103 protein-coding genes, 1 tRNA gene and 1 riboswitch (2 of these 105 only partly in view) are annotated in these 114,716 nt (G+C 71.2%); of the genes, 61 read left to right on the plus strand and 43 right to left on the minus strand.

Annotated features, from left to right (window positions below; genetic code table 11):
- Positions 1–682 carry the 5' portion of a 1,4-dihydroxy-2-naphthoyl-CoA synthase gene (locus LG278_RS05225; protein WP_404391631.1) on the minus strand. It extends 269 nt beyond the left edge of the window, so 682 of the gene's 951 nt are visible here — the first part of the coding sequence; it begins with the start codon at positions 680–682; its stop codon lies off the left edge, out of view.
- Between the two features lie 35 nt (positions 683–717).
- Here LG278_RS05225 and LG278_RS05230 point away from each other — a divergent pair, with 35 nt between their 5' ends.
- The 4 genes from LG278_RS05230 (at position 718) to LG278_RS05245 (ending at position 3,467) form a co-directional block, all read left to right on the plus strand.
- On the plus strand, positions 718–1,209 hold the full coding sequence (locus LG278_RS05230) for an NUDIX hydrolase (RefSeq protein ID WP_404391633.1): 492 nt from the start codon (positions 718–720) through the stop codon (positions 1,207–1,209).
- Between the two features lie 154 nt (positions 1,210–1,363).
- Positions 1,364–1,594 (plus strand): hypothetical protein, encoded by a 231-nt coding sequence (locus LG278_RS05235; RefSeq protein ID WP_404391635.1) that lies wholly within the window; start codon positions 1,364–1,366, stop codon positions 1,592–1,594.
- A gap of 110 nt (positions 1,595–1,704) precedes the next feature.
- Entirely contained in the window at positions 1,705–2,709 is a 1,005-nt protein-coding gene (locus LG278_RS05240; protein WP_404391637.1) for an o-succinylbenzoate synthase, read from the plus strand.
- Positions 2,706–3,467, plus strand: coding sequence for a 3-keto-5-aminohexanoate cleavage protein (locus LG278_RS05245; RefSeq protein WP_404391639.1), 762 nt, complete (start codon positions 2,706–2,708; stop codon positions 3,465–3,467). Before LG278_RS05240 ends, LG278_RS05245 begins: the two co-directional genes overlap by 4 nt.
- A 136-nt stretch (positions 3,468–3,603) precedes the next feature.
- On the opposite strand, the gene menD is transcribed toward LG278_RS05245, so the two are convergent.
- Both menD and LG278_RS05255 read right to left on the minus strand, forming a co-directional pair.
- Positions 3,604–5,394, minus strand: coding sequence for a 2-succinyl-5-enolpyruvyl-6-hydroxy-3-cyclohexene-1-carboxylic-acid synthase (gene menD / locus LG278_RS05250; RefSeq protein WP_404391641.1), 1,791 nt, complete (start codon positions 5,392–5,394; stop codon positions 3,604–3,606).
- 11 nt (positions 5,395–5,405) lie between these two features.
- Positions 5,406–6,701 carry an isochorismate synthase MenF gene (locus LG278_RS05255; protein WP_404391643.1) on the minus strand — a complete coding sequence of 432 codons (1,296 nt, stop codon included), beginning with the start codon at positions 6,699–6,701 and terminating at the stop codon, positions 5,406–5,408.
- 125 nt (positions 6,702–6,826) lie between these two features.
- On the opposite strand from LG278_RS05255, the gene LG278_RS05260 reads away from it, so the two are divergent.
- The 19 genes from LG278_RS05260 (at position 6,827) to LG278_RS05350 (ending at position 29,310) form a co-directional block, all read left to right on the plus strand.
- Positions 6,827–7,519, plus strand: coding sequence for a demethylmenaquinone methyltransferase (locus tag LG278_RS05260; RefSeq protein WP_404391645.1), 693 nt, complete (start codon positions 6,827–6,829; stop codon positions 7,517–7,519).
- 239 nt (positions 7,520–7,758) lie between these two features.
- A complete protein-coding gene (locus LG278_RS05265; RefSeq protein WP_404391647.1) occupies positions 7,759–9,078 on the plus strand; it encodes a geranylgeranyl reductase family protein in 1,320 nt (439 codons plus the stop codon).
- 127 nt (positions 9,079–9,205) lie between these two features.
- A complete protein-coding gene (locus tag LG278_RS05270; RefSeq protein WP_404391649.1) occupies positions 9,206–9,565 on the plus strand; it encodes an NADH-quinone oxidoreductase subunit A in 360 nt (119 codons plus the stop codon).
- A 57-nt stretch (positions 9,566–9,622) separates the two neighbouring features.
- Complete coding sequence (locus tag LG278_RS05275) at positions 9,623–10,177, plus strand: NuoB/complex I 20 kDa subunit family protein (protein ID WP_404391651.1); 555 nt, start codon at positions 9,623–9,625, stop codon at positions 10,175–10,177.
- Positions 10,174–10,920 (plus strand): NADH-quinone oxidoreductase subunit C, encoded by a 747-nt coding sequence (locus tag LG278_RS05280; protein ID WP_404391653.1) that lies wholly within the window; start codon positions 10,174–10,176, stop codon positions 10,918–10,920. The genes LG278_RS05275 and LG278_RS05280 overlap by 4 nt, the downstream gene beginning before the upstream one ends.
- Positions 10,920–12,308, plus strand: coding sequence for an NADH-quinone oxidoreductase subunit D (locus LG278_RS05285; protein ID WP_404391655.1), 1,389 nt, complete (start codon positions 10,920–10,922; stop codon positions 12,306–12,308). Before LG278_RS05280 ends, LG278_RS05285 begins: the two co-directional genes overlap by 1 nt.
- 82 nt (positions 12,309–12,390) lie before the next feature.
- Positions 12,391–13,164, plus strand: coding sequence for an NADH-quinone oxidoreductase subunit NuoE (nuoE, locus tag LG278_RS05290; RefSeq protein ID WP_404391657.1), 774 nt, complete (start codon positions 12,391–12,393; stop codon positions 13,162–13,164).
- Positions 13,161–14,504 carry an NADH-quinone oxidoreductase subunit NuoF gene (gene nuoF / locus LG278_RS05295; protein ID WP_404391659.1) on the plus strand — a complete coding sequence of 448 codons (1,344 nt, stop codon included), beginning with the start codon at positions 13,161–13,163 and terminating at the stop codon, positions 14,502–14,504. Before nuoE ends, nuoF begins: the two co-directional genes overlap by 4 nt.
- Positions 14,501–17,008 (plus strand): NADH-quinone oxidoreductase subunit G, encoded by a 2,508-nt coding sequence (locus LG278_RS05300; RefSeq protein WP_404391661.1) that lies wholly within the window; start codon positions 14,501–14,503, stop codon positions 17,006–17,008. Before nuoF ends, LG278_RS05300 begins: the two co-directional genes overlap by 4 nt.
- Complete coding sequence (gene nuoH, locus LG278_RS05305; RefSeq protein WP_404391663.1) at positions 17,005–18,426, plus strand: NADH-quinone oxidoreductase subunit NuoH; 1,422 nt, start codon at positions 17,005–17,007, stop codon at positions 18,424–18,426. The genes LG278_RS05300 and nuoH (LG278_RS05305) overlap by 4 nt, the downstream gene beginning before the upstream one ends.
- A complete protein-coding gene (nuoI, locus tag LG278_RS05310) occupies positions 18,419–19,171 on the plus strand; it encodes an NADH-quinone oxidoreductase subunit NuoI (protein WP_404391665.1) in 753 nt (250 codons plus the stop codon). Before nuoH (LG278_RS05305) ends, nuoI begins: the two co-directional genes overlap by 8 nt.
- Entirely contained in the window at positions 19,168–19,956 is a 789-nt protein-coding gene (locus tag LG278_RS05315) for an NADH-quinone oxidoreductase subunit J (protein WP_404391667.1), read from the plus strand. Before nuoI ends, LG278_RS05315 begins: the two co-directional genes overlap by 4 nt.
- Positions 19,953–20,252 (plus strand): NADH-quinone oxidoreductase subunit NuoK, encoded by a 300-nt coding sequence (gene nuoK, locus LG278_RS05320; protein WP_404391669.1) that lies wholly within the window; start codon positions 19,953–19,955, stop codon positions 20,250–20,252. The genes LG278_RS05315 and nuoK (LG278_RS05320) overlap by 4 nt, the downstream gene beginning before the upstream one ends.
- A gap of 15 nt (positions 20,253–20,267) precedes the next feature.
- Entirely contained in the window at positions 20,268–22,277 is a 2,010-nt protein-coding gene (gene nuoL / locus LG278_RS05325) for an NADH-quinone oxidoreductase subunit L (protein ID WP_404391671.1), read from the plus strand.
- Positions 22,278–22,285: 8 nt separating this feature from the next.
- Entirely contained in the window at positions 22,286–23,896 is a 1,611-nt protein-coding gene (locus LG278_RS05330; RefSeq protein ID WP_404393536.1) for an NADH-quinone oxidoreductase subunit M, read from the plus strand.
- Between the two features lie 83 nt (positions 23,897–23,979).
- The gene (nuoN, locus tag LG278_RS05335) at positions 23,980–25,512 is read left to right on the plus strand and encodes an NADH-quinone oxidoreductase subunit NuoN (protein WP_404393538.1); all 1,533 of its coding nucleotides are present in this window, start codon (positions 23,980–23,982) and stop codon (positions 25,510–25,512) included.
- A 34-nt stretch (positions 25,513–25,546) separates the two neighbouring features.
- Positions 25,547–26,557, plus strand: a complete 1,011-nt coding sequence (locus LG278_RS05340) for a polyprenyl synthetase family protein (protein WP_404391673.1) — start codon at positions 25,547–25,549, stop codon at positions 26,555–26,557.
- A gap of 259 nt (positions 26,558–26,816) precedes the next feature.
- Complete coding sequence (locus LG278_RS05345) at positions 26,817–27,989, plus strand: amino acid deaminase/aldolase (protein ID WP_404391675.1); 1,173 nt, start codon at positions 26,817–26,819, stop codon at positions 27,987–27,989.
- A 1-nt stretch (position 27,990) separates the two neighbouring features.
- Positions 27,991–29,310 (plus strand): D-arabinono-1,4-lactone oxidase, encoded by a 1,320-nt coding sequence (locus tag LG278_RS05350; protein WP_404393540.1) that lies wholly within the window; start codon positions 27,991–27,993, stop codon positions 29,308–29,310.
- 389 nt (positions 29,311–29,699) lie between these two features.
- Here the strand turns inward: LG278_RS05350 and LG278_RS05355 are convergent, their stop codons facing one another.
- Genes LG278_RS05355 through LG278_RS05375 form a run of 5 tightly spaced genes read right to left on the minus strand, consistent with a single transcriptional unit; the run spans position 29,700 to position 36,651 of the window.
- Positions 29,700–31,109 (minus strand): class II fumarate hydratase, encoded by a 1,410-nt coding sequence (locus LG278_RS05355; protein ID WP_404391677.1) that lies wholly within the window; start codon positions 31,107–31,109, stop codon positions 29,700–29,702.
- A 7-nt stretch (positions 31,110–31,116) separates the two neighbouring features.
- Entirely contained in the window at positions 31,117–32,616 is a 1,500-nt protein-coding gene (locus LG278_RS05360; protein ID WP_404391679.1) for an MFS transporter, read from the minus strand.
- Between the two features lie 38 nt (positions 32,617–32,654).
- Positions 32,655–33,596: an EamA family transporter RarD gene (rarD, locus tag LG278_RS05365; RefSeq protein WP_404393542.1), complete on the minus strand. Its 942-nt coding sequence runs from the start codon at positions 33,594–33,596 to the stop codon at positions 32,655–32,657.
- A gap of 50 nt (positions 33,597–33,646) precedes the next feature.
- Complete coding sequence (locus LG278_RS05370) at positions 33,647–34,756, minus strand: 2-oxoacid:ferredoxin oxidoreductase subunit beta (protein WP_404391681.1); 1,110 nt, start codon at positions 34,754–34,756, stop codon at positions 33,647–33,649.
- Positions 34,753–36,651 carry a 2-oxoacid:acceptor oxidoreductase subunit alpha gene (locus LG278_RS05375; protein WP_404391683.1) on the minus strand — a complete coding sequence of 633 codons (1,899 nt, stop codon included), beginning with the start codon at positions 36,649–36,651 and terminating at the stop codon, positions 34,753–34,755. Before LG278_RS05375 ends, LG278_RS05370 begins: the two co-directional genes overlap by 4 nt.
- A 221-nt stretch (positions 36,652–36,872) precedes the next feature.
- On the opposite strand from LG278_RS05375, the gene LG278_RS05380 reads away from it, so the two are divergent.
- From LG278_RS05380 to LG278_RS05425, 10 genes are all read left to right on the plus strand, one after another.
- On the plus strand, positions 36,873–37,232 hold the full coding sequence (locus tag LG278_RS05380) for an NADH-quinone oxidoreductase subunit A (RefSeq protein ID WP_404391685.1): 360 nt from the start codon (positions 36,873–36,875) through the stop codon (positions 37,230–37,232).
- The gene (locus tag LG278_RS05385) at positions 37,232–37,885 is read left to right on the plus strand and encodes an NADH-quinone oxidoreductase subunit B (protein ID WP_404391687.1); all 654 of its coding nucleotides are present in this window, start codon (positions 37,232–37,234) and stop codon (positions 37,883–37,885) included. The genes LG278_RS05380 and LG278_RS05385 overlap by 1 nt, the downstream gene beginning before the upstream one ends.
- An 11-nt stretch (positions 37,886–37,896) precedes the next feature.
- Complete coding sequence (locus LG278_RS05390; RefSeq protein WP_404391689.1) at positions 37,897–38,493, plus strand: NADH-quinone oxidoreductase subunit C; 597 nt, start codon at positions 37,897–37,899, stop codon at positions 38,491–38,493.
- Positions 38,490–39,449: an NADH-quinone oxidoreductase subunit NuoH gene (gene nuoH / locus LG278_RS05395; protein WP_404391691.1), complete on the plus strand. Its 960-nt coding sequence runs from the start codon at positions 38,490–38,492 to the stop codon at positions 39,447–39,449. Before LG278_RS05390 ends, nuoH (LG278_RS05395) begins: the two co-directional genes overlap by 4 nt.
- Before the next feature lie 208 nt (positions 39,450–39,657).
- Positions 39,658–40,416: a NuoI/complex I 23 kDa subunit family protein gene (locus LG278_RS05400; RefSeq protein ID WP_404391693.1), complete on the plus strand. Its 759-nt coding sequence runs from the start codon at positions 39,658–39,660 to the stop codon at positions 40,414–40,416.
- Positions 40,413–40,967: an NADH-quinone oxidoreductase subunit J gene (locus tag LG278_RS05405; RefSeq protein ID WP_404391695.1), complete on the plus strand. Its 555-nt coding sequence runs from the start codon at positions 40,413–40,415 to the stop codon at positions 40,965–40,967. The genes LG278_RS05400 and LG278_RS05405 overlap by 4 nt, the downstream gene beginning before the upstream one ends.
- Complete coding sequence (gene nuoK / locus LG278_RS05410; RefSeq protein WP_404391697.1) at positions 40,964–41,350, plus strand: NADH-quinone oxidoreductase subunit NuoK; 387 nt, start codon at positions 40,964–40,966, stop codon at positions 41,348–41,350. Before LG278_RS05405 ends, nuoK (LG278_RS05410) begins: the two co-directional genes overlap by 4 nt.
- Positions 41,347–43,329: an NADH-quinone oxidoreductase subunit L gene (locus tag LG278_RS05415; RefSeq protein WP_404391699.1), complete on the plus strand. Its 1,983-nt coding sequence runs from the start codon at positions 41,347–41,349 to the stop codon at positions 43,327–43,329. Before nuoK (LG278_RS05410) ends, LG278_RS05415 begins: the two co-directional genes overlap by 4 nt.
- A complete protein-coding gene (locus LG278_RS05420) occupies positions 43,320–44,849 on the plus strand; it encodes a NuoM family protein (RefSeq protein WP_404391701.1) in 1,530 nt (509 codons plus the stop codon). The genes LG278_RS05415 and LG278_RS05420 overlap by 10 nt, the downstream gene beginning before the upstream one ends.
- Positions 44,849–46,495: an NADH-quinone oxidoreductase subunit N gene (locus LG278_RS05425; protein WP_404391703.1), complete on the plus strand. Its 1,647-nt coding sequence runs from the start codon at positions 44,849–44,851 to the stop codon at positions 46,493–46,495. The genes LG278_RS05420 and LG278_RS05425 overlap by 1 nt, the downstream gene beginning before the upstream one ends.
- An 84-nt stretch (positions 46,496–46,579) precedes the next feature.
- On the opposite strand, the gene LG278_RS05430 is transcribed toward LG278_RS05425, so the two are convergent.
- Positions 46,580–47,176 (minus strand): hypothetical protein, encoded by a 597-nt coding sequence (locus LG278_RS05430; RefSeq protein ID WP_404391705.1) that lies wholly within the window; start codon positions 47,174–47,176, stop codon positions 46,580–46,582.
- A gap of 181 nt (positions 47,177–47,357) precedes the next feature.
- Between LG278_RS05430 and htpX the strand changes: the two genes are divergently transcribed.
- The 3 genes from htpX to LG278_RS05445 all read left to right on the plus strand — a co-directional run bounded on the left by htpX (position 47,358) and on the right by LG278_RS05445 (position 51,622).
- The gene (htpX, locus tag LG278_RS05435) at positions 47,358–48,230 is read left to right on the plus strand and encodes a zinc metalloprotease HtpX (RefSeq protein ID WP_404391707.1); all 873 of its coding nucleotides are present in this window, start codon (positions 47,358–47,360) and stop codon (positions 48,228–48,230) included.
- A 63-nt stretch (positions 48,231–48,293) separates the two neighbouring features.
- A complete protein-coding gene (gene pepN / locus LG278_RS05440) occupies positions 48,294–50,792 on the plus strand; it encodes an aminopeptidase N (protein ID WP_404391709.1) in 2,499 nt (832 codons plus the stop codon).
- Positions 50,792–51,622: a hypothetical protein gene (locus tag LG278_RS05445; RefSeq protein WP_404391710.1), complete on the plus strand. Its 831-nt coding sequence runs from the start codon at positions 50,792–50,794 to the stop codon at positions 51,620–51,622. Before pepN ends, LG278_RS05445 begins: the two co-directional genes overlap by 1 nt.
- 170 nt (positions 51,623–51,792) lie before the next feature.
- Here LG278_RS05445 and LG278_RS05450 read toward each other — a convergent pair whose 3' ends face one another.
- From LG278_RS05450 to LG278_RS05475, 6 genes are all read right to left on the minus strand, one after another.
- Complete coding sequence (locus tag LG278_RS05450; RefSeq protein WP_404393544.1) at positions 51,793–53,283, minus strand: SDR family NAD(P)-dependent oxidoreductase; 1,491 nt, start codon at positions 53,281–53,283, stop codon at positions 51,793–51,795.
- A 270-nt stretch (positions 53,284–53,553) separates the two neighbouring features.
- Entirely contained in the window at positions 53,554–54,828 is a 1,275-nt protein-coding gene (locus tag LG278_RS05455; RefSeq protein ID WP_404391712.1) for a S1C family serine protease, read from the minus strand.
- A gap of 120 nt (positions 54,829–54,948) precedes the next feature.
- On the minus strand, positions 54,949–56,433 hold the full coding sequence (locus LG278_RS05460) for a sensor histidine kinase (RefSeq protein WP_404391714.1): 1,485 nt from the start codon (positions 56,431–56,433) through the stop codon (positions 54,949–54,951).
- A gap of 13 nt (positions 56,434–56,446) precedes the next feature.
- Positions 56,447–57,166, minus strand: a complete 720-nt coding sequence (locus tag LG278_RS05465; RefSeq protein ID WP_404391716.1) for a response regulator transcription factor — start codon at positions 57,164–57,166, stop codon at positions 56,447–56,449.
- 59 nt (positions 57,167–57,225) lie between these two features.
- Positions 57,226–57,402, minus strand: coding sequence for a hypothetical protein (locus LG278_RS05470; RefSeq protein ID WP_404391718.1), 177 nt, complete (start codon positions 57,400–57,402; stop codon positions 57,226–57,228).
- Positions 57,403–57,483: 81 nt separating this feature from the next.
- Positions 57,484–59,136 carry a DNA repair helicase XPB gene (locus LG278_RS05475; RefSeq protein WP_404391720.1) on the minus strand — a complete coding sequence of 551 codons (1,653 nt, stop codon included), beginning with the start codon at positions 59,134–59,136 and terminating at the stop codon, positions 57,484–57,486.
- Between the two features lie 115 nt (positions 59,137–59,251).
- On the opposite strand from LG278_RS05475, the gene LG278_RS05480 reads away from it, so the two are divergent.
- Positions 59,252–60,184 (plus strand): hydroxymethylglutaryl-CoA lyase, encoded by a 933-nt coding sequence (locus LG278_RS05480; RefSeq protein ID WP_404391722.1) that lies wholly within the window; start codon positions 59,252–59,254, stop codon positions 60,182–60,184.
- Positions 60,185–60,275: 91 nt separating this feature from the next.
- Here the strand turns inward: LG278_RS05480 and LG278_RS05485 are convergent, their stop codons facing one another.
- Both LG278_RS05485 and LG278_RS05490 read right to left on the minus strand, forming a co-directional pair.
- Positions 60,276–60,662 carry a DNA polymerase ligase N-terminal domain-containing protein gene (locus tag LG278_RS05485; protein ID WP_404391724.1) on the minus strand — a complete coding sequence of 129 codons (387 nt, stop codon included), beginning with the start codon at positions 60,660–60,662 and terminating at the stop codon, positions 60,276–60,278.
- A 6-nt stretch (positions 60,663–60,668) separates the two neighbouring features.
- Entirely contained in the window at positions 60,669–63,107 is a 2,439-nt protein-coding gene (locus LG278_RS05490; protein WP_404391726.1) for a helicase-associated domain-containing protein, read from the minus strand.
- A 91-nt stretch (positions 63,108–63,198) separates the two neighbouring features.
- On the opposite strand from LG278_RS05490, the gene LG278_RS05495 reads away from it, so the two are divergent.
- Positions 63,199–64,146: an aldose 1-epimerase family protein gene (locus tag LG278_RS05495; protein ID WP_404391727.1), complete on the plus strand. Its 948-nt coding sequence runs from the start codon at positions 63,199–63,201 to the stop codon at positions 64,144–64,146.
- Here the strand turns inward: LG278_RS05495 and LG278_RS05500 are convergent.
- The 5 genes from LG278_RS05500 to LG278_RS05520 all read right to left on the minus strand — a co-directional run bounded on the left by LG278_RS05500 (position 64,133) and on the right by LG278_RS05520 (position 68,572).
- Positions 64,133–64,624 (minus strand): SRPBCC family protein, encoded by a 492-nt coding sequence (locus tag LG278_RS05500; protein ID WP_404391729.1) that lies wholly within the window; start codon positions 64,622–64,624, stop codon positions 64,133–64,135. The two genes, LG278_RS05495 and LG278_RS05500, sit on opposite strands and share 14 nt — an antisense overlap.
- A gap of 21 nt (positions 64,625–64,645) precedes the next feature.
- On the minus strand, positions 64,646–65,524 hold the full coding sequence (locus LG278_RS05505) for a hypothetical protein (RefSeq protein WP_404391731.1): 879 nt from the start codon (positions 65,522–65,524) through the stop codon (positions 64,646–64,648).
- A complete protein-coding gene (locus tag LG278_RS05510; protein ID WP_404391733.1) occupies positions 65,521–66,441 on the minus strand; it encodes an ABC transporter ATP-binding protein in 921 nt (306 codons plus the stop codon). Before LG278_RS05510 ends, LG278_RS05505 begins: the two co-directional genes overlap by 4 nt.
- A 197-nt stretch (positions 66,442–66,638) precedes the next feature.
- The gene (locus LG278_RS05515; RefSeq protein WP_404391735.1) at positions 66,639–67,313 is read right to left on the minus strand and encodes a response regulator; all 675 of its coding nucleotides are present in this window, start codon (positions 67,311–67,313) and stop codon (positions 66,639–66,641) included.
- Positions 67,310–68,572: a sensor histidine kinase gene (locus LG278_RS05520; RefSeq protein WP_404391737.1), complete on the minus strand. Its 1,263-nt coding sequence runs from the start codon at positions 68,570–68,572 to the stop codon at positions 67,310–67,312. The genes LG278_RS05515 and LG278_RS05520 overlap by 4 nt, the downstream gene beginning before the upstream one ends.
- Positions 68,573–68,739: 167 nt before the next feature.
- Between LG278_RS05520 and LG278_RS05525 the strand changes: the two genes are divergently transcribed.
- Positions 68,740–69,135, plus strand: coding sequence for a cold-shock protein (locus LG278_RS05525; RefSeq protein ID WP_404391739.1), 396 nt, complete (start codon positions 68,740–68,742; stop codon positions 69,133–69,135).
- Positions 69,132–70,061 (plus strand): DUF3027 domain-containing protein, encoded by a 930-nt coding sequence (locus LG278_RS05530; protein ID WP_404391741.1) that lies wholly within the window; start codon positions 69,132–69,134, stop codon positions 70,059–70,061. Before LG278_RS05525 ends, LG278_RS05530 begins: the two co-directional genes overlap by 4 nt.
- Positions 70,062–70,164: 103 nt before the next feature.
- Here the strand turns inward: LG278_RS05530 and LG278_RS05535 are convergent, their stop codons facing one another.
- The gene (locus LG278_RS05535) at positions 70,165–70,428 is read right to left on the minus strand and encodes a DUF2530 domain-containing protein (protein WP_404391743.1); all 264 of its coding nucleotides are present in this window, start codon (positions 70,426–70,428) and stop codon (positions 70,165–70,167) included.
- A gap of 71 nt (positions 70,429–70,499) precedes the next feature.
- On the opposite strand from LG278_RS05535, the gene LG278_RS05540 reads away from it, so the two are divergent.
- A complete protein-coding gene (locus tag LG278_RS05540; protein WP_404391745.1) occupies positions 70,500–72,011 on the plus strand; it encodes an NCS2 family permease in 1,512 nt (503 codons plus the stop codon).
- A 141-nt stretch (positions 72,012–72,152) separates the two neighbouring features.
- Here the strand turns inward: LG278_RS05540 and LG278_RS05545 are convergent, their stop codons facing one another.
- Both LG278_RS05545 and LG278_RS05550 read right to left on the minus strand, forming a co-directional pair.
- Positions 72,153–73,337: a type II toxin-antitoxin system HipA family toxin gene (locus LG278_RS05545; protein WP_404391747.1), complete on the minus strand. Its 1,185-nt coding sequence runs from the start codon at positions 73,335–73,337 to the stop codon at positions 72,153–72,155.
- A gap of 88 nt (positions 73,338–73,425) precedes the next feature.
- A complete protein-coding gene (locus LG278_RS05550) occupies positions 73,426–73,764 on the minus strand; it encodes a helix-turn-helix transcriptional regulator (protein WP_404391749.1) in 339 nt (112 codons plus the stop codon).
- A 222-nt stretch (positions 73,765–73,986) separates the two neighbouring features.
- Here LG278_RS05550 and LG278_RS05555 point away from each other — a divergent pair, with 222 nt between their 5' ends.
- From LG278_RS05555 to LG278_RS05565, 3 genes are all read left to right on the plus strand, one after another.
- A complete protein-coding gene (locus LG278_RS05555; RefSeq protein ID WP_404391751.1) occupies positions 73,987–74,436 on the plus strand; it encodes a MarR family winged helix-turn-helix transcriptional regulator in 450 nt (149 codons plus the stop codon).
- Positions 74,433–75,749, plus strand: coding sequence for an MFS transporter (locus tag LG278_RS05560; protein ID WP_404391753.1), 1,317 nt, complete (start codon positions 74,433–74,435; stop codon positions 75,747–75,749). The genes LG278_RS05555 and LG278_RS05560 overlap by 4 nt, the downstream gene beginning before the upstream one ends.
- Before the next feature lie 171 nt (positions 75,750–75,920).
- Complete coding sequence (locus LG278_RS05565) at positions 75,921–76,445, plus strand: ferritin (RefSeq protein ID WP_404391755.1); 525 nt, start codon at positions 75,921–75,923, stop codon at positions 76,443–76,445.
- 36 nt (positions 76,446–76,481) lie between these two features.
- Here LG278_RS05565 and LG278_RS05570 read toward each other — a convergent pair whose 3' ends face one another.
- Together LG278_RS05570 and serC are read right to left on the minus strand one after the other, a co-directional pair.
- Positions 76,482–77,885 carry a hypothetical protein gene (locus LG278_RS05570; protein WP_404391757.1) on the minus strand — a complete coding sequence of 468 codons (1,404 nt, stop codon included), beginning with the start codon at positions 77,883–77,885 and terminating at the stop codon, positions 76,482–76,484.
- Positions 77,886–78,197: 312 nt separating this feature from the next.
- Positions 78,198–79,322, minus strand: coding sequence for a phosphoserine transaminase (serC, locus tag LG278_RS05575; protein WP_404393545.1), 1,125 nt, complete (start codon positions 79,320–79,322; stop codon positions 78,198–78,200).
- 196 nt (positions 79,323–79,518) lie between these two features.
- Here serC and LG278_RS05580 point away from each other — a divergent pair, with 196 nt between their 5' ends.
- On the plus strand, positions 79,519–80,145 hold the full coding sequence (locus LG278_RS05580) for a pentapeptide repeat-containing protein (RefSeq protein ID WP_404391759.1): 627 nt from the start codon (positions 79,519–79,521) through the stop codon (positions 80,143–80,145).
- Positions 80,146–80,189: 44 nt separating this feature from the next.
- Here the strand turns inward: LG278_RS05580 and LG278_RS05585 are convergent, their stop codons facing one another.
- Entirely contained in the window at positions 80,190–80,594 is a 405-nt protein-coding gene (locus LG278_RS05585; RefSeq protein ID WP_404391761.1) for a hypothetical protein, read from the minus strand.
- 121 nt (positions 80,595–80,715) lie between these two features.
- On the opposite strand from LG278_RS05585, the gene pdxH reads away from it, so the two are divergent.
- Entirely contained in the window at positions 80,716–81,429 is a 714-nt protein-coding gene (gene pdxH / locus LG278_RS05590) for a pyridoxamine 5'-phosphate oxidase (protein ID WP_404391762.1), read from the plus strand.
- Between the two features lie 146 nt (positions 81,430–81,575).
- Here the strand turns inward: pdxH and LG278_RS05595 are convergent, their stop codons facing one another.
- Positions 81,576–82,622: a hypothetical protein gene (locus LG278_RS05595; protein ID WP_404391764.1), complete on the minus strand. Its 1,047-nt coding sequence runs from the start codon at positions 82,620–82,622 to the stop codon at positions 81,576–81,578.
- 193 nt (positions 82,623–82,815) lie between these two features.
- Between LG278_RS05595 and LG278_RS05600 the strand changes: the two genes are divergently transcribed.
- The 4 genes from LG278_RS05600 (at position 82,816) to LG278_RS05615 (ending at position 86,821) form a co-directional block, all read left to right on the plus strand.
- Positions 82,816–84,054, plus strand: a complete 1,239-nt coding sequence (locus LG278_RS05600) for an MFS transporter (RefSeq protein WP_404391766.1) — start codon at positions 82,816–82,818, stop codon at positions 84,052–84,054.
- Positions 84,055–84,082: 28 nt separating this feature from the next.
- On the plus strand, positions 84,083–84,778 hold the full coding sequence (locus LG278_RS05605; protein WP_404391768.1) for an iron dependent repressor, metal binding and dimerization domain protein: 696 nt from the start codon (positions 84,083–84,085) through the stop codon (positions 84,776–84,778).
- Between the two features lie 166 nt (positions 84,779–84,944).
- Positions 84,945–85,117, plus strand: a riboswitch (cyclic di-AMP (ydaO/yuaA leader).
- A gap of 53 nt (positions 85,118–85,170) precedes the next feature.
- On the plus strand, positions 85,171–85,974 hold the full coding sequence (locus LG278_RS05610; RefSeq protein WP_404391770.1) for a C40 family peptidase: 804 nt from the start codon (positions 85,171–85,173) through the stop codon (positions 85,972–85,974).
- A gap of 166 nt (positions 85,975–86,140) precedes the next feature.
- On the plus strand, positions 86,141–86,821 hold the full coding sequence (locus tag LG278_RS05615) for a DsbA family protein (protein WP_404391772.1): 681 nt from the start codon (positions 86,141–86,143) through the stop codon (positions 86,819–86,821).
- A gap of 44 nt (positions 86,822–86,865) precedes the next feature.
- On the opposite strand, the gene LG278_RS05620 is transcribed toward LG278_RS05615, so the two are convergent.
- Both LG278_RS05620 and LG278_RS05625 read right to left on the minus strand, forming a co-directional pair.
- A complete protein-coding gene (locus LG278_RS05620; protein WP_404391774.1) occupies positions 86,866–87,246 on the minus strand; it encodes an SHOCT domain-containing protein in 381 nt (126 codons plus the stop codon).
- A 47-nt stretch (positions 87,247–87,293) separates the two neighbouring features.
- Complete coding sequence (locus tag LG278_RS05625) at positions 87,294–87,713, minus strand: DUF6325 family protein (protein WP_404393547.1); 420 nt, start codon at positions 87,711–87,713, stop codon at positions 87,294–87,296.
- Between the two features lie 317 nt (positions 87,714–88,030).
- Between LG278_RS05625 and LG278_RS05630 the strand changes: the two genes are divergently transcribed.
- Positions 88,031–90,661 carry an alkaline phosphatase family protein gene (locus LG278_RS05630; RefSeq protein WP_404391776.1) on the plus strand — a complete coding sequence of 877 codons (2,631 nt, stop codon included), beginning with the start codon at positions 88,031–88,033 and terminating at the stop codon, positions 90,659–90,661.
- 32 nt (positions 90,662–90,693) lie between these two features.
- On the opposite strand, the gene LG278_RS05635 is transcribed toward LG278_RS05630, so the two are convergent.
- The 5 genes from LG278_RS05635 to LG278_RS05655 form a co-directional block, all read right to left on the minus strand.
- Positions 90,694–91,056, minus strand: a complete 363-nt coding sequence (locus LG278_RS05635) for an STAS domain-containing protein (RefSeq protein WP_404391778.1) — start codon at positions 91,054–91,056, stop codon at positions 90,694–90,696.
- Positions 91,053–93,248, minus strand: coding sequence for a SpoIIE family protein phosphatase (locus LG278_RS05640; protein ID WP_404391780.1), 2,196 nt, complete (start codon positions 93,246–93,248; stop codon positions 91,053–91,055). The genes LG278_RS05635 and LG278_RS05640 overlap by 4 nt, the downstream gene beginning before the upstream one ends.
- A 141-nt stretch (positions 93,249–93,389) precedes the next feature.
- A complete protein-coding gene (locus tag LG278_RS05645; RefSeq protein WP_404391782.1) occupies positions 93,390–95,348 on the minus strand; it encodes a pentapeptide repeat-containing protein in 1,959 nt (652 codons plus the stop codon).
- Positions 95,345–98,527 (minus strand): hypothetical protein, encoded by a 3,183-nt coding sequence (locus LG278_RS05650; protein WP_404391784.1) that lies wholly within the window; start codon positions 98,525–98,527, stop codon positions 95,345–95,347. Before LG278_RS05650 ends, LG278_RS05645 begins: the two co-directional genes overlap by 4 nt.
- A gap of 152 nt (positions 98,528–98,679) precedes the next feature.
- The gene (locus LG278_RS05655; protein WP_404391786.1) at positions 98,680–99,624 is read right to left on the minus strand and encodes a hypothetical protein; all 945 of its coding nucleotides are present in this window, start codon (positions 99,622–99,624) and stop codon (positions 98,680–98,682) included.
- A gap of 278 nt (positions 99,625–99,902) precedes the next feature.
- Between LG278_RS05655 and LG278_RS05660 the strand changes: the two genes are divergently transcribed.
- Both LG278_RS05660 and LG278_RS05665 read left to right on the plus strand, forming a co-directional pair.
- Complete coding sequence (locus tag LG278_RS05660) at positions 99,903–100,154, plus strand: hypothetical protein (RefSeq protein ID WP_404391788.1); 252 nt, start codon at positions 99,903–99,905, stop codon at positions 100,152–100,154.
- Positions 100,155–100,267: 113 nt separating this feature from the next.
- Positions 100,268–100,705 carry a VOC family protein gene (locus LG278_RS05665; RefSeq protein ID WP_404391790.1) on the plus strand — a complete coding sequence of 146 codons (438 nt, stop codon included), beginning with the start codon at positions 100,268–100,270 and terminating at the stop codon, positions 100,703–100,705.
- A 24-nt stretch (positions 100,706–100,729) separates the two neighbouring features.
- Here the strand turns inward: LG278_RS05665 and LG278_RS05670 are convergent, their stop codons facing one another.
- Positions 100,730–101,674, minus strand: a complete 945-nt coding sequence (locus LG278_RS05670) for an SDR family oxidoreductase (protein WP_404391792.1) — start codon at positions 101,672–101,674, stop codon at positions 100,730–100,732.
- A gap of 142 nt (positions 101,675–101,816) precedes the next feature.
- Between LG278_RS05670 and LG278_RS05675 the strand changes: the two genes are divergently transcribed.
- Entirely contained in the window at positions 101,817–102,677 is an 861-nt protein-coding gene (locus LG278_RS05675; RefSeq protein WP_404391793.1) for a helix-turn-helix transcriptional regulator, read from the plus strand.
- A 59-nt stretch (positions 102,678–102,736) separates the two neighbouring features.
- On the opposite strand, the gene LG278_RS05680 is transcribed toward LG278_RS05675, so the two are convergent.
- Both LG278_RS05680 and LG278_RS05685 read right to left on the minus strand, forming a co-directional pair.
- Entirely contained in the window at positions 102,737–103,126 is a 390-nt protein-coding gene (locus tag LG278_RS05680; protein ID WP_404391795.1) for a hypothetical protein, read from the minus strand.
- Positions 103,127–103,908: 782 nt separating this feature from the next.
- Positions 103,909–104,739 carry a hypothetical protein gene (locus LG278_RS05685; protein WP_404391797.1) on the minus strand — a complete coding sequence of 277 codons (831 nt, stop codon included), beginning with the start codon at positions 104,737–104,739 and terminating at the stop codon, positions 103,909–103,911.
- Between the two features lie 246 nt (positions 104,740–104,985).
- On the opposite strand from LG278_RS05685, the gene LG278_RS05690 reads away from it, so the two are divergent.
- Positions 104,986–105,744, plus strand: a complete 759-nt coding sequence (locus tag LG278_RS05690; protein ID WP_404391799.1) for a carboxypeptidase regulatory-like domain-containing protein — start codon at positions 104,986–104,988, stop codon at positions 105,742–105,744.
- A 202-nt stretch (positions 105,745–105,946) separates the two neighbouring features.
- Entirely contained in the window at positions 105,947–106,285 is a 339-nt protein-coding gene (locus LG278_RS05695) for an ANTAR domain-containing protein (RefSeq protein ID WP_404391801.1), read from the plus strand.
- Positions 106,286–106,578: 293 nt separating this feature from the next.
- On the opposite strand, the gene LG278_RS05700 is transcribed toward LG278_RS05695, so the two are convergent.
- On the minus strand, positions 106,579–106,797 hold the full coding sequence (locus LG278_RS05700; RefSeq protein ID WP_404391803.1) for a hypothetical protein: 219 nt from the start codon (positions 106,795–106,797) through the stop codon (positions 106,579–106,581).
- A 142-nt stretch (positions 106,798–106,939) separates the two neighbouring features.
- Positions 106,940–107,149 carry a hypothetical protein gene (locus LG278_RS05705; protein ID WP_404391805.1) on the minus strand — a complete coding sequence of 70 codons (210 nt, stop codon included), beginning with the start codon at positions 107,147–107,149 and terminating at the stop codon, positions 106,940–106,942.
- A gap of 586 nt (positions 107,150–107,735) precedes the next feature.
- On the opposite strand from LG278_RS05705, the gene LG278_RS05710 reads away from it, so the two are divergent.
- Positions 107,736–108,020, plus strand: a complete 285-nt coding sequence (locus LG278_RS05710) for a hypothetical protein (RefSeq protein ID WP_404391807.1) — start codon at positions 107,736–107,738, stop codon at positions 108,018–108,020.
- 368 nt (positions 108,021–108,388) lie between these two features.
- Complete coding sequence (locus LG278_RS05715; RefSeq protein ID WP_404391809.1) at positions 108,389–109,084, plus strand: GPP34 family phosphoprotein; 696 nt, start codon at positions 108,389–108,391, stop codon at positions 109,082–109,084.
- A 363-nt stretch (positions 109,085–109,447) separates the two neighbouring features.
- Here the strand turns inward: LG278_RS05715 and LG278_RS05720 are convergent, their stop codons facing one another.
- Positions 109,448–109,822, minus strand: coding sequence for a PH domain-containing protein (locus tag LG278_RS05720; protein WP_404391810.1), 375 nt, complete (start codon positions 109,820–109,822; stop codon positions 109,448–109,450).
- Between the two features lie 707 nt (positions 109,823–110,529).
- Between LG278_RS05720 and LG278_RS05725 the strand changes: the two genes are divergently transcribed.
- The gene (locus tag LG278_RS05725; protein WP_404391812.1) at positions 110,530–111,021 is read left to right on the plus strand and encodes a tyrosine-type recombinase/integrase; all 492 of its coding nucleotides are present in this window, start codon (positions 110,530–110,532) and stop codon (positions 111,019–111,021) included.
- A gap of 38 nt (positions 111,022–111,059) precedes the next feature.
- On the opposite strand, the gene LG278_RS05730 is transcribed toward LG278_RS05725, so the two are convergent.
- Positions 111,060–111,135 (minus strand) — tRNA-Arg (locus tag LG278_RS05730).
- 234 nt (positions 111,136–111,369) lie between these two features.
- On the opposite strand from LG278_RS05730, the gene LG278_RS05735 reads away from it, so the two are divergent.
- On the plus strand, positions 111,370–112,644 hold the full coding sequence (locus LG278_RS05735) for a hypothetical protein (RefSeq protein ID WP_404391814.1): 1,275 nt from the start codon (positions 111,370–111,372) through the stop codon (positions 112,642–112,644).
- Between the two features lie 81 nt (positions 112,645–112,725).
- A protein-coding gene (locus tag LG278_RS05740; RefSeq protein WP_404391816.1) for an AAA domain-containing protein crosses the window boundary here: on the plus strand, positions 112,726–114,716 show its beginning. 2,158 nt of this gene lie beyond the right edge of the window; only the first 1,991 of its 4,149 coding nucleotides appear in the window; it begins with the start codon at positions 112,726–112,728; its stop codon lies beyond the right edge, outside the window.

Consider the following 114,716-nt stretch of genomic DNA (forward strand, 5'->3'; position numbering starts at 1 on the left):
GCTGCATGTCCTCGGCGGAGTAGGTGCGGCCCAGGAAGAAGATCTCGCGGGCGAACTTCTGCCCCACCATCTTGGCGAGGTAGGCGCTGCCGTAGCCGGCGTCGAAGCTGCCCACGTCGGCGTCGGTCTGCTTGAAGCGGGCATGCTCGCGGCTCGCGATCGTCAGGTCGCAGACGACGTGGAGCGAGTGCCCGCCACCGGCCGCCCACCCCGGCACGACGGCGATGACGACCTTGGGCATCGTGCGGATGAGGCGCTGCACCTCGAGGATGTGCAGGCGGCCCCCTTGGGCCTTGGTGCGCGCCGTGTCGACGGTGTCCGCCGTGTCGCCCTCGGCGTACTGGTAGCCGGAGCGGCCCCGGATGCGCTGGTCGCCGCCGGAGCAGAAGGACCACTTGCCGTCCTTGGGGCTCGGGCCGTTGCCGGTGATGAGCACGACCCCGACGTCGGGCGTCATCCGGGCGTGGTCGAGTGCGCGGTAGAGCTCGTCGACTGTGTGCGGGCGGAAGGCGTTGAGCACCTCGGGCCGGTCGAAGGCGATGCGCACGACGCCCGACTCGGCATGCGGGCGGCCCGCGACGGGGCGGCGGCGGTGGTAGGTGATGTCGGTGAGCTCGAAGCCCTCGACGGCCTCCCACTCACTCGGGTCGAAGATGTCGGACACGCTGCGCTCGCTGCTCACGGACCGACCCTACCGACGGGGTTAGCCTCGCCCGTATGCCGATCCCTCCCTACGTCAGTCACCTGCGCACGATGATCGGCCAGGAGCTGCTGTGGATGCCCGGCATCACGGCGGTGGTGCTGCGTGACGGTGAGGGGGAGCCGGGGTCACCGCCGGAGGTGCTGCTCGTGCGGCGCTCCGACAACGGTGCCTGGACACCGGTGACCGGCATCGTCGACCCGGGGGAGCACCCGCACGTCACGGCAGTGCGCGAGGTCGAGGAGGAGGCGAGCGTCGTCGCCGAGGTCGAGCGGCTCGTGTGGGTGTCGGCCGGCGGGGTCGTGACCCACACGAACGGTGACGTGGCGCAGTACCTCGACCACACCTTCCGCTGCCGCTGGGTCTCGGGCGACCCGGTGCCGGGAGACGACGAGGCCACCGAGGCGGGCTGGTTCGCCCTCGATGCGCTGCCGGAGATGACCCAGCGCTTCCGCGACCGCATCGCCGTCGCCGTCGACAACCCCCGCGATGTGCGGCTCGGGCCCTGAGCGCCCCCGTGCTGCCAGACGCACAGCACGGCGTGCGTTCTGCATGACATCCGTCAGGGGGAGGTGCTGACAGAGGGACCGGGTCCAGCTGCCCCGGCGCGCCTACCGTCGATGGGGAAGGGGCCGACCGGTCCCACCGACGAAGGAGATCGACGTGACCTCACCCCGCAACCTCGTCATGGCTGGCGCCGTGCTCATCGCCGTCGCGCTCGCTGCCTCCGGGCACGGGTTCTGGTGGCTCATCGGCCTCGTCTGGGCGCTGCCTCATCTCAATCGCGAGGGGCGCGGCGGCTGCGCCGGACGGTCGCTCCGCCACGCGCCCGGGCCCGATCCGCAGCCCGACCCGACCAGCGACCGGCACGTCGCCTTCCCGGCGCCGCGCTGAGCCCCGATCGAAAGAGCGATTCGTCCCCTCCCGTGCTCCACTCAGGTGGTCGGAAGTGGGGCGGATCGCTCTTTCGATCGGGAGTTGGTCGGGTCGGCCATGATGGGGGCATGACGACGCTCCCCGCGGCAGCCGAGCTGATCGAGCGGGCGCACGTCGTCGCCCTGCCGATGCGGGTGCGCTTCCGCGGCGTCGAGGTGCGCGAGGCCGTGCTCTTCGAGGGCCCCTCGGGCTGGGGCGAGTTCGCGCCGTTCGCGGAGTACGCCGACGCCGAGGCGTCGCGCTGGCTCGCCTCGGGCATCGAGGCCGCGTATGCCGCGTGGCCTGCTCCTCGTCGGACCGCCGTGCCGGTCAACGCGACGGTCCCCGCGGTGGGGCCGGAGCAGGTGCCCGCCGTGCTCGCACGCTTCGACGGCTGCACGACGGCCAAGGTCAAGGTCGCGGAGCGCGGTCAGTCCCTGGCTGACGACCTCGACCGGGTCGCGGCGGTGCGCGACGCGATGGGCTCCTCGGGCCGGATCCGGGTCGATGCCAACGGCGGCTGGTCGCTCGAGCAGGCCGTCGAGGCCCTCGGCAAGCTCTCGGCCTACGACCTCGAATACGCAGAGCAGCCCTGCGCCACCGTCGACGAGCTCGCCTCGCTCCGCACGGCACTCGTGCGAGGCAGCATCGACGTGCCCGTGGCGGCGGACGAGTCGATCCGCAAGGCCGAGGACCCGCTCCTCGTGGCCAGACGCGAGGCAGCCGATCTCGTCGTCGTCAAGGTGGCTCCGCTGGGCGGCGTCGCACGAGCGCTCGAGATCGTGGACGCCTGCGGCCTGCCGGCGGTCGTGTCGTCCGCGCTCGACACGAGCATCGGCATCGCCGCAGGGGTCGCGCTCGCTGCCGCCCTGCCCGACCTGGACCATGCCTGCGGACTCGGCACGGTCGGCCTCTTCGAGCGCGACGTGGCCCGGCATCCCCTGCGTCCGACGGCGGGCTCTCTCGCTCCTGGGCGTGCGACGCCGGACCCTGACGCGCTCGCGGCGCTCGCCGCCCCGCCCGACCGGCAGCGCTGGTGGCTGGACCGCCTCAGCAGGTGCCACGCCCTGCTCGCACACGGGAGTGCACGATGATCAAGGCCTGCCTCAACGGCGACCGGCCCCCGGGCGCCCACCCACCCATCCCGGTGACGCCCGACGAGCTCGCCCGTGCCGCAGCTGGCTGCGTCGCCGCGGGAGCCTTCATGGTGCACGTGCACCCGCGCGACGAGCACGGCCGCGAGTCCCTCGTGACCCGGCACGTCGTCGATGCGGTGACGGCGATCCGAGAGCTCACCCCCGGGCTGCGGGTCAGCGTCTCGACGCGTGACGGCATCGTCGACACGACCCGCACCAAGCTCGCGCACGTGGCGGAGTGGCCCGGACCCGACCTCGGCGGGCCCGACTGCGCCAGCGTCAACTGGCACGAGGACGGTGCGCTCAATGTCGCGACTGCCTTGCGTGACAACGGGATCGGCGTCGAAGCAGGCATCTGGACACCGCATGCCACCATCGCCTTCGTGTCGACCAACTGGCCGTGGCACGTCGAACGCACTCTCGTGGAGGTCATCCCCGGAGTCACGCCCGGTGTCGACGGCACCTGGGCCGCCGAGCGCATCCTCGCCGCGCTCGGGATGACCCCGGCGCCGCTGCTCGTGCACGGGGAGCGCGAGTGGGCCTGGCCCGTGCTGCGGTGGGGGCAGGCCGCAGGCTACGACGTGCGCATCGGCCTGGAGGACACCCGCTTCCTGCCCGATGGCACCCTCGCGCACGACAACTCCGAGCTCGTCAGGGTCGCCGTGGAGTCCGAGCCGGGCACGCCGTCGCAGTGGCCGGTGCCCGACCCGCTCTGAGACCCCCGCTCCCTCGAGCGGCCTCGCTTTCACGGGGGGCCGGTGCCGATCTCGTGTGACGATGCGGCCACTCGACGGGGGATGGGGGTTGGCTACGTGTGACGACGGGGCCACTCGAGGGTGGGGGAGGAGGAGGTCAGCGGCGGGTGTCCTGGTGTGGCACGACGCGATGGGCGAGACCGAGGAGCCACGCCGCCTCGTCGCGCCGGTCGGAACGTGACACGGGGACCTCGAGCACCCTGATGCCAGAGGGCTGCTCGTCGAGTGCCTCGCCGAGACGGACGAGGTCGGTGACGCGCTCGTACGCCGTGCGGTGTGCTGCGCAGAGGGCTTCGAGGTCGGTGCCGTGCGGGGTGCCGAAGACCCGCTCGAAGGCGCTGGCATAGCGGCGGTCGCCCTGCTCGAGCGTGGTGAAGATGGCGCCGCCGTCGTCACTCAGCACGACGAGGGTGAGGTCTGGGCGCGGCTCCTCGGGACCGATGAGCAGGCCGTTGGCGTCATGCAGGAAGGTGAGGTCCCCGAGGTAGGCGATCGTGCGCGATGCCCCGGTGCGACCGAGCGCGACACCCACCGCCGTCGACACCATGCCGTCGATCCCGGCGAGCCCCCGGTTGCCGACGACGAAGCGGTGCTCGTGCGGTGGCCACGGTGACGCCATGACGTCGAGGTCGCGCACCGGGTTGGACGAGCCCACGACGAGAGTCGCGTGCCCGACGACGGCCCGCCCGACGACCGCGGCGACGGCGAGCGGCGAGGGGTGGGACAGCTCGCGGTCGATGAGGTCGCCGAGCCGGTCGTCGGCGTCGCGCCACGCGTCGAACCAGGCAGGGTCGTCGGGCCCCTCGACCGTCGGCACGGCATCGAGCACCGTCGCCACCCGCCCCGGATCGGTGGCGACCCCACCGGGCCCCCGCACGGCGAGCACCTCGAGCCCTGGGTCGCTGATCAGCGCCGTGACCGGCCGCGAGAGGGTCGGGTGACCGACGACGACGACCCTCTCGATGTCACCGCGCAGGTCGGTGGTCAGCAGCAGCCGACCGGTGCGGATCGCCTGACGGCCGATGCGGGCCCCCGACGTCGGCTCGGCGAGCAGCGGCCAGTTCGCCGCCTCGGCGAGCAGCCGCGCGGCCGGTCCGGCGCCGTCGCCCGCGACCACGACGGTGCGCGGCCCGAGAGCGAGCCGGGGCCGGACCTCGTCGCCCCGCGCCCGCTCAGCCGTGGCGGGATCCTTGCGGTGCTCGCCGCCCGCCAGCCGCAGGATGCCCTCCGTGGCGGGATCGTTGCGGTCGTCGGCGTGGGTGCCGGGGCCGGGGTCCGGGCGGTGCCACCAGGTGTCGCGGTCGGGGTCGGGCGGCAGCAGTCCGCCGTCGAGCTGGAGGTTGAGCTGGGTCGGCCCCTGCCGCGTGCAGGCGACGGCCACCGCGGCCCGCAGCTCCACCTCGCCCGTGGCCGCAGTCACGTCGTGGCACGGCGCAAAGACGCCGAAGATGCCGGCCTGCTCGGTCGTCTGGTTGGCGCCGGTGCCGCGCAGGCGGTCCGGCCGGTCGGCGCTGACGACGACGAGCTGCCGTCCGGTGTGGTGCGCCTCCATGACGGCGGGCATGAGGTTGCCGACCGCCGTGCCCGAGGTCGTGACGACGGCGACGGGTCGGCGTGAGCCGGTCACCAGTCCCAGCGCGAGGAAGCCGGCCGAGCGCTCGTCGGCGCGCACGTGCAGGCGCAGGTCGCCGTCGCCATCTGCGGCGTGCAGCGCCAGGGCCAGCGGCGCCGACCGCGACCCGGGCGCGAGCACGACGTCACGCACCCCGTTGAGCCACAGCTCCTGCACGAGCCGCAGCCCCAGCCCGTATGCCGTCCGGCCCGGCTCCGCAGTCGTCGTGCCGGAAGGCGTTGTGCCGCCATCGGATTCGTCGCGCCGCGCGACCATGGCCACCTCGGTCAGTCGCCCGCGAGGGCGTCGCGCATCGGGATGAGCTTGGCCGTGGACTCGGCGACCTCGGCCTCGGGATCCGACCCCGCGACGATGCCGCACCCGGCATACAGCCTGATCTGGCTCGCGTCGCCGGGGGCGAAGGCCCCGCTGCGCAGGGCGATGCCCCATGCACCGTCGCCGCTCGCATCCATCCAGCCGACCGGCCCGGCGTAGCGGCCGCGGTCCATGTGCTCCAGCTCGCCGATGAGCTCAACGGCGCGGTCGGTGGGGGTGCCCCCGACGGCGGCCGACGGGTGGAGCGAGGCGGCAAGGGTCAGCGACGACGCATCGTCGGCGCTGACCGCGGCGACATCGGTCGCGAGGTGCATGACGTTGGGCAGGTGCAGCACGAACGGCGCCTCGGGCACGTTCATCGACGACGAGTGCGGCTCGAGGGCGTCGGCGACCGAGCGCACGGCGTACTCGTGCTCCTCGAGGTCCTTCGACGAGCGGGCCAGCGAGGCGGCGAGGCCGAGATCCTTGGCGTCGTCGCCGGTGCGGCGGATCGTGCCGGCGAGCACGCGCGAGGTGATCAGGCCCTGGTCGCGGCGGACGAGCAGCTCCGGGGTGGCTCCGACGAGGCCGGCGACCGAGAAGACCCAGGTGTTCTCGTAGCGCTCGGCGAGACGTCGGAGCAGCCAGCGGGCGTCGATGGGGGAGGTGGCGGTAGCGACGAGGTCGCGGGCGAGCACGACCTTGTCGACCTCGCCGGCGGCGATGCGCTCGACGGCCTCAGCGACGGAATGGGCGTAGTCGGCCGGCGACACCGAGCCGTCGGCGAAGGCGATGCCGTGAGGTGGCTCGGGATCGCTTGCTGCAGTGGGGGACTCGAGGATCGTCAGCTGCGGGTCGAGCGACACGGTCGTCAGCCAGGTGCGCCCGTCGCGCCGGCCGACGATCGTCGAGGGCACGACGAGCCGCGCGTTCTCGGCGGAGTCGTCGGCGAAGGGGAACGAGCCGAAGCAGACGAGCCCGGTGCCGGGTCGCTCGACCTCGTCGCGCACGACGGCGTGGGTCACGACCTCGCGCCACCATGCCTCGGCGTCGCGGAAACGGCTCTCCCCGCGCGACTCGAAGGTGAGGGCCTGGCCCCAGCCGACGAGCCCGTCGCCGCGACGCACCCACGAGACGAGGTCGTCGGGGTCGCCGCCGCCGGGCAGGAGCGTGAGCAGCGCGTCCGTGAGCTCCAGGGGCACCGTGCGCACGACGAGCGTGGGCGCCGCCGCGGGTGACGGCGCTTCGGGGACGGGAAGCGTGGACATCGGCAGCAATGCTACGGCTGCCGCAGCACCACCCCGCGCCAGCGCCCCGCGACCCCGCGACGGGGCTGCGCCACACGGCATACCGCCGGGCTCGACGCCACCACCTCGGGTGCGAGGATGGGCCCATGACCCGCGCCCAGCTCGACAAGAAGCCCGTCGACGTCGCGTCGATGTTCGACACCGTCGCCGAGAAGTACGACGTGACCAACGACGTGCTCTCGCTCGGCCAGGACCGGCTGTGGCGCCGGGCCGTCGTCAAGGCCGTCGACGCCAAGCCGGGGGAGCGCATCCTCGACATCGCCGCCGGCACCGGCACCTCGAGCGAGCCGTGGGCCGACCGCGAGATCCAGGTCGTGCCGGCGGACTTCTCCCTCGGGATGCTCCGTGTCGGCAACCGCCGGCGCCCCGACATGGCCTTCACGGCCGCCGACGCGATGAGCCTGCCCTTCGCCGACGCCAGCTTCGACGTCGTGACGATGAGCTTCGGGCTGCGCAACGTCGCCGACGCCGGCACGGCGCTGCGCGAGTTCCTCAGGGTCACCAAGCCGGGCGGTCGGCTGCTCGTGTGCGAGTTCAGCCAGCCGGTCAACAAGGCCTTCCGCACCGTCTACTCCAACTACCTCATGCGGGCCCTGCCGTCGGTCGCGCGGCGAACGTCGAGCAACCCCGACTCCTACGTCTACCTCGCCGAGTCGATCCGCGAGTGGCCCCCGCAGGGCGAGCTCGCGCGCACCATCGAGCAGGCGGGCTGGACCCAGGTCGGCTGGACCAACCTCACGGGTGGCGTCGTCGCGCTGCACCACGCCACCAAGCGCTGACGCGACACACCCCTGGCGTATGCCGCTTGGCCGACGACCGACCACACGTGGCCTTTCGACGGGGGGAGGCGACCACGGGTGGCCACTCGACGGTGGGGAGGCGGCAAGAAGTGGCCACTCGAGGGGGAGCTTGTCGAGAGTTAGGGCTGCCTTATCTGACAAGGCCGAAACCTCCGGAATAGACTCCCCGGAGAGTTCGTGAAGATCTTCACAAGCAGTTCGGAAGTGTGCAGGGAGCCATGACCAGTTCGAGCGTCGCGCCCAGCCCCGTGGGGGGTGGCGGTGCCTCCGACCTGCGGGCCGACGTCATCGTCGTCGGCGCGGGTCCGGGTGGCAGCGCCACGGCGGCCTACCTCGCCGACCACGGACTCGACGTGGTGCTCCTCGAGAAGTCGGCCTTCCCGCGCGACAAGATCTGCGGCGACGGGCTGACCCCCCGGGCCACCAAGGAACTCATCTCCCTCGGCGTCGACACGGCCGGCTGGCAGCGCACCCAGGGCCTGCGCATCAAGGGCGGCGGCCACACGCTGCAGCTCGACTGGCCGTCCGGCGAGCACTTCCCGTCCTACGGACTCGTGCGCACCCGGGCCCAGCTCGACGAGACCCTGGCCCGCCACGCGGAGCGCAAGGGCGCCGTCCTGCACGAGCGCACGAGCGTCACCGCGCCGGTCCACGACTCCTCGGGCCGCGTCACCGGCGTGACGGCGAAGCGCCTCGACGAGGCCGGCCGCGCCACGGGCGAGACCGTGACCTACCGCGCCCCCGTCGTCGTCGCGAGCGACGGTGTCTCCTCCCGCCTCGCGACCGCGGTCGGCCGCCCCAAGCGCGAGGACCGCGTCATGGGGGTGGCTGTGCGCGCCTACTACACGACGCCTCGCCGCGACGACTACCTCGAGAGCCACCTCGAGCTGTGGACCCGCGACGACAGCGGCAACCGCATCCTCATGCCCGGCTACGGCTGGCTCTTCCCGCTCGAGGACGGCCGGACCAACGTCGGCCTCGGCACGCTCGACACGACCTCGGCCTTCCAGAAGACCGACTACAAGGACGTCATGCGTCGGTGGGTCGAGGACATCAACCCGGAGTGGCAGCTCGAGCACGACGAGTCGACCGGGCCGATCCGCGGCGCCGCCCTGCCGATGGGCTTCAACCGCACCCCGCTCTACGCCGACGGACTGCTCCTCGTGGGCGACTCCGGTGGCATGGTCAACCCCTTCAACGGCGAGGGCATCGACTACGCCCTCGAGGCCGCCCGGGTCGGCGCCGAGCTCATCGCCCAGGCGATGGCGCGCCCGACGGACGCCGAGCGCGAGAGGGTGCTCGCGGCATACCCCAAGGTGATGAAGGACGAGCTCGGCGGCTACTTCACGCTCGGGCGCTGGTTCGCCCACGCGATCGGCAACCCCGAGGTGATGCGCCTCGCGACCAAGTACGGACTGCCCCGCACGACGCTCATGCGCTTCCTGCTCAAGGTGATGGCCAACCTGCCCGAGCCCGGTGGCAAGGGTGCGAGCGACCGCATCATCAACGGCCTCTCACGGCTGGCGCCGGACGCATGAGAGACACCTCGTCCGGCCTCCTTGTGACGCCGAGCACAATCGGCAGCGACGCCCCTAGGATGGGCCTGCCGCGCACCTGCAGCGATGACACGCACGACACGCACGACCGAAAGGCACGTGACCGAGGATGAACTCGTACGTCCCGATCCTCTTCATGCTGGGCCTCGGCTTCGCGTTCGCCGCGTTGTCCGTGTTCACCTCGCTCGTGGTCGGCCCGAAGCGCTACAACCGGGCCAAGCTCGAGGCGTACGAGTGCGGCATCCAGCCGACGCCCCAGGCGGCGGGCGGCGGTCGCGTGCCGATCAAGTACTACCTGACGGCGATGCTCTTCATCATCTTCGACATCGAGTCGGTGTTCCTCTATCCCTTCGCGGTGGCGTTCAACAAGCTCGGCCTCTTCGCCCTCGTCGAGATGGTGCTGTTCATCGTGACCGTCTTCATCGCCTACGCCTACGTGTGGCGACGCGGCGGGCTCGAGTGGGACTGATCACGACCCTCGTGCACAGCACGGGTCCAGCGGCGAAAAACTAGTGAGGAGTTGGCAATGGGTCTGGAAGAGAAGCTCCCGTCAGGGTTCCTGCTCTCGACGGTGGAGAACCTCGCGGGCTACATGCGCAAGGCCTCGATCTGGCCGGCCACGTTCGGCCTGGCCTGCTGCGCCATCGAGATGATGGCCGTCGGCACGCCCGACTACGACATCGCCCGCTTCGGCATGGAGCGCTTCTCGGCGACCCCGCGCCAGGCCGACCTCATGATCGTCGCCGGCCGCGTCAGCCAGAAGATGGCTCCGGTCGTGCGCCAGGTCTACGACCAGATGCCCAACCCCAAGTGGGTCATCTCGATGGGCGTCTGCGCGAGCTCGGGCGGCATGTTCAACAACTACGCCATCGTGCAGGGCGTCGACCACATCATCCCCGTCGACATCTACCTCCCGGGCTGCCCGCCGCGCCCGCAGATGCTGCTCAACGCGATCATCGAGCTGCACCACCAGATCGAGTCGACGCCGCTGGGCGTCAACCGCGAGAAGGCCGCCCGCGCGGCCGAGGCGGCGGCGCTGTCGGCGACGCCCACGCACCAGATGAAGGGGCTGCTCGCATGAGCGATGCGGACACCACGCACGACCAGGACTCCGGCCTGTCGTCCCACGAGCTCGAGGTGAGCCGGCCCGGCGCGTCCGAGCCTGAGGTCATCGGCGTGCGGCACGGCATGTTCGGCGCCACCCAGGGCAACGACACGAGCGGCTACTCCGGCCTGCGCCGCGAGGTCGTCATCGCGGGCGCCGCCGAGCGCCCCTACGGCAGCTACTTCGACGAGATCGCCGACAACCTCGAGCGCGGCCTCGTCGGCGGCACCGCCTCCTTCGCCGAGGCCATCGACCGGGTCGTCGTCGACCGCGGTGAGATGACGGTCCACGTGCGCCGCGAGCACCTCGTCGCGGTCGCCCGGGTGCTGCGCGACGATCCGTCGCTCCGCTTCGAGATCTGCACCGGCGTGTCGGGCGTGCACTACCCCGACCGCGCCGGCCAGCAGCTGCACGCCGTCTACCACTTCTTGTCGGTCACCCACGGCGGCCGACGCGTGCGGCTCGAGGTCTCCTGCCCCGACGACGACCGCCACATCCCCTCGATCGTCGCGGTCTACCCGGCCAACGACTGGCACGAGCGCGAGACGTGGGACATGTTCGGCATCGAGTTCGACGGACACCCGGCCCTGACCCGCATCCTCATGCCCGACGACTGGCCGGGCCACCCGCAGCGCAAGGACTACCCCCTCGGCGGGATCCCGGTGGAGTACAAGGGCGCCACCATCCCACCGCCGGACCAGCGGAGGTCGTACAACTGATGAGCACCCACACCGAGTTCACGCAGACCGAGATCCCCGACGCGGGCGACAACGACGTCTTCGCGACGTCCGTCGCCGACGAGGAGGCGAGCCAGGGCGCGCACGTCTTCAACGCCGCCGGCGGCGACTGGAACGACCTCGTCGACGAGGCGACCTCCCTCAACGAGGAGCGCATCGTCGTCAACATGGGGCCGCAGCACCCGTCGACGCACGGCGTGCTCCGCCTCATCCTCGAGATCGACGGCGAGACGGTGACCGAGGCCCGCGCCGGCATCGGCTACCTGCACACCGGCATCGAGAAGAACATGGAGTACCGCACGTGGGTGCAGGGCGTGACGTTCTGCACGCGCATGGACTACCTCACGCCGATGTTCCAGGAGACGGCCTACTGCCTCGGCATCGAGAAGCTGCTCGGCATCACCGACCAGATCCCTGAGCGGGCGAACGTCATCCGGGTGCTGATGATGGAGATGACCCGCGTCAGCAGCCACCTCATCTGCCTCGGCACCGGCGGCATGGAGATGGGTGCGACGACCGTCATGACGGTCGGCTTCCGCGAGCGTGAGCGCCTGCTGCGCGTCATCGAGATGATCACCGGCCTGCGCATGAACAACGCCTACATCCGCCCCGGCGGCGTGGCGCAGGACCTCCCCCCGGGCTCGATCGACGCCCTGCGCGAGATGGTGCCCGAGCTGCGCCGTGGTCTCGGCGAGCTCGAGGCCCTGCTCAACGAGAACCCCATCCTCAAGGGCCGCACGGTCAATGTCGGGGTGCTCAACCTCGCCGGCTGCATGGCCCTCGGCATCACCGGACCGGTGCTGCGCTCGACCGGCCTGCCGCACGACCTGCGCAAGCTCGACCCCTACTGCGGCTACGAGACCTACGACTTCGAGGTCAAGACCCGCACGAGCATGGACGCCTACGGCCGTCTGCGCATCCGTATCGACGAGATGTACGAGTCGCTGAAGATCATCGAGCAGTGCACCGACCGCCTCCAGGACAACGAGGGCCCGGTCATGGTCGAGGACAAGAAGATCGCGTGGCCGGCGCAGCTGGCCCTCGGCGGCGACGGCCTGGGCAACAGCCTCGACCACATCCGCGAGATCATGGGCACCTCGATGGAGTCGCTCATCCACCACTTCAAGCTCGTCACCGAGGGCTTCCGGGTGCCGGCCGGCCAGGCCTACCAGGCCGTCGAGTCGCCGAAGGGCGAGCTGGGCTGCCACGTCGTCTCCGACGGCGGCACCCGTCCCTACCGGGCGCACTTCCGCGACCCGAGCTTCAACAACCTGCAGGCCGTGGCCGCGATGTGCGAGGGCGGCCAGATCGCCGACGTCATCGTCGCGGTGGCCTCGATCGACCCGGTCATGGGAGGCGTGGATCGATGAGCGCGACAGTGCGTGAGGATCGCAGCGAGCGCCAGCGAGCGAGGACCGGAGCGCTCGTCGTGGCGCGAAAGGACAAGCACTCATGAGTGGACATGACGCTTCGGGGCACCTGCACGTCAGCCCCGAGTCCAAGGCGCCGTATGCCGCCGACGTCCTCGAGCGCCTGCACGCCGATGCGGCCGAGGTCATCGCCCGCTACCCGCAGAAGCGGTCGGCGCTGCTGCCGTTGCTGCACCTCGTGCAGTCCGTCGACGGCTACGTCGCCGGACGCGGGGTGAGCTTCTGCGCCGAGGTGCTCGACCTCACCGAGGCCGAGGTCAGCGGGGTCGCGACCTTCTACACCCAGTACAAGCGCCACCCCAACGGTGACTACACCGTCGGCGTCTGCACCAACACGCTCTGCGCGATCATGGGTGGCGACCTCATCTTCGACCGCGTCTCCGAGCACCTCGGCATCGGTCACGACGAGACGACCGAGGACGGCAGGATCACCCTCGAGCGCGTCGAGTGCAACGCCGCCTGCGACTACGCCCCGGTCGTCATGGCCAACTGGGAGTTCTTCGACAACCAGACGCCCGAGAGCACCATCGGCCTCGTCGACGAGCTGCGGGCAGGCGCCGACGTGCGCCCGACCCGCGGGGCCGACAAGGTGTGCACTTTCAAGGAGGTCTCGCGCGTGTTGGCGGGCTTCCCCGACGGACGCGCCGACGAGGGCGTCGGCGCCGGCCCGGCCTCGCTGCTCGGCCTGCGCATCGCCAGGGACAACGGCTGGGTCGCCCCCGGCAGCGCCTCCGCCTCGGCGGCATCCACGAGCACGACCACGAGCACGAGCGATGCGAAGGACGGCTCCAAGTGACCGACACGCTGACCCCGATCCTCACGAAGTTCTGGGACGACCCACAGTCCTGGACCCTCGCCACCTACGAGCGCCACGACGGCTACAAGGCCCTCGCCAAGGCGCTGACGATGGAGCCCCAGGCGATCATCGACGCCGTCAAGGACTCGAGCATCCGCGGCCGCGGCGGCGCCGGCTTCCCGACCGGCATGAAGTGGTCGTTCATGAGCCCGCCCGACGGCGGACCCCGCTACCTCGTGGTCAACGCCGACGAGTCCGAGCCGGGCACCTGCAAGGACATCCCGCTCATGATGGCCAACCCGCACTCGCTCATCGAGGGGGTGGCCATCGCCTCGTACGCGATCGGGTGCGAGCACGCCTTCATCTACCTGCGCGGCGAGGTCGTCCACGTCTACCGCCGGCTGCTCCGCGCCGTCGAGGAGGCCCGCGCCGCGGGTCACCTCGGTGACAACGTGGGCGGCAAGGGCGTCAAGGTCGAGATCACCGTGCACGCGGGCGCCGGCGCCTACATCTGTGGCGAGGAGACCGCGTTGCTCGACTCGCTCGAGGGTCGCCGCGGTCAGCCGCGGCTCAAGCCGCCGTTCCCCGGCGCCGCCGGCCTCTACGCCCGCCCGACCTCGGTCAACAACGTCGAGTCGATCGCCTCGGTCCCCGGGATCATCCTCGAGGGCTCCGACTGGTTCAAGGGCATGGGCACCGAGAAGTCCACCGGCTTCGGCATCTTCAGCCTCTCGGGCCACGTCGCCAACCCCGGCCAGTTCGAGGCTCCGCTCGGCATCACGATGCGCGAGCTCATCGAGCTCGCCGGTGGCATGCGCGGGGGCCGGAAGCTGAAGTTCTGGACGCCGGGTGGCTCCTCGACGCCGATCTTCACCGACGAGCACCTCGACGTGCCGCTCGACTTCGACTCGGTCGCTGCCGCGGGCTCGATGCTCGGCACCCGGGCCCTGCAGGTCTTCGACGAGACGGTGTCGGTCGTGCGCGCCGTCGCACGATGGACCGACTTCTATGCCCACGAGTCGTGCGGCAAGTGCACCCCGTGCCGCGAGGGCACGTGGTGGCTGCGCCAGATCATGAACCGCATCGAGGCCGGTGAGGGCACGCAGGACGACATCGACAAGCTCGTCGACATCTGCGACAACATCCTCGGCCGCAGCTTCTGCGCCCTCGGTGACGCCGCGACGAGCCCGATCACGTCGGCCGTGCAGTACTTCCGCTCGGAGTTCGAGGCCGGCATGACGACGCCGGCCCACGAGCTCTTCCCTCCGGAGAAGTCGGTCCTCTTCGACCTCCCGGCGCCCACGACGACGAAGGAGTCCAGCGGGATGGTGTCAGCATGACCGTCACGACCTCCCCGACGTCCGGTGGCAACGCCGTCGACAAGGGCGGCAACGCCCAGGCGCCGGCCAACCCGGACCACGTCGGCCTGACGATCGACGGACTCCCGGTGAGCGTGCCCAAGGGCACCCTCGTCATCCGGGCCGCCGAGACCGTCGGCATCGAGATCCCCCGCTTCTGCGACCACCCGCTGCTCGACCCGGTGGGCGCGTGCCGCCAGTGCCTCGTCGACGTCGCGATGCCCGACCGCGAGGGCAACGTGCGCCCGATGCCCAAGCCGCAGGCGTCGTGCACGATGACCGTGTCCGAGGGCATGGTCGTCAACACGCAGCACACGTCCAAGGTCGCCGACAAGGCGCAGCAGGGCGTGATGGAGCTGCTCCTCATCAACCACCCGCTCGACTGCCCGGTCTGCGACAAGGGCGGCGAGTGCCCCCTGCAGAACCAGGCGATGAGCAGCGGCCGCTCGGTGTCGCGCTTCGAGGACGTCAAGCGCACCTACCCCAAGCCGGTCAACATCAGCTCGCAGGTGCTGCTCGACCGCGAGCGCTGCGTGCTGTGCGCGCGCTGCACCCGCTTCTCCGACCAGGTCGCCGGCGACCCGTTCATCGCGCTCGTCGAGCGGGGCGCCCTCCAGCAGGTCGGCATCTACGAGGACCAGCCGTTCGAGAGCTACTTCTCGGGCAACACCGTGCAGATCTGCCCCGTGGGTGCGCTCACCGGGGCGGCCTACCGCTTCCGCAGCCGGCCCTTCGACCTCGTGTCGACGCCGTCGGTCTGCGAGCACTGCGCGAGCGGCTGCGCGATCCGCACCGACCACCGCCGTGGGGTCGTGCTGCGTCGGATGGCCCTCGAGGACCACGCCGTCAACGAGGAGTGGAACTGCGACAAGGGTCGCTGGGCCTTCACCTACGCGACGCTTCCCGACCGCATCGAGCTGCCGATGGTCCGCGACGAGAGCGGTGAGCTCAAGGTCGTCGGCTGGCCCGAGGCCCTCGCCGCCGCAGCCGCCGGGCTGGGCCGCGCCAAGGCCGCCGGCGTGCTCGTCGGTGGTCGCGTGTCGGCCGAGGACGCCTACGCCTACGGCAAGTTCGCGCGCGTCGTGCTCGGCACCAACGACATCGACTTCCGCACGCGCCCGCATTCGGGCGAGGAGGTCGCCTTCCTCGGTGAGCACGTCGTCGCGACGGGTGTCTCCGACGACGACGTCGCCGGCTCCGCGGTCTCCTACGCCGACCTCGAGGCCGCCAAGACGGTCCTGCTCGTCGGCTTCGAGCCCGAGGACGAGAGCCCCATCGTCTTCCTGCGCCTGCGCAAGGCGTTCCGCCGCAACAAGACGGCCGTGTATGCCGTCGGGTCCCATCCCACGCGCGGCCTCACCAAGGTGGGTGGCACCCTCGTGCCGGCCGCCCCGGGCCAGGAGGCCGCCGCGCTCGGTGACCTCGGCTCGACCGACACCGGCAAGGCCCTGCTCGCAGGGTTGGCGCAGGGCGGCATCGTCCTCGTCGGAGAGCGCCTGGCGGCTTCGCCGGGTGCGCTCGCCGCCGCCGCCGGCCTCGCCGCCGAGCACGGCGCCCGCCTCGCGTGGGTGCCCCGGCGTGCGGGGGAGCGCGGTGCTCTCGAGTCCGGCGCCCTCGGCGCGCTGCTGCCCGGCGGACGTCCCGTGGGCGACGCCGCGGCCCGTGGTGAGGTCGCCGCGGTCTGGGAGGTCGTCGGGCTGCCCGACGCGGCTCCTCGTGACACGGCCGGCATCATCTCCGCGGCGGCCACCGGCGACATCGACGCCCTCGTCGTCGGCGGAGTCGACCCCACCGACCTGCCCGCAGAGCTCGTCGCCGACGCGGTGGCGGCCCTCGACCGCTCCTTCGTCGTGTCGCTCGAGCTGCGCGAGTCCGCGGTGACCGCGGTCGCCGACGTCGTGCTGCCGGTCGCGCCACAGTCCGAGAAGTCCGGCACCTACGTCAACTGGGAGGGGCGCCTGCGTCCCTTCGAGGAGGCCCTGTCGAGCAACTCCGTCAGCGACCACCGTGCCCTCGACATGCTCGCGAGCGAGATGGGCCACTTCCTCGAGACCCGCACGCAGCGCGAGATCCACGACCAGTTCGAGGCCCTCGGGCCCTGGGGTGGGGCCCGCGCGACGAGCGCTCCCGACGGCCACCGTGCCGCCGCGGTCCCCTCCGGCAGCGGTGCGTTCACCCTCGCGACGTGGGCCACGCTGCTCGACGCCGGCCGCATGCAGGACGGTGAGCCGTTCCTCGCCGGCACCGCGCCCCGCGCCGTCGCGCGCCTGTCGGCCACCTCGGCCGCGGCACTCGGCGTCGAGGACGGTGACGACGTGCTCGTCGCCGGACCGTTGGGCTCGATCACGGTGCCTGCCCTCGTCACCGGCGGCATGCTCGACGGTGTCGTCTGGCTGCCCACCAACTCCAAGGACTGTTCCGTGCGCACGGACCTCGGCACCGATGCCGGTGGACGCGTCGCCGTCACGAAGGGTGGTGCCGCATGAGCCTCAGCCTCACGGCATACGGCATGGTCGGCGCGCTGCCGGCGCTGGCGCCGGCCGAGAACCCCACGGCCGACTTCAGCGACACCCCGCTGTGGCTCGCCCTCGTCAAGGCCGTCGGCGTCTTCGTCTACCTGCTGCTCTCGACGCTGCTCGTCATCTGGTTCGAGCGGCGCGTCATCGGCCGCATGCAGCAGCGTCCCGGCCCCAACCGCAACGGCCCCTTCGGCCTGCTGCAGACGCTCGCCGACGGCATGAAGGCGATGCTCAAGGAGGACATCACCCCGGCCAACGCCGAGAAGGTGATCTACACCCTCGCGCCGATGATCACCGCGACGATGGCCTTCGTCGCCTTCGCGATCATCCCGCTCGGCGGCACCGTGTGGATGTTTGGGCACCAGACGCCGCTGCAGATCACCGACGTGCCGGTCGCCGTGCTGCTCGTGCTCGCGGTCGCGTCGGTCGGTGTCTACGGCATCATCCTCGCCGGGTGGAGCTCCGGCTCGACCTACCCGTTGCTCGGTGGCCTGCGCTCGACCGCCCAGGTCATCTCCTACGAGATCGCCATGGGCCTGTCGCTCGTCGCGATCTTCCTCTACAGCGGGTCGATGTCGACGTCGGCGATCGTCTCGGCTCAGAGCTCTCTGTGGTACATCCTCCCCGCGTTCTTCAGCTTCGTCGTCTACGTGATCACGATGGTCGGTGAGACCAACCGTCTGCCCTTCGACCTCGCCGAGGGCGAGGGCGAGCTGACCGGTGGCTTCCACACCGAGTACTCCTCGATGCGCTTCGCGATGTTCTTCCTCGGTGAGTACGTCAACATGTTCACCGTCTCGGCCCTCGCGACCACCCTCTTCCTCGGTGGCTGGCAGGCACCGCCCTTCATCGCGTCGATCAACGACGGGATGTTCAACCAGGGCTGGTGGGGCCTGCTGTGGTTCACCATCAAGCTCTGGATGTTCATGTTCCTCTTCGTCTGGCTGCGTGGCTCGCTGCCGCGTGTGCGCTACGACCAGTTCATGCGCTTCGGCTGGAAGTTCCTCATCCCGATCACCCTCGCCTGGGTCGTGGCCGTCGCCTTCATCCGCGGCGCCCAGCTCGGGTTCCTCGGTGACAGCAAGCTGACCATCGCCGGTCGCGAGCTCTCGGTGGCGACCGTCGTCATCGTCAGCATCGTGGCCGTCATCGCCCTCGCCGCCGCCTGGATCTGGGACGACCGGCGCGCCCAGCGCGCCGCTGCCGAGGACGAGGCCCCGCCCGAGGAGATCGACCCGTTCGAGGACGGCTACCCGGTGCCGCCGCTGCCCGGGCAGCGCCTCGCCGAGCCCGGTCGCCGCATCGCCGCAGAGGCGGTCCTGTCGACCGCCTCGAGCAGCAGCGGCGGCGGCTCGACCACTGTCAAGGAGGAGACCCATGGCTGAGTCCACCAGCAGCACGTCCGGCGGCCGTCCCGGCGAGGACGACCGCGGCGGGGGATTCTTCTCCGACCTCTTCGCCCCGGTCGCCGGCTTCGGGGTGTCCTTCTCGACGATGTTCCGCAAGGTCGCGACCGAGGAGTACCCCGAGAAGCCGCGTCCGACGGCGCCGCGCTTCCACGGCCGCCACCAGCTCAACCGTCACCCCGACGGCCTCGAGAAGTGCGTCGGCTGCGAGCTCTGCGCGTGGGCCTGCCCGGCCGACGCGATCCTCGTCGAGGGCGCCGACAACGACGACACCCCGGGAGGTGCCGGCCGGTTCAGCCCCGGTGAGCGCTACGGCCGCGTCTACCAGATCAACTACCTGCGGTGCATCTTCTGCGGGCTGTGCATCGAGGCGTGCCCGACGCGCGCCCTGACGATGACCAACTTCTACGAGCTCGCCGACAACGACCGCGGCAAGCTGATCTTCACCAAGGACCAGCTGCTCGCGCCGCTCCAGAGCGGCATGCTCCCGCCGCCCTTCCCGATGGCCGACGGGCTCGAGGAGCGCGACTACTACCTCGGCAAGGTCACGACCTCCACCGACGACCAGCGGCACTACGTCGAGGCGCGCGACGCCGCGTCCGACGACGGCTTCGGCTATGCCGAGGGCCCGGGCAACCCCGGCGCCGCGGTGCCGGGTGAGCACGACCTCGTCCACGCGGCCGACCCGACGGCTGCCCAGACCCGGGAAGGGGCCAACCCGTGACCTCGAGCGCTGAAGCCGTCGGCTTCTGGATCCTGGCCCCGATCGCGGTGATGGCCGCGATGGGGCTGCTCTTCGCGCGCAAGGCCGTGCACGCCGCGCTCGGGATGGCCCTCGTCATGGTCATCCTCGGCATCTTCTACATCATGCAGAACGCCGACTTCCTCGGCATCGTGCAGGTGTTCGTCTACACCGGCGCCGTGATGATGCTCTTCCTCTTCGTGCTCATGCTCGTCGGCGTCGACTCCTCCGACTCGGTCATCGAGACGATCAAGGGTCAGCGCTGGGCGTCCTTCCTGCTCGTCATCGGCCTCGGCGGTCTGCTCTTCTTCACCATCGGGGACGCCGTCGTCGACGAGACGGCCGTGCAGGCGGGCATCGACAAGGTCGTCGCGACCAACACCGACCCGGGCAACATCACCGGCGTCGCCGAGCTGATCTTCGGCCAGTACGTCTGGGTCTTCGAGGTCACCTCCGCCCTGCTCATCACCGCCGCGCTCGGCGCGATGGTGCTCGCCCACCGCGAGCGGCTGACGCCGCGCATCACGCAGGCCGAGTGGGCTGCCAAGCGCATCCGCGACAACCGCGACGTCGCGGGCCTCCCGGCCCCGGGTGTCTACGCCCGGCACAACGCGGTCGACACCCCGGCGCTGCTGCCCGACGGCACGCCGAGCAGCAAGTCGGTCTCGCGCGTGCTCGTCGCCCGCGACCAGGTCGCGACCACCGACGGCCTGCGCGACGTCGAGCGGCACATGGAGCGCGAGATCGAGGAAGGCGGCGCCAAGTGAGCCCGATGTACTACGTCTACCTGTCGGTGATCCTCTTCTCTATCGGCACCGCCACCGTGCTGACGAGGCGCAACGCGATCATCGTCTTCATGGGCGTCGAGCTCATGCTCAACGCGACCAACCTCTCCCTCGTCACGTTCTCGCGGATGCACGGCTCCCTCGACGGGCAGGTCATGGCCCTGTTCGTCATGGTCGTCGCCGCCGCCGAGGTCGTGGTCGGCCTCGCCATCATCATGGCGATCTTCCGTGCCCGACGGTCGGCCTCGGTCGACGACGCCAACCTGTTGAAGCTTTAAGGAGCGCCGGCCAGAATGGGAACTCTCGTCCACACGCTCGCGAGCTCGCCGAGCTCACTGAGCACGTATGCCGCTGGGCTCGCCACGCACGAAGGCGAGGCGCACGCGGCAACGGGCATCACGGCATACGCCTGGCTGCTCGTGGCGCTGCCACTGCTCGGTGCCGTCGTGCTGCTGCTCGGCGGTCGCCGCACCGACAAGTTCGGGCCCCTGCTCGCGACGCTGCTGTCCTGGGCGTCCTTCGTCGTCGGGGCGCTCGTCTTCGTCGCGATGCTCGGCCGTGGCGCCGAGGACCGCGCCGTCGGCGTGCCGCTCTTCGACTGGATCGCCGCGGGGACGTTCAAGGTCAGCGCGGGCCTGCTCGTCGACCAGCTCTCCATGGTCTTCGTGCTGCTCATCACCTTCGTCGGGTCGCTGATCCACGTCTACTCGCTCGGCTACATGGACCACAAGGGCGAGGACGGGCACGTCCACTCCGACCCCGACAAGCGGCGCTTCTTCGCCTACCTCAACCTCTTCGTCGCGGCGATGCTGCTGCTCGTCCTGTCCGACAGCTACCTGCTGCTCTACGTCGGCTGGGAGGGCGTGGGTCTCGCGTCCTACCTGCTCATCGGCTTCTGGAACTGGAACCCCGCCTACGCGAGCGCGGCCAACAAGGCCTTCGTCGCCAACCGCGTCGGTGACTTCGGTCTGTCGATCGCGATCATCGTCATGTTCTTCCACTTCGGTGCCGTCGACTTCGAGACGGTGCTCGGAGCGGCCGGCAGCGAGGCCAACCAGGGCTTCATGACCGCCATCGGGCTGATGCTCCTGCTCGGCGCCTGCGGCAAGTCGGCGCAGTTCCCGCTGCAGAGCTGGCTCGGCGACGCCATGGCCGGCCCGACCCCCGTCTCGGCGCTCATCCACGCGGCGACGATGGTCACCGCCGGTGTCTACCTCGTCGTGCGCTCGGCGCCGATCTTCGAGGCGGCCCCGACCGCGCAGCTCGTCGTCGTCATCGTCGGTGCCATCACGCTGCTCTACGGAGCGATCGTCGGCTGCGCCAAGGACGACATCAAGAAGGCCCTCGCGGCCTCGACGATGAGCCAGATCGGCTACATGATGCTGGCCGCGGGCCTCGGCCCCGTCGGCTACGCCTTCGCGATCTTCCACCTGCTCATGCACGGCTTCTTCAAGGCCGGCATGTTCCTCGGTGCCGGCTCGGTCATGCACGCCATGAACGACCAGGTCGACATGCGCCGCTTCGGCGGGTTGTCCGGCGCCATGAAGATCACCTGGGCCACCTTCGCGATCGGCTGGCTCGCGATCCTCGGTGTGCCGCCGTTCTCGGGCTTCTGGTCCAAGGACAAGGTCATCGAGGCCGCCTTCATCGGTGAGGGCTGGCGCCCGTGGGTCTTCGGCATGGCTGCCCTGATCGGCGCGGGCATCACCGCCTTCTACATGTCGCGCCTGTTCTTCATGACCTTCCAGGGCAAGAAGCGCTGGACCGATGACGTGCATCCGCACGAGTCGGGCAAGCTCATGACGGTCCCGATGATCGTGCTGGCCATCGGGTCGGCCTTCCTCGGCCTCGTGCTCGGCCCGACCGGGGCGTTCACCTCGTGGCTCGAGCCGGTCACGGGCGCCCACGGCGACGAGCACCCGGTCCTGCCGGTGCCGGTCATCATGGGTGTGACCCTGCTGCTCGTGGCGGGTGGCGCCGCGCTGGCCTGGCTGCGCTACTGGCGCGACGACGTGCCCCGGACGGCGCCCACCGGCAACCTGCTGACGCAGGCCGCGCGGCAGGACCTCTACCAGGACCAGGTCAACGAGGCCCTTCTCATGCGACCCGGCATCCACCTCACGCGCTCGCTCGTCTTCGCTGACAGCAAGGGGGTCGACGGCGCCGCCGGCGGCCTCGCAGCCCTCGTCGGCGGGGCCTCGTCCCGCCTGCGCAAGCTGCAGAACGGCTTTGCCCGCTCCTATGCCCTGACGATGCTCGCCGGCGTCGTCGCCATCCTCGGTGCTCTCTGGGTGATCTCCTGATGACGACCATGTCCACCGGCCTTCCCTGGCTGACGATCCTCGGCCTCATCCCGCTCGTCGGGGCGCTGCTCGTGGCCTTCGTGCCCGGTAGCGCCGAGACCGCCAAGCGGATGGCGCTCGGCTTCTCGCTCGTCACGCTCGTCGTCGGCATCATCGCCGCGATGCAGTTCGACCGGGGCTCCAGCGCCCAGTTCCAGCTCGTCGAGCAGCACGAGTGGATCCCGCAGTTCGGCGTCAGCTATGCGCTCGGCGTCGACGGCATCGCCCTCGTGCTCATCCTCATGGCGCTCGTCCTGACGCCGATCTGCCTGCTGGCGGCCTGGCGCGACGTGCCCGAGGAGGCCGAGCCCCGCGGGGCGCAGCGCGTCAAGACCTACTTCGCGCTGCTGCTCGTGCTCGAGACCTTCATGGTCGGGGTCTTCGCGGCGACCGACGTCTTCCTCTTCTACGTCTTCTTCGAGGCCATGCTCATCCCGGTCTACTTCCTGATCGGCCGCTTCGGCGGTCCGCGCAGGCAGTACGCCGCGATGAAGTTCCTGCTCTTCTCGCTCGCCGGTGGCCTCGTCATGCTCGTGGCCGTCATCGCGCTCTACCTCCAGGGTCCGGGCGGGTCCGACGGCTTCCTCATCGAGCGGCTGACAGGTCTGACGATCGACCCGACGACCGAGCGCCTGCTCTTCGTCGGCTTCTTCCTCGCTTTTGCGGTCAAGGCGCCGATGGTGCCGTTCCACACCTGGCTGCCCGACGCCGCCACCGAGTCGACGCCCGCCACGGCGACGCTGCTCGTCGGCGTGCTCGACAAGGTCGGCACGTTCGGCATGATCCGTTTCTGCCTGCAGCTCTTCCCCGAGGCCAGCCAGTGGGCGACGCCCGTCGTCGTCGTGCTGGCCGTCATCTCGGTCATTTACGGCGCGCTGCTCGCCATCGGCCAGACCGACATGATGCGACTGATCAGCTACACCTCGATCAGCCACTTCGGCTTCATCGTGCTCGGTATCTTCGCCTTCACGGGCGTCGGCCAGGCGGGCTCGACGCTCTACATGGTCAACCACGGCTTCTCGACAGCGGCGCTGTTCCTCTTCGCGGCGATGCTCGTGCGTCGACACCGCACCAACAGCAAGCGCATCGGCGACTACGGCGGGTGGCAGCGGGTCACGCCTGGCCTCGCGGGGATCTTCCTCGTGGCCGGCCTCTCGGGCCTCGCACTGCCGGGTCTGTCGAGCTTCGTGTCCGAGTTCCTCGTGCTCGTCGGATCGTTCTCGACGCAACCCGTCGCCACCGTCATCGCGACCATGGGCATCATCCTCGCGGCGCTCTACATCCTGCTGATGTACAAGCGGGTCATGACCGGCCCCAAGCCGGAGGAGCTGGCGGCCGAGGGCGTCACGGTGGACGACCGGTGGCGGAAGTCGTCGGGGGGCACGACGGTGCGTGACCTCACGACCCGCGACAAGATCGTCGCGGCGCCGCTCATCGCCGCCTTCGTCGTGCTGGGCGTCCTGCCCAACCTGGCGCTGAACGTCATCAACCCGGCGGTCGACAAGACGCTGTCCTACGTCCAGCAGTCCAACCCGCAACTCAACCCGGCCGGCACCGTGGCCGAAGGGAGCTCGAAGTGACCGCCGCCGTTCTGCCGGCCCTCGCGACGCAGTCGGCGCTTCCGGCGGCGTTCGAGCCGTCCGAGGTCAACTACGTGGCCGTGATGCCGCTGCTCATCGTCTTCGTCACGGCGCTCATCGGCGTGCTCGTCGAGGCCTTCGCCCCGCGCGCCCGCCGTCACGTCATCCAGGTCACCGTGGCGGTCGTCGGTCTGCTCGCCTCGGCGGTGTCGATCATCTGGGCGAGCGGCAACCTCGGGCTGACGATGGGTCTGTCCGACGGCGCCACCAACCGGTCGCTCTTCGCGCTGGCGATCGACGGACCCGCCCTCTTCCTGCAGGGCGCCATCGTGCTGATGGGCATCCTCGGCGTGCTGACGATGGCGGAGCGCTTCGGCGGCGTCGGCCCCGACGCCTTCACGCCGAGCGGTGCGTCGACGCCCGGCTCGCCCGTCGAGACCGCCGCCACCCGCGCCGGTGCCCTGACGTCCGAGGTCTTCCCGCTGACGGTGTTCGCGATCTTCGGCATGATGCTCTTCCCGACGACGAACGACCTCATCGGCATGTTCGTCGCGCTCGAGGTGCTCTCGCTGCCGCTCTACATCCTCACCGGCCTCGCCCGTCGCCGTCGCCTGCTGTCGCAGGAGGCCTCGCTGAAGTACTTCCTGCTCGGTGCCTTCAGCTCCGCGTTCTTCCTCTTCGGCACCGCGCTGCTCTACGGCTACGCCGGGTCGGTCTACTTCGGCGACCTGTCCAAAGCCATCGGCACGGCGCCGCTGGCGATGAACGGGCTCCTGCTGCCCGGTGCCTTCCTCGTCTTCGTCGGCCTGCTCTTCAAGGTGGGCGCCGTCCCGTTCCACGCGTGGACCCCGGACGTCTACCAGGGCGCCCCCACGCCGGTGACCGGCTTCATGGCCGCGTGCACCAAGGCGGCCGCCTTCGGCGCGATCCTCCGCGTCGCCTACGTCGGGCTCGACTCCGCCCGGTGGGAGTGGAGCAACGCCCTCGTCATCGTCGCGCTGCTGACGATGATCGTCGGATCGGTGCTGTCGGTGACGCAGACCGACATGAAGCGCCTGCTCGCCTACTCCTCGATCGCGCACGCGGGCTTCATCCTCGTCGGTGTGCTCGCCTTCGACCGGGCCGGTGTGGGCGCCGTGCTCTTCTACGTGGTCGCCTACGGCTTCTCGACCATCGCCGCCTTCGCAATCATCTCGCTCGTGCGCCAGAACGGCGCCGAGGCGACCCACCTGTCGCAGTGGGCGGGGCTGGGCAAGCAGCACCCGGTCGCGGCCTCGGCCTTCGCGTTCCTCATGCTCGCCTTCGCCGGCATCCCGCTGACGTCGGGCTTCGTGTCGAAGTTCGCGGTGTTCTCCGCGGCCGTCGGCTCGGGCGCGACCGGTGCGGTGCTCGCCGTCGTCGGTGTGCTCTGCAGCGCGATCACGGTCTTCGTCTACGCGCGCGTCATCGTGCTGATGTTCTTCAGCGAGGCGCCGGAGGAGAAGGTGGACGTCGTCATGCCCTCGGCGATGACGACGTTCTCGATCGCCGTCGGCACGCTGATCACGCTCGCCCTCGGCGTCCTGCCGGCCTCGCTGCTCGACCTCGCTGACCGTGCCTCGCAGTTCGTCCGGTGACGGTGGCGAGCAGGCGGCCGCGCACCGGGGTTCGATGACGCCGCACTCGACCCCGCCGGTCCTGTCCATCCCGGGGGCCACCCCGGAGCTGGCGGGACGGCTGAGCGACGGCCTCGAGCGGGTCGACGCCCTGCTGCGGGAGGTCGTCGACCACGACGACCCGTTCATCGCCAAGGCCTCCGGCCACCTCGTCGAGGCCGGGGGCAAGCGCTTCCGGCCGCTGCTCACGCTGCTGGCCGCCGAGCTCGCCGGAGGCATCAACGAGGACGTGGTGCGGGCTGCCGCAGGGGTCGAGCTCACGCACCTCGCCTCGCTCTACCACGACGACGTCATGGACGAGGCCCAGCTGCGCCGCGGCGTGCCCGCGGCCAACGTCGTCTACGACAACTCGACGGCGATCCTCGTCGGCGACCTGCTCTTCGGCAAGGCGTCCGAGCTCGTCGCCGGACTGGGCGCCGAGGCCGTGCTGATCCAGGCCCAGACCTTCGTGCGGTTGTGCTCGGGACAGATTCGCGACGACCGGGCTCCGAGCGACGAGGTCGACGCGGTTGCCTACTACCTCGACGTGCTCTCCGACAAGACCGGGGTGCTCATCGCCACGGCGGGCCGCTACGGCGTGATGTTCTCCGGCGGAGACGATGCCACGGCGATGCTGATGCGCGACTACGGCGAGAAGGTAGGCATCGCCTTCCAGCTGGCCGACGACCTCATCGACATCGCCTCCGACGCGTCCGAGACCGGCAAGACCCCCGGCACCGACCTGCGCGAGGGTGTCGACACGCTCGCCGTGCTGCGGGCCAAGGAGTCCACCGACCCGGCCGACGCCCGGCTGCTCGAGCTGCTCCACGCCGACCTGTCGGCCGACGAGGCTGGGGTTGCGGAGGCGCTGGCCCTGCTGCGTGTGCACCCGGCGCTCGAGCAGGCTCGCCAGGAGACGTATGCCGTCGCCGGGGCTGCGCGTGCCCTGCTCGACCCGCTCCCGCCGAGTGACGCCAAGAGCGCCCTGCAGGCCCTCGCCCTCTCCGTCGTCGACCGCGTCGGCTGATCGAAAGAGCATTCCCGCGCGCGCCCAGCTGATCGAAAGAGCATTCCCGCGCGCTCGCCGCGAGCACCCTGGCTGATCGAAAGAGCAATCCCGCGCGCTCCTCGCGAGCACCCTGACTGATCGAAAGAGCAGTCCGTCCACGTGGGGCGCCCGCGGGACAGCGGCGCTTTCGCGGACGGATTGCTCTTTCGATCGGGCAGCTGGGTGCGGGGGCGTGCGGACGGATTGCTCTTTCGATGGGGGCAGTAGGGTGCGGGGCATGTCTCGTCGTCCGCCTGCGCCGGTGGCTGCGCGCCTGTCGGCCGCCACGCGCGACCTCCCGGCGCCCTTGGCAGTGCTCGACCTCGACGCGTTTGACGCCAACGCCGCGACCCTCGTCGGCCGGTCCCACGGACTGCCCATCCGCATCGCGACGAAGTCGCTGCGCAGCCGCCCGCTGATCGAGCGCGCGCTCCGCCGCGGCGGCTTCTCGGGGCTCATGTGCTACGCCGTGCCCGAGGCGCTCTGGTGGGCCCGGGCGGGCCACACCGACCTCATGGTCGCCTACCCGAGCGTCGACCTTCCCGCGCTGACCGAGCTCGCCTCCGACCCGGCCGTCACCGCTGCCGTCGCGGTGATGGTCGACAGCATCGAGCACGTCGACTTCATCGCCCGCCACGTGCGGGGTCACGAGGGTCTGCGCGTGGCAGTCGACGTCGACGCCTCGCTGCGCATCGGACCGGCCCACCTCGGGGTGCGGCGGTCACCGACGCGGACGCCCGACCAGGTCGAGGCGGTCATCCGTCGGGCCCAGGAGCGCGGCCTCGTGGTCGCCGGCCTGATGTTCTACGACGCCCAGATCGCCGGGCTGCCCGACTCGTCGCCAGCGGTCCGGCAGGTCAAGGCCCGGTCGCACCGCGAGCTCCTCGCCCGCCGGGCCGAGATCGTCAGTGCTGCAAGGGCGCTCGCCGACCTCGACTTCGTCAACGGCGGTGGCACCGGCAGCCTCCACGTGACCGGCCTCGACCCCTCGCTCACCGAGCTCGCGGCTGGGTCGGGGCTCTATGCACCCACCCTCTTCGACGGCTACGACGGTCTCGCGCTCGAGCCCGCCGCCTTCTTCGCCACGCCGGTGGTGCGCCGCCCCGCGGCCGGCTTCGTCACGACCTACGGCGGCGGCTACATCGCCTCGGGTCCGCCCGGCTGGTCCCGGGTGCCGACGCCCTTGGAGGAGCAGGGGCTGGAGCTCGTGCGCACCGAGGGGACCGGCGAGGTGCAGACGCCCCTCAGGGGTGACGCCGCCGATGACCTCGGGCTCGGGGATCGGATATGGTTCCGCCACGCCAAGGCGGGCGAGCTGGCCGAGCGGTTCACGGAGTTCGCCCTGGTGGCGGGCGAGGAGGTCGTCGGGCGAGCCGCGACCTACCGTGGAGAAGGGCAGTGCTTTGGCTGAGGTGACACGGGTCGTCCGGAGCGTCGAGTGGAGCAACTGGGCGGGCACGGAGTCGACGCGACTTGCACGGGTCGCGACACCACGCGACGAGGCCGAGGTCGTCGAGGAGGTGCGGGCCGCTGCCTCACGAGGCCTGCGCGTCAAGGCGATCGGCGCCGGCCACTCCTTCACCGGTGTCGCCGTCACCGATGGACTCCAGCTGCGTCTCGGCGCCCTGAGCGGGGTCATGTCGATCGACGCCACCCGCGGTGAGGCGACCGTGCGCGCCGGCACCCCGCTCCACGTTCTCAACGAGGAGCTCTCGGCCTTTGGGTATGCGTTGCCCAACCTCGGTGACATCGACCGCCAGAGCATCGCCGGGGCCGTCGGCACGGGCACCCACGGCACCGGGCTGCGCCTCACCGGGCTCTCGGCGGGCATCCGCGCGCTGCGTCTCGTGCTCGCCGACGGATCGGTCGTCGCCTGCTCGCCGACGCAGGATCCCGAGCTCTTCCAGGCGGCGCGCCTCGGGCTCGGCGCGCTGGGCATCATCACCGAGCTGACGATCGCCGTGGTGCCGGCCTTCCTGCTCCATGCGGTCGAGCGGCCCGAGCCCCTGCTCTCGGTGCTCGAGCAGGTCGACGACGCGGCTGAGAGCAACGACCACTTCGAGTTCTACTGGTATCCGCACACCGACCGCACCCAGACCAAGCGCAACAACCGGGTGCCTGTCGGCACCGCCCTGAGGCCGCTGGCGGGGTGGCGCGAGCGGCTCGACGACGACCTGCTCGCCAACCGGCTCTTCGAGGTGAGCAACCGCGTCGCGACGCGCCTGCCGCGCACGACGAAGGCCATCAACGCCATCGCGTCGCGCGCGCTGGCGGAGCGCAGCTACATCGACGCCTCGCACCGCGTCTTCGTCACCGCCCGCGACGTGCGCTTCGTGGAGTCCGAGTGGGCCTTCCCGCGGCGATCACTACGCGAGGTGCTGCTCGAGCTGCGCGACTGGATCGACCGGCACGACGAGCGCATCTCCTTCCCGGTCGAGTGCCGGGTGGCTGCGGCCGACGACGTCTGGCTGTCGACGGCCTACGAGCGCGAGAGCGCCTACATCGCGGTCCACCGCTACCACCGGCAGCAGCACGGCCGCTTCTTCGACGCCTTCGAGGCGATCGCCACCGAGCACGGCGGCCGTCCGCACTGGGGCAAGCTGCACACCCGGGGGGCCGACTACCTCCGCGAGTGCTACCCCCGCATGGACGACTTCGTCGCCGTGCGCGATCGGGTCGACCCGGAGCGACGCTTCGGCAACCCCTACCTCGAGCGGATCCTCGGCCGCTGAGGGCACGCCCGTATGCCGTGAGGCGAGGGCTGCTGGTGCGCTCTCCTCACGCTCTGCGCTGAGTCGCTCCGTCAGGCGCTGCGCGGAATCATCCGCTACTCAGCGGGCCCGGCGCAGCCGTCGGAAAGTGGGCACTCGACTTCAGGTCCGGTCGAGTGCTCAGTTCTAGACGCTGGGAAGTGGGCACTCGACTTTTCGTGTGGTCGAGTGCTCAGTTCTAGACGCTGGGAAGTGGGCACTCGACTTTTCGTGTGGTCGAGTGCCCAGTTCGGGACGCTGGGAAGTGGGCACTCGACTCTTCGTGTGGTCGAGTGCTCATTTCCGGACGCTGGGAAATGGGCACTCGACGGGGGGACGGGGGAGCAGTGGGCACTCGAGGGGGGCGGCGGTCAATGCTCGCGGTGGGGGAGGGCCATCGCGAGGACGTCGAGGGCCTCGTCGAGCTGCTGCTCGGTGAGCCGCCCCTCGGACACGTGGCCCTCGTCGATGACGACCTCGCGGATCGTGCGCTTCTCTGCGACCGCCCGCTTGACGACGGCCGCGGCCGCTTCGTAGCCGAGGTAGCGATTGAGCGGGGTGACTATCGAGGGGGACCCCTCGGCCAGCGCCCGAGCGTGCTCGACCTCGGCGGTGATGCCGTCGACGCACCGGTCGGCGAGCAGGCGGCTCGTGCTGGTGAGCAGCCGGAGCGACTCGAGCACGTTCTTGGCGATGACCGGCAGCATGACGTTGAGCTCGAAGTTGCCGGCCGCGCCGGCCACCGTGATGGTGACATCGTTGCCGATGACCTGCGCGCAGGCCATCAGGGTCGCCTCGGGCACCACCGGGTTGACCTTGCCGGGCATGATGCTCGACCCCGGTTGCAGGTCGGGCAGGTGGATCTCGCCGAGCCCGGTGCGCGGCCCGGAGCTCATCCAGCGCAGGTCGTTGCAGATCTTCGTCAGGCTGACCGCGACGACCTTGAGGGCGCCCGACAGCTCGACGACGGCGTCCTGGGCCGACTGCGCCTCGAAGTGATCGACGGCCTCACGGAGGGGGAGACCGGTCGTCTCGGCGACGCGGGCGATGACGGCAGCGGCGAAGCCCGGAGCGGCGTTGAGCCCCGTGCCTGCCGCGGTGCCTCCGAGGGGCAGCTCCGCGGTCGCTGCAGCCGCGGCTCGCACGCGTCCGGCGCCGAGCTCGATCTGACGGCGGTAGCCGCCGAACTCCTGGCCGAGCGTCACCGGGACGGCGTCCATGAGGTGGGTGCGTCCGGCCTTGACGACCTCGGCGAACTCGATCTCCTTGCGCCTCAAGGACGCCGCGAGGTGGCCGAGAGCCGGGGCCAGCTCGTCGAGGGCTCCGAGGGTCGCGGCGATGCGCAGGGCGCTGGGGAAGGTGTCGTTGCTCGACTGGCCGGCGTTGACATGGTCGTTGGGGTGCACGTCGAGCCCGCTGCCGAGGTGGGCGAGGCGGGCCAGCACCTCGTTGACGTTCATGTTGGTCGAGGTGCCGGAGCCGGTCTGGAAGACGTCGACCGGGAACTCCCCGTCGTGCCTGCCGTCGGCGACCTCACGGGCTGCATCGGCGATGGCCTCGGCGCGGGGCGCATCGACGACGCCCAGTTCGGCGTTGACCTGCGCCGCGGCGGCCTTGAGCAGGGCGAGGGCGTGCACCACCTCGGGCGGCACCGGCTGGCCACTGATCGGGAAGTTCTCGACGGCCCGGGCGGTCTGCGCACCCCAGAGTGCTCCCGCGGGCACCTCCACCTCACCCATCGAGTCGTGCTCGATGCGGACATCTGACCTCGTGTCGCTCATGCCCCCATCATCCCCGCTCCGCAGGACGGGCGGGCTGGGCGTGCCCCGGGCAGCCCTCGGCTCCCGCGCACGACCAGCCGACCGGCGCCGATGGGGAGGGCGTGGCCCGCGGCGGGCCCGCGACCTCGACAGGGTTGCGGATGAGCAGCCACGACACCAGCCCGCCGAGGGCGAGCAGTACGGAGCAGAGCCACATGGCGGTCGCGTAGGCGTCGGAGAAGACCTCCGCCTCGGCGTAGTCAGCGCCGGAGAGCCCGAGCAGCGCCGGCAGGGCGCTGACCGCGAGCAGGCTCCCCGCGCGCGCCACGGCGTTGTTGACGCCACTGGCCACACCGGCATACCGATCGGGTGCGGCGTCGAGGACGGTGGCGGTGAGCGGCGCGACGAGCAGCGAGAGGCCGAGACCGAAGACGGTGACTCCGGGCAGCACGCCGGTCCAGTAGCTCGACCCGGCGTCGACCCCGGCGAGGAGGGCGGCGCCGACGGCGCACACGAGCGGACCGACCGTCATCGGCAGCCGTGGACCGATGCGGGCCGCGAGCCGGCCGCCGCGGGCAGCGAGCAGGAGCATGAGCACGGTGATGGGCAGCGTCGCCAAGCCCGAGGGCAGGGGCCCGTAGCCCAGGACGGTCTGCAGCTGCAGGGTGAGGAAGAAGAAGAGTGCGCCCAGGGCGGCATAGACGAGCAGCGTCATGCCGTTGGCCGCGCTGAACTGGCGCGACGCGAAGAGGCCCAGCGGCACGAGGGGGTGGTCGCTCGCGCGTTCGACGGCCACGAAGGTTCCCGCCGCCGCGAGCCCGAGGCCGCCGATCGCGAGGGCGAGGCCGTTGCCGAGGGAGCCGTGCTGGATGAGCGCAAAGGTCGTCAGGCCGAGGGCCGACGTGGCGAGCAGCGCGCCCGCGACGTCGAAGCGGTGCGACGCCTCCTCGTCGCGGCTCTCGGGCACCGCCACCTGGGCCACCCAGACCGTGGCGATGCCCAGCGGCACGTTGAGGAGGAAGGCCCAGCGCCACGACGCGTACTCGACGAGCCAGCCGCCGACGAAGGGACCGATGGCGGCGGCGACGCCCCCGAGGCCAGACCAGGCGCCGATCGCCGTCGCCCGGTCCTCGCGCCGGAAGCTGGCCTGGATGAGGGCGAGGCTGCCAGGGGTCAGCAACGCCCCGCCGACGCCCTGCAGCACCCGTGCCGCGATGAGCTGCCCGGGGCTCTGGGCCAGCCCACAGGCCACGGACGCGGCGGTGAACCACACGACCCCGATGACGAAGACGCGCCGGCGCCCGTAGCGGTCACCCAGCGAGCCCCCGAGCAGGATCAGCGACGCGAGGGCGAGGAGGTAGCCGTTGGTGATCCACTGGAGGTCGGCCATGCTCGCACCGAGGTCGGCACCGATGCGCACGAGCGCGACGTTGACGACGGTGCCGTCGAGCATCACCATCCCCGAGCCGAGCACGGCAGCCGTGACGACCAGCCGTCCGGTCCGAGACGCGAGGGCGAGTTCGCTCACCCGGGCAGTCTGCCACCGCCGGCGTGGCGGCTGAGCAGTCAGCTCGGGCAGTCGTTGACCGGCAGGTCGCGACGGGCGGCGCGGTTGGCGCGCAGGCTGCCGAGCGAGTCGACCGACAGCACGATGAGCGCGAGCCAGACGACGCCGAAGCCGATCCAGCGCTCGCGCGGCATGTGCTCGCCGAGGAGCAGCACAGCGCAGAGCAGCTGCATGAGGGGGGTGATGAACTGAATGAGCCCGATCGTGACGAGCGGGATGCGCCGGGCGGCAGCGGCGAAGCACAGCAGCGGCAGCGCGGTCACGACGCCGGACAGCACGAGCAGGCTGGTGTGCCACGTGCCGTGCTGGCCGAAGGTGAGCCCGCCCTGGGCCCCGACGACGACGAGGATCCCGACTGCCACGGGCGCGAGGACGACGGTCTCGACCGTGAGGCCCTGCAGCGCCTCGAGGCTGACCCCGACCTTCTTCTTCGTGAGGCCGTAGAGCGCGAACGACGCGGCGAGCGTCAGGGCGATCCACGGCACACGACCACCCGCGACGCCGAGGAAGACACCCGCGGCGACGCCGATGCCGACGGCCACCCACTGCAGGGGCCTCAGCCGCTCACCGAGCACGACCACGCCGAGGGCGACGGTGACAAGCGGGTTGAGGAAGTAGCCGAGCGCCGCCTCCGACGTGTTGCCCGATGTCACCGCGGCGACGTAGACGACCCAGTTGACGGCGATGAGCACGGCAGCGATGGCCGTGCCCGCGAGCAGCTTGGGTCGCCGCAGGAGCGGCCCGATCCACGCGAGGTCGCGTCGTGCGAGGAGCACGACGACGCAGAAGAGCATCGTCCAGAGGATGCGGTGGGCGAGGATCTCCCACGGCCCGGCCGGCTTGAGGGCGTCGAAGTAGAGCGGGAAGAGCCCCCACGCGCCGTAGGCCGCGAAGGCGAGCAGGACCCCGCGCCTGACCTCGTGCGGGGACGGCTCTCCCAGCGCTCCGTCGAGCTCGACGGCGGAGAGCGTTTCGCGGGTCTCGCGGGAGGTCACGCCCCCACAGTCCAGGTGTCCCTGCCGGCGAGGAGGGCGTCGATGTCGGCGTCGGTGACCTCGCCCGTGCGCGCCGAGGCGACCTGCTCGCGGAGCGAGTCGTCGTAGGTCGGTCGGGTCACGTTGCGGAAGACGCCCATCGGCACGTGCCCGAGGTCGGGGCTGTCGAGGCGCGAGAGCGCGAAGGCGGCCGACGGGTCGTCGGCGCTCGCGTCGTGCACGACGATGCGAGCCGGGTCGGCCTCGGCGCGCGGCACGACGGCGAGGGAGCCGCGCTCGTCACGGACCACCACGGTGTCACCGGCTGCGACCTGCTCACCGTCGGTGAGGTGCAGGATGCGGGCCGCCGCCTCCGTGCGGTCCTTGAGCACGTCGAAGACGCCGTCGTTGAAGATCGGGCAGTTCTGGTAGATCTCGACGAGGGCCGAGCCGCGGTGCTCGGCTGCGGCGCGCAGGACCGACGTGAGGTGCTGGCGGTCGGAGTCCATCGTGCGCGCGACGAAGCTCGCCTCGGCGCCGAGGGCGAGCGAGACCGGGTTGAACGGCGTGTCGAGCGAGCCGAGCGGCGTCGACTTCGTCACCTGGCCGACGTGCGAGGTGGGGGAGTACTGCCCCTTCGTCAGGCCGTAGATCTCGTTGTTGAAGAGCAGGATCTTGAGGTTGACGTTGCGGCGCAGTGCGTGGATCAGGTGGTTGCCACCGATCGAGAGCGCATCGCCGTCTCCGGTGACGACCCACACCGAGAGGTCCTCGCGGGTCGCGGCCAGCCCTGTCGCGATGGCCGGCGCCCGGCCGTGGATCGAGTGCATGCCGTAGGTGTCGAGGTAGTAGGGGAAGCGCGAGGAGCACCCGATGCCCGAGACGAAGACGATGTTCTCGCGCTTGAGCCCGAGCTCGGGCAGGAAGCCCTGCACGGCGGCGAGGATGGCGTAGTCGCCGCAGCCGGGGCACCAGCGCACCTCCTGGTCGGAGGTGAAGTCCTTCTTCGTCAGCGCGGTGGCGTCGCCGAGGCGCGGCACCCCGGCGGTGCCGTTGGGGGAGGAGGTGTCGCGGGAGTCCACGCGGGGGGCGCCCCCGGGGGTCGGCATACCGAGGTCGGTGGTCACTGGGCAGTCTCCTTCACGGATGCGTCCGAGACGGACGCCACGGCGGCGGCGATGACGTCGGCGAGGTCGCTCGCCTGGAACGGCAGGCCACGCACCGACGTGTGCGACTCGATGTCGACGAGGTACTTGGCGCGCAGCAGCAGGCTCAGCTGGCCGAGGTTCATCTCGGGCACGATGACGCGCTGGTAGCCGCGCAGCACCTCGCCGGTGTTGACGGGGAACGGGTTGAGGTGGCGCAGGTGCGCCTGGGCGACCCGCTCGCCGCGGGCACGCGCCTGACGCACGGCGGCGGCGATGGGCCCGTAGGTCGAGCCCCAGCCGAGCACGAGCACCTCGGCGTCACCGCTCGGGTCGTCGACGGCCAGTGGTGCGATCGTGTCGGCGATGCCGTCGATCTTGGCCTGGCGCAGGCGCGTCATGTGGTCGTGGTTGTCGGGGTCGTAGGAGATGTTGCCGGTGACGTCGGCCTTCTCGATGCCGCCGACGCGGTGCTCGAGCCCGGGGGTGCCCGGCACGGCCCACGGCCGCGCCAGCGTCTCCGGGTCGCGCAGGTAGGGGTGGAAGACCGGCTCGCCCTTGGCGTCGACCGCGTTGGGCTCGGTCGCGAACTCGACCGCGATGTCGGGCAGCTCGGCCGTGCGCGGCAGGCGCCACGGCTCCGACCCGTTGGCGAGGTAGCCGTCGGACAGCACGATGACCGGTGTGCGGTAGGTCGTCGCGATGCGCACGGCCTCGACGGCGATGTCGAAGCAGTCGGACGGCGTCGACGGGGCGATGACGGCGACCGGCGACTCCCCGTTGCGGCCGAAGAGCGCCTGCAGCAGGTCGGCCTGCTCGGTCTTGGTCGGCAGGCCGGTCGAGGGCCCGCCGCGCTGGATGTCGCAGATGACGAGGGGCAGCTCGAGCGACACGGCGAGACCGACGGTCTCGGCCTTGAGCGCGAGGCCGGGCCCGGAGGTCGTCGTCACGCCGAGCGCGCCGCCGAAGCTCGCGCCGAGGGCGGCGCCGACACCCGCGATCTCGTCCTCGGCCTGCATCGTCGCGACGCCGTAGCGCTTGAGGCCGGCGAGCGTGTGCAGGATGTCGGAGGCCGGGGTGATCGGGTAGGACCCGAGGAAGAGCGGCAGCCCGGCGCGGTGGGCTGCGGCGACGAGCCCCAGCGAGAGCGCGACGTTGCCCGTGACGTTGCGGTAGGTGCCCTCGCGCATCACGGCCGGCGCGACCTCGTAGGACACGGCGAAGTCCTCGGTCGTCTCGCCGTAGTTGTAGCCGGCGCGCAGGGCCGCGAGGTTGGCCTCGAGGATGTCGGGGCGGTCGGCGAACTTGCTCTTGAGGAAGGACTCGGTGCCCTCGGTGGGCCGCGTGTAGAGCCACGACAGGAGGCCGAGCGCGAACATGTTCTTGGCGCGCTCCTTCTCCTTGCGGGTCAGGTCGGTGAAGGAGGACAGCGCCTCGACGGCGATCGAGGTGATGGCCACGGGGTGCACGTGCCACGCCTCGAGCGACCCGTCGTCGAGGGGGCTGACGGCATACCCCACCTTGGACAGGTTGCGCTTGGTGAACTCGTCGGTGTTGACGATGATGCTCGCGCCACGCGGCAGGTCACCGAGGTTGGCCCGCAGCGCGGCGGGGTTCATCGCGACGAGCACGTCGGGGGCGTCGCCCGGCGTCAGCACGTCGTGGTCGGCGAAGTGCAGCTGGAAGCTCGACACGCCGGGGAGGGTGCCCTGGGGCGCGCGGATCTCGGCGGGGAAGTTGGGCAGCGTGGAGAGGTCGTTGCCGAGCAGGGCCGTCTCCGAGGTGAACCGGTCGCCGGTCAGCTGCATGCCGTCACCGGAGTCGCCGGCGAATCGGATGACCACGCGATCGAGCTTCTGGACCAGTTTCGTGCTCATGTCGCTGCGACGTCCTCGGGTTGTTGCTGCGTTAGCCGTGTGCCGGTGGAGATACCGGACCCAACGCTCTGGTGCGCCGGACGATTCCATGCTAGTTCGTGGTCAGACGCGTGTTTGGGAGGCTGCCACCTCGTGGACACGGGAAGACCCGGGGACGCACCGGCCGAGACGGGGGACACGGGCCCGGCACAGCGCACCACGATCTGGCTAGGCTGACCGACATGGCCGGGTACCTCGTCGTCGTAGCAGTGCTCGGGGCCGGTGTCCTGCTCTTCGTGGCTGCGATGACGGCCCGTCGGTTGCTCGCGCCGCGCGCTCCGCTGCCGGCCAAGCTGACGACCTACGAGTCCGGCGTCGACCCCGTCGGGGTGGGCTGGGCGCAGACCAAGGTGCGCTACTTCGTCTTCAGCTTCCTCTACGTCATCTTCGCCGTCGACGCGATCTACCTCTTCCCGTGGGCGACGGTGATCCGCTCGGCCGACCTCGGCCGGGCCAGCCTCGTCGAGATGGGCATCTTCATCGGCGTCATCGTGCTCGGTCTCGCCCACGCCGCCCGCCGCGGATTGCTGAGGTGGGTGTGATGGGGGTCGACCTGCCGATGCCGTCGGTCCGCCCCACCGACATCTCCGTCGGCCCTGTCAGCGCCCACGCCCCCAAGCCGATCAAGGTCGTGCTCAACTGGGGCCGGCGATACTCCCTCTGGGTCTTCAACTTCGGACTCGCTTGCTGCGCCATCGAATTCATCGCCGCGTCGATGGGCCGGCACGACTTCATGCGCCTCGGGGTCATCCCCTTCGCGCCGGGTCCGCGGCAGGCCGACCTCATGGTCGTCTCGGGCACGGTCACCGACAAGATGGCCCCGGCGATCCGGCGCCTCTACGACCAGATGCCCGAGCCGAAGTACGTCATCTCCTTCGGTGCCTGCTCCAACTCCGGCGGGCCCTACTGGGACTCCTACTCCGTGACCAAGGGCGTCGACCAGATCATCCCGGTCGACGTCTACGTGCCCGGCTGCCCGCCCCGCCCCGAGGCCCTGCTGCACGGCATCATCCGCCTCCAGGAGCAGATCGCGAGCGAGCGGGTGAGCGCCCAGCGCATCAAGGGCCGGTATGCCGGGTCGCGTGTCGCCAGCGCCGGTGACGTCCGTCGCCCCCTCCTGCGCCGCGGGGCCCCCGCTGGCCGCCATGCCGCCCCGACCGGCATACCGCAGGCCCGTGACGGGGGTGACCGTTGAAGGTCACCGACGTGCGCGACGTGCCCCTCGGGGAGTGGTCGTCCAGTGTCCTCGCGCTGCGGGAGGAGGGCTTCGCCTTCTTCGACTTCCTCACCGCGGTCGACGAGACCGATGCGGAGGCCGACCCGGGTTTCGACCTCGTGTGCCACCTGATCGACCCGTCGCAGCCGGGCGCCCTGCGCTCGGTGCTGCTGCGCACGCGGGCGGTCGACGGCACGGTGGTGCCGTCGCTCACGCCGCTCTTCTCCGGGGCCGCGTGGCACGAGCGCGAGACCCACGAGATGTTCGGCCTCGACTTCGACGGCTTCGACGACGGCTCGGGCCGGGGTCTGCGGCCGCTGCTGCTGCCCGAGGGCTTCGAGGGGACGCCGCTGCGCAAGTCGTTCGTGCTCGCGGCCCGCGCCTCCAAGCCGTGGCCCGGCGGCAAGGAGCCGGGGGAGGGCCACGAGAGTGCCCGGGCACCTGGCCGGCGCCGGGTGCAGGCGCCGGGCGTCCCCGGGCCCGACTGGGGACCCCGCCCTCCGGCGTCGTCGGCGGCGCCGGTGACTCCTGACGCGGCCGACACCCCTGAGCCCCCCGCGACCTCGCACTCCGAGGAGACCTCGTGAGCCCGTGGCTCGAGGCGGTCGTGCGGGCGGTCGCGGTGCTGGCGGCCTTCCTCAGCCTGCCGCTGCTCATCGGGCAGACCGAGCACAAGGTGATGGCCCACATGCAGGGTCGTCTCGGGCCGATGTATGCCGGGGGCTTCCACGGGTGGGCGCAGCTCGTCGCAGACGGCGTGAAGTTCGTGCAGAAGGAGGACATCGTGCCGGCCCGCGCCGACCGGTGGGTCTTCCGCCTGGCGCCCGCCGTCGCGCTCATCCCCTACCTCGTGGCGCTCTCGGTCATCCCGCTGTCGCCGACGGTCGTCGCGGCGAAGGTCGATGCGAGCGTGCTGCTCGTGCTCGCCGTCATCGGGGTCGGCATCATCGGCACCCTGATGGCCGGCTGGGCCTCGGCCAACAAGTACTCCCTGCTCGGCGGCATGCGTGCGGCGGCCCAGCTCGTGTCCTACGAGCTGCCGATGGTGCTGTCGGTGGCCTCGGTCGCGCTCGCCGCGGGCACCCTGTCGGTCGTCGGCATCGCCGAGGCCTGGTCGCCGTGGTGGCTGCTGTGGCAGGCGCCCGGCGCCTTCGTCTTCCTCGTCGCAGCGCTAGCCGAGCTGCAGCGACCGCCCTTCGACATGCCGGTCGCCGACAGCGAGATCGTCTTCGGCCCCTACACCGAGTACTCCGGGCTGCGCTTCGCCTTCTTCCTGCTCGCGGAGTACGCCGGCATCGTCGTCATGTCGCTGCTCTTCGCCGTGCTCTTCCTCGGCGGGTGGGCCGGTCCGCTCGAGCCGTGGCTCGGCTGGGTGTGGACGCTGCTCAAGGGCTTCGCCGTCGCCGTGCTGATGATCTGGCTGCGCGTCTCGTGGCCACGCATGCGCGAGGACCAGCTCCAGCGACTCGCCTGGGTCTGGCTCGTGCCGATCGCGCTGCTGCAGCTCGCCCTCACCGCCGTCGGCGTGGTGATGACCGCATGACCCCCGTCGAGTGGCCACCCTTTGTCGCCCCGGCCCCGTCGAGTGGCCAACTATTGCCGCTCAGCCGAGTCGAGTGGCCAAAGATGGCCAACGCTCGGTATGCGGCAACGAGTGGCCATTCGACTGGTGCGAGGCGGCCAGAAGTGGCCTCTCGACGGGGTGGGGCGGCAGGTTCTGGCCTTTCGACGTGGAAAGGGGGTGACTCGCGATGGCTGACGGCATCCTGCCCGGACTCGTCAAGGGCATGGCGACGACCGCCCGCTCGCTGACCCGGCACGCCCACACGGCGGAGTATCCCGACGTCTCGCCGGCTCTTCCCTCGCGCTCGCGCGGCGTCATCGCGCTGACCGAGGAGAACTGCACCTCGTGCATGCTCTGCGCGCGCGAGTGCCCCGACTGGTGCATCTACATCGACTCCCACAAGGAGGAGGTGCCGCCGACGACCCCCGGCGGGCGGGCCCGCCAGCGCAACGTCCTCGACCGCTTCGCGATCGACTTCTCGCTCTGCATGTACTGCGGCATCTGCATCGAGGTGTGCCCCTTCGACGCCCTGCACTGGAGCCCGGAGTTCGAGTACGCCGAGCTCGACATCCGCGACCTGCTCCACGAGAAGGACCGGCTCGGGGCGTGGATGGCCACCGTGCCGCCGCCGGTCGCCCTCGACCCCGGCAGCGCCGAGCCCGCCGAGGTCGCAGCGGCCGCCAAGCCGGCCCGGGGCGCCGGGGCGGCAGCCGGCGCAGCGGCGGCTCGACCCGCACGCGTGCGGCCCGCCCGGGGAGCGACGCCGACTGCCACACCCGCCGCAGCCGCACCCGCCGCCGCATCGCCCGCTGCACCGCCCGCTGCCGACACGCCAGACGTCACGGAGACGAAGACGCTCCCCGTGACGCCGGCGCCGTCGGACCAGACCCAGGTGCTCCCGACGACCCCGCCCGCCACCTCGTCCGAGCAGGAGGGTCGCGAGTGACGACCCGCGACATCGTCTTCGCCGCGGTCGGGGCGATCACGGCGCTCTCGGCGCTGCTCTCCGTCACGACGAAGCACGTCGTGCACGCGGCGCTGTGGCTGCTCGTCTCGCTCGGCACCCTGGCGGGGTGCTACCTCGTGCTCGGCCAGGAGCTCGTCGGCCTCGTGCAGCTGCTCGTCTACGTCGGCGCCATCGTCGTGCTCGTGCTCTTCGCGCTCATGCTGACCCGCGCCCCGATCGGCCCGCACGCCGAGATCGACACGCCGGCCTGGCAGCGCGTCGTGGGCGCGGTGCTCGGCGCCGCGACGACCGCGCTGCTCGCCTCGCTCCTGCTGCCGCTCTTCTCCGGCGCCACCGTCGACCTCGATGGCGGAGCTCCGGGCGGGGGCACGCCCGCGATCGCGCAGGCGATCTTCGGCACGTGGGTGTGGCCCTTCGAGCTGCTCTCGGTGCTGCTCCTCGTCGCGCTCATCGGCGCGTTCGCGGTGTCGCGCCTCGTCCTGAAGCGTGACGACGAGGCTCGGCCGGCCCCGAGCGAGGTGCGCCGGTGATCCACCTCCAGCTGCCCGCCGCGCTCGCCGCCCTGCTCGCCGGCATCGGCGTCTACGGCGTGCTCGCCCGGCGCAACGCGGTGCTCGTGCTCATCGGCGTCGAGCTCATCCTCAATGCCGCCAATCTCCTTCTCGTGACGGCCGGCTCGCGGCCGGGCGCGCCCTTCTCCGCCGGTCCGGTGCTGACCCTCTTCGTCATCACCATCGCGGCGGCCGAGATCGTCGTCGCCCTCGCCGTCGTGCTCGTCCTCTTCCGCACGACCGGCACCGTCGACCTCACCGCGGTGCCCGACCTGACCGACGACCCCGAGCCAGACCCGCTGGCCGGACCGGAGCCACTGCCCGAGTCCCAGTCCAACCCGGCGCGCGAGGTGCGCTCATGAGCTGGATCGTGCGGATGATCGTCGTGCTGCCCGCGCTCGCGGCCCTCGCCGGCCTGCTGGCCCGTCGCCAGCGCACGTTCGCTGCAGCGATCGCCATCGGCGTCTCGGCCTACGTCGCGGTGCTCGCCTTCATCCAGTGGGTCGCGCCGGCCCGCACGGCTGACATCGAGAGCATCGGCGCTCTCTCGACGGGTGGCCTGCAGGTGCCGCTCCACCTGCTCTCGGACCGGCTGTCGGGCCTGGTCTCGCTCGCCGTCGCCGTCGTCGTGCTCGCCATCCAGGTCTTCACCGCGTGGTACCTGCGCGACGACCCCCGCTACGGCCAGTTCGCCGCCACCGTCTCGCTCTTCGCCAGCGGGATGCTCCTGCTCGTGCAGGCCTCCGACCTCGTGCTCGTGCTCGTCGGCTGGGAGATCATGGGCTGGTGCTCGTGGCTGCTCATCGGCCACGACAGTGAGCGCCCGGAGGCGCGCCGCGCGGCCTACAAGGCCTTCATCGTCACCCGGGTCGCCGACATCGGCATGGTCGTCGGGCTCGTGGCTCTCGCCGTGCGCGCCGGCAGCACCGACCTCATCACCGTGCTCACCGCGAGCGGCCACGACACGGCCCTCACGGTCGGGCTCGTCGGCGTCATCATCGGCGTCGCGGGCAAGTCGGGCCTCGTGCCGTTCCACGACTGGCTCCCCGACGCGATGGAGGGCCCGACCCCCGCCTCGGCGCTCATCCACGCGGCCACGATGGTGGCCGCCGGCAGCTACGTGATCGCCCGCCTCTTCACGCTCTACGCCGGCCACGACGGCGCCCGCACCCTGCTGGCCGTGCTCGCTACCGCGACGATGGTGTATGCCGCGCTGCTCGCCCTCGCGCAGACCGACCTCAAGCGGATGCTCGCCTACTCGACCCTCAGCCAGATCGCGATCATGCTCGCGGCGCTCGCCGCCGCCCCCCGTGACATCGGGTCGGCGCCGGCCGTGTCGCACCTCGTCGGGCACGCCTTCTTCAAGGCGCTGCTCTTCCTCGGGGCGGGCTGGCTCTCGGTGCTCGCCGGCGCCACGGCCCTCGCGGCCCTGCGGGGTCGCCTGCACGGCCGAGGCGCGCTGCGCTGGTCGATGGGCCTCGGACTCGCGGCCCTCGCCGGAGTGCCCCCGCTCATCGGGTTCTTCACCAAGGACACCGTCATCGATGCCGCCCTCGAGGGCGCGACCGGGGGCGGGGGAGCTCGGGCCTGGCTCGTCGTCGTCGCCCTCTTCGTCACGGTCGTGCTGACCGCCGCCTACTGCGCCCGGGCCTGGCTGCTCCTCGACACCCCGCTCGGGCGACCCGAGAGCGACACCTCGATCAACACCGACACCGCCACCGCCAGCGCGACCGGCACCGCAGCCGAGACCGAGCAGCACACCGGCGTCCCCGAGACGGTGGTCGTGGCCGAGGAGGACGTCGCCGTCGTCACCGTGGCCGACAGCGCCGACGACGCGGAGGTGGAGCGCGTCCACGCCCACGGGCACGCGCCGATCACGCTGGCCGCCGCGCTCTCCGTGTCGGCCCTCGCCGCCCTCACCGTCTTCGGCACCCTGCTCCTCACCAGCCTCAACGGCGCCCTGCACATCGGGGTGCTGACCGCGCTGCTCTCCGTGCTGCTCGTCGCCGGCGGGGCGTATGCCGTGTGGACCCTCAGCGACCGCGGCCGGCACGACGTCGCCGACCGGGTGCCCGGCCACGTGCGCGAGGCCGCGGTGCGCGGCTTCGGCGCCGACACGGCATACCTCGGAGTGGGGCGGGCGGTGACCGCGGTGGCGCGGCTCGTCGTGGTGCTCGACCGCGACGTCGTCGATGCCTACCCGCGGGCGACGGCGGTCGTGGCCCGCGGCCTCGGCCGGGCGGGGGAGCGCAGCCACCGCGGTGTGCCGTCGCTCAGCCTCGTCGGCCTGCTCGTGGGCGTCGTCGTCATCGCGGTGCTGGGGGTGACGGCATGGCGCTGACCCTCATGCTCCTGCTTCCGTTGCTCGCGGCCGTGGCCCTCATCGCGATCCCCGGCGAGTCGCGGGCCGAGCGCGGGATCGCCCTCGGCGCCAGCGTGCTCACGGCCCTGCTCGCGGTCGTCGTCGTGGCCGGGCGGCACGAGATCGACGTGCCGTGGATCCGCTCGCTCGGCATCCGCTGGCACTTCGGGGTCGACGGCATCTCGGCCGCGCTCGTGCTGCTCACGGCGCTGCTCACGGTCGCCGTCGTCGTGCACACCCTGGCCGGCCGCATACCGGCCGGGGGCACCGGCTCGACCTTCCTCGGCTGCATCCTGCTCGTCGAGACCGGCGCGCTCGCGACCTTCCTCGCCCGCGACGCGATCCTCTTCTTCATCGCCTTCGAGGTCGTGCTCGTGCCGATGTGGGTGCTCATCCGCAGCTTCGGCGACGACCACGTGACCGACGAGCGCCGGTCCGACGCGGCCGGCCGCTTCGTGCTCTTCACGGTGCTGGGGTCGACGCTCATGCTCGTCGGCATCCTCTTCCTCGTGCACCATCAGGGCACGTCCGACCTCACCGAGCTCGCGCGCCTGCACGGCGACGGCATCTCACGCTCGCTCGAGACGGCCATCGCCGGCATGCTGCTGCTCGGCCTCGGCATCAAGGTGCCCCTGTGGCCGCTGCACACGTGGCTGCCGTCCGCGCACACCATCGCGCCGACCGCGGGCTCGGTGCTGCTCGCGGCCGTGCTGCTCAAGATGGGCACCTACGGCATCGTGCGGCTCGTCGTCGCGACCGTCCCCAACGGCGTGGCCACCCTGAGCCCGGTGCTCGCGATCCTCGGGGTGATCGGCATCCTCTGGGGAGGCCTCGCGTGCCTCGTCGAGCGTGACCTCAAGCGGCTCATCGCCTACAGCTCCGTCGCCCACATGGGCTTCGTCGTGCTCGCCCTCGCGTCGGGCAGCGACACCGGTCTGCAGGCCGCGCTGCTCGGCAACATCGCCCACGGCATCGTCGCGGCGCTGCTCTTCTTCGTCGTCGGCGACCTCAAGGAGCAGTGGGGATCGGCCGACCTGCGCACCGCCCGGGTCGGCCTGCGCGACACGGCTCCCCGCTTCGGGGTCGTGCTGCTGGTCGGGCTGGCTGCCGCGCTGGGTCTGCCGGGCCTCATCACCTTCTGGGGCGAGTTCCTCGCGCTGTATGCCGCCTGGTCGCCTGCCCCCGACCGCCCGGCCACGCTGATGCGGGTGTGCGTCGTGCTCGGCGCGGTCGGGCTCGCGCTCGCGGCGGCCTACTCCCTGCGCGTCGCCCGGCTCGTGTGGTCCGGGGAGGCCAGCGGGGGCGCCGGAGCCGTCACGGCCGAGCGGGAGGACACCACCGTCGAGTCGGCAGCCATCGACGCGCGGGGCGCCCGCTGGGCGGTCGTGCTGACGATCGCCGTCGCGGTGATCGTGCTCGGCGTGCTGCCGCAGCTGCTGCTCGGGGTCTCCGGGCCCGACGCGGTCCGTCTCATCACCGGAGCGGGGGTGCTGCCCTGATGAGCGTCTCCGTCGACTATGCCGTGCTCCTGCCGGCGCTGCTGCCGGTGCTCGGGCTCGTGCTCGTGCTCGTGGCAGACCTCGTCGTGCCCCGACTGCGCCGGGCGCCCTATGCCATCGCCGGGCTCGCGTCGCTCGCCGCTGCGGCCGCCACGATCCCCGGGCTCGGTCAGGGCGGCGGCTCGGCCCGGTCGACCTTCTGCATCTCGGCGGCCGCGGGTGCGGGCTCCGCGGAGGGGGCGAGCGGCGCCGCAGGTGCCGTGGTCGCCGACCTGCCCCGGACCTGCCTCTGGCAGGCCGATGCCCTCACCTCGAGCCTCCAGCTCGCCGCAGCGCTCGCGGCGGCGGTCTGCATCGCCCTGGCGTGGCCGCTGGCCACCCGGCAGCGACCCGCCGACGCGACGAGCGAGCCGGTCGAGGCGGTGCTGCTCCTCGCCGCCCTCACCGGCACCGTGGTCGTCGCCGCGAGCCGCGACGTCGGCACCTGGCTCGTCGCCCTCGAGCTCGCGACCCTGCCCGTCATCGCCCTCGTCGCCCTGTCGGGTCGGCGCTCGGCCGTGGCCGGTGCGACCCAACTGCTCGTCATGTCGCTCGTCTCCTTCGCCCTGCTCGTGCTCGGCGTGGCGCTGTGGTTCACCGCGACCGGCAGTCCGTTCCTCACCCCGGATGCAGCGCTGTCCTCAGGCGGCGGGCAGGGCTTCGGGTGGTTCGCCTACGAGCCGCTCCCGACGACCATCGTGGCCTGGCCCGCGGTGTCGGCAGGGGTGTTGTCGCTCGGCGTCGTGCTGCTGCTCGCCGGGCTCGGCTTCAAGCTCTCGCTCGTGCCCTTCCACGCCTGGACGCCCACCGCCTACTCCGGGGCGTCCACCCCGATCGCGGCGTTCCTCGCCACCGTCTCCAAGGTGGCGGCCCTGGCGGCGCTGCTCGTCGTGCTCCGGGCCGTGGCGGTCATCGGCACCCCGGCACTGCTGGCGATCGCCGTGCTCGCCGCGCTGAGCATGACGTTGGGCAACCTCATGGCGCTGCGCCAGGACGACGTCGTGCGCCTGCTCGCCTGGTCGACGGTGGCACAGGCGGGCTGGGTCGTCATGCCGCTCGTCAGCATCTCGGCCCTGGGCACGGGGGCGAGCGCGACCTACCTGCTGACCTACGTCATCGCCACGCTCGTGGCCTTCGGGGTCGTCGCCGTGACGCTGCGTGAGCGTCGCGACGGTCGCAGCCTGACGGCCTACGACGGTCTCTGGCACCGCAACCCGTGGCGAGCCGGCGCGCTCGTGCTCGCCCTCACCTCTCTCGCCGGCCTGCCGCCGGGCATCATCGGCCTCGTCGGCAAGGTCGTCGCACTGCGACCGGTCATCGCCGAGGGCTGGGTGTGGCTCGCCGTCATCGCCGCGGTCAACGCCGTGCTGGGGGTCGCCGTCTACCTCAGGTGGCTGCGCGGGGTCATCACGGCCCCCGACCCGGCCAGCGCTGCCGTCCCGTCGGGCGAGCAGCGTGAGACGGGGGAGCACGGTGAGCCCTCCGCGCCGACGTCGGGCGTGAGCACCGACAAGCGGCGCGTCGCCGTCGCCGGGCTCGTCGTCGCCGCTGCGGTGCTCGTCGTCGTCAGCGTGCAGCCCGACCTGCTCCTGCGCCTGCTCGGCTGACGTCCCACCGCACGCCGACGGCCCCGAGGCGGGGGAGCCTCGGGGCCGTCAGCGGTCGAGCAGGACTCGACCGTCCGCGCCCGATCAGGTCGTGGGGACCGGCTGCGGGGCGGCAGCGGCTGCGACCGCAGCATCGTCGGCGGTCTTGGCGTGGCGCAGGCCCAGCAGCCCCAGCACGAGCAGGAGGGCGGCTGCGAGCAGGGCGGCGATGCCGGCATACAGGGCGATCGTGCCCATGGTGCCGAACGCGTAGGCGTTGAGGAGCAGACCGCGCAGGGTGCTGCCCATGAAGAGGCTCTGACGGAGCTCGCCGAGTGCCTCGACGGCGGCGGGGTCGGCGCCGGGGTCCTTGGCGGCAGCCATGTACTCGCTCGAGACCTCGGAGTAGGTCTTGTTGTTGGACGAGGTGTTCATGTGCACGAGGATGTAGTGGTCGGCGAAGGCCTTGGCCTGCGCGCCGGTCTCCATCGGCTGGCCGGCGTACTGCAGGAGCGCGTCCTTCTGCTCCTGGGTCTGGAGCGCGGCGGCTGCCGGCATCGTGATGTTCTGCTGACTCAGCTGCTCCTTGACGTTGCTGGCGACGAAGCTGCTGGCATAGATCAGCAGGCCGCCGGCGACGGCGAGCACCACGGCCATGACGAGGCCGGTCCAGGAGATCAACTGGTCGAGTGTCTTGCGCATCGTTCGCTACTTTCATCGGAAGGGCGTCGGTTTCCCCAACGGCTCCCAACCTACTACCCGTTGTAGTAGACAAGTTGCCTGTTCAACGGTGTGCGGGCGAGACCTCGGTCACAGGGCACCGGGCGCCGTCCGAGCGCGCAGCCAGTGGGAACACCCACCCCGGGCCGCTCGTTCACCCGGCATGCACAACCATTTCAACGGGCTCAAGACGGCTGCCCTCTTCGGCGGCATCTGGGCCCTCCTGCTCGGCATCGGCGCCCTCGTCGGTGGTGGCCGCTTCATCTGGGTCTTCGCGCTCATCGGCGTCGCGACCACGTTCTACGGCTACTGGAACAGCGACAAGCTCGCGATCCGCGCCATGCACGCCTACCCGGTCTCGGAGGCGCAGGCTCCCGGGATGTATCGCATCGTGCGCGAGCTCTCCACTGCCGCAGGCAAGCCGATGCCCCGCCTCTACATCTCCCCGACCCAGGCGCCCAACGCCTTTGCGACGGGCCGCAACCCGCAGAACGCCGCCGTCTGCTGCACCGAGGGCATCCTCGGCCTGCTCGACGAGCGCGAGCTGCGCGGCGTGCTCGGCCACGAGCTCATGCACGTCTACAACCGCGACATCCTCACGAGCTCGGTCGCCGCCGCCATCGCCGGCGTCATCACCTCGATCGGCCAGATGCTGATGTTCACGAGCATCTTCGGCGGAGGCTCCGACGAGGACCGCCCCAACCCGCTCGCGCTGCTCGCCATGAGCCTGCTTGCCCCGCTCGCCGCCATGACGATCCAGATGGCGATCAGCCGCACGCGCGAGTACGACGCCGACGAGGACGGCTCCCGGCTCACCGGCGACCCCCTCGCGCTCGCGTCGGCCCTGCGCAAGCTCGAGTCGGGCGTCGCGCGCGCACCCCTCGCGCCCTCGCAGAGCATCGTCAACGCGAGCCACATGATGATCGCCAGCCCGTTCCGCGCGCAGGACGTCACGCGCTTCCTCTCGACGCACCCGCCGATGGACCAGCGCATCGCGCGCCTCGAGAGCATGGCGGGCGGCCCGCTGCACCGCTGAGCGAGGTCGGCCCGCCGACAACCGGCGCGCCGACCGCGCCCTCCATCTGGCAGGCTCGCCCCCATGCGCAGTCTCACCCTGGCCGAAGCCCGCGAGCGGGCGGCCCTGCTGACCGTCACGTCGTATGCCGTCGAGTTCGATCTCGACCAGGGCGCCGAGGTCTTCGGCTCGCTGACGACGGTCCGCTTCGCGTGCAGCACCCCGGGTGCCGACTCCTGGGTCGACCTCAAGGCGAGGTCGGTTGAGACCCTCAGCCTCAACGGCACCGACCTCGACCCCGCCAGCGTCGTCGACGGACGGCTGCCGCTCACCGGGCTCGCCGGTGACAACGAGCTCGTCGTCGCCGCGACGATGGCCTACAGCCACGACGGTCAGGGACTGCACCGGGCCACCGACCCCGCCGACCAGAGCGACTACGTCTACGGGCACCTCTTCCTCGACGCGGCCCCCAGCGTCTATGCGTGCTTCGACCAGCCCGACCTCAAGGCGCCCTACGACGTCGTCGTGCGTGCTCCTCTCGGGTGGACGGTGATCGGCAACGGTGCGGCGACCGAGACGGCGCCCGGCACGTGGCAGCTCGAGACGACGCAGCCGCTCGCCACCTACTTCGTGACGGTGTGCGCTGGGCCTTACGTGTCCGTGCACGACGAGCACGACGGCATACCCCTCGGCATCCACGCCCGCGCGTCGCTGCGCGAGCCGCTCGAGCGGCACGCCGCCGAGATCTTCGACGTGACGAAGCGGTCGTTCGACTACTTCCACGGACTCTTCGGCATCCGCTACCCCTTCGGGGAGTACCACCAGGTCTTCGTGCCCGAGTTCAACGCGGGCGCGATGGAGAACCCGGGGTGCGTCACGTTCCGCGACCAGTACCTCTACCGTGGGTCGGCCACCCGCGACGAGCTGCTGACCCGCGCCAACACGATCAGCCACGAGATGTCGCACATGTGGTTCGGCGACCTCGTGACGATGAAGTGGTGGGACGACCTCTGGCTCAACGAGTCGTTCGCGGAGTACATGTCGCACCGCTGCCTCGTCGAGGCGACGGAGTATGCCGACGCCTGGGTCGACTCGTCGATCGTGCGCAAGGTCTGGGGCTACGGCGCCGAGCGGTCACCGTCGACCCACCCGGTGGCCGGCGTCGAGGCCCTCGACGCGCAGAGCGCCCTGCAGAACTTCGACGGCATCTCGTATGCCAAGGGAGCGGCCGCGCTGCGACAGCTCATCGCGCACGTGGGCGATGACCAGTTCATCGCGGGCGTGCGGGCCTACCTCACCGACAAGTCCTACGCCAACGGCACGCTCGCCGACTTCCTCGGCGCGATCGAGGCCGCGAGCGGCGCCGACCTCGACGCCTGGTCGCAGTCGTGGCTGCTGACGGCCGACCGCGACACCCTGTGGGTGAGCCTCGACGAGCGGGGTGGGGTCGTCGACTCCGCGAGCGTGGAGCGCGAGACGCCGGACGACCGACCTGCCGACCGGCCGCACACCTTCGACGTGGCGGGCTGGACCGACGGCCGGGAGGTGGCACGCGTGATGACGACCGTCACCGCGGCCACGGCGCCGCTCGAGGCCCTGGAGGGCGCGCCGGCGCCGGCCGTCGTCGTGCCCAACGCGAGCGACCTCACGTGGGCCCGGGTCGTGCTGTCCGAGCGCACCCTCGCCGCGCTGCCGAGCCAGCTTCCCCTCGTGCCCGACCCGCAGGCGCGAGCCGTGGTCTGGAGCGCGCTCATCGACGGCGTGCACGGCGCCGCGTTGTCGCCCGACACCTTCCTCGACGTCGTCGAGGCCGCGTGGCCGAAGGAGACCAACTCCTCGATCCTCACCCGGGTCTCGGCCTACGCCGAGCACCGCATCGTGCCCTACTTCGTGCCGCGCGAGCGCCAGGTCGACGCCCTCGCCCGACTGGCAGCGGGTGGTCAGGCCCTGCTCGGGTCGGCGCCCGAGGCCAGCACGGAGTCGCTCGCCGCTGCCCGGCTCGTGGCCGGGGCCAGCGACGACGAGGCCCTGCTGCGGGCGTGGGCCGACGGTGACTCGCTGCCGGCCGGTCTGCAGGACGACGGCGACTTCCGCTGGATCGTCGTGCGCAACCTCGCCTCACGCGGCCTCATCGACGTCGCCGGCGTCGAGTCCTACCGCGCCAAGGACGACACGCTGCAGGGTGGCCTCAACGCGCTCATGTGTCGCGCCTCGCTGCCCGACCCGGCGGCGAAGGACTGGGCCTGGGAGCAGCTGACCGGTCGCCACGGGCGGTCGAACTACGAGATGGTCCACCTGGCCCGCGGCTTCTGGAACGCCCCCGACGACCGCCTCGTCGCCGGCTACGTGCCCCGCTACTTCACCGACGTGCCGGCGATGTCCGAGTGGGTGGGCGAGGACGCGCTCTCGCGAGTCGTGCTCGTCGCCTTCCCCAAGGTCTTCACCGACGAGACCGCGGCCCTGAGCGCCAGCACGCTGCGGCGCGACGACCTCACCCCGGCGGTGCGGCGCTCGCTCGTCGACGCCGACGCGGAGCTCCGCGAGGCACTCGCGTCGCGGGCGACCTTCGGCGCCACCGTCTGATGGTCGGGGCCGCCCCGGGCCGAGAGGAGCTGCCCGAGGTCGTGCGCGCTGTGACCGCGTCGCACGTCGAGCTGCTCGACGAGCGACTGCCCGGTCTGCTCGAGGGCCTGCACCTGCACGGGTCGCTCGGCTTCGGCGGGGAGTTCTTCGGTGGCAGCGACATCGACTTCGTCGCGGTGACGAGCCGGCGGCCGACGGCGTCCGACATCGACCTGCTGCGCCGGGTGCATGCCGAGCTCGACCGGCGCTGGCCCGAGCCGGCCTACGACGGCTTCTACCTCCTCGAGGCTGACCTCACGGGGCGGCCCGAGGACGTGCCCGAGGGGCCCGGTGTGCTGCACCAGTGGTTCGACGTCGGCACGCACGCCGACATCAAGCACATCACGTGGCGTGAGCTGCGCGATCACGGGATCACATTGTGCGGCAAGGGTCTTCGTGACATCGACATCTGGAGCGACGATGCAGCGCTGCACCGCTCGACCCGCGACAACCTCGACACCTACTGGCGGATGCAGCTCGAGGCCATGCAACACCACCCGCGGGAGGCCTCGCTCCCGCAGGCCGCCGAGTGGGGTGGACTCGGGGCGCCCCGACTCGTCCACCTGCTCGTCACCGGCGCGCCGACCTCGAAGTCGGGTGCCGGGCGGTGGGCGCTCGAGGCCTACCCCCAGCACCGCGAGCTCCTCGAGGAGGCGCTGCGGGTGCGAGAGCGCCCCGACGACCGCTCCACGTATGCCGCCGACCCCGACCGTCGTCGTCGTGACCTCATCGCCCTCATGACGGAGGTCATCGCCGACGGCGTCGCGCTGACGGAGGCGCCGCGGCGGTGAGCGGGTCGGGCTCCCGCAGAGTGGACGCGACCCACCCGACCTCGCAACACACCGAGCAGTTGCCAGGACCACGGTGTGTGCCACGCAGAGTTGGCAGTTGCTCGGTGTGTTGCGGGGGAGGTGGGCGGTCAGAGGTCTGGGTCGGGTCACCAGGGTCTCGGGCGGTCAGGTCACCAGGGGCTGGGCTCGTAGTCCTTGACGAAGCAGCCGTAGAGGTCCTCGCCCGCCTCGCCGCGAACGATGGGGTCGTAGACGCGGGCGGCACCGTCGACGAGGTCGAGCGGGGCGTGCCAGCCTTCCGCCGCGATGCGCAGCTTCTCGTCATGCGGGCGCTCGTCCGTGATCCAGCCGGTGTCGACTGCCGTCATGAGGATGCGGTCGGTCTCGAACATCTCGCCCGCGCTCGTGCGGGTCAGCATGTTGAGCGCCGCCTTGGCCATGTTGGTGTGCGGGTGGCCGGGGCCCTTGTAGCGCCGTGAGAACTGGCCCTCCATCGCCGACACGTTGACGACGTAGGCCCGCCGGGCACCAGCCGCGACAGCGGCACGCATCGCCGGCCGCAGCCGTGAGACGAGGATGAAGGGAGCCGTCGAGTTGCAGAGCTGCACCTCGAGCATCTCGAGCGGGTTGACCTCCTCGACCTTCTGCGTCCACGAGTTGGAGCGCTGCAGGTCGGGCAGCAGCCCGCCGGCGTCGACGGCCGTGCCGGCGCGGTGCGCCTCGAGGCTCGCGTGCCCGGCGTTCAGGGCGAGGGCCGTCATCGAGGCCGCGGTCTGGGCGGCGATCGCGTGCTCGGCCGACTCTCCCTCGTGATGCGCCACCGCGTGCTGCTCGAGAGCCCCGGCGATCGAGGCAGGGTGCGCCTCGCTGATCCGGTCGAAGGTCACCATCTCGGGCAGGGCCACGCCCTCGGGTAGCGGTGCCGACTCCATCTCGACGAGGTTGCTGTAGGCGCCCGGCGACCGGCGCACCGTCTGTGCGGCGTTGTTGATGAGGATGTCGAGCGGTCCGGCGGCGCTCACCTCGTCGGCGAGGGCGACGACCTGGGTGGGGTCGCGCAGGTCGATGCCGACGATCGTGAGCCGGTGGATCCAGTCGGCGCTGTCGTCCATCGCAGAGAAGCGACGCATCGCGTCCTTGGGGAAGCGCGTCGTGATCGTCGTGTGCGCCCCGTCGCGGAGCAGGCGCAGGGCGATGTACATCCCGATCTTGGCCCGCCCGCCCGTGAGCAGCGCGCGCTTGCCCGTGAGGTCGGTGCGCTGGTCGCGCTTGGCGTGCGACCGAGCCGCGCAGTCGGGGCAGAGCCAGTGGTAGAACGCGTCGACGAGCGTGTAGTCCGACTTGCAGATGTAGCAGCCGCGGGCGTTGACGAGCTCACCGGCGTAGGCGCCCTTGGCGTTCGAGACGAGCGGAATCCCCTTCGTCTCGTCGTCGATCCGCATCGGCGAACCGGTGGCCGTCGACTCGATGACCTGACGGTCGGCCTTGCGCTCGGCCCACGTCTTCGCGTTGCGGCGGTCCTTCTTGAGGCGCTTGTAGAGCAGCGACGCCGCCCGCTTGAGGGTCTCGAAGTCGGGGTCGTCGACGTCGAGGCGGTGGGCGAGGTCGAGCACCCGCACCGCCGTCGCCACGTCGGCCGGGTCGAGTCGCGGCGTGGCCATGGGGTCGAACGGGGTGTCGAACGTCGGGTCCTGCTCTTGCGGGTCCTGCTCCTGCGGGTCATTCACCGGGAGAGCGTACGTGGTTGCAGGCGCCGACCCCGAACGCGGGAACGCCGCCGCCACGCGCTCGCTCGGGGGCGAGGGTGGCGGCGGCGCAGGCGCGGGCGGTTGCAGCCGCCGCGGGCCACCTGCGGTCCGGGAGGTCGTACAGGGGATCCGACATCCCGGACGCAGGGGTTTGGGTGGCAGGGGCCGGGAGGGCCCCCGCGGTCAGTTCGCCGTGGCGGGCTTGACGGCCAGGGTGACCTGCACGTCCTGGCGGGCGCCGTCGCGGATGAGCGTCACCGTGGCCTTGTCGCCGGCGGTCATCGCACGGATCTGGGCGACCAGTGCCGTCGAGGAGTCGATCGGCTGGCCGTCCACGGCGATGATGACGTCTCCGGTCTTGAGGCCGGCCGCGGCGGCCGGGGTGCCGTCGCTGACGGACGCGATCTGCGCGCCGGCGCGCTGGGCGGCGCCGTCCTTGACCGTGGTGTCCTTGGCGCTGACGCCGAGGAAGGCGTGCTGGGCCTGGCCGGTCTTGATCAGCTGGTCGGCGATCGACTGGGCCTCCTTGACGGGGATCGCGAAGCCGATGCCGATGTTGCCGCTCTGACTGCCCTGGCTGCCGCCGAGCGAGGCGATCGAGCTGTTGATGCCGATCAGCTCGCCCTGGGCGTTGACGAGGGCGCCGCCGGAGTTGCCGGGGTTGATGGCGGCCGAGGTCTGGATGGCGTTCGTGACGACCGTGTCGGTCGAGGTCTGGCCGTTGGGGGAGGGGCTCGCCTCGCTCGTGCTGACCGGACGGTTGAGGGCCGAGACGATGCCCGTCGTCACCGTGCCGGAGAGGCCGAGCGGGTTGCCGACCGCCATGACGGGGTCACCGACCTTGAGCACCGTGCTGTCGCCGAGGCTGATCGGCGTGAGGTCGCTCGGGGCCGAGGCCAGCTTGATGACCGCGAGGTCGGTCGACGGGTCGGTGCCGACGATGGTCGCCTCGAAGGTGCGGCCGTCGGCGAGGGTGACGGCGATCGCGCCGTTGCCGGTGGCATCGCCGACGACGTGGTTGTTGGTGAGCACGTGGCCGTTGTTGTCGAGGATGACGCCGGAGCCGGCGCCGGAGCCCTGCTGCGTCGTCACGTCGATGCTGACGACGCTGGGCGACACGGCCTTGGCGACGGCGGTCCAGTCCGGAGCGGTCGCGTTGCCCTGCACCACGGTGGGCGACGTGCCCTGGTTCTGGGTCGTCGTCGAGGCGGAGGCCGTCGTGCTCGGGGCGCCGGTGTCGGTGAGCTGGGTGACGGCATACGTGCCGCCGCTCGCGAGGACGGCTGCGAGCAGGGCCACGCCGACCGTGCCGGCGAAGCCGCGCCGCTCACGCCGCGGAGGCTTCTGGAAGCTGGAGCCGCCCGGGGCCGTCGGGGGAGCCGGCGGCGTGGGGGCACCCTGCTGGTAGTACTCGCCAGCGGTGGGGATCTGCTGCGTGTTGTCCGTCGCCATGCTCATGGCCGCTCCTCCTGTGGGTCCTTCAACGTCTTGGATCCATCACACCCGGGGAGGTTTTGACGACGTTGTGGCGTCCCTGTGAACTGACTGTGCAGGTCGCCGACGTGGCTCCGACGTGGCTCAGGAGGCGTCGACGGACGGGCTCGGCTCCACGGGGAGCTCGACGACGACGGTGGCGCCACCGCCCGGGGTGTCGTCGACGCGGACCGTGCCCCCGTGCGCGGCCACGATGGCCTCCACGATGGCGAGTCCCAGCCCGTTGCCGCCGCCGTGGTGACGGCTGCGCGACCAGTCGGCGCGATAGAAGCGCTCGAAGACGTTGATGCGGTCGGCGAGAGGTATGCCGGGGCCGTGGTCGCGCACGTGCAGGGCGACGCGCGCCGGCGAGCTGCCGGCGACGGGTCCGACGAGGATCTCGACCGGCGACCCGGCCGGCGTGTGGACCCGCGCGTTGGTCACGAGGTTGGTGACGACCTGGCGCAGCTGTCGCTCGTCCGCGACGAGCTCGGTCGGCTCGATGGGCCCGTCGATGCCGGTCGCGGCAAACGGTCGCTCGGAGTCGATGGTGCGCGCGTCCTGGGCCGCGTCGGCCGCGAGCACCGCGAGGTCGACCGGCTGCAGCTCGAGCGGGCGCTCGCCGTCGAGGCGGGCGAGCGTGAGCAGGTCCTCGACGAGCCCGCTCATGCGGTGGGTCTCGCTCTCGATGCGGCCCATCGCCCCGGTGACGGCGTCGGTCGTCGGCAGGGCGCCCTGGCGATAGAGCTCGGCGTAGCCCCCGACCGCGGCCAGCGGCGTGCGCAGCTCGTGGGAGGCATCCGCGATGAAGCGCCGCATCTTGGCCTCGTTGGCCTCGCGCACGGCGAAGCTGCGCTCGATGCGGGCGAGCATGGCGTTGAGCGAGCGTGACAGCGACGCCACCTCGTCGTCGGTGTCGGGCACGTCGACCCGCCGGGTGAGGTCGCCCGCGGCGATGCCGGCGGCGGTGTCCTCGATGCGGGTGAGGGGACGGAAGGTGCGCCCGATGAGCAGCCACCCCACCAGCCCGCACACGAGCAGGGCGAACGCGCCGATGCCCGCGGCATACCACCGGAACTGGTTGACGGTGGCGTCGAGCGGACGCAGCGGGAGCGCGAGCACGTAGGTGCCGGTGCCGTTGGCGGTGGCCTGGGCGACGGCGAGCCACTTGCGGTCGCTGTCGCCGACCGAGTCGATGACGAAGGTCCGGTCGCTCGTGACCCTCGGGTCGGTGGGGAGCAGGAAGGGGATGGCGGCGCGGTCGCTCTCGGTCGCCGCCTCGCCGAGCGTCTCGACGGTGGACCCGTCGGCGCTCAGCAGCTTCGCCGTGAAGCCGGTCGGCAGGCCGGGGCCCTTGGCGACCTCGGTCTTGGTGATCGCCGTCAGGTAGATGGCGAGCTCCTGCTCGGCCTGCGTGAACAGGTAGCCACGCAGCAGCGCGCTCACGGCAGCCGTCGTCAGCACGAGCGCGACGAGGGTCAGCCCGAGCACCACGCCGAGGAGGCGCGAGCGCAGCGGCACGGAGCGCAGGCGGTCCAGCAGGGTGCGCTGCCGTCGCGGCGTGCTGGCATCCGCCGTCGTCGGGGTCACGCGCGGCGGCCGATCAGGAGGCGACGAGGTCCGGGGGCACGCGCAGAACGTAACCCACGCCACGTTTGGTGTGGATGAGCGAGGGCCCGTCGGCGTCGATCTTGCGCCGCAGGTAGGAGATGTAGGACTCGACGATGCCGGACTCGCCGCGGAAGTCGTAGTCCCAGACGTGGTCGAGAATCTGCAGCTTGGACAGGACCCGGTTGGGGTTGAGCAGCAGGTAGCGCAGCAGCTTGAACTCCGTCGGCGACAGGTCGATGACCCGTCCCGCGCGACGGACCTCGTGCGAGTCCTCGTTGAGCTCGAGGTCGTGGAAGCGCAGGGTCGACCCCTCGTCGGCGCCCCCGCGGGTGCGGCGCAGCACGGCGCGGATGCGCGCGATGACCTCCTCGAGGCTGAACGGCTTGGTCACGTAGTCGTCGCCGCCGACCGTGAGCCCGGCGATCTTGTCGCCGGTGGCGTCGCGCGCCGTCACGAAGACGATCGGCTGCTGGCGGCCGCGGTCGCGCAGCCGTCGCGTCACCTCGAAGCCGTCGACGTCGGGCAGCATGACGTCGAGCACGACGAGGTCGGGCTCGCCCTCCTCGGCCAGGGCCAGGGCGGTCGCGCCGTCAGCGGCGGTCTCCACCTCGAAGCCGGCGAAGCGGAGCGAGGTCGCGAGCAGCTCGCGGATGTTGGGCTCGTCCTCGACGACGAGTAGACGTGCCTCCGGGGCGGGGGTCTGGGTCTCCACGTCGCCAGTCTCCGCAGGTTTGCTGGGAGTTTCCTGAGAACGTGACCGACGAGACGGGGTCAGCGCTTGCGTGCCTTGTCGAGCACCTTCTGGAAGTCCTTCTTGCACATCGACCGGCAGTCCTGCTTGCCGAGCCGGTGCAGGACGACGGGACACTTGACGCACCTCGTGCTCTTCTTGCAGCACTTCGACTTCGGCTTGATCTTGCCGATGTCCTTCGCCTTGAGCTTGCCCACGACGATGATGCTAATTAGGTAAGGCTCTCCTGACCTAATCGCGTCGCAGGGTGAGACACCACCGCCGGAGTCGGAGCGCCGTCACAGGTCGTCGGCGTCGACGATCCGGTAGGCGTAGCCCTGCTCGGCGAGGAAGCGCTGCCGGTGGGCGGCGAAGTCGGCATCGACGGTGTCGCGCGACACGATCGTGTAGAAGTGCGCGGTGCGCCCGTCGCCCTTGGGGCGCAGCACGCGGCCGAGGCGCTGCGCCTCCTCCTGTCGTGAGCCGAAGGTGCCGCTGATCTGGATGGCGACGCTCGCCTCGGGCAGGTCGATGGAGAAGTTCGCGACCTTGCTGACGACGAGGGTCGTGATCTCGCCGCTGCGGAAGGCGTCGTAGAGCCGTTGGCGCTCGCGCACCGTGGTCTCGCCGGTGATGACGTCGGCGCCGAGCCGCTCGGCCACCTCGTGCAGCTGGTCGAGGTACTGCCCGATGACGAGGGTCGGCTCGCCGGTATGCCGCAGGGCGAGCTTCTCGATGACCGGCGTCTTCGCGTCGGAGCACGACGCGAGACGGTAGCGCTCCTCGGGCTCGCTCACGGCATACGCGAGGCGCTGGCCCTCGGGCAGCGTGACGCGCACCTCGACGCAGTCGGCGGGAGCGATGTAGCCCTGGGCCTCGATGTCCTTCCACGGCGCGTCGAAGCGCTTGGGGCCGATGAGGCTGAAGACGTCGGCCTCGCGGCCGTCCTCACGCACGAGGGTCGCGGTGAGGCCGAGCCGGCGGCGGGCCTGCAGGTCGGCCGTCATGCGGAAGATCGGCGCCGGCAGCAGGTGCACCTCGTCATAGACGACGAGGCCCCAGTCGCGGGCGTCGAGCAGGTCGAGGTGGGTGTAGGCGCCCTTCCGGCGGGTCGTCAGCACCTGGTAGGTCGCGATCGTGACGGGACGGATCTCCTTGCGGGCACCGGAGTACTCGCCGATCTCCTCCTCCGTCAGGGTCGTGCGCTTGATCAGCTCGTCCTTCCACTGCCGCGCGCTGACGGTGTTGGTGACGAGGATGAGCGTCGTCGCCTTGGCCGCGGCCATCGCGCCGGCGCCGACGAGCGTCTTGCCCGCGCCGCAGGGCAGCACGACGACGCCGGAGCCGCCGTGCCAGAAGCCGTCGACCGCCTGCTGCTGGTAGGGGCGCAGGTGCCAGTCCGCCTGGTCGAGCTCGATCGGGTGCGCCTCGCCGTCGACGTAGCCGGCGAGGTCCTCCGCCGGCCAGCCCACCTTGAGCAGCTCCTGCTTGAGGGTGCCGCGCTCGCTCGGGTGCACGACGACGGCGAGGTCGTCGATGCGCTCGCCGATGAGCGGCCGGATCTTCTTGTGCCGCAGGATCTCCTCGAGCACCGGGCGGTCGGTGGTGCGCAGGACGAGGCGAGTGCCCTCGGCGGAGTCGGCCACGCCCTCCTTCTCGAGCGTGAGCCGCCCGTAACGGTCCATCGTGTCGGCCACGTCGACGAGCAGGGCGTGCGGCACGGCATACCGGCTGTGGGTCATCAGCGCGTCGACGACCTGCTCGGCGTCGTGGCCCGCGGCGCGCGCGTTCCACAGGCCGAGCGGGGTGATGCGGTAGGTGTGCACGTGCTCGGGGGCGCGCTCGAGCTCCGCGAAGGGGGCGATGGCGCGCCTCGCGGCCTCGGCGTTGGCGTGGTCGACCTCGAGGAGCAGGGTCTTGTCGCTCTGGACGATCAGTGGTCCGTCATTCATCGTGTGGAGGCAACTCCGAGCCTGGGTCGAGGTATTCCGACACCCGGGGGCCGGCCCCCGAGCACCCGCCGACAGGACCGTCCTGCCGGGTTGGTGGTGATGACAGTATGGGCGCATGCGATCCCCCCAGGTGGAGGCGGCGACGGGGCTGCCTGCGTCGGTGACGATCTATGAGGTCGGCCCGCGCGACGGCCTCCAGAACGAGCAGACCATCGTGCCGGCGGCCACCAAGGTGGAGTTCATCCGGCGGCTCGAGGCTGCGGGCCTCGGCACGATCGAGACGACGTCGTTCGTGCCGGCGCGGTGGGTGCCGCAGATGGGCGACGCAGAGCAGGTGCTGGCGGGCCTCGGGCCCGACGGACTGGGGCGGCAGCGGCCGGCCCTCGTGCCCAACGAGCGCGGCCTCGACCGGGCGCAGGAGCTGGGGCTGGGCGCGATCGCGATCTTCGGGTCCGCGACCGAGACCTTCGCGCAGAAGAACCTCAACCGGTCGGTGGCGGAGCAGTTCGCGATGTTCGCTCCGGTCGTCGAGCGGGCGCTGGCCGACGGCATGTGGGTGCGCGCCTACGTGTCGATGTGCTTCGGCGACCCTTGGGAGGGGCCGGTGCCCATCGACCAGGTCGTCGACACGGCCGAGCGGCTCATGGACCTCGGCTGCCACGAGCTCAGTCTCGGCGACACGATCGGCGTCGGCACGACCGGGCACGTGCACCGGCTGCTCGAGGCCCTCGGGGCGCGCGGCATCGGCACCGATCGGGTGGCCGTGCACTTCCACGACACCTACGGTCAGGCGCTCGCCAACACCCTGGCGGCATTGCGCGACGGGGTCTCCGTCGTCGACGCCGCAGCCGGCGGCCTCGGGGGCTGCCCCTATGCGAAGTCGGCCACCGGCAACCTCGCTACCGAGGACCTCGTCTGGGCGCTGCACGGTGCGGGCGTCTCGACAGGGGTCGACCTCGAGGCGCTCGTCGAGACCTCGGTCTGGATGGCGGGGCAGCTCGGCCGGCCGTCACCGAGCAACGTCGTGCGCGCCCTCGCCGGGGCGTAGGTGGGACGGATGACGCACCTTCGGGTGCGGCTCACGCTCGGGCGTGGGCCGATCGGGCGCGAAACTGCGTCATTCGTCCCCGACCGGCGGGTCAGGCGGGCGGGTCAGGCGGTGGCTGGTCCTTGGTGAGGTGGAGCAGCCAGTCGCGGTCGGTGCGGATCAGGGCGTAGCGCCGCGGCCCGTCCTGACCGTGGAGCACGAACACCATCCGGTGGTCGTCGCGCGACTCCTCCTCCCACCACCCGGTGTCGGCCACCGACTTGTCCTCGTCGGTGTAGGTCAGGTGGTCCATCGCGTGGTCGTCGACCGCAACGGCGAGGCGGTCGTGCCGGCTCGTCGTCGGCAGCCCCTTCGGCACCGCCCACGAGCGCAGGACGCCCCCCTCCTCGAGCCGCAGGTCGAAGTGCGGCCGCGGCCTCCGGTGGTCGTGGAGCACGTATGACGGCCGGTGGCCTCCGCGGGCATCCTTGCCTCCCAAGGCGGCTCAGCTCTCGAGCGTCGCGCCGGTAATGCGGTGCACGGAGAAGGTCCGCTCGCGCCCGGCGTCGTCGGTGGCCCAGATGCGGCCGCCCTCCACCCGCTCGGGGTGGATGAGGTGCCGGGTCGTGATGCCGACCTGGTCGGACAGGCCGATCCACACGCCGTGGTGCTCGGCGACGGCGTCGCGCAGCAGGGCGAGGGTGACGACCGGATCGGTCGTGGGGATGGCCGGCCCGGCCCGCTGGTCGTGCTCGGCCCGGCGGTCGTCGGCGGTGGCCTCGGCTGCGCGCAGCGACTCGACGAGGCTGCGGGTCGTGTCGTGGTCGACCGGCATGACGACGGGTGCAGGGCCACGCCGCCGAGTGCCGGAGCGTCGCTTGGGAGCCTCGGTGTGCACGACGGTGCCGTCGCGGCTCTCGTGGACGGGCGCGAACCCGTGCTCGCGCAGCAGGTCGACGAGCACGCGCGGGTCGGCCGACGACACGAGCACCGTCGGGGCCAGCCGCCGCAGCTGCAGGGCCGACAGGTCTCGCGAGGCCAGCATCGTGTCGAGCACCGCCGCGTCGTCGGAGCGGATGTATGCCGCCGCTCCCCCGATGCGCGTCTGGCCGTGCCGCCGCGCGACGTCTGACACGAGGTACTCGAGGGGCTGCGGCACCGGGGTGCTGCTCGACCTGCGCACGGTGTCGATGACCTCCGCCGAGGTCCAGCCGGCGTCGAGGGCTCGTCGCACGGACTCGGGGGTGAAGCGATAGACCGTTGCGCCGCCGCGTGACTCGACGTCGGCGGCGAGGCGCATGAAGGCTCCGAGCGACCCGACGAGCGGCCCGGGAGCGACGGCGGTGAGGTCGGCCTGCACGAGCACGTGGTCGACGGGGGCCGGCAGGTGCTTCGACATCGCGGCCGCCACCGTCTGCAGCGCGTCCCCACCCCGGTTGGAGGTGATCGCGCCACCGACGCTGCTGCCGCCATCACCTCGACGCGCAGCCGACCCGCTCCGGTTCGAGGTGATGCCGCCACTGGCCAGCCCCCCGCGATCACCTCGAACCGAGGAGGAGGGGGAGGAGGAGGAGGGTGGGGAGCCGGGGGCGGGCGTCGGGAAGGCGGAGTCGACAAGCGCTCGGCCGGCCTCGGAGAGCGCACCGCGACCGGTCACCCCGAGCCACTCGGCCTCACCGAGCACCGCCTCGACGGCCTCCCCGAGCACGGCCGCGGCGCGGCTCGGTCGGCGCCAGGCGAGCCGGTCACGCAAGGAGGCGACGTCGGCGGCCTGCCCCGGCTCGAGGGTGGCGAGCTCACGCAGCACGTCGCGTCGCACGCCGCGGATCGCCGGCCACTGCACGTCGGGTCCGAGGGCGTTGGCCGGTCCGGTGCCGGTCGACCGCCGCCCGACGAGGTGCGGCGCCCTCGTCGTCGTCGCCCAGGCGAGGGCGAGCGTCGCCCACCGCTGGCCGGCGTCGATGGTGGGCCACTCGTCGATCTCGGCGGTGGGGGCCCAGACGGGCACGAGCTCGCCGTCGTCGGCGACCAGTCCGGCGGCATGCGCGACCTCGATGACGAAGGCGGTGCGCTCAGGCGTGACATCGAGCCGGTGCTGCGTGACCCGCACGTCGCGCACCGAGACGCCGCCCGCGCGCAGCACCCGGGGCGGCTCGGCTCCCCACATCGCGGCGAGCTCGTCGATCTGGGTGAGCAGCTCGCTCGCCGAACCACCCGCCGCGGCGTCGACGAGTGAGACGCTTCGCGAGTGCAGGACGGGTGGCTCGAGCTCGGGGGTGCGGTGCAGGCGGCCCTCGCGCAGCACGAGCCCGACCTCGCGCGGCAGCGTCACACGGTCGACCGACACCGGCAGCAGCAGGTGGTGCTCGATGAGCCAGCGAGCCGTCGTGCGACCCGGGCCACCCGTCGGCAACACCCCGAGTGCGGGACCCCAGGTCATCTTCTCGAGCATGGCGCGAGCATCGGCGGGGGCCTGCTCGATCGTCTGTCGCAGCTGCTCGGGAGTCGGCACCCGCGAGGCGAGGTCGGGCCGCAGCTCGTGCAGGGGCGCGCCGAGGCCGGCAATCGAGGAGCCGAAGATTTCGGGCACCGTGCGCACCACGTGCTCGCCCTCGGCGCTGCGCCACACGAGGGCGCAGGTCCACAGGTCGCCGAGGTGCGAGTCGACGACGGAGGCGTCTGCTCCCCCGAGCAGGGCGGCGAGGGCGTCCACCGACGTGCCGTCACCGGCGACGACGAGTGCCTCGAGCACCTGGAGGTGGCCGCGGTCGAGCGCCTCGATGGCGCGCTGCACACTGGCGCGGGTGCCCGAGCGGGCGGCGAGGCTCGTCAGGTCGGCGGGCGAGGGCCGGGCGAGGTCGGGGCGGGCGAGCACGAGGTCGACGAGCTGCGCGTCGGTGCGCGCGCGGATGTCGTCGGCCAGACTGCGGCTCGAGGTGGCCATCCCTCCAACCTAGTCGCCCTGAGCCGACGCCCTGCGCCGGATTGCAGCCACACCCGCCGCCCGTGCGCCGGTGGCCGATACGGTGAGCGCCATGAGCGCCCTCACCCCGGAGCTGACCGGAGCCTCGGACCCCGAGCCCGCCCTGCCCACCGGTCAGCAGTGGGCGATCGGGCACGGCCCCTTCGAGGCGACGGTCGTCGAGGTCGGCGGGGGCCTGCGCACCCTGAGTCGCGACGGTGTCGACCTCGTCGCGGGCTACCAGCCGCAGGAGCGCTGCGCCTCCGGCCGTGGCCAGCAGCTCATGCCCTGGCCCAACCGGCTCCGCGATGGCCGCTACACCTTCCAGGGGACCGAGCGGCAGCTGTCGATCACGGAGGTGCCGCTGCACAATGCCAGCCACGGGCTCGTGCGCTGGGCGTTGTGGGAGCTCGTCGAGCTGGAGGACTCGTGGGTGACCGTGGGCTACCGCCTGCACCCCCAGCCGGGCTGGGACCACTTCCTCGACCTGCGCACCACCTATGCGCTCGACGACGCGGGACTCACGGTGACGACGGCGGCTCGCAACGTCGGCCCGTCGGCAGCGCCGTTCGGCTACGGCGCGCACCCCTACCTCGCGACCGGTGACACCCCCCTGAACGAGGTCGAGCTTCGCATCCCCGCCCGCGAGTGGGTCGAGGTCGACGACCGCCTGCTGCCGGCCGCGCGCCACCCGGTGCCGGGCAGCGACTACGACTACCTCGAGCGCCACGCGGTCGGCGACCACGACCTCGACACCGCCTACACCGACGTCGTGCGCGACTCCGACGGCGCCTGGCGCTGCACCGTCGCGTCGACCGACCGCATCGTGACGCTCTGGGCCGACGACGCCTTCGGCTGGCTCCAGGTCTTCACCGCGATCGCTCGTGACCAGAAGGGGATCGCCGGTGTGGCGGTCGAGCCGATGACGTGCCCGGCCGACGCCTTCAACTCCGGCGAGTCCCTCGTCGTGCTCGCGCCCGGCGAGGAGTGGACCGGCACCTGGGGCATCACTCGGGGGTGACCGCGCCGGCGACAAGCACGTCAGAGATCTCCTCGAGCGACTGCCGGGCGTAGCCGCGCCACATCCGGCCGACCGGCGCGAGGAGGCGGGCGGCATACGGCGTCCTGGGGTGCAGCGCCCATGACCACGTGACGCGCACACCGGTGCCCGCCGGGGCGAAGGACCACCGCCCCGCGACCTCGTCGACGAGGGGCGCCAGCGCTCCCGTGATCTGCGTCAGCCGGTAGGAGAAGTGGTCGGGCCGCACGACCTCGATGAGCTCCTCGTGCATCGTGCCACCGTCGGTGAGCACGATGGTGCGCGTCTGCCCGACCTCGCCCCACGGGCCGACCTGGTCGCGGACCTCGCGGATCGGGGGCAGCAGCCCGTAGCGGCGTGACATGAGGTCGGTGAGCGGGTGGGGCAGCAGGCGGTCGAACGCCGCCTCCACCTCGACAGGGATCGCGCGGGACGCCTCGAGGTGCAGGGGAGTGGCCATGCCCCACCCTAGGCGCGCACGTCAGACGTCGCGGCGACGCAGCGCGACGCCGGCTGCGACGACCGCCGCGACGAGCCACCCGGCGTAGACGACCGCACCGGCACCCGGGCTGAGGAGGTTGTCGCGGGCGACCACCGTCGTGAATGCCGAACCCGCCTGCGACGGAAGGTAACCCACGGCGTCCTTCCAGTCGTCGGGCAGCAGGAGCGATGCGAAGCCCGGCACGACGAGGATGAGCCCGATCAGCGAACCCACGCCGAACCCGATGCTGCGGGTCAGCAGGCCGAGGCAGATGCCGATGACGCCGATGCCGACGAGGTAGGCAGCGGTGCCGAGCACGGCACGGGGCACGCCGGGGTCCGACCAGGCCGCCGTGGCAGCGCCGCCGTTGTCGAGGACGGCGGTGCCGCCGAGGTAGGCGGCGAGCGTCGAGACGAGCACGACGACCCCGGTGACGGCGACGAAGACGACGATGCGGGCGGCGAGGACGGGCAGCCGTCGGGGCACCGCCGCCATGGTGGTGCGCACCATGCCGCTGCCGTACTCCCGCACCCCGACCAGCACGCCCAACACGCCGATGACCAGCACGGCGAGCGTCTGGCCTGCGAGCACGATGGTCAACGGGTCGGTGCCGCTGAGGCCTGGCCGTCCGCCGGCCGGCCCGGGAGCGCTGACAGAGCCGGTGGACGTGCCGGCAGCGATGAGCCCGATGCCGACCATGACGACGACGATCGAGGCCAGGGTCCAGAGGTTGGCGCGCACCGTGACGAAGCGGATCCACTCCGAGTGGACGATCCGTGGCCAGGTCATGCGGTAGCCGGAGGACGCACCCCGTGGCGCAGGCGCCTCGGCCACGAGCCCATCGGAGGTGCTGGCGTTGCTGGCGGTGTCGGTGCTCATGCCGAGGTCCTCTCGGTGTGGCCGTGGAAGTCCACGGCGTCGTCGGTCAGGGTCATGAAGGCCTCCTCGAGGGAGAGGCGGCGGGTGGCGAGCTGGTGCAGCACGATGCCGGACTCGGCGGCCACCTCGCCGATGCGGGCGGCGCTGAGGCCGCGCACCTCGATGACGCCCTCCTCGGCCGCGGAGATCTCGACCCCCGGCCCGGCGATGGCCCGGGCGAGGTCGGCCACCCGCGGAGCCGCCACCTCCACCCGCTCGCCCGATGCCTGGTCGATGAAGTCGGTCATCGGCTGGTCGGTGATGACCTTGCCGTGGCCGACGATGATGAGGTGGTCGGCGGTCAGCTCCATCTCGGTCATGAGGTGCGAGGAGATGAAGACGGTGCGACCCTCGGCCGCGAGCTGGCGGGCCAGGGCCCGGATCCACTTGATGCCGTCGGGGTCGAGCCCGTTGACCGGCTCGTCGAGCATGACGACCGGTGGGTCGGCGAGCAGCGCCGTGGCGATGCCGAGGCGCTGGCCCATGCCGAGCGAGAACGAGCCCGCGGCCTTGCCGGCGACGTCGGTGAGCCCGACGAGGTCGAGCACGTCGTCGACGCGGCGGGTGCCCACGCCGACGGTGGCTCCGACCGCACGCAGGTGGTTGCGGGCCGAGCGCGTCTTGTCGAAGGCCTTGCCGTCGAGCAGCGCACCGACGTGGGCAATGGGCGCGCGGGAGTCGGCATACGGTCTGCCGTCGACGAGGGCGCGACCCGAGGTGGGCCGGTCGAGGCCGAGGATGACGCGCATGGTCGTCGACTTGCCGGCGCCGTTGGGGCCGAGGAAGCCGGTGACCCGGCCCGGCCGGACGGTGAAGGTCATGCCGTCGACTGCCGTGGTGGTGCCGTAGCGCTTGACGAGCTGCTCGACCTCGATCATCGGGTGCTCCTGGGGGAGGGGTGTCTTCTCACCCCACCACCGTCGCCGACGAGGGCGGTCGACCGCGTCGCCCCACCGCGGCATCCTGCACCTACCACGACTGCGGTATGCCGTCCGGCCGACGACCGCTCGAGCCTGACGTGGGCGAGTGGCGGGGTGCCCGGTCCGCCGGGTCCCCGTCCCGCTGGCCCCAGGGCTCAGAGGTCCCCGGCGCGTACGAGCCCGGTCTGGTAGGCGATGACGACGAGCTGGGCGCGGTCGCGGGCTCCGAGCTTGGTCATGGCCCGGTTGACGTGGGTCTTGGCCGTGAAGGGCGAGACGAAGAGGGTCGCGGCGATCTGCTCGTTGCTGAGGCCCCTCCCGACGAGCACGACGACCTCGCGCTCGCGGTCGGTCAGGGAGTCGAGCCGGCGGTCGCTGACCGTGGCCGAGGCCTCCATCGGCGTCGACAGGTAGCGCGCGATGAGGCTCCGGGTGGCCCGGGGAGACAGCAGGGAGTCACCGGCGGCCACGGTGCGGATGGCGTCGATCAGTCCGGTGGGGCCGACGTCCTTGCCGAGGAAGCCGGCAGCCCCGGCCCGCAGTGCCGCGAGCACGTTCTCGTCGGCCTCGAAGGTGGTCAGCACGAGCACGTGCACGGCAGACAGCCCCGGGTCCGAGGTGATCTGCTCGGTGGCGTGCAGGCCGTCGAGCTCGGGCATCCGGATGTCCATGAGCACGACGTCGGGCCGCAGGGCTCGGGCCCGGTCGACGGCCTCAGCGCCCGTGGCTGCCTCACCGACGACGACGAGGTCGGGCTCGGAGCCGATGATGGCCGAGAAGCCGGCCCGGATGAGGGCCTGGTCGTCGACGACGAGCACGGAGATGGTCACGCGGTCACCGGGCCCGTCATGTGCTCACCGGGCGGGGTCGCGCCGGCACTGGGCTCGTCATGCGGAGGAACGCCGCTCGGGAGGCGCACCCGCACCGTGAAGCGGCCGCCCGGGGTGGGTCCGGCCTCGAGCTCGCCGCCCACGAGGGCGACGCGTTCGCGCATACCGATGAGCCCGTGTCCGGTTCCCCCGCCGTCGTCGGCCTGCCCGTCCGGGGCGGCGTCGCCGCTGGGCGTGGGGGAGACCCGGTTGGAGACCTCGACCTCGAGGTGGTCGGGCTCCTGACGGGTCACGAGCTCGATGGCGCCGGTGCCGTGCCGGGCGGCGTTCGTCAGGGCCTCCTGCACGACCCGGTAGAGGTGCAGCTCGGCGGCCGGGGCGACGTCGAGGTCGGGCCCCGAGTGCCGCCACGTGACCGTCTCGCCGGCCTCGCGGAGCCCGTCGACGAGCCGGGGAAGGTCACCCGGACCCGGCGCCGGCTCGAGGTCCGGCCCGTCCCCGGTCGTGCGCAGCAACCCGACGAGGCCGCCCATCTCGGCGAGCGCCCGGCTGCTCGCGGCCCGCACCTGGCGGATGGCCTCGACGGCCCGCTCGGGGTCGGACCCGGCGAGGTGCTCGGCCACGCCGGCCTGCACGTTGACGACGGCGATGTGGTGGGCGACGACGTCGTGAAGGTCGCGCGAGATGCGCAGCCGCTCCTCGGCGACCCGTCGCTGGGCCTCCTCGTCGCGGCTCGCCTCGGCCCGGCGGGCGCGGTCGATCGCGGCCGCGAGCACGGCGCGGTTGCTCCGCACGGCGTCGCCCAGCGCCGCGGCCATGCCGCACCAGGCGACGACGGCATAGCTCACCGGGTCGGCTGCCGACAGCACGTTGGCACGGCCGACGAGGACGAGTGCAGACAGCATGGTCACCACCGCCCCGATGACGGCGAGACGCCGCGTGCCGTAGGCGGCCAGGGCATAGAGCGCGGCGACGGTGGCCGGGAGCCCGCGCCCGACCGAGCCGGTGAGCAGCGGGGCGAGCGTCGCCGCGAGGGAGACGAGCCACACCGCTGTCGGGTGGGTCCGACGCCAGAGCAGGGCGCCGCAGCCGATGACGAGCAGCACGACCGACTCGGGGGTCGGCGGTCCGACGCTGATGCCCTGCCCCTCGGGCGTGGCGGGGACCGAGGCCAGCGAGGCGGCGAGGATCGCCCCGGCGATGAACGCGTCGACCCAGCGCGGATGGCGCTCCATCCACCCTCGCAGGCCGGTCCTCACGCCATGACGATAGCCGCCGCGGTCGCCCCGGACCGGGCGCGCGGCGCAGCGGGAGCGGATGCGGAAATCGAGGTTGCCCCCAGCCGTTAGTCTGGAGTCGAGCGCAAGGAGCGCCATCGGGTCGTGCCCACGGACGGCAGACCCGGCAACGAGCAACGAGGTGGACTGTGCCGACTGGCAAGGTCAGGTTCTACGACGCGGACAAGGGTTTCGGATTCATCTCCGACGATGACGGCACCGACGTCTTCCTGCACGCGAACGCCCTCCCCGAGGGTGTCACGAGCCTGAAGAAGGGTGCCCGGGTCGAGTTCGGCATCGTCGAGGGCCGCAAGGGCGCGCAGGCGCTCCAGGTGCGCGTGCTCGACCCCGTCGGCTCCGTCTCGGCGGGCCGCCGCGAGCGCGACCGCAAGCCCGCCGACGAGATGGTCGTCATCATCGAGGACGTCGTGCAGCTGCTCGACGGTGTCGGCAACGGCCTGCGCAAGGGTCACTACCCCGACAAGAAGCTCGGCTCCACCGTCGCCCGTGCCCTGCACGGCCTCGCCGACCAGCTGGACGCATGACCACGCCCGCCGCGACGACCCGCTCGCGCTCGAGCGCCCCCGACGCGGTGCTCGCTGCCGCCGTCGACCTCGCTCGCGACGTGCTCGTGACGATCGCCGAGCCAGGCACCGTCGGTGACCACCTCGGCATGGAGCCGCTCGGCGAGCGGCTCGCGATGCACTGGTTCGCGTGCCTGTCGCCCGGCTACCAGGGCTGGCGCTGGGGCGTCAGCGTCGCGCGCGTGCCGCGCGGCAAGGTCGCGACAGTCTCCGAGACCAACCTGCTCCCCGGCCCCGACGCGCTCCTCGCGCCCGAGTGGCTCCCGTATGCCGACCGGCTGGCTCCCGGCGACCTCGGCGCCGGCGACGTGCTGCCGTTCCGCGAGACCGACCCCTACCTCGAGTCGGGCTTCGAGGCGACCGGCGACGAGGACGTCGACCAGATGGGCTTCTTCGAGCTCGGTCTCGGCCGTCCGCGCGTGCTGTCCGCCGAGGGCCGAGAGGCCGCGGCCAGCCGGTGGTACTCCGGCGACGGCGGCCCCACCTCCGAGGTGTCGGCCAAGGCGACGGCTCGCTGCTCGTCGTGCGGCTACTTCCTGCCGATGGCCGGCGCCCTGCGCGCCACCTTCGGCGTGTGCGCCAACGAGTGGAGCCCCTCCGACGGTCGGGTCATCTCGCTCGACCACGGGTGCGGTGCGCACTCCGAGACCGACGCCGACCAGCCCGAGTCCATCTCGATAGGCGAGCCGATCGTCGACGAGTTCGCGGTCGACCTCGAGGCTGTCGAGGTGCGGGCCGAGCAGCCACCGGTCGACGCCGAGGTGGGCGCCGACGTCGCCGAGGCAGCACCGGACGAGGAGCAGCCCGCAGCGGCGGCCCAGGTCCCCACCGAGCAGCCCGCCGCGGCCGAGGAGCAGCACGGCTCCGACGACCCCGTCACCGACTGAGCATCACCGACTGAGCATCGCGGCACTGAGCGGGCGCGGCGCGACCCGGCGAGACGGCATACCTGCCCGTCGGGGGCGCAGCCGTGTGCCGCGTCAGGACGCGTCAGGCTGCGTCGTGGGCGTTGCCGCGCCCGCGGCGCAGGTAGGCCCAGCCCACCGAGCCGAGGGCGATGCCGGCGACGCAGGCCCACGGCCACCACCCGCGGTCGCCCTCGTGCAGCGCGGGCACGACGAGGATGACGATGAGCGCCACGAGCCAGCAGGTGAGGCCGACCTCGACGACCCGCAGCATCGGCACGTGCAGGGGCCGGATGCGTTCGATCGGGATGCCGCGGGTGGGCGGCTCCGGTCGGGGGTCGTCGGTCACGGTGCACAGCCTAGACAACGGCGCTGGACGCCGACGCGCGCCCGCAGCGCGTCCCCCTTAAGGTGACCGCCATGTCGACCGATATGCGCACTCCGGCAACCACGTCGGAGCCCACCACCGGCCTGGACCGCTTCTTCAGGATCACCGAGCGAGGGTCCAACGTCTCGCGAGAGATCCGAGGCGGCCTCGTCACCTTCTTCACGATGGCCTACATCATCGTTCTCAACCCGATCATCCTCTCCGGCGTCGTCGACGGCCCGGGCCAGATGATCGGCGGCACGACCGACCTGACGCAGAGCAAGCTGCTCGTCGCTGTCGGCACGGCGGTCGTGGCCGGCGTCATGTCGATCCTCATGGGGCTCGTCGCCAACTTCCCCATCGCCCTCGCCGCGGGGCTCGGCATCAACGGCCTCATCACCGGCATGGTCGTCACGCACGCGTCCGACAAGGTCACCTACGCCGACCTCATGGGCCTGGTCGTCATCGAGGGCGTCATCATCCTCGTGCTCGTGCTGACGGGCTTCCGCAAGGCGGTCTTCCGGGCGATCCCCGCGCCGCTCAAGGTTGCGATCTCGGTCGGCATCGGGCTCTTCATCGCCTACATCGGCGTCATCGACGCCGGCTTTGCCCGCCGTCCGAGCACGCCCGGATCGACCCCGAGCGAGCTCGGCATCGCCGGCAGCCTCAACGGCTGGCCCACCCTCGTCTTCGTCGTCGGCGTCTTCCTCATCGCCGTGCTGCTCATCCGCAAGGTCAAGGGCGCGATCCTCATCGGCATCGTCGCCGCGACCGTGCTCGCGATGGTGCTCGAGGCGATCTTCAAGCTCGGCCCGCGCGTCTACGACGAGACGGGGGCCCTGACCAACCCCGACACGTGGCAGCTCACGGTGCCGGCCCTGCCGGCCTCGATCACCAACACCCCCGACCTCGGCATCCTCGGCCAGTTCAGCCTGCTCGGCTCGTTCGAGAAGCTCGGCCTCATCACCGCGTCGCTCTTCGTCTTCTCGCTCCTGCTCGCCGACTTCTTCGACACGATGGGCACGGTCGTGGCGATCGGCACCGAGGCGAAGCTGCTCGACGAGGACGGCAACCCGCCGCACACCGACCGGATCCTCGTCGTCGACTCGGTGGCCGCGATCGCCGGTGGCGCCGGCGGCGTCAGCAGCAACACCTCCTACATCGAGTCCGCGTCGGGCGTCGAGGAGGGCGCCCGCACCGGGCTCGCCTCGGTCGTCTCGGGCGTGCTCTTCCTGCTCGCGACCTTCCTCGCTCCGCTCTTCGCCGTCGTGCCCTCGGAGGCGGCGGCGCCCGCCCTCGTCATCGTCGGCTTCCTGATGATGACCCAGGTCACCAACATCGACTGGAACGACATGGAGGTGGCGCTGCCGGCGTTCCTCACGATCGTGCTCATGCCGTTCACCTACAACATCACCGTCGGCATCGGCGCGGGCTTCATCGCCTGGGTGCTCGTCAAGATCGCCAAGGGTCACGCCGCCCGCATCCACCCGCTGCTGTGGATCGTCACCGGCTTCTTCGTCCTCTACTTCCTCAAGACCCCGCTCGAGTCGCTGCTCGCCGGCTGACGCCGATCCCGTATGCCGTGAGGCCCCCTCCCAGCCGGGAGGGGGCCTCACGCGTGGGCTGGGTCGCCAAGCCGGCTCGCTCACCAGCCGATCGAGGCAGGAGAAGTCGAGGCAGGAGGAGTCGAGTCAGGAGAAGTCGAGTCAGTAGAAGGTGAAGGGGTTGAGGATCTGCCGGCCCCAGAGCCGATCTCGCTCCGTCTGAGTGAGCTGGGCACGGTCGGCGGCATCCGGCCACCCCGCCCGGACGTGGTCGACGACGTCGTCCGCGATGTCGGCGGCCGCGTCGGCGCCGAGCAGGTAGTGGCCGGCGGCCCGCACGCAGGTGGCGATCTGGCTGGAGCGGCTCCCGTCGGGGCTGATCGCCAACGCCTGCTGGGCCTCCTCGCCGGAGCGCGGCTGCGGGCACAGGTCGTAGGCCGGCGTGAGGGTCAGCATCGACCCGTCCCAGAACGCCGCGTGGTTGCGGGCATGGTCATCGGTGTTCCCGACGCAGATGTTGAACACGATCCGCCGGAACAGCTGGTGCAGCGTCGGCTCGGCGTCGGTGAATCTTGCCCGGATGAGATCGGCAAACTCCCAGTAGGTCGCGTAGCGACCGAAGACCTCGTCGAGGCCGGCAAGGGTGAGCGCGGACACCATCATGCGGCGAGTACCGGGTGCGCCGGAGGGCCGGTCGAAGCGCTCGATGAGCAGCACATCCTTGTCCGCGACCCGTACCAGCTCCACATCGGGCACCTCGACACCCGCCGCGCGCGCCAAGTGCATCGCCGCGGCCTCAGCCTTGACGACCGGATAGGTGTCGCTCGTCGAGGAGAACTTGGCGATCAGTTGTCGGCGCCCGTCGACGACGGATGCCTTGGGCCGGGCGCCGCCGATGCTCGTGCCCCGGGTGAGTGCCACGGCCAGCGCGTCCGGCAGCGGCCGACCCTCCTCGAGGTCGGCAGCCGCGTTCTGCAGCTGCTCGAGGGAGGCCGCCTGCTCGCGCGGCACGTAGTCGATGGGCGACTCCTGGAAGTCGAGAGCGCCGATCCGGTTGGAGCCGGACTCGAGCAGATAGGTCAGCATCGAGAGGTCTCCGGTGTCGCTGCCCGAACCCAGACGCCCGGTGTGGCGCGAGAGGATGACCCGCTGGCCCCAGGCGTCGGGGGCAGCATCCCTCATCGCGGAGGCGATCGTCAGCCCTGGTGGCGGCTCGATCACCCCGCGAACCAAGGGCAGCTCCGGCAGGTAGAGGCTGACAGCGTCTGCGCGCTGGAGATAGCTGCGGCCATAGGTGAAGGTCGCGACATCTCCCCTCTGGTCGAGGCGGCCAGCGACAACCGGCACGCTCGCTCCGGGGAGCCACACCCACACGAACACCGCCGCGGAGTCTCTGCCGGAGGTCGTGGGCATAGCCCCCGGGGACGTGGGACTGTCAGAAATCGTCATGGACTGCCCCGGTGTCCGCGCGTGTCTTCGACGGCAGCAGTGCGATCAGGTCGCGCGTTCGCCCGGCTTCGCGGGCCAGCGCTGCCGCGTCCATCTCGAAGAGCGGCACGCCGCAGAGGACCGCTGCCTCGAAGTAGAGCCCGGCAGCCACGGTCGGCTCCCCGCGTTCGAGCGCAGACACGGTCTGTCGGGAGGCGCCGACTCGGGACGCGAGCTCGTCCAGTGACCAGCGTCGGCCAGACCGCCGCCGACGGATCTGGCCACCGAGCACCTCGAGCGCGTCGCGTGTCTGACGTGAGTAGACCCTCGTCACCTTCGGCATCATCCACCTCCAACGTCAACTGTATCTAACGTATAGGCACTTCAGGTCAAATAAAACATTCAAAATCCCCCAGCCATGCGCGTTCGCGAGGGTGGGGTGCGCTCGGGGATGACGACGTCCGATCCGCCGGGCATGAGTGGCTGGGGTTGCGGTGGACGGCGAAATAGTTAGCGTAGGTAATGAGTTAGGGTAACGATCGACAAACCGCACTTCCGAGGACATCGCATGCGTACCAAGACCACGAGCCCGCCGTTCACCCGCGCCGAGCTCACCTCGCTCTCCAACGACATCCGGCTCGCCTGCATGCGCATCTCGCGCCGGGTCCGGTTCGAGTCCGACCGGGAGATGGCGCCGCACCAGTTCTCCGTGCTCTGCCGCCTCGAGGACACCCCGCGCACCAACAGCGAGCTCGCCGAGATCGAGCGGGTGTCGGCCCCGAGCATGAAGCGCACGACCGCGTCGCTCGTCGAGGGCGGCTACGTCTCGCGCGCCGACGACCCCACCGACGGTCGCCAGGTCATCCTCTCGCTGACCGCCGAGGGCCGGAAGGCCGTGGGCCGCATCCGCCGGCACCGTGACGAGTGGATGATCTCCCGCCTCGAGCACCTCACCGACGACGAGCGCGACCTGCTGCGCAGGGCTGCCGCGGTGCTGGCCAAGGTGGCCAGCGAATGAGCCCCACCTTCCAGTCGCTCGAGATCCGCAACTACCGCATCTACGCCTCCGGGGCGATCGTCTCCAACGTCGGCACGTGGATGGGCCGGGTCGCCCAGGACTGGCTCGTGCTCACCGTGCTCACCGACCGCTCGGCCACGGCGCTCGGCATCGTGACGGGGTTGCAGTTCCTGCCCTTCCTCCTGCTCGCGCCCTTCGCGGGCATGCTCGTCGACCGGCTGCCCAAGCGGCGGCTGCTCTTCGCCACGCAGACCGCCCTGCTCGTCACGGCGCTGCTGCTCGCCGTCCTCACGGCCACCGGTGTCGTCGAGCTCTGGCACGTGTATGCGCTCGCCCTCATCCAGGGCGTCGCCACCGCCGTCGACAACCCGGCTCGGCAGACCTTCGTCTCCGAGATGGTCGACACCGACCACCTGCCCAACGCCGTCGCCCTCAACAGCGCGTCGTTCAACCTCGGCCGGCTGATCGGGCCCGCCGTCGCCGGACTCGTCATCGCGGGCTTCGGCATCGCCCCGGCACTCTTCATCAACGCCGCCACCTTCCTCTTCGTGCTGCTCGCGCTCCTGCGCCTGCGCAGCTCCGAGCTCACGCCGTCGCCCCGGGCCCGCGGCAAGGGCCAGATCCGCGACGGGCTGCGCTACGTGCGCGGCCGGCCGGACCTCAAGCTCGTGCTCTTCCTCGTCTTCGTGCTCGGCACGTTCGGCATGAACTTCCAGCTGACGATGGCCCTGATGGCGACCACGGTCTTCGACAAGGGCGCGGGGGAGTACGGCCTGCTCGGCTCGATCATGGCGGTGGGCTCGCTCGCCGCGGCGCTGCTCTCGGCACGGCGGGCCCGGCCCCGGATGCGGGTGCTGCTCGTGGCGCTCGCCGGGTTCACCGTCTCGACGGCGCTGCTCGCCACCGCGCCGAGCTACGTGCTCTTCGCGATCTACCTCGTGCCGACCGGCCTCTCGGCGCTCACCGCCCTGACGACGGCCAACGCCATGGTGCAGATCAGCGTCGACCCGGTCATGCGCGGCCGTGTCATGGCGCTCTACATGGCGATTTTCATGGGAGGCACCCCCGTCGGCGCGCCCGTCCTCGGCTGGATCGGCGACGCGTGGGGACCGCGGTGGACCATCGGCATCGGCACCGTCGCGGTCGGGCTCAGCCTGGTGGCGGTGGCCGTCTGGGTCGCCCGTCGGCAGAATGTGGCCGTGACCTTCCAGACCAGGCGCAGCCCCCGGCTGCGCATCCAGGTTGCGCCCCAGCCCGTCCCCGACACCCCCGCGGCAGCGGCGGCCCGGGCGACGGCCGAGGCCGTGCGGTGAGCTTCAAGTTCCGCCACCGGGTGACCGTGGCCGCGCTCGCGCTGCTCGTCGTCATCGCCGTGGTCGCGTCGGTCGTCGGTCGCTGAGCAGCGCTCGGGGCCCTTGCTCGCGCACGCCTAGGATGGGCGCTCACACAGCACACCCCGTCGAGACCAGCGCGGAGGAGCCCCCATGGCCGCCCAGAGGTTCGTCGACCTGCTCAACCAGCAGATCGGCCACGAGTACGCCGCCCACCACCAGTACGTCGCGATCGCGGTCTACTACGACGACCTGACGATGCCGCAGATGGCCTCGCTCTTCTTCCAGCAGGCGCTCGAGGAGCGCGACCACGCCATGATGATGGTGCAGTACCTCCTCGACACCGACTCCAAGGTCGTCGTCCCCGGGGTCGAGGCCCCGATCAACGACTTCGCCGACGTCGTCGAGCCGGTGCGTCTCGCCCTCGCCCAGGAGCGGCGGGTCAGCGACCAGATCAACGAGCTGACCGCGGTCGCTCGCGAGGAGCGCGACTTCGCCTCCGACCAGTTCATGCAGTGGTTCATCAAGGAGCAGGTCGAGGAGATCAGCTCGATGAGCGACCTGCTCGCGGTCGTCGAGCGCAACCGCGACGACATCGAGAACATCGAGGAGTACGTCCTGCGCGAGGCCCGCGACGAGGGCGAGGACCCCTCGGCGCCCCCCATTGCCGGCGCCTGACGCTCCGGGGCGGAGCGGGGACGGCCACCCGGACGGCTACAACCACCACGGGGGCAGTGGCGGCACGACGACGCCGCGGACGTCGCCAAGCTCGACGACGAATCGGTCAGCCTGCTCCGGCGTCTCCGTCGGTTCTCCCCCTCCGGCTGGAACCTCGGCCGCGACGGACTCGGCTGCCTTGGCGAGCCGTTCGCACTGGATGCCGGCGCACCAACTCGGAACCGTGCCGAGCTCGCTGCGCAGGTGCATCCGCATGATCCCTGCCATCGTCGTCCCTCGGACGGTGGGTCGCAGCTCAGGGTCCTGGTAGATCACCACGGTCGGTCTGGAGCCGTCAGGCCGGGGCTGGGTGGCCTCCGCGACGATGGCGGCATACTGCGCACGCGTCTTCTGGTGGGCCACCATCTCGGATCGCCACGCCAGGACGCCCACGACCGTCAGCAGGATGATGCATCCGAGCCCAGTGAGGCGCGAGGTCCGCGAGCCGCCGAGCAGGAGAGCGGCGGGGAACAGGACCGCGAGCCAGGCCCACAGCTCCCCTCTGGTGTCTGTCACGACGCCAGTCACCAGGACCTGGGCCAAGCTCACCCCCAGGACGACCGCGAGCCCGCAGAGCAGTCGCACCACGCGCGGCCGCACCACGCGGTCCAACAGGCCGGCGAGGACGGCTGCGAGGCCCACCAGTGCAGGCAGCCACAGCCCGGTCACGAGGGCACCCATGTGGAGGCGGAAGCGGCCGGCGTTGACCCGCAGGTCACTGAGGTCTTGAAGCGGATTGGGGCGTCGCCACGCCGATACCTCGAGCCCGAAGCGATCGAAGGCCAAGAGGTTGAGCGTGTAGATGATGCCCACCCCGAGGGCGAAGCCCCCCAGGAAGGCTCCGGTCAGCCAGAACGAGTCGCGCCAGGGTCGCCGGGCCAGGTAGACGACCGCAGCGAGAAACAGCACCACCGCCACCGGCGGGTAGGTCAGGACGGAGAGAAGGGCCGACGCCACCATCCAGACGACGAGCCACGCGTGGCGCCGGGCAGCGAGCGGGAGAAGCCAGAGCGCGGTGGCGCCCACGACCGTCGATGGCGTGAGCGTGGCGGGCCAGTAGAAGAGCATGACCCAGATCGGCGAGACGAAGAGCGAGAGGCCAAGGAGGGCATCGACGCCCCAGTGCAGGTCGGGCAGCCCCAGATGCAGCACTCTCCAGAGTCCGGCGACGAGCAGCACATATGCCGTGACGTACATGATCGACGCGCTGAGGGGAGTGCCGTGCTGCCCGATGACAAACCACCAGGCGTAGGTGAGCCAACGCCCCTCGAGGAGGTTGCGCCGCCACACGTTCGGCACCCCGGTCGTGCCCTCAGGCACCATGTAGGTGAAGTCATCCAGGCGTATGAATGGCGTCGCGGCCTGCGTGACGGCCCCAGTCACGAAGAGAGCGGCAGCCATCACGGTCACCACGAGCATCCAGGGGGGACCGGCACCAGCCGAGGGTGCCCGAGCAGCAGAACGCTCCTCGCCGACTCTCAGTGCTGTGTCATCACTCAAGCGCGGGTCCCTTGACGCTGTCGCTCACCAGAATGCCTGCCAGCCCAGCCATGCTGACAGAGTGTTCAGCTCGGTGGTCGCAGGCACGCCGCCCGAGCGCGACCCCGCGCACGACGAGAGGGCCAGCACCCGGCATACGGGAGCTGGCCCTCTCGGGCGTTCTCAGGCGTTCTCAGGCGTTCTCAGGCGTTCGGAGGCGGTATGCCGCGTGGCTCAGCCCAGCGCGGAGACCACGTGGTCGATGGCCCGGGTCAGCTGCGTGACGTCGTCGGGCTCGACGGCCGGGAACATCGCGACGCGCAGCTGGTTGCGGCCGAGCTTGCGGTAGGGCTCGACGTCGACGACACCGTTGGCGCGCAGCGTCTTGGCGACCGCGGCCGCGTCGATGGCGTCGTCGAGGTCGATCGTGCCGACCACCTGCGAGCGGGCGGCCGGGTCGGCGACGTAGGGCGTCGTCCAGCTCGTCTGCTCGGCCCAGTCGTAGAGGCGCGAGCTCGAGTCGGCGGTGCGCGCGGTGGCCCAGTCGAGACCGCCGTTGCCCAGCATCCACTGGAGCTGGCTGTTGAGCAGGGCGAGCGTGCTCACCGACGGGGTGTTGTAGGTCTGGTTCTTCAGCGAGTTGTCGATCGCAGTCGGCAGGCTGAAGAAGTCGGGCACCCAGCGGCCGGTGCGGGCGATCTCCTCGACCCGGGCGAGCGCGGCGGGGGAGAAGGCGGCGAGCCAGAGGCCACCGTCGGAGGCGAAGCACTTCTGCGGCGCGAAGTAGTAGACGTCGGTCTCGGTGATGTCGACGGGCAGGCCGCCCGCGCCGGACGTGGCGTCGATGAGCACGAGGGCGTCGTCGTCGGCGCCCTCGACCCGCTTGATCGGGGCCATGACACCGGTGGAGGTCTCGTTGTGCGGCCACGCGTAGGCGTCGATGCCGGCCTCGGCGTAGGGCGTCGCGAGGGTGCCCGGGTCGGCCTTGACGATCGTCGGGTCGCCGAGGAAGGGCGCGGCCTTGGTGACGTTGCCGAACTTGCTCGAGAACTCGCCGAAGGCGAGGTGCTGCGAGCGCTCGCGCACGAGGCCGAACGCGGCGATGTCCCAGAACGCGGTCGACCCGCCGTTGCCGAGGATGATCTCGTAGCCCTCGGGCAGCGAGAAGAGGTCGCGCAGGCCCGCGCGGACCTCGCCGACGAGGTTCTTGACCGGCGCCTGGCGGTGCGAGGTGCCGAGCACCGTGCGTCCGAGGGAGCTGAGGTAGTCGAGCTGCTCGGGACGGACCTTGGAGGGCCCGGAGCCGAACCGTCCGTCGGCCGGCAGGAGCTCGGCGGGGATGGTGATGGGCTGGGTCACGGCTGGTGCTTCGGTCACGGATTCACCTTGGGAATGCGGCCACGTTACGAGCATGTGGCGGACGTGTTGATGGCGGATGACGCCGTTGTCACCGCAGCCATTGAACCCCACGTGCCCACCCCTTGGACACCGCTGCTCGATGTGTGGACGCCCACAGCCCAGGTCCACCCGCGGGGTGGCTGACAGACTCGGCCGTATGCCGTCAGCCGCCGACCAGACCGTCTTCCGCGACGCCGTGTTCGCGGTGCGCGACCAGCACCACGACGCGGTGCGCTTCGAGTCCACCGACTTCGCGGGAGCGCACGCGGAGGGCCACACCTTCCTCGAGTGCTCGCTCGTCGGGGTGACGCTCGACGACGCGCACCTCGAGGGCTCGCGCTGGTCGGAGTGCGAGTGGCAGCGCGTGCAGGGCGTCGGCGTCTTCCTGCCCGAGGCGAGCCTCGCCGACGTCACGCTCGACGGGTGCCGTCTCGCGGCCGTCTCGGCGTGGGGCTCGACCTGGCGCGACGTCACGGTGCGGGGCGGCAAGGTCGACTTCCTCAACCTGCGCGGCGCGCGGCTCAAGGACGTCGCCTTCGTCGACTGCGTCGTCATCGAAGTCGACCTGCAGGAGGCGACGGTCGACGGGCTCACCTTCGAGGGGTGCACGCTCGTCGAGCCGACCTTCGGCCGAGGCACGTATGCCGGCCTCGACCTCTCCGGGGCCACGCTGCGCTCCCCGCGGGGCCTGGCCGGGCTGCGCGGAGCGACGCTCGGCCGCGGTCAGGTCATCGACCTCGCCGACGCCCTCGCCACCGAGCTCGGCATCACGATCGCCGACTGACCCGAGGGGACGACGTGGCCCTCTCGAGGTGACGACGGGGTGGCTCAGTTGACCTGGTTGGGCTTGCCCCGGCGCAGCGCGGCGGTCGCGGCGTCCTTGGCCCGGTCGGTCGGGCCCACCCGCTCGTCGGGGCGGATGCGCTTCGTGAGGTCGGCCCGATCGAGCAGCGTGCTGAGCGGCATGTCGGTCGGGGGATAGACCGTGATCGGCTCGTCGGCGCTGAAGACGACCCAGTGCGACGCGTCGCCCTTGTAGACCTTGAGGATGCTGCCCTCGGCGAGCGACTTGGCGTGGGCCATGGCCGTGCGGCGGGCGCGCTCCGACGACATCGCCTTGCCGACGGCCTCCTTGGCCGGCTCCCGCAGCGCCTGGGTGGCGACCCAGATCTGTGGGCCGTACTTCACGCCCAGCTTGAACGCCGTGACTGCGACCTTGCCCTTGCCTGCCATCGTGTGACTCCTCACCTTGCCCCGGGCGCCTCGTGCGCTCGCCCGGCACCTCACTCGCCAGCCACGCGCCACTTCCTGACGCCGGCGCGAGCCTGCTCGCCACCAACCCTAGTCTGAGCACATGGACAGTTCGCCTTCCGAGGAGACCCAGGGCCTGGCTGCGGTGCGCCGCATCGACTACACCGGCGAGGGCCTCGTCGAGTCGGAGGTGGCGGACTCGCCCTACGCCCAGGCGAGGGCGTGGGTCGACGAGGCGGTCGCCGCCTCGCACGAGCGTGCCGACGTGCCCGAGCCGACGGCGATCTCCGTGGCCACGGTCGACGCCTCCGGCACGCCCAACGTGCGCACGGTGCTCATGCGCTTCTTCGACGAGCGCGGCCCGGGCTTCGTGACCAACCTCGAGTCCGACAAGGGCGTCGAGATCGCGGGCAACCCGCGCATCGCTGCGGCTCTCACCTGGCCCTCCCTCTATCGGGCGATCCGCTTCCGGGGCACGGCGCGCCTCATCGGGCGCGACGAGGTCGCGGGCTACTTCGACTCGCGGCCCTACGGCTCACGGCTGTCGGCCTGGGCCTCGGACCAGTCGCGCCCGGCGCCCGACCGCGCAGCGCTCGAGGCCAAGTGGGACGAGGCGCTCCGGCGCTTCCCCGAGGGCGGCTCGGACGCCGACGTGCCCGTGCCCGACTTCTGGGGCGGCTGGCGCATCGAGTGCGACGAGGTCGAGTTCTGGGCCGGTCGCCGCAACCGCCTGCACGACCGCATCGTCTTCACCCGCACCGGTGAGGGGGATCTCGCCGACCCGGGTGCCTGGTCGATGTCGCGCCGCCAGCCCTGAGCCTCGGCGTCTCGGCGTCTGCGCTCACCCCCCGACCCCGGACACAGGAACAGGGCAGCCCGACCGGTTCGGACTGCCCTGCTTCATCCTGGGGTGCTGGTGGGGACGCGACTAGCGCGCGGCCACCTCACACGTTCCGGAAGAAATCACTTCTCGGACCACCTCCCTTCGGGTTCGGTTGATCGACCGTACGTCGACTCCCGCGCGGGAGGCAAGACTTTTTCTCGACCCCCGGATCGACCACCGGATCCGGCCAGCACGACGAGCAGGGCCACCCCCAGCAGCACCGGGTAGGCGCTGATCGCGCCGAGCACCGCGGTCGCCCGGCCGAAGTCGAGCGCGAAGACGACGGCGAGACCGGCCGCGGCCGTGAAGGCGCCCGCCCACACCCGTGGCCCCGTGGCCCATGGCAGCCGCGCCTCGACGGCCTCGGTCGCGCCGGGGGCCGCGCGGGGGAAGAAGACGAGCCACGCGGCATACGCCAAGGTGCCGAGGAAGGCCGAGAGGGCGAGCATCCGCGCGACGAGGGGGGTGCCCTCGGAGCCCGGCACTGTCGTGACGCGCAGGATGGCGGCGCCGTCGCCGACGACGCTGCGCACCTGCCCGGGGTCGGTCGACAGCCACCGGTCGAGCGCGCCGCTGAGCAGCAGCACCGGCACCCCGACATAGCCGAGCAGCAGGGCGCCGCGGAAGCCGCGCCGGGCGCTCGCCTCGCGCAGGCCGCGCGACCACTCCCAGAGGAAGCCGAGGGGAGCGAGCATGAGCAGCTGGCCGAGCACGACGAGGTGGTATGCCGGGAAGGCCAGTGACAGCGCGGCCGCGGGTGCCAGCGCGGCCCAGGCAACGACGCGCCTGACCCGCCTTCGCGGGCCCGACCACTGGTGCACTGCTGCCGCGAGCACCCCGTAGCCGAGCGCGATCCCGACGAGCTCGGCCGGCCGGCCGACGGCGCGGGAGAGCAGACCGCACAGCACCACCCCGGTGATGAGCGCCCCCAGCACTCGCACGAACGCCGGGTCGAGCAGGGCGGCGAAGCGGCCCACGAGGTAGCGCGTCGACAGGGTCGCGGCGAGCACGCCGAAGAAGACGAGGCCGAGCACGATCGTCGCCATCGGAGCGGCGACGGAAAGGGCGAGGGCCACCGCCGAGGTACCCACCCCCACCGCCACGAGACCCGATCGGCGTCCCCTCACGGGTGGCACGGCATACGCCCTGGGGAGCGGCGTGTCCGGCGTGTCCGGCGCGTCAGGGCCGATGGTCGTCGGCCTCGACGCCACCTCACCTGCGCTCACACCGCCCGTCCAGGGGATCCCGGCCACTCGCTCATCGTTTCGTCGGCTGACCGCACCGGCCACCCGAGATGCCCAATCGTTAGGGTCCTGTGGCGTGACCGAGACGGAGCCGACGCGCGAGGAGGGGCCTGGACCCTGGCTGCGCGCGGTCGCGGTCTCGGCATACGGACCGACCCTGCTCGGCTCGACCGGAGCGGGCGCCGTGTCACCCATCATCGCGATCTCGGCGCGTGAGCTCGGGGCCTCCGTAGGGGTGGCGGCGCTGCTCGTCGCCGCGGTCGGGGTCGGGCAGCTGCTCGGCGACCTCCCGTCCGGGGCGCTCGCCGCTCGCATCGGGGAGCGCCGGGCTCTGCTCGTCGCCGCCGTCGTCGAGGCGGTCGGCATGCTCGTCGCGGCGCTCGCCGGGAGCCTGCCGATGCTCTTCGCCGGGGTGCTCGTCATCGGGCTGGCCGGCTCGCTCTTCGGCCTGGCCCGGCAGGCCTATCTCACCGAGGCGGTGCCGGTGGCGATGCGGGCCCGCGCCCTGTCGACGCTCGGTGGGGTGCACCGCATCGGCTACTTCATCGGGCCCTTCATCGGAGCGGTCGTCGTCGCCCGGTGGGGGATCGAGTCGGCCTACTTCGTCGGCGTCGTCGCCAGCGTCTGCGCCTTCGTGCTCGTGCTGCTCGCTCCTGACATCACCGCATCGACGCACCGGGTGACCCGGACCGGGCCGCCGCTGTCGGTGGCGTCGGTGCTGATGCGCCACCGGCACGTCCTGCTCACCCTGGGCACCGGCGCGATGAGCGTGGCGGGAGCGCGCGCGATCCGGGAGGCGCTCGTGCCGCTGTGGGCGGAGTCGGTCGGCTTCTCACCTGCGCAGACCTCGCTGGTCTTCGGGGTGGCCGGCGCGCTCGACATGGCCCTCTTCTATCCGTCGGGGTGGCTCATGGACCGCTTCGGCCGCGTGGCCGCAGCGGTGCCGAGCATGATGGTGCTCGGCCTCGGCATGATGCTGCTGCCCCTCGCCACGACGCTCGTCGGCGTCACGGCGGCGGCGACCGTGCTCGGTCTCGGCAACGGGCTGGGGGCCGGCTTGATCATGACGCTGGGCGCCGACGCCTCGCCGGACGAGGGGCGAGCGCAGTTCCTCGGCGGCTGGCGGCTGTGTGCCGACGTGGGAAGGGCTGCGGGCCCGCTGACGTTGTCAGCCCTGACCGCTGTGATGTCGCTGGGCGCCTCGTCGGTCGTGCTGGGGGTCGGCGCCCTCGTCGGAGCCGGCTGGCTGCGGGTCTGGGTGCCGCGGCACGACCCGACCATCCGGCACACGTCCGGCACAGGTGAGGGCGGATGACGCCGAAGGATTCTGAGAAGGTAGGACCGTGACGGACCTGATCGACACGACCGAGATGTACCTGCGCACGATCTACGAGCTCGAGGAGGAGGGGATCGTCCCCCTGCGCGCCCGGATCGCCGAGCGTCTCGGCCACTCCGGCCCCACGGTGTCGCAGACCGTGGCGCGCATGGAGCGCGACGGGCTCGTCGCCGTCTCGGGTGACCGTCACCTCGAGCTCTCCGACCACGGCCGGCTGCTCGCCACCCGCGTCATGCGCAAGCACCGGCTCGCCGAGCGGCTCCTCGTCGACGTCATCGGCCTCGAGTGGGAGTACGCCCACGACGAGGCGTGCCGCTGGGAGCACGTCATGTCCGAGAAGGTCGAGCGCAAGATCCTCGGCCTGATCGGAGACGGGCTGGAGTCGCCCTACGGCAACCCCATCCCGGGCCTTCACGAGCTCGGTGTCGACGGGGGCGGGGACTTCCTCGCCGGCCTCACCACCCTGACCGAGACGGTGGCCGACGAGCCGCGTGTGGTGACCATCCGCCGCATCGGCGAGCCCGTGCAGGTCGACCCCGAGGCACTGGCGCTGCTGACCAGCGCCGGCGTCGTGCCCGGGGCCCGCGTCGAGGTCGTGCGTCAGGGTGGCCGCGTCGTGGCGGTGCGCGAGGGCGGCGAGCGCTCCTCCGGCGTGTCGCTGCCGGCCGACATCGCCGCGCACGTCTTCTGTCAGACCGCCTGACCGGTCCCGTTTCGTCCCGCTTTGGGGCGGGGTCAAATGGGGCGAAAAAATCCGCAGATCGTTGTGGACGAGGAAGTGACAACCCCCACCGAGTTGGGTACGGTGGGCGCACTCGCTCTCCCCGTCGAGTGAGTGCCCCGGGTCGGACCGCCTAGTCCTGCCACCGATCCTGGGCTCGCACAAACCCGCATGGCAGGAGCGGGGGACCCACTCTTTCCGGGCGTCGCGAGACGTTCTCGGGGTGAAGCCCTCCCGTGGACCGCAAGGTCCGAGCGAAGGCCGGGCGAGATACCTCCAGCCCGAACCCGACAGCTCACCTCGTAGGCGTCGAGAGGTCAAACGTGGCTCAGAACGTTCCCGGTCGCCACCGCGCACCCGGTCGCTTCAGCGCGATGTCAGAGCTGAAGACCATCGCCAAGGAAACTGCTCAGCCGGCCGTCAAGGGCGCCGCCATCGTCGCCGCCTCTGGCGGCCTCGTCGCGTCCTTCGCCGGCACCGCCAACGCCGCCGAGGGCTCCCCGGCCGTCGCCGCCGACGCTGCCGCCGCGAGCACCGCGCCCGCCGTGGTGGGGCCGCAGGGCAGCGCCGTCCAGGCGCCGTCGGCCCTGTCGTCGATCGGCTTCGTCGCCAAGCCGGCGTCCAAGACGACAGCGGTCAAGCCGCGCGTCATCAAGGACGTCAAGGTCGAGACGGCCCGCAAGGAGGCCAAGGAGGCCGAGGAGCGCGCCGCCGCCCGCGAGGCCGCCGAGGCCCGCGCCGCCGAGCGCAGCCAGACCACGGCCCGCGCCTCGCGCACGTCGACGCGCACCGCCACGTCGACCCGCACCACGACGACAACGCGCACCGCGCCCGACCCGGCACCCAGCGCCTCCGGCATCGTCGGCATCGCGAAGTCCATGTTCGGTGTGCCGTACGTCTACGGCGGCACGACGCCCAGCGGTTTCGACTGCTCGGGCCTCACGTCCTACGTCTACCGCCAGGCCGGCATCAGCATCCCGCGCACGGCCTCGGCCCAGAAGGCCGCCGCCACCCCGGTCTCGAGCCCGCGCCCCGGCGACCTCGTCTTCTTCGGCTACCCGGTCTACCACGTGGGCATCTACGTGAGCCCCGGCACGATGATCGACGCGCAGCGCCCCGGCACGACGATCGGCTACCACTCGATCTGGACCAAGCCGTCGGGCTACGGCCGCTTCTGAGCCGTCGCTCCACCGCGTCCATCGCGCGCACCAACCACGGACCTCTCGTCCTACGGAAGAGCCTCCGAGCACCTGCTCGGGGGCTCTTCTCGTGCAGCCGCGCGTGGTCCTGGACGTCTCGCCGGGAGGCTCGGTGGCCTGCCCGGCCGCGTGGTTGACTGAGTCGATGACCACGAACCAGCCGGCCGCCGACTCGACGACGCACATCGAGCTCGACCTCTGGGTCGACCTCGTGTGCCCGTGGTCGTGGATCGCCAAGCACCGCGTGGAGCACGCCATCGCCGCGTTCGAGCGACCCCACGACGTCACGCTGCACCTGCACGCCTTCCAGCTCGACCCCGACGTGCCCATCGGTGGAGCGGTGCCGGTGGCGAGCCACCTCGGTGAGAAGTACGGCGGCGACCTCGAGGGCGGCCGGTTGATGACGGCGCGCGCGAGCGAGCAGGCGCAGGCCGACGACCTCGTCTTCGACCTCGACGCGGCCGTCCGGGCCAACACCTTCGACGCCCACCGCCTGTGTGCCCTCGCCCACGAGATGGGCGGACCTGCCCTCCAGTCGGCCGCCGTCGAGCGCTTCCTGTCGGCTCACTTCGCCGAAGGCCTCGCCCTCGATGACCACGAGGTGCTCCAGCGCCTCTCTGCGGAGTGCGGCATGGACGAGCGGCGGGTGTCAGCCGTGCTGGCCTCCGACAGCTATGCCGACCGGGTGCGCGATGACGAGCAGCGGGCGCGGTCGATGGGCGTCACGGCGACGCCGTTCATCCTCGCCAACGGGTATGCCGCGCTGACCGGCCTGCACCCCACGCCCGACTACCTCGCGCTGCTCCGGGGCGCCGCCGTCGCCTGAGCGACGTGCGCGGGGGCCGGGCGCTGGGCAGTGGGCGCTCGGCGTCAGCTGAGCAGCTTGGCCTTGGCCGCCGCGAACTCGGCGTCGTCGAGGATGCCGGCCTCCTTCATGCTCGCGAGCTGCTGGAGCTGAGCCATGAGGTCGCTGCCTCCTGAGGCGGGAGCGGGCGCGGCCGGTGCTGCGGGTGCTGCCGGTGCGGGCGGCGCTGGCGGTGCCTGCTGCGCCTGCAGCTCCGTGAGCTGGGCCTGCATCGAGGCCATCTCGGCCTGCTGGGCCTGGTCGTCGGCCTGGGCCTGGGCGGCCGCCTGCTGCTTCTGGGCTGCACCGCGTTGCATGCTGCCCGACACCGCCGTGGCGGTGCCGGCCACGACGGCCGTGCGCGCCATCGTGCCCATGAGTCCTGGACGTCCTCTGCGACCGCGCATGTCGATCTCCTCGTTCTCGTGCCGTCGGGGTGGGGGGTGGCGTGCGGTCAGTCCTCGTCGGGCACCGTCGCGAGGATCTCCTCGACGACCGAGCCCGGCACGCGGACGTTGGACAGGAGCACCCCGCTGGAGCCGACGATCGCGTCGCGCAGCGGCTTCATCCAGGTGTTCTCGAAGACGAGGATCGCAGCCGAGCTGCCCGGCTCGAGGTCGGCCGTGAGCTCGGCGACGTCCTCGTCGGACACGAGGCCGTCGATCCGCTCGGCGAGCACGCGCAGGCGCCCCGAGTCGTCATCGGCCTCCCCGAGCTCGGCCAGGGCCACCTCGCCCGACTCGTCCTTCGTCGCGAGCAGCCCGTCGATGATGGTGATGACGCCCCCGTCGACGAGCTTCTGCAGCTCGGGGATGATGCCGCCGTTGAACTGGCTGCCGGGGAATCCGACGGCGATGACCTCCACGGGACCCATGGCCACGGCTCTCTCCTCACGTCGTTGGGGATCAACCGGCGGCACGGGGACATCCGCGGGCCCAGTGACCTTGTCCGGAGTCTAGGCAGGGGGCGGCGAGGGACGTCCTCACCTAGGGCGGGTGATTCGTCGGCCACTGTGACAACGCTCGGACCGACAGCGCTCGGCGCCGCTAGCATCGGTGGCACCGTGCTGCCTCTGGAGCGCCACGGCCCGCGGGAGGAGATTGGCGTGCACGAGATCGCAGTCTCGCCGGTGGGCCGATGAGCGGGGGGAGAGACGCCAGTCGGCGACCGCTGAGCGTGACGGTCGTCGTCGTGGTCCTCCTCCTCACGGCCCTCTTCGATGCCGTGGTGGCCTTCGGCCTCATCGACGGCCGCGTCATCGGGCTGGGCCGGGTCGCCGACGCCGCGGCCGCAGCCGCAGCCGACCCTGACGCGTCAGCGATCTTCAGGGTGCTCGGGTGGGTCATCGTCGGGCTGGCCGTCGCCCAGCTGGTGCTCGCCGTCCTCGTGGCCCGAGGACACAACGGCGCGCGCCTCGTGGTCACCCTCGTCATCGCGGCCCGACAGGCCTACAGCTGGGCGCTGGTCGCCCAGTTCGACGGGCAGGCGGTGCAGGGAGCCATCAGCCTCGCGCTGTCGGCGGTCATCCTCTACCTGCTGTGGAACCGCTCGGCCAGCGCCTTCTTCACGCGCAGCGACACGACCGCGATGGGGCGGGCGGTCGGCAATCCCTTCACCGAGCCCACACGCGGCTCGGGCACGCTCATCTTCGACTACATCGCCCGCCTCACCGTCATCGCGCTGACGATCGTCCTCACGCCGGGGGTGACGGTGACGAGCTCGATCTCGCTCGTGCTCGCGGTCATCTGCATCGCGGTCGCCGGCTGGCTGCTGCGCCCCGTCTTCGTGCGGGTCGCCGGTCTCTTCGGCTGGGCGGGGGCGGTGCTGCTCGCGCTCTTCGCCAACGCGGCGGTCATCGGCCTCGGCTTCTACCTCACGCCCGGCATCGAGGTCGACGGCTTCCTCTCGGTGCTCTTCGCCTCGTGGGTCTACGGCTTCGCCATGGCCGCCCTCACGTGGCTCTTCTCCATCAACAGCCAGGACTACCTCACGGTCCACGCCGTGCGCATGAGTCGCGGGGGCAGGGGGCTGCGCAGCCGCGACGACGCGGATGACGGGGCGCCCGAGGTGGCGGACGGCATACCGGGGGTCGTGTTCGTGCAGCTCGACGGCGTGCCGGCACCTTTGCTGGAGAACGAGATCCGCGCGGGCAACCTGCCGACGATCAGTCGCTGGGTGCGCTCCGGCAGCCACACGTGGACCGAGTGGCGCGCCCGCGTGCCGTCGACGACGCCGGTGAGCCAGGCCGGCCTGCTGCACGGCGACAACCACGGCATCCCGGCCTTCCGGTGGTGGGACCGCGAGCTCGGCCGCCTGCTGGTGGCCAACCGGCCTGCCGACGCGGCCGTCATCGAGGCGCGCCTGTCCGACGGGCGCGGGTTGCTCGCCGACGACGGCGTCAGCATCTCCAACCTCTTCTCGGGCGACGCGCCCACCTCGTTGCTGACGATGAGCGGGCTGCGCCAGCGCTCGACGGGGCTGGGCCCCTCGTCGTCGTATGCCGCGTTCTTCACCCACCCTGCAGGGCTCGCTCGCGGCGTCGTCATGACCATCGGTGAGATGGTCAAGGAGGTCTTCCAGCGCCGGCGGCAGGAGCAGCGCGGCGTCGAGCCACGCATCGACCGCGGCGGCTCCTACGTCGCGCTGCGAGCCGTGACCAACGTGCTGCTGCGCGACCTCAACGTCGCGCTCGTCGTCGAAGCGATGATGCAGGGGTCCCGCTCGATCTACGTCGACTTCGTCGACTACGACGAGATCGCCCACCACGCAGGCGTGTCGAGACCGGAGTCGCTCGCGTCCCTCTACGGTCTCGACGAGGTGCTGCGGTCGCTCGAGACCGTCGCGACCGCCGGTGTCACGCCGCGGCCCTACCACTTCGTGCTCCTCTCGGACCACGGCCAGAGCCAGGGTGCGACCTTCCGCCAGCGCTACGGCCTCACGCTCGAGGAGCTCGTTCGCCAGCACCTCTCGGGGGGCGCGTCGGTCGCGTCGGCCACCGACGAGGTCGAGGCCTACGGCCCGGTCAACGTGCTCATCGGTCAGCTGGCCGGGCAGCAGAGCGTCACCGGTCGGCTGACGCGGCGGGCCCTGGGCTCCCGCGACGCCGCCAACGCGACCGGGCCGTCGGCGCAGGGCTCCGACACCTCGGTCGAGGGCCTGACCGAGGTCGCGCCCACGGGCTCCCCCCGCACCGGCACCGCGACCGCGGGTGAGGAGCCCGCCGAGACGCCCGACCTCGTCGTGGTCGGCTCGGGCAACCTCGGCGGCATCTGGTTCGCCCGCGAGCCCGAGCGCCTCATGGTCGCCGACATCGAGGACAGGCACCCCGGTCTGCTCACCGCACTTGCGTCGCACGAGGGCATCGCCTTCATCGTCGTGCTGGCCCCGACCGGTCCGGTCGCGATCGGGCCCGAGGGCAGCACCGACCTCGCCACCGGGCTCGTGCGCGGCCTCGACCCGCTGGCCGCGTTCGACGACGACGCGCGCCGCGACTTCGACCGCGCTGCCCGCTTCGACGACGCCCCCGACATCTACGTCAACTCGCTCTACGACCCGGTGCTCGACGAGGTCGCCGCCTTCGAGGAGCTCGTCGGGTGCCACGGCGGCGTCGGTGGCTGGCAGACCCGCCCCCTGCTCGTGCACCCGACCGCGTGGACGATCGACGCCGACCTCGTCGGCACCGACGGGCGCATCCGCGGCGCCGACCGGGTCCACACCCAGCTCGTGCGCTGGCTCGAGCGTCTCGGCCACCGCACCGACCTCGCGGCCCCGACGATGGTCACGGACCCCGTGGGCGAGCCGGACGGCATACCCCAGGGGTGAGGCCCGGCAGGGCACCGAGGGGTCGTATGCCGTCAGGCGGGCTCGGGCGCGGGGGGCGCCGACGCGTCCGGCGGGGTGTCGTCGACCTGGATGACGTGGTCGAGGTGGGTGAGTCGCAGCACGGCGCGGATGGGGGAGTCGGGCGGCACGACGAGGCGCAGGTCCTGGCGGCGCACGCGCAGCCGCTCGGCGAGACGGAAGATCGCGGCGATGCCGGCGCTGTCGAGGTAGGTCGTCGCGGTGAGGTCGAGCACGACGACCGCTGCGTCGTCGGGCATCGTGGCGGCGATCGTGTCGAGCAGCGCACGGGCGTTGGACAGGTCGATCTCGCCGCTGATGGAGGCGAGCTGCGTCTCGCCGACGCGGCGGGTCTCGAGGCGAGCGAGCTCGCTCACGGCCGCGCCCCGATCGCGACGTCGCGGCGCAGGTGCACCGTCGTGCCGGCGTCGGTGTGCTCGACCCCGACGTCGTCCATGAGGCCCCGCATGAGCTGCAGCCCCCAGCCGCCGCCGCGGTCGGCCGGGGCGCGCCACCGCCCCCGGTCGCGCACCCTCAGCTCAAGGCTGCCCTGGGCGAGGGCGCCCGGGGCGAGGTGGGCCTCGACCTCCAACGGGCCCGCGTCGGGGTCGCCACTGTAGGCGTGCTGCACGACGTTGGCGCAGGCCTCGCCGCAGGCGACGAGGATCTCGGCGGCGTCGTCGTCGGCGATGCCGGCCTCGCGCAGCCACCGGCGCACGGCACCACGCACCTGCACGAGCACCCGTGCCTCGGCGGGCAGCCGCAGGCTGAGGGAGCCGTCGGCCGTGACGATCGGACGCAGGGCGACGAGCGCGACGTCGTCGGCGACCTGGTGCTCGTCGAGCATGGCGTCGAGCACCTCGTCGCAGAGGGCCTCGAGGTCGAGGGCCGGGGCGGTCGCGACCGACCGGACCGCCTCGGCGGCGAGCTGGGCCAGGCCGTCGGTGATGGAGGTGCCGCGCCGCTCGACGAGGCCGTCGGTGTAGAGCAGCAGGGTCGCGCCGGGGGCCAGCTCGTGGGTCGCCTCCGTGAAGAGCGCCTCGCTCGTCACGCCGAGCGGCGGGGCCAGGCCGTCGGTGAGGTAGGTGGCCTCGCCGTCGTGCACGACGAGGGCCGGCGGGTGGCCGGCGTTGGTGAAGCAGAGGCTCCCGGTCGACGGGTCGTGCACGAGATAGAGCAGCGTCACCATCTCGGGCACCCGCAGCTGGGAGACGAGCCGGTGCACCCCGCGCATGACCGTCGCCGGCGCGGGGTCCTGCAGGGCGTAGGCCCGCAGCGCCATGCGCACCTGCACCATGGTCGCCGCGGCGTGCAGGCCGTGGCCGGCGACGTCACCGATGGCGAGCCCGACGAGCCCGTCCGGCAGGGGGATGACGTCATACCAGTCGCCCCCGACCTGCAGGTCGGCCGTCGCGGGCACGTAGCGGGCGGCGATGCCGACCCCGGGCAGCTCGGCGATGCGCTCGGGCATCAGGCTGCGCTGCAACGTCTCGGCGATCTCGTGCTCACGGTGCGAGCGGGCCTCCTCGACGGTCAGCTGCTCCTGGGCCTGCGAGCGCTCGCGGATCTCCTGGACGAGTCGCGCGTTGGCGGTGGAGAGCTGGAGGGTGCGCTGCTGCACCCGCTCCTCGAGCTCGGCGGCGGCGCGCTCGAGCTCGCTCTCCTCCCGGCGTCGCTCGCTGACGATGGCGGCGAAGACGAACGAGGCCAGCGCGACGCAGACGTTGAAGGCCTGGAGGGTGGCCATCTGCTCGAGCACCGAGAGACCCGCGAAGGGGCCGCGGTCGCGGACCGCCGCCCAGGTCGCCACGAGCGAGGCGATGAGGGCCGCGGGGGCGGCGCCCCGCAGCTGCAGCTGCCACGCGGCCCAGCCGACGACCGGGAGCACGAGGAAAAGCAGGGGCAGGTGGCTCTGCGCGGCCCAGCCGATGAGCGCGGTCGTCGCGAGGAGGAAGGCGCCCGCCTCGAGCCACCGCCGCCGCGGCCACGGCTCACGCTCCCACGACAGCGGCAGGCTGAGCAGGAAGGGTGCCACGGTGAGCACCCCCATCGCGTCGCCGGTCCACCACACCGTCCAGGCGGTCGCGAGCTCGCCGATCGGGATGGTGCCCGCGACGACGAGGGTCGTGGCGCCGATCGTCGCGCTCACGAGCATCGCCCCCAGGGCGCCGATGAAGACGATCGCGAGGGCGTCGCGCTGCCGCTCGAGCTGGCGTCGGAAGCCGATGCGGTGGAGCAGCACGACCGCGAGGCAGGGCGCCAGGGTGTTGCCGACCGCGGTCACCGCCGCAGCGACCACGGTGTCGCTGATCGGCAGGTTGACGGCAAGCGCGGCGACGAAGACAGCCGGCCAGGTGCGTCGCCCCAGCACGAGCATCGCGGCGACGGCCACCCCGGTGGGTGGCCACAGCGGCGTGACGTTGGCCTCGACGAGCGAGAGCCCGAGCCCGAGGCGGGCGCCCGCGTAGTAGGCGAGCGCCACGAGCAGGAGCGTCGCGACGCGCGCCGGGCGCGACTGCGGCACCAGCGAGGGGGTATGCCGTGTGGCCGGGTCGCGGACCCCGCTCATGTGTCGCGGCGACGGCGTCGCCCACCTCCCGCCATGGGCGAAGCCTAGGCATGCCGGAGGTGGTGTGGGCCAGAAGCGGCCGAAGGTGTGGGAGCGGCGTCGGGGACGAGTCGGATCGGCGTCCGCGGGGGCGGCGGGGTGTCAGAGCGAGCAGGGCCCGGCGTCGCCGTTGGGGCAGGTCGTGTTGCCCGTCGTCGTGCCGAGACGGGTCGGGGCGTAGTCGAACGACACGATGACCTTGGCACCGCCGTAGGAGTCGTAGGCCTGTTGGAACCTGCCCGGTGTCGTGGCCACGGTGGCCCCGCGCATGTTGAGCCCGTCCATGTTGGCGCCGGTGAAGTCGGCCCCCTCGAGGTGGGCCTCGTAGACGCTGGCCGGCGTGTGCACCGAGTCGCTCGACGGCGTCAGCGCGGTGGGGGTTGAGCCGTTGTCACGGAAGCTCGCCCCCTCGAGGTGCGCCCCGGCGAAGGAGGCCGCCGACAGCTGGGCGCCGTTGAAGGTCGCGAGGGGCAGCATGCCGCCGTCGAACCTCGCGAAGTTCATCGAGGCGCCGACGGCGCTCGCCGACTGGGTCGGGCTCACGGCGACCGAGGTGAGGAAGAGCGAGCCGGAGAAGTCGACGCCGTCGCAGTGCGCGCCGTCGAGCACGGTGTTGACGAGGAACGCGTCGGTGACGACGGCGGCCTCGAGCTTGTCCCGGAGGTCGGCGCCGGTCGCCTCGAGGGCTGAGGCGTTGCCCGACTCGGCGATGAGGTAGGCGCTGTCGAGGTTGGCGAGGGTGAGGTTGGCCCCGCTCAGCTTGGCGCCCTTGAGGAACGCGCCGGTGAGGGTCGCGCCCTGCAGGTTGGCGCGCTGGAGCTGCGCCTCGTACATCCGTGCGCCGGCAAAGGTCGCGCCGCTGAGGTCCACGCCCTGCAGGCTCAGTCCCGTTGGCAGCAGGGCGTGGTCAGCCGCGAGCGACTCGATGGCCGAGGGGATCCCGGTGATCGTGGCGCTCGTGAGGTCGAGGTAGGACCAGGCGGAGCCCAGCACCGGGAAGGGGACGGTGGCGCCGACGAAGGTGGTGCGGGCCGCCGGACCCCGCGTGAACGCGGGGACGGCGTCGAACTGCGTCGTGGAGAGGTCGACCCCGTCGAAGTGGGTGCCGGCGAGGGCGGCCCCGTGCAGGATCGTCGCACCGAGGTGGGCACCGGTCAGGTCGGCGCCGTCGAGGTGGGCGCCCGTGAGGTCGGCGCCGTCGAGGTGGGCGCCCTTGAGGGACGCGCCCTGGAGGAAGGCGCCACGCAGGTTGCGCCCGGTCAGGTTGACGCCGTCGAGGACGGCGCTCTCGAGGTGGGCGGACGAGGCTCCTGTGATCGTCGTCAGGTCGCTGCCGGTGAGGTCGGCGTGCGCCCACGTCTTGGCCGTCGCGAGGTCGTGGGCGCCGAGGTGCACGCCGTGGAGCGTCGCCGAGGTGAAGTCGGCCCCCGCGATCGAGGTGACGGTCGACAGGGTGGCGCCGGAGAGGTTGCACTTCTGCAGGTTGGCGTTCGCCAGGTCGATCGCGCCGAGGTCGCGGTTGCTGAAGTCGGTGTCGTAGCCCGAGTTGGTGATGAGGAGCAACGGCAGCAGGTCGCCGCTGACTCGGATGGGCACGGCTGAGGGTGACGACAGGAAGGCACTGGACCCGAAGCCGAACTCGCCCGGATACCAGGTGCCCTGGATGGCGGATAGGAACTGCCCTGGGTAGGAGCCGGCGGTCGCCTGCAGCGAGATCGTGCCCTGGCCGAGGTTGGCGATGCGGAAGGTCTGCTCGGGCCCGACGGAGTCGGAGGAGTAGGGGGGGTCGTACCACAGCATCATCCCGGTGTTCTCGTAGGACCGGGACGTCGGGAAGTGCGAGTTCCAGTAGAAGACGTAGTTGCGGTTGCCCTCGCTGTCCCAGACGGCCTCGGAGATCGAGACCTGGGAGCCGCCGAGGTCGGTCACCGTCCAGCCGTCGCCGGCTCCGTCGCCGAAGCAGACGACGATGAAGCCGCCCGCGTAGCGCCACTCCTCCGCGTAGGTCTGTGATGCTCCCATCCCATCAATGGACAGCTGCCAGGTGACGGTCACGCTCATGGCTGGGTCTCCTCGTGAGCGGCGGCGGGGGTGTGGGGGAGGTACTCGCTGAGGGAGGGCTCGGTGCGCCCGCCCGGACCCGCGATCTGCTGGAAGTTGAGGGTGTAGACGTTGCGCCACAGGTCGACGGCGAGGCCGCCCGCGACGAGGCCCTGCTGGTGGGCGAGGTGCTGGCCCGTGGGTGCGTAGATGTCGAGGTGGAAGTCGGCCGCGTCGTAGCCGTTGCCGACCTGGCTGAGCACGTAGGCGTAGCCCGCGACGTCGGCGCTCATCGACAGGTAGACCGTGCTCGCCTCAGGCGGGGCGTGGGAGACGAGCGGGATCCAGTAGGGCGTCGGGGTGCCGGGGAAGGCCGCCACCGGGTGGCCTCCGCGGCTGAAGGCCTGGATCCGCTCGTTGCCGCCCTCGAGCACGAGGATGGTCTGGTCCGGCCGGATGCAGGTGACCGCCGGGCCGCGGAGGCGACCCGGGCCGGTGCCCGGGCCGAGCGGCATACAGGCCCAGGGTGCTTGTGCGTCAGGGACGCCCGCCGCCGGCAGCTCGAGGATCTGCATGTTGTCGGCGGAGGGGTTCACGGCGACGACGTAGCCGTTCGAGTGGATCGCGAGCGACGTCGGCATGATCGGGAAGCGCCCCCAGCTGGTGCCCGTGGCGAGGTCGAAGCGGCGCGACGGGTCGTCGACAGGGACGCCGGGGCCGGTCACGGGCGTCACGGAGCGCAGGTGGAAGCCGGTGCGGGGGTCCCCGGTCGGGTCGAGGAAGAAGAGGCCCGGCTCGGCTGGCCGGCCGGCGCCCTGGACGGCCGTCCGCTGATAGAGCAGCAGCGGCGCCTTGGAATAGCCGGCCGGAGCGGCCATGTAGCCCGCCTGCGGCCACGTCGGGCGCGTGTCGCCGGCCGGGGGTCGGAAGCCGATGTTCTGCATCGTGTCGAGCTCGGTGTCGCCCGAGTCCCCGTCGACCGCCGGGATGCCCAGCCCCGACGCCTCCCAGCCGTAGCCGAGGATGCCGAGGTCGTCGCTGAGGGTGATCCCGGCCAGCGACTCGAGCACGTGCCCGCTCGGCCCGCTGCCGAGGGCCTCGGCCGTCTCGGTCGGCGCCTGGTCGGTCTCGCGCCACTCGTAGCCGGTGCCGTCGACGTAGGTGAGCAGCTGGTCGTGGCGATAGGTCGTGTCGGCGCTGATCGGGTAGAGCTGCTGCTCGACCTCGATCGCGACGGCGAGCACGTGGCCGGTCTTGTCGTTGATGGTGTTGTCGAGCGTCGCCGACTGTCCCTTGCCGACGCCCCAGCCCTCGGCGCTGAACATCGCGACGACGAAGGTGACCTTGCCGCCGACCGGCACGTCGCTCCACCGGATCGTCAGCGACGTCTCCTTGCCGGGGTCGACGGCCGCGCGGTAGGTGCGGGTGGTGCTGTCGCCGTATTGCGCCGTGATCGCGAGGGTTGTTGCGGTGGAAGGGAACTCGCCCTGGTGGCCGTTCACCTGCGCCGGTGTCAGGGTGATGACGACGTCCATGCTCACGGTGACGTCGAACTCGACGACCCGCGGTGAGGACACGACCTCGCCGATCGTCTGGGCGAGCTGCGCGGCAGCGGCCTCCATCGCGATGGCCTTGAGCGCCCAGCCGACGTAGGGGATGGCCTCCTCGGCCTCCTCGGCGCCGAAGTAGAGCGCGAGCTGGGCCGCCACGTCCGCTGCCGTCAGCACCTTGGTGACGATCGTGCTGGAGAGCGAGATGAGGGCGTCCTTGATGTCGGCGCCGGTGTTGGCGTCGCCCGAGAAGAGGTCCTTGCCGATCGTGTAGACGTCGAGGACGAGACTCGCGATGAAGGGCACGTTCTTGAACATCGAGTCGAAGAGGGTGTCGCTCTCCTCGCCGGCGGTCGACAGCAGCGCGTAGGTGGGGATGGCGAGGTCGATGACCGAGGTCATCGCAATGCCGAGCCACGCGGCCGTCGGGTCCCACTGCTTGCCCGACGACGTGCCGAGGCTGCCGACGACGAGCCGGATCGTGCCCACCGTCTTGTCGGTCGGGATGGCGAAGGTGAGGTTCTTGTCGGTGTCGGAGACGGGGATGCCGAGGAAGGTGCTCTCGGCGCCGACGAAACCGGCGAACTTCAGCGTGTTGTCGCGCGCCTGGATGAGGTCGAGCAGCTCCTGGCCGAACTTGTCGTCGAGCCCGAGCGCCAGCCACGCCTCGACGATCGGCTTCATCGCGCCCTTGATGAGCTGGGTCCAGATGTTGTCGTCGACGACGATGGCGGTGTGCCCGTCGGTCTCGAGGAAGGTGACCGAGGCGGACAGGTGGCGCAGGTAGCTGTTGGTGATGGTGACGTCGAGGACGCCGTCGTCGCTCAGCCCGTTGAGGGCGACCTTGACGCCGTAGTGGGGCCCGCCGTCGGCGAGCGAGACGTGGTAGCCGGACGTGTTGCGCGCCGCGAGCAGTCGGCGGGACGGCGTCGCCTCGTCGCTCATGTCGACGTGGCTGACGCCGGGGAGCACGTGCCAGCGGGTGCCCTGCAGGCTCTCGTCGCTGTAGATCGCGGCCTTGGACTGGCCGCTGACCGGCACGCTGGAGTTCTGCACCATGTCGGCGAGCTCGTAGGTGTAGTGCGGGGTGCCGCGCTGGGTGAGGACGGCGCGCCCCTCGTCGTCGACGAGGGGCTTGGCCACGTTCCACTGGGGCCCCATCGTCGTGAGCGCGAAGGTGAGCTCCGAGAGTCCGTCGGTGGCGGCGATGTGACCCAGCACCGTGTCGGCCGCAGTCGGCGTCAGGACCGAGACGCCGGGGTTGAGGAAGACGATGGCGTGGGCGAGGTGGTCCACCGAGTAGGTCGACGTCTGGCCCGAGGTCGCGATGGCCATGGTGACGAGGGGTGGGATGCCGTTCGCGTCGGGCGCGCCGTAGACGCGGAAGAGGCCGACGACGTCGGGCTTGCTGCCGACCGTCCGGGCCACGTGCGTCGGCGTCGTGGCGGTGTCGTCGTCGCCCAGCCCGTCCGCCGCGAGGCTCTCTGCCGTATGCCGTTCGAGCGGGTAAGTGCCCCCGGCGGCCTTGAGCGTGTAGCTCCCGGTGAGGTGCTCGTCGCCGAGCCAGGACAGGTCGAAGTGCAGGTCTCGGAGCTCGGTGGGCGCGCTCGTCCGCCGTGAGTCGGCACTCGACGTGGCTGTCTCGGACATGAAGCGACCTCTCCCCGAAGCGATGCCCTCAGCCCATGGCCGATCGGCCCTCGTCGCCAGCGTCTCACCGTGCCGCCGGGTCCGTGGCGACTTGTCCTTTCTTTACCTTTGGTCGGGAGCCCCGCGTCTCCGTGAACCATGGCCCGTGAGCCTCAGTCGTCGTGGTTCCACCCTGGGGTCTGGCGCAAGGCTTGCTTCAGCTCAGCAAGTTCCCGGTCCAGGTCATCGCTCGCCTGCTGAGTCTCCCGCCCGCCTGCTGCGAACTCCGCGATGAACTCCCGAGCCTCACGCCTGTCTTCGATCACCTCGAGGTGCGGCTTCAGCAGCTCGCGCCCAGCAGCGCTGCGCTCCAGGATGCGAACGGTCTCGGCCTCAGCCGTTTCGACTGCGCGAGCGACCATCGAGAGGGGCTCGGAGGCCTCGAGTCCCAGCTTGGTGAAGAGCAAGGAGCTGCTGCCGCCGTGAGTGCGATCGACGAGCAACCGGCGAGTTAGGGAGCGAAGGAGTGCAGTGGCAGTCAGGAGGTCGCCTGCAGAGGATGGCTCGTGTGCAGCCAGCTCTCGAGCACGATCATGCAACGTCTCGCCCACTTCGGCGATCAGGTCTACATCGATGACCTCCGCTGGATCGGGATCGGGTGCGCCATCTCTGCCGGAGAGGGCGGAGAGAGCCGCGCTTGCCAGGCGATGCGTGATCTCGCCGTTGTGTTCGCTTCCTCTGAGTGCCCATACGTCGTCGGCAGGGAGCCTCTCGAAGACGGGAAGGTGCGGCTCGAAGTGCTGCCAGACCAACGCATTCAGTTGCGCGCCAAGGGCATCCACCTCGGTCAGCAACGACAGGAGCACACCTCCGGTCCGGTGAGCCACCCTCCGTGATCGCCACACACGGAGAGCGCCCAAGAGGCCGCTTGCTCCAAGGAGCACACCGCTGCCGAGGAGCAATGCGTCATGAACGGCTTGCAGGAGCACGCTGACTGCCAACGAGTCGTCGGCCACTCTTGCGTCGATCACCGCAGCGCCCAGATAGAACGCGAGTCCCACCGTCGCAAACCCGACGATGGCGGTCCAAGAGACCTTGCGCAATGACAATTGGCTCATCTCAAGCCCCTCTCAGAGGGCCATTGGCCGTCGCCTCATTGGCGGCTTCACCCATCAACGCTACGGCTGCGCCGGCTGGCCCGCAGGGCATTCACCAAGCCGACGGATGAGCGCGCGCCACCGGCGCAGGGCCCGAGCCCTCGGGCTCGAACCCTGCGCCGGAGATCTCGAGGGGCTGGACGACTAGGCCGAGAAGACCCGCGGGCCGGGGGTCACCGGCGCTACCATCGGGCACCGACCCAAGGAGGGGCCGGTTCGTCGTTGAAGAGGAGACTCTCATGCGCTTGGTGACCCTCGGGATGTCCACAGCAGCGGCCGCCGGGGCCCTGACTCTCGTCATGGCAGGTCAGGCCGCCGCATCACAGGCGCCGAGTGACCGGGCCTCGTGCCTGGCGCAGGTCTTCCAGGCGCAGGCAGTCGGTGAGCCGGGTGCGGTGGCCGACCGCATCCACTTCATCAGGGAGGTCCTGCTGCAGGGCGACAGCTTCGGCCAGGTCCTCAAGCCTCTCGCGCAGGACCGCTGCCCCTGACCGCTCGTCGCGCCACGGCGCAGACCGGCCGCTCTCGAGCAGCCGGTCTGCGCGCCCGATGACGCCGGCGCACAGATCGAACCGGGCCGCGTGCCGTGGGTAGCGTGCACGGCATGCCCATCAAACTCGAGAACGTCGGCATCGCAGTCCGCGACCTCGAAGCGACGATCGCCTTCTTCACCGACCTCGGACTCACCCTCCTCGGTCGAGACACGGTCAGCGGCGAGTGGACCGACACCGCCGTTGGCCTTGACGGCAACCACGCCAAGATCGCCATGCTCCAGACGCCGGACGGCCAGGGCCGCCTCGAGCTGTTCGAGTACCTCCACCCCGAGGCCCTCGAGACGGAGCCCACCCGGCCCAATCAGATCGGCATGCACCGAGTCGCCTTCTCGGTCGACGACATCGATAAAGCGCTCGAGATCGCGGCAAAGCACGGCTGCCACCCGCTGCGCGGGGTGGCCACGTACGAGGACGTCTACAGGCTCACCTACGTGCGCGGACCCAGCGGCATCATCGTGATGCTCGCCGAGGAGCTCTCACAGAGCTGACGGCCGGTATGCCGGGTCGCGGCGTCAGGCGTCCATCGCGGGCGCGTGGGTCAGCTCCATCGAGACGTCCCAGATGCGCCGGGCCTGCTCGGTGTCCCCGAGGCGGGAGTAGAGGCGCTGCGGCCCCGGAGGCCCGCCCAGGTGCACGAGACCCCGCGGCCCGTAGAACCCGCCGCCCTCGGCGTCACCCGACGCGACGGCATACACCGCTGGCAGGCCGGCGGTCCCCGCGGTGCCGACGACCCAGCCGCGACGGGAGAGGGCGCCGATGAGGCGGCGGGCGAGGGTCTGCTCGGAGCGGCCGAGCTCGGGGCGGGCGTCGAGCAGGCTGGTCGGCGCGATGCCGGGGTGCGCGAGGTTGCTCGTGATGCCCCAACCGGCGGCCCGGCTGCGCCGGTCGAGCTCGAGGCCGAAGAGCCCGAGGGCGATCTTCGACTGGCTGTAGGCCTTCATGCCGTCGTAGGACTGCTCCCAGTTGAGGTCGTCCCAGTTGATGGCTCCCTGGTTGGCGGCGATGCTGACCTGCGAGGTGACCCGGGCGCGGCCCGCGCGCAGCAGCGGCAGCAGGTGTGTGACGAGGGCGACGTGCCCGAGGTGGTTGGTGCCGAGCTGAAGCTCGAAGCCGTCGGTTGTGGTCTGCCGGTCAGGCGGGGTCATGACGCCTGCGTTGTTGACGAGGTGGTGGATCGGCCGATCCTGCTGTCGCAGAACGTTCCCCAGCGCCGCGACCGATGCGAGCGACGAGAGGTCGAGCTCGCGAAGCGAGACCTCGGCGTGCGGGGTGCGCCGGCGGATCTCGGCGAGGGCGGCCTCGCCCTTGCGCTGGTTGCGCACGGGCAGCACCACCTCGGCGCCGGCCTCTGCCAGTCGCGCGGCGATGCCGAGGCCGATGCCGTCGCTGGCGCCGGTCACGACGGCGCGGCGACCGGTGAGGTCGGGGAGGGTGAGGTCGATCGGTCTGCGCGGCATGGTCTGCCTCCTGGGTCGTGGTGGTGGCACCAGCGTCGTCGGTCGCGGCGGCGGCGTTCAGGGCCCGTCGATCCTCGGATCGCCAGACCGTGGATCCGCGGCCGGGCACACGGTAGGAAGGTGCCACCACGAGGGAGGGCGCATGCAGATCGACCGGGCCGGGCTGGCGGAGTTCCTCCGCCACCGTCGCGCTGCCCTGCAGCCCGAGGACGTCGGGCTGCCTCGGGGCTCGAGGCGCCGGACTGATGGGCTGCGTCGCGAGGAGGTCGCCGCCCTGTGCCACATGTCGACCGACTACTACTCCCGGCTCGAGCGCGAGCGCGGGCCGAAGCCGTCGGAGCAGATGATCGCCTCAATCGCCCAGGGCCTGCACCTGTCGCTGGACGAACGCGACCACCTCTTCCGGCTCGCGGGACACACGCCGCCAACGCCGGGCGCGGCTGGCGGGGCGGGCGCAGCGAGCGAGCACATCACCCCGGGGCTGCTGCGGATCCTCGAGCGGCTCGACGACACCCCCGCCGAGATCGTGACCGAGCTGGGGGAGACGCTGCGGCAGTCACCGCTCGGGGTCGCGCTCGTCGGCGACCTGACGCGGCATGCCGGCCCCGCCCGGAGCATCGGCTACCGGTGGTTCACCGACCCCGACTCTCGCCGGCTCTTTGCCGAGGAGGATCACGCGTTCCTCAGCCGGCTGTGGGTGTCGGGCCTGCGCGGGGTCGCCGCACTGCGCGGCCCGCGGTCGCGGGCGGCGCAGTTTGTCACGGACCTGCAGGCGCGGAGCGAGGAGTTCGCAGCACTCTGGGAGCTGCAGGAGGTGGGCTTGCGGCCGCAGGAGGTCAAGCACTTCGTCCACCCCGAGGTCGGTGCTCTGGACCTGCACTGTCAGTCGCTGCTCGACCCGGCCACGTCGCACGCCTTGCTCGTCTACACCGCCGTCCCGGGCAGCGAGAGCCACGAGAAGCTGCGCCTGCTCTCCGTGATCGGCACGCAGAGGCTGGTGTAGAACCCCTACGCCACTGAGCCCGCTGGTCGACCTTGCAGGATCGACAACGCGCGCTCTCGTCAATCGAAGGTCGGACGCAGCTCCTCGCGGAGCTCCCTGAAGTTCTGCGGGGTCACTTTCCACCGCGTCTCGTCAGTCTCCTCGAAGGCGATGTTGTACTCCCGCGCCCTCCGGTCGAACTGGACGAGGACCTTCCGCGGCAGTGCTTCACCGGACTGGTAGTAACTGTCGGTGTAGGCCTTCACCGCTGACCGGACGGCCCACGGGTCTGAGGCCACGGCCGAGATCACGCCGTCGGGGGAGTAGAGGTAACCGCGCGCCTCGTTGAACTCGCCATCGGGGAACTCCAAGATCATCGCCAGCGAGTCCCAGCTGTCCACATCGGCGATGGGGCCCTGCATGGTGTCGATGAGAGATCGGATGAGACCGACTGTGACGTTGCCTGACATGACGTTCCTCTCGGGTCTGATCATCGAGCCCGATTCGCCAGGTCCAGACGGGGCGATCGAGGTCGGGCTTCCGCGGGTCTGCTGCACGGATAGGTGGCAGTTGCGTCAGGGCCACCTGGATCGCGGTTGCTGTCATGATCAACTCGTACTCGACCGAGGTCAACCGGCTACCGCGCCGCCGCGTCAGTTGAAGTAGGCGTATCCACCCGCCGCATCGACACGTTTCGAACTGTCAGAGCCAACAGAAACACAGTTGGGGCTGGGAAAGCCGACCTTCGCGAACTCGTCATGGACTGCTTCACGCATCTCGTCGAGCCGCGTTCCAGCGCCGCAGCGCAGGGATGCATCACCGTGGCAGAGTTGGCCCACGATCACCACGATTCCAGCACGGGGAGGTCCCGTCAGGGCGTGTGAGCCGGACGAGAGTGCCCTGCGGAATCACATTGTGCCCGCCTTCGGGAAGCTGCCGATCTCGTCGCTCTCCCCGTTCCAGCTCGAACGGTTCCTGCCGACCTCGCGGTTTCGCGTGCGGTCCGCACCGTCCCCGACCGGGCGGCTCTGGCACGGCTGAATCGCGCCCTCGGGCACAACACGGTAAGGACCGAACCCGACAGGCTGAGGCGGGGGGACGGGGCCCCGACAATGGTGCCTGAACTGGGCAAACGCATCGGTGCCTCCGGCAGGATTCGAACCTGCGACACCCCACGGCAGCGACACATCGTGGATCCCAGCACCAGGATCTCGGACGTCCGACCAGAGGTCGCCAGGGGGTGACGGGACTGTCACTGGTCGTCGAGGTTGGCCAGGATCTCCCGGTAGCGGGCGGTGCCTAGCTCTGAGGGCTCGCCCTTGTGGCAGAAGGCGAGTCCGGCGAGTCTGCGGTGGACGCGTTCGACCACGATCTGGTCGTTCACCAGTTTGGCCTGCAGGACGGTGACGGCCTCGCAGAACCGGGGGTCGCGCCTGGCTTGGTCGTAGTGGGAGAGGACGTGCACGTAGCTGAACAGGTTGTAGCTGGCGAAGGGGTACTCGACCTGGAGGAACAGGGTGCCGATGCCGAAGTGGCACGGTCCGAGGGGTGCCCGGGTGACCCAGTGGCGCAGGAGGACCTCGACGGCGTCGGTCGGGGCGGACTCAGTCCTCCCAGCGAGGCGGAAAGCATCCAGGGCCGCCAGCGTCGGTCCGGGGTTGGAGAACTCGGTCTCTGGGCCTCGGCCGAAGCTGAACTTCTTACAGCGCCAGCCGCCGTCGTCGTGCAGCGTTGCCGCCAGATGCTCGAACGTCCGCAGCAGGCGGTCATCGGAGGCGTAGCCCAGTCGACACAGGACTCGGGCGGCGTAGATCGTGTGGCACGGGTAGATCGCGCCCGAGGGTGACAGCCTGAAGCGGCCGTCCTCTCGCCAGGAGTCCAGGAGGAGCGTGGCGGCTCCCTGCAGCGCATCCTCGGAGGGGTCCACGCCAAGCTCGGTCAGCAGGGCTGGTGCCTCGAGCGTCGAGAACGGTCCGCCCTTGCTCAGACGGCCGTCGGAGGTGGCCCAGAAGTCAGCGCCGTTGCCTCGTCGGGTGGCCAGGATGGCGTCGACGTCGGCCTGGTAGTGCGGTGCTGCTGCCATCAGGGCCGCGCTTCTTCCGCCCAACGTGCTCGTGGTGCCCATCGAAGCACCGATGAGCAGCGGGCGCGACCGAGCCCGTCTTGATCGGTGTCAGCTCTGCCAAGCGTCGTCGGGAGTGAGTCGGTCCGGAGATGAGGACGTTCGGCACTTACCGGGCCATCCACCCCAGTCGAGGCTGGTGGTGAGGGGAGAACCTCGATCGCACATGAGCTCCTCAAAGGAGAGGTCATGAAACTAGGAAGATGGATGGCATCGGTCGCGGCGGCTCTGTTGAGCCTGGGGGCGTTGGCCGCACCCGTGATGGCGGCGGACGCGGTCACCGGGCAAATCGTCTACGAGGCCACACCGGCGGTCTTCGACTACGTCACCGATCCGGTCACTGGCGAGACCACCACCATCGTGGTGACACCGCCGGTCTATCAGCCGGTGTTGGCGACGGTGGTCGCGTACGGCCCGGGGCAAGGTGGGGCTCCAGCCAAGCAGGTGGCTTCGGTCCCGACGGACCCGAACGGGACGTTCAGCATCGCGGGCCTGACCCAGAACGTGTACCTCCAGGTGCTGCCGGTGTCCTCCGACTGGCAGCCGGGCTGGCTGTGGGTCGAGTACATGTCCGATGACCCGTTGTTCGCCAGCTACCTGCAACGCAGTGCCCCGCCGGTCTTCGACGTGACGCCGTCGATGGACCTCGGCAAGATCCAGCTGCAGACCGCTCTGGCCAACGGTCGCGTGGTCGATCTCGTCACAGGGCAGCCCATCGCAGGTGCCACGGTGCGGTACGACCCCGTCGAGGGCGGACGCAAGGCCTTCTCGACGACGACCGACGCCACCGGCATGTACACGTTCGCGGGGCTGGACTACGAGGAGTACTCGATCCGGGTCAGCGCCCGCAAGTACATCGGCGGCTACCTCGGTGCCGAGAACCTGCTCTATGCCAGTTTCGGTGAGGCTGCGACCTGGCCCGGCGGACCGTTGCCGGGTGACGTCATCAAGATGGCGCGGCGGTGAGGCCGTCCTCGTGTGGCGAGGCGTGGGCGCTGGCGTCAACCAGCGCCCATGCTCTACGCAGCGGCCGAGCGAGATCACGGTGCGCAAGCACGGCCGGAACGCGGGACCGATCGCGTCTTCTCCTCGCGCTCCGCCGTGGCTAGGGTGTGTGGCGATTGATCACAAAGCTGGCCTTCAGCCCGACCGTTGCAGGAGCGGCACGATGACGACCACCCCACACCCCACGCAGGAGCCCAGGCGTGCCGCCGCGACCGCAGCTGCTGAACCTGTCGCGGCCAACGCTCTGACGGAGACTGAGAAGTTCATCTTGGAGATGCTGGAACGCCTGGACGCCGCCGATGCGAAGGCAGAGCACCTCCAGCTCGCCTTGCACCACAGCCGGGACATCGGAGCCGCGGTCGGGATCCTGATGTCGCAACACAAGATGCAGCAGGCCGAAGCGTTCGAACTGCTCCGGGAAACCAGCCAGGACCAGAACCGCAAGCTGTACGAGTTGGCGATGGACGTGGTCAACACCGGCGAGCTCCCCTCGCGCCACTGAACCGAAGAGGTCAAGCGGTAACGACCTGACCGCCGCGGCCGACGAACGGGTCGAAGGGCACTGCCTCGACCCCCGAGGGCGTGGTGCCCTTCCCTCTGGCGTCTCCTCTGATCAGATGACGAGGAGGGCGTCGCTGCTGAGCCCCTGGGCTGGACCAAGACGACGCCAACACTCTCGTCGAATGTTCGCAGTGCGGCATCGGTCACCCACACCGGGCCATCGGCGGCCTCTCGCCTGAGCCGGTCCGCCCAGGCACCACGGGCGCACCAGACAGCTGGCCTTTCGCAGGGCTGTCAGATTCTTGTGGAGTCTGGGGCCGCGTCATCGAGAAGCTGCGCTCTCGTGACGTGCAGGCCGTGCGCCAACAGGCTGCTGAGGACGAGCACGAACTCCTGACTGTCGTGCACCTTCACGGCGAGGACACTGGCGGGTCCGTTGCGCTCCACGACCTCGCAATACGGCCACAGGTCAACGCAGTCCACGTCACCCAGCACCACCACCTCGGCCCTCACGGGCACCATCTGGTGGACGAGCCACTCGAGCGTTCCCCGTAGGGTCTGAGGCCGCCGGCAGAGCCAGCAAAGTGCGTCGCATGGCGTCGCGGTGCCCGTCCGCCGAGCGTGGCGTCGAGGTCTGTCACCACCGGGGCCGCCATCAGTCAGGCAGCTGACGCAGATAGACCATGGTGAGGCCGTAGGCGGGGAAGCGGTTGACCAGCGCGTGCAGGTGCGCCCGGTCCATAAACGACCCGTAGAGCACGCTGCCCCCGGTGCCCGCCGCCCTCGACTCCGTCAGCTCAGGGAAAGCCGCCGCCACCACGGGCGGCAGCCGCTCGGCGAGCCGGAACTCATACCGCACAGCCACCTCTGGGGTCCTTCATCGGGGAGCCTCTCGTATCGGCGTCGTCCCCCGAGCCATGTGTTGCTTACCCGCAGTCGAGAGGTTGGGCACGCATCGGCGAACGGGCGATGGCGGTAGATCGTCACCAACAGGAACACGTCCCTCGAGCGTCAGTCGCAAGAGCGAAGCTTCCCGCGCCAGCACTGCCGACTCGTGCCATCGGGGTACGTCATTCAGGATTGAGGTCGAGGGCCCCGAGGATCTCGCGGGCGGCTTGGGTGTGGGGGTCTTCGGTGAGGTGGTCGTGGCCGGCGATGCTGACGTTGACCTGGTGCGGCGGCCGTGGCGGCCGACAGCGCATTGCCAGAAGTCCGTCAGCCACCCGATTCACCCCGCGAAGGGGACTGGGCACAGTGGCAGACATCCCGCCTCGACGGGGGCCAAGCCTCGAGTCAGAGGACCCTCGCCCTCACTTGCTGGCGCGGGGTCTTCCACCTCGAGACAGCGGGACTTTCGGCACTGGGCGCTGCGTCAACCGGGGGCTTGGCTGAGGCATGGGGATAGGCCCCACCGAGTCGAGCCACCGACCCGCCCCGAGGAGGAAGACATCATGAGTACATCAGTCCAAAACCAAGGTGCCACACGCGTTACACCGACACACGGAACCGGATTCGCGACAACCAGTCTGGTTCTGGGGATCCTCGCGCTGCTATTCAGCTTCATCCCCCTGGTGAACGTTGTGACGTTCCCTCTCGCAGTCATCGCGCTGGTTCTCGGTGGGATCGCCATGACGAAGCAGTACCAAGGACATGGCATGGCCATCACCGGGGTGGTGACTTCTGTCCTTTCACTCGGCGTCGTCATCACCATGCTCACGGTGATTGCCAGCTCGTGAGCTCATCTGTGAAGCGCGGAGCGGGCGGGGGCACCATGCAGAAGACGCCGGACTCGGTCGACATCACCTAGCGGATGTTCCGACAGCTTCTCAGGTGGCTGCGCTACCCGTTCACGGCGCAAACGTCGAAGCGGTGCCTAGCGAAATGACCGTGCCAAACACCGAGGGTGGCATGTGGCGCTACGGATATCCGGAGCCCAGGTCGTGTGCCTGCCGCCGGAAGGCTCAGGCACCCACCTGACGATCGAGGATCGCACCGTCAGGGGCCGCGCGATCCCGGTGCTCGCCCCCTCTCGCAGCGCGGATCGAGACGGCGATGGTGCGGATGCACCAGCCGATGGACGCAGAGACTAAGGAGCTCCTCGAACATGACCACTTCCCTCGTACTGTCTCTCCCGGCAGAGCTGCTCCTTCTCGTCCTCGACGACGATGGCAACCTCCGAGTCGACTCCACCAAACGCAAGGCGGCGGTGGCCGGTGCCGCCGTGCTGCAGCTCGTCCTCGACGGTGTCCTTGACCTCGAGCCCGGGGAACCCGGGCGCGCCCGTCTGGTCGCACGACCCGGCGCGGCGACGCTGCAGTCGGCGGTGCTGGAGCAAGCAAAGGAGCGGGCCGTGGGCCACACTCCCAAGGACGCAGTCGCCCGCATCGGCGGAGCATCCGACTGGAAGGGCAGGGCCAAGGACATCCAAGAGTCCGTGCTAAACGAGCTGGCCGCCGCGGGTGTGCTAGATCGCTTCCAGCACAGGCACCTGGGCCTGTTCACGTCCACGTCCTGGCCACTTCGCCGACCAGAGGTGCGCTCCGACATTCAGGCCCGGATCGACACCGCTCTCGACGGTGGCCCGCCTGACGCCCAAGCGGCCGCCCTGGTCGAAATCCTGAACGCCATCGACCTGCTGCCCAAGCTCTTCCCCCGGCGGGACAAGAAGGCGATGCGGCGTGTAGCCGAGCAGATCGGTGAACTGGGCTGGGCGGGAGAGGCGGTCGCGCAGGCGATCAGTCAGGTCCAGGCTGCGGTGATCGCCTCCGTCGTCGTCTCCACCACTGCCGCCAACAGCTGACGTTCAGTGCTCTGAAGCCCGGGGTTGCGGTCGCCCATCCACCAGGTGAAGGGCCGTGGATCGTGGAAGCAAAGCGCATCGCGTCGCAGCTGCTGGTCGCTGAAAATTCGGGTCTTGTCCGACGGCACCATGCAGATGCGGAATAGGACCACAACGGCGACGCGTAGCGCTCACGCGCTACTTCACTCGAACGCGCGTCGACAGCCGGAAGGGCGCTTCTCGGATCCGGGCGCGCATGCGTCGCAAGCGACATCCGTGCCAGAGGGCTGGGTGGCCACCTGTCGGTGCCTTCCCGTGTCTGGTCGAAAACTCAGGGCACAGCCGCCCCGGCGCAGAACTTACCGCGCGTCGGCTCCCACAGAGTCACAAGACGTGGTGAGCGACAAGCTTGTTCAGGTGGGCCACATCCGTCTTGCCGCTGAACTCGAACTTCACCTTGCCCAGGCCGGAAAACCACAGTTCGAGCTCGGCGTCGAGGTCGAACGTGCCCGCAGACTCGACCGAGAAGGCCTGGATCTTGGCCATAGGCAGAGAAGTGAAGTCCTTCTTCTTACCAGTAATGCCTTGGACGTTGACTGCGATGATCCGCTTGCTCGTGAACACCACGTAGTCGCGCATGCCCTTGTAGGCGACGAACGCCTGCTCCCCGTCGGTCAGCAAGGGGTTGATCTGCGCGGCCACCTGGCCGTAGTCGATCTGGCTGAGTTTCAGGTAGCTGGCGTTCTGAAAATCGATCATGGGCGAACCCTAGGCAGGACGCTCACAGGGACAGCCGTGGGGTGTCGTTCCGTCGGTCACGAGACCAGGTACCGCATCCACCGAGGAGCCCATGCATATCAAGGGGCCTCTGTAGCGTCGTCGGCGGCGTGGAACCCGAACCCGGGGGCAAGCCCGGCGAGGGCGTCGAGGACGGTCTCCGTCTGAACGCCCCCCTTCCAGGGTGCCTGCCACGCTGCGGAACCTCTCGTGCGGCACCCTCTGGGCGATCAGCTGAGCGTCCACGCCAGCGCGAGCAAGCGCATGGATCATGGCGAGGATGGCGCGTCTCTTCCGCAGCGGTTCGGTCTGCCCACCCGGGTACTCGACGACGTACTGGGTCCAGTCAGCTGACGACGTGCCAACAGTGCGACCCGCCCGCGCTTGGATCTCCCTGCGTAGCAGCCGGACCATCAGCTCCCTCGCCTCGGGGAGCGGGATGACCTGCTGTACGTCCAGCAGCGCCTGCCCTCGTGCCGGTACGGCGAAAGACGGACGCACCGGATGTCGGTCGAGTGGAACTCGTTGAGCCATAGGACGGTCGTGGTGATCTCCTGGCTGAAGTCCGCGGAGGCAAGGATGATCCCGACCTCCCGAGACACAACCGGCTCATCGTCCTCGACCTCATCGAGCCACTCGAGCAGCTCCGCTCGGGCCTCGTCCCGGTCGTTGTCGCCCTTCCCGGACTGATGCCGGAGCGCTTGATCGTCGAAGCGACGGTGACAGAGGTGAACGGTCAGCTGGTATGGACGACGCCCAAGGATCACCAGCGCAGGACGGTCCCAGTCCCGGTCTTGCTGCAGGAACTTCTCGAGGCGGCCATCTACGGGAGAGCCCCTGACGACCTACTCTTCCCGGCCACCCGGGGCGGTGTCCTCAGGGTTCGGGCGGCACGCCGCGGCTGGTTCGACTCGGCGGCCAAGTCGCCAGGTGTCGAGGGCCTCAACCCGAGCGAGTTGCGCCACACGGCGGCGAGCCTTGCGGTCCATGCCGGTGCTCACGTGTTGGCCGTGCAGCGGATGCTAGGACACGAGAAGGCGAGCATGACGCTCGATGTCTACTCGGACCTGTTCGACGGCGACTTGGACCTCGTGGCTGAACGTCTGCAGGTGGTCCGCTCTCAAGGTTCTGCGGACTTTTTGCGGACTAGGGCTGCAGGAGACGCACTTCGGCTCGCCTAGCTTGGCATCGGAAACCCCATTTGAACTGCGCAAACACGTGGTGCCCCCGGCAGGATTCGAACCTGCGACACCCGCTTTAGGAGAGCGGTGCTCTATCCCCTGAGCTACGAGGGCGGGGTCTGGCTGCGACCGTCGCTCTGGCTCGTGCCGCGACCTTCGTCGCGACGCGGGCCGTCGGGTCCGCCAACGGTGACAGGGTAGTGGACCCTGCCGCGCGATCCGAACGCTGGCTCGACCAGTCGACCGCTCTCGCCGTCCACCACAGCCGCCGCCTCACCGACTCCGAGGACGGCGCGCCTGTGCCTCCCTAGACTCGCAGCATCATGAGCCCTCACCGAGGAGGCAGTCGTGGCCCGCGTCGGAGCGTTCGAGCAGGACCAGTCGGGTGGGCTCGTCTGGATTCCTCAGGGCAAGACCTTCGGCTTCGACGACCTCGTCTTCTACCGCGGCAAGGGCGAGGTGCCCTTCGAGGAGGTCGCCCCCCGGATCGACCTGATTCTCACCGGTCCGCACGCGACCGCTGCGATCCCTCGCGAGCTCGAGCCCCTCCTCGAGCCGGGGCTCACGCAGCGCCTGCAGCACGACTTCTCCGACATGACGACGAGCGACCTGTGCAAGCGCTGGGTCGAGGTCGACGAGCGCGCCGTCTACGTCGAGTTCCCGCACCACCGCATCCTCTTCGACCCCAACCGCGACTGGCCGGCCGACCCGGAGGCCGGCCTCCGCGAGTTCTTCGCCCGCCGGGATGCCCAGGCCCGCGGCGAGAACGTCTCCTTCAACGGCGTCGACTCCATCCGGCCCGTCTCGTTCAGCGGGGTGCCCTTCCTGCGTCGACCCGAGAGCGACGCGGAGTGGAGCGCCCTGATGGGCGTCATCACCGCCCTCGGTGAGCGGGGCGCCAAGCCCTATGCCCGGGTCCGCGACGACGTCATCGCGCAGGTGTTCGAGGCCAAGTGCGCTCACCTCCACGGCCTCGACCTCGACCACGCCACGGTCGCGGACTTCAACAGTGCGCGCATGCTCCACGTCCAGTGCGTCCACGACACGATGAACGCCACGGTCGGCCCCGACGGCGCCGTCAGCCACGACAAGCCCAGGGCCGACTGGCTGCCACGCATCGTCTCGCTCGGCAACCGGGGCGACGAGCGAGGCGAGCCTCGGCCCTCAGCCGACGGCGGCCTGCTCCCGCTCGTCGACGTGCCGATCATCGACGCGGCGCAGTTCCGCAGCCTCCAGCAGGCTCTCGCGTTCGCGTTCGAGGTGCCCCACGAGCAGCTCGACGACGCCCTCGCGCTCAACTCGCCCTACCTCGGGGCGTTCGAGTGCCAGCAGATCGGCCGCCTGCTGCGCACCCTCGAGCCGCAGGGCATCGTGCGGCACAAGAGCCAGGAGAGGGTCCTCTCCATCCGCACCGGCGCCTACCAGGCCGAGTTCCTCCGCGAGACCCTCATGGGACCGACGAACGTCGACCACGTGCGCCAGCCCGGCACCGACTGGCCCGAGACCGACCACGACCACGACGTCGATCTGACGCGAAGGCTCACGACGGCATACGACATCCTCAGGCGCTGGGACTACGACGTGCCGCCCACGAAGGCCTACGCGCCGCCGCGCTTCCGCTGAGCGGAAGCAGCCGGAGGGGCGCTGGCGCACTTCCGGCTGTCGGTGACCGAGAGCCACCGTGTCATTCGTTAGCCTGCAGGGATGACGGACGCCCCACGGAACGACCCTGCCCTCCCGGCCGCGTCGACCTCGGGCGACCCGCGGGCCGACCGCGTCGCCGCGGCGGTCAAGACGTGGCAGCGCACCCTCGTCGACCTCGGCGGCCGCAACACGCTCCTCTGGTATCGCGACCTCCCCTCCGGCACCCTCGACCTGACGACCGCCCACCCCGGTGGCGTCTCCAAGCTGCTCGCGGGGCACGGCACCCGCCTCTCCGAGCTCGTCCGCGAGCCCGTGGCGCTCGAGGAGGCCCGTCGCCGGGCGCGCGCGATCCGGGCCAAGGCCCTCGAGCTCAAGGAGGAGCGCGGCATCGCGGCCGGCTTCCTCGCCATCGGCATGGCCACATGGTCAGTGCCGCGCGCCGCTCGGCCACCGGCTGCTCCGGTCCTCTTGCGGGCCTGCGTGCTGCGCGCCGTCGGCGCCGCCCAGGACGACTTCGAGATCGACCTCGGGCCCGAGGTCGAGTTCAACCCCGTGCTGCGCGAATACCTCCGCTCCGAGCAGGGCATCGAGATCGACGGGGACGCGCTCGCCGACCTCGCCGACGTCGGCAACGCCTTCGACCCCTATCCCGCGTATGCCGCTCTCGGCCACGAGTGCGCCCGCGTCGCAGACTTCGGCATCGCTCCACGACTCGTGCTGGGCACCTTCTCCTACGCGAAGCTTCCGATGGTGGCCGACCTTGCCCTGCAAGGCAATTCGCTCGCCGACCACGACGTCGTCGCTGCCCTCGCGGGCGACGAGCAGGCGCTCGCCGCGGTGAGGCTGCGGCTGCCCGACAGCGACCCTGACCCCGACCCGGAGCACGAGCACCTCGTGCTCGACGCGGACTCCTCACAGCAGGCAGCCATCGAGGCCGTACGCGCCGGGGCCCATCTCGTCGTCAAGGGACCTCCCGGCACGGGCAAGTCCCAGACCATCGCCAACCTCATCTGCACCCTCGCGGCCGAGGGCAAGTCGGTGCTCTTCGTCGCCGAGAAGCGCGCCGCCATCGACGCCGTGCTCCACCGCCTCGACCGGCTCGGGCTCGGCGACCTCGTGCTCGACGCCTACGACGGCCCCACCAACAAGCACGCGACGGCCCAGCAGTTCGCCAAGACCCTCACCGCGGCGCTCGAGCACGACCCGACGCTGGCCGACGACGCGATCGCGACCCTGCGCGAGCGCCGGGCCCGCCTGCAGCGCCACGTCGAGGCGCTGCACCGCAAGCGCGAGCCCTGGGGCGTCACGGCCAACGAGGTGCAACAGGCTCTCGTCGAGCTCGGCAGCCGCCGCCCCGCGCCGCTGTCGCACGTGCGCCTGACGAGCAGCGACCTGGCCAGGCTGAGCCGCACCCGCATCACCGAGCTGGCCCGGCGGCTGCGCGACGGCGTCGGCCTCGGCGCATGGACGCGCGCCGACGACGACCCGTGGTTCGGCGCCCGCATCCTCACGCAGGACGACGCCATGCGCGCCCTCGACATCACGAGCCGCCGCAGCACGGGCGGGCTCGAGGCGCTCGGAGCCCAGCTCAACCAGATCCTCGCCGAGTCGCGTGTGCCAGAGGCCAACTCCGTCGACGACTGGTCGTCGGCCCTCGGCACGATGTCGACGGTGCGGCAGACCCTCGAGGTCTTCCGGCCCGAGGTCTTCGACACCCCGCTCGACGACTACATCGCCGCTACGGGGTCGAGTGACTGGCGCCGGTCGCGCGACATCGACATGGGCTGGCTCGACCGGTGGCGCATCCGGCGCCAGACCAAGCGCCTCCTGCGACCGGGCCGCCCCCCGGCCAACTTGCACGCCGAGCTCGTCGCGGCGAGCGAGCAGCGGCAGAGCTGGTTTGCCCTCGTCGGCGGCGGTGGCCGACCCGAGATCTCCCCGCGCCTCGACGAAGGCCTCGCCGTGCTGTCCGGCCTCGAGGAGGACCTCGCCTGGCTCGACGCCCGCCTGCGACCCGGCCGCGACGGCCTGCGCCTCGCGGCCCTCCCGCT

This window comes from Humibacillus xanthopallidus (assembly GCF_044793955.1).
GTDB lineage: Bacteria > Actinomycetota > Actinomycetes > Actinomycetales > Dermatophilaceae > Humibacillus > Humibacillus xanthopallidus_C.

Coding starts and splice junctions, on each gene's coding strand:
- LG278_RS05230 (WP_404391633.1), top strand. CDS start 718: ATGCCGATCCCTCCCTACGTCAGTCACCTGCGCACGATGATCGGCCAG.
- LG278_RS05240 (WP_404391637.1), top strand. CDS start 1,705: ATGACGACGCTCCCCGCGGCAGCCGAGCTGATCGAGCGGGCGCACGTC.
- LG278_RS05245 (WP_404391639.1), top strand. CDS start 2,706: ATGATCAAGGCCTGCCTCAACGGCGACCGGCCCCCGGGCGCCCACCCA.
- menD (WP_404391641.1), bottom strand. CDS start 5,394: ATGGTCGCGCGGCGCGACGAATCCGATGGCGGCACAACGCCTTCCGGC.
- LG278_RS05255 (WP_404391643.1), bottom strand. CDS start 6,701: ATGTCCACGCTTCCCGTCCCCGAAGCGCCGTCACCCGCGGCGGCGCCC.
- LG278_RS05260 (WP_404391645.1), top strand. CDS start 6,827: ATGACCCGCGCCCAGCTCGACAAGAAGCCCGTCGACGTCGCGTCGATG.
- LG278_RS05265 (WP_404391647.1), top strand. CDS start 7,759: ATGACCAGTTCGAGCGTCGCGCCCAGCCCCGTGGGGGGTGGCGGTGCC.
- LG278_RS05270 (WP_404391649.1), top strand. CDS start 9,206: ATGAACTCGTACGTCCCGATCCTCTTCATGCTGGGCCTCGGCTTCGCG.
- LG278_RS05275 (WP_404391651.1), top strand. CDS start 9,623: ATGGGTCTGGAAGAGAAGCTCCCGTCAGGGTTCCTGCTCTCGACGGTG.
- LG278_RS05280 (WP_404391653.1), top strand. CDS start 10,174: ATGAGCGATGCGGACACCACGCACGACCAGGACTCCGGCCTGTCGTCC.
- LG278_RS05285 (WP_404391655.1), top strand. CDS start 10,920: ATGAGCACCCACACCGAGTTCACGCAGACCGAGATCCCCGACGCGGGC.
- nuoE (WP_404391657.1), top strand. CDS start 12,391: ATGAGTGGACATGACGCTTCGGGGCACCTGCACGTCAGCCCCGAGTCC.
- LG278_RS05300 (WP_404391661.1), top strand. CDS start 14,501: ATGACCGTCACGACCTCCCCGACGTCCGGTGGCAACGCCGTCGACAAG.
- nuoH (WP_404391663.1), top strand. CDS start 17,005: ATGAGCCTCAGCCTCACGGCATACGGCATGGTCGGCGCGCTGCCGGCG.
- nuoI (WP_404391665.1), top strand. CDS start 18,419: ATGGCTGAGTCCACCAGCAGCACGTCCGGCGGCCGTCCCGGCGAGGAC.
- nuoL (WP_404391671.1), top strand. CDS start 20,268: ATGGGAACTCTCGTCCACACGCTCGCGAGCTCGCCGAGCTCACTGAGC.
- LG278_RS05330 (WP_404393536.1), top strand. CDS start 22,286: ATGTCCACCGGCCTTCCCTGGCTGACGATCCTCGGCCTCATCCCGCTC.
- nuoN (WP_404393538.1), top strand. CDS start 23,980: ATGCCGCTGCTCATCGTCTTCGTCACGGCGCTCATCGGCGTGCTCGTC.
- LG278_RS05340 (WP_404391673.1), top strand. CDS start 25,547: ATGACGCCGCACTCGACCCCGCCGGTCCTGTCCATCCCGGGGGCCACC.
- LG278_RS05345 (WP_404391675.1), top strand. CDS start 26,817: ATGTCTCGTCGTCCGCCTGCGCCGGTGGCTGCGCGCCTGTCGGCCGCC.
- LG278_RS05355 (WP_404391677.1), bottom strand. CDS start 31,109: ATGAGCGACACGAGGTCAGATGTCCGCATCGAGCACGACTCGATGGGT.
- LG278_RS05375 (WP_404391683.1), bottom strand. CDS start 36,651: ATGAGCACGAAACTGGTCCAGAAGCTCGATCGCGTGGTCATCCGATTC.
- LG278_RS05380 (WP_404391685.1), top strand. CDS start 36,873: ATGGCCGGGTACCTCGTCGTCGTAGCAGTGCTCGGGGCCGGTGTCCTG.
- LG278_RS05385 (WP_404391687.1), top strand. CDS start 37,232: ATGGGGGTCGACCTGCCGATGCCGTCGGTCCGCCCCACCGACATCTCC.
- LG278_RS05400 (WP_404391693.1), top strand. CDS start 39,658: ATGGCTGACGGCATCCTGCCCGGACTCGTCAAGGGCATGGCGACGACC.
- LG278_RS05415 (WP_404391699.1), top strand. CDS start 41,347: ATGAGCTGGATCGTGCGGATGATCGTCGTGCTGCCCGCGCTCGCGGCC.
- LG278_RS05420 (WP_404391701.1), top strand. CDS start 43,320: ATGGCGCTGACCCTCATGCTCCTGCTTCCGTTGCTCGCGGCCGTGGCC.
- LG278_RS05425 (WP_404391703.1), top strand. CDS start 44,849: ATGAGCGTCTCCGTCGACTATGCCGTGCTCCTGCCGGCGCTGCTGCCG.
- LG278_RS05430 (WP_404391705.1), bottom strand. CDS start 47,176: ATGCGCAAGACACTCGACCAGTTGATCTCCTGGACCGGCCTCGTCATG.
- htpX (WP_404391707.1), top strand. CDS start 47,358: ATGCACAACCATTTCAACGGGCTCAAGACGGCTGCCCTCTTCGGCGGC.
- pepN (WP_404391709.1), top strand. CDS start 48,294: ATGCGCAGTCTCACCCTGGCCGAAGCCCGCGAGCGGGCGGCCCTGCTG.
- LG278_RS05445 (WP_404391710.1), top strand. CDS start 50,792: ATGGTCGGGGCCGCCCCGGGCCGAGAGGAGCTGCCCGAGGTCGTGCGC.
- LG278_RS05450 (WP_404393544.1), bottom strand. CDS start 53,283: ATGGCCACGCCGCGACTCGACCCGGCCGACGTGGCGACGGCGGTGCGG.
- LG278_RS05455 (WP_404391712.1), bottom strand. CDS start 54,828: ATGAGCATGGCGACGGACAACACGCAGCAGATCCCCACCGCTGGCGAG.
- LG278_RS05475 (WP_404391720.1), bottom strand. CDS start 59,136: ATGAATGACGGACCACTGATCGTCCAGAGCGACAAGACCCTGCTCCTC.
- LG278_RS05480 (WP_404391722.1), top strand. CDS start 59,252: ATGCGATCCCCCCAGGTGGAGGCGGCGACGGGGCTGCCTGCGTCGGTG.
- LG278_RS05490 (WP_404391726.1), bottom strand. CDS start 63,107: ATGGCCACCTCGAGCCGCAGTCTGGCCGACGACATCCGCGCGCGCACC.
- LG278_RS05495 (WP_404391727.1), top strand. CDS start 63,199: ATGAGCGCCCTCACCCCGGAGCTGACCGGAGCCTCGGACCCCGAGCCC.
- LG278_RS05500 (WP_404391729.1), bottom strand. CDS start 64,624: ATGGCCACTCCCCTGCACCTCGAGGCGTCCCGCGCGATCCCTGTCGAG.
- LG278_RS05505 (WP_404391731.1), bottom strand. CDS start 65,524: ATGAGCACCGACACCGCCAGCAACGCCAGCACCTCCGATGGGCTCGTG.
- LG278_RS05510 (WP_404391733.1), bottom strand. CDS start 66,441: ATGATCGAGGTCGAGCAGCTCGTCAAGCGCTACGGCACCACCACGGCA.
- LG278_RS05530 (WP_404391741.1), top strand. CDS start 69,132: ATGACCACGCCCGCCGCGACGACCCGCTCGCGCTCGAGCGCCCCCGAC.
- LG278_RS05540 (WP_404391745.1), top strand. CDS start 70,500: ATGTCGACCGATATGCGCACTCCGGCAACCACGTCGGAGCCCACCACC.
- LG278_RS05550 (WP_404391749.1), bottom strand. CDS start 73,764: ATGATGCCGAAGGTGACGAGGGTCTACTCACGTCAGACACGCGACGCG.
- LG278_RS05555 (WP_404391751.1), top strand. CDS start 73,987: ATGCGTACCAAGACCACGAGCCCGCCGTTCACCCGCGCCGAGCTCACC.
- LG278_RS05560 (WP_404391753.1), top strand. CDS start 74,433: ATGAGCCCCACCTTCCAGTCGCTCGAGATCCGCAACTACCGCATCTAC.
- LG278_RS05565 (WP_404391755.1), top strand. CDS start 75,921: ATGGCCGCCCAGAGGTTCGTCGACCTGCTCAACCAGCAGATCGGCCAC.
- LG278_RS05570 (WP_404391757.1), bottom strand. CDS start 77,885: ATGGCTGCCGCTCTCTTCGTGACTGGGGCCGTCACGCAGGCCGCGACG.
- LG278_RS05580 (WP_404391759.1), top strand. CDS start 79,519: ATGCCGTCAGCCGCCGACCAGACCGTCTTCCGCGACGCCGTGTTCGCG.
- LG278_RS05585 (WP_404391761.1), bottom strand. CDS start 80,594: ATGGCAGGCAAGGGCAAGGTCGCAGTCACGGCGTTCAAGCTGGGCGTG.
- pdxH (WP_404391762.1), top strand. CDS start 80,716: ATGGACAGTTCGCCTTCCGAGGAGACCCAGGGCCTGGCTGCGGTGCGC.
- LG278_RS05610 (WP_404391770.1), top strand. CDS start 85,171: ATGTCAGAGCTGAAGACCATCGCCAAGGAAACTGCTCAGCCGGCCGTC.
- LG278_RS05615 (WP_404391772.1), top strand. CDS start 86,141: ATGACCACGAACCAGCCGGCCGCCGACTCGACGACGCACATCGAGCTC.
- LG278_RS05620 (WP_404391774.1), bottom strand. CDS start 87,246: ATGCGCGGTCGCAGAGGACGTCCAGGACTCATGGGCACGATGGCGCGC.
- LG278_RS05625 (WP_404393547.1), bottom strand. CDS start 87,713: ATGGGTCCCGTGGAGGTCATCGCCGTCGGATTCCCCGGCAGCCAGTTC.
- LG278_RS05640 (WP_404391780.1), bottom strand. CDS start 93,248: ATGAGCGGGGTCCGCGACCCGGCCACACGGCATACCCCCTCGCTGGTG.
- LG278_RS05645 (WP_404391782.1), bottom strand. CDS start 95,348: ATGAGCGTGACCGTCACCTGGCAGCTGTCCATTGATGGGATGGGAGCA.
- LG278_RS05650 (WP_404391784.1), bottom strand. CDS start 98,527: ATGTCCGAGACAGCCACGTCGAGTGCCGACTCACGGCGGACGAGCGCG.
- LG278_RS05655 (WP_404391786.1), bottom strand. CDS start 99,624: ATGAGCCAATTGTCATTGCGCAAGGTCTCTTGGACCGCCATCGTCGGG.
- LG278_RS05660 (WP_404391788.1), top strand. CDS start 99,903: ATGCGCTTGGTGACCCTCGGGATGTCCACAGCAGCGGCCGCCGGGGCC.
- LG278_RS05665 (WP_404391790.1), top strand. CDS start 100,268: ATGCCCATCAAACTCGAGAACGTCGGCATCGCAGTCCGCGACCTCGAA.
- LG278_RS05670 (WP_404391792.1), bottom strand. CDS start 101,674: ATGCCGCGCAGACCGATCGACCTCACCCTCCCCGACCTCACCGGTCGC.
- LG278_RS05675 (WP_404391793.1), top strand. CDS start 101,817: ATGCAGATCGACCGGGCCGGGCTGGCGGAGTTCCTCCGCCACCGTCGC.
- LG278_RS05680 (WP_404391795.1), bottom strand. CDS start 103,126: ATGTCAGGCAACGTCACAGTCGGTCTCATCCGATCTCTCATCGACACC.
- LG278_RS05685 (WP_404391797.1), bottom strand. CDS start 104,739: ATGGCAGCAGCACCGCACTACCAGGCCGACGTCGACGCCATCCTGGCC.
- LG278_RS05690 (WP_404391799.1), top strand. CDS start 104,986: ATGGCATCGGTCGCGGCGGCTCTGTTGAGCCTGGGGGCGTTGGCCGCA.
- LG278_RS05695 (WP_404391801.1), top strand. CDS start 105,947: ATGACGACCACCCCACACCCCACGCAGGAGCCCAGGCGTGCCGCCGCG.
- LG278_RS05710 (WP_404391807.1), top strand. CDS start 107,736: ATGAGTACATCAGTCCAAAACCAAGGTGCCACACGCGTTACACCGACA.
- LG278_RS05715 (WP_404391809.1), top strand. CDS start 108,389: ATGACCACTTCCCTCGTACTGTCTCTCCCGGCAGAGCTGCTCCTTCTC.
- LG278_RS05720 (WP_404391810.1), bottom strand. CDS start 109,822: ATGATCGATTTTCAGAACGCCAGCTACCTGAAACTCAGCCAGATCGAC.
- LG278_RS05725 (WP_404391812.1), top strand. CDS start 110,530: ATGCCGGAGCGCTTGATCGTCGAAGCGACGGTGACAGAGGTGAACGGT.